The following is a 115343-nucleotide window of genomic DNA, read 5'->3' as shown; positions in this document are numbered from 1 at the left end:
TAAGTTATATCTTTGGTCAGAGAAAAACAATTTATCGATAATTCCACGTGCTGTTTCCTCATCAGGCGGTTCAGCGTTACGTAGTTGTCTATATATATGTTCTACAGCTTCTTTTTCAGAGTTTGTAGGGTCTTTTTGTAAGGTATTGTGAATAATAGCATAATCTGCTTGATTGCTATCTTCTTTGTGTAATAAAACAGTTTTTACATCAGCAGTGATAATTTCTTCAACATTATCCTTGTCAAGAATAGTATCACGATCTAATATAATTTCATTACGCTCGATAGAAACTACTTCACCAGTATCTTCATCTACGAAATCTTCATGCCATGTGTTTAATACACGAGCAGCTAATTTTCTACCGATATATTTTTTGATACCTGTTTTCGAAACTTTAATTTCTTCAGCAAGGTCGAAAATTTCAAGGATATCCTTGTCTCTTTCGAATCCGATTGCTCTAAATAAAGTAGTTACAGGTAATTTTTTCTTTCTATCAATGTACGCATACATTACGTTGTTAATATCCGTAGCAAATTCAATCCAAGAACCCTTGAAAGGAATAACTCTAGCAGAATACAACTTTGTTCCATTTGCGTGAAAAGACTGTCCAAAGAAAACACCAGGAGATCTATGTAATTGAGAAACTACAACTCTTTCTGCTCCATTGATAACAAAAGTACCGCTAGGCGTCATATATGGTATTGTTCCTAAATAGACATCTTGAACAATAGTTTCAAAATCTTCGTGTTCAGGGTCAGTACAATATAATTTAAGTCTAGCTTTAAGAGGTACACTGTAAGTTAACCCTCTATCAATACATTCTTCAATGGTATAACGTGGTGGATCTACAAAATAATCAAGAAACTCCAAAACGAAGTTATTTCTTGTATCTGTAATTGGAAAGTTCTCCATGAAGGTGTTATATAACCCTTCGTTGCCTCTTTCGTCTGATTTAGTTTCTAATTGAAAAAAATCTTGGAATGACTTCACTTGAATATCTAGAAAATCTGGATAGTCAGGGATGTTCTTGGTAGAAGCAAAATTTAATCTTTCAGTCTGATTAGCAATCATCAATGAATAAATTTATGATTTAAAAAAAGTAAATTTTTTGTGTTAAAAACACGGTATATTTTATACTTCCTTATTGCAAATAATCAAAACATCTTTAAAAATAAACCAGGAAAGGTAGTTTTTTTTCTTTCTTCGTTTTTGATTATTTTATTATATAAAAAACAACAAATTCTTTATATGCAAAATGGTTTAGACCTTTGGGATTGCTCCCAAGGTCTAAACCCAGCTTAATTGTCTATGTTTTAATTAAACAAGCTCAACAACAGCTCCAGCTTCTTCTAAAGATTTTTTAAGACCTTCAGCCTCATCCTTAGATACACCTTCTTTGATGTTTGAAGGAGCTCCATCCACTAAATCTTTAGCTTCTTTAAGTCCTAAACCTGTTAATTCTTTAACTGCTTTTACAACAGCTAATTTAGAAGCACCAGCTTCTTTAAGTACTACTGTGAATTCTGTTTTTTCTTCAGCTGCTTCACCAGCACCAGCACCACCAGAAACTACAACTGCTGCTGCAGCTGGTTCGATACCATACTCATCTTTTAATATTGTAGCTAATTCATTAACTTCTTTAACTGTTAAGTTAACTAATTGCTCTGCGAATTGTTTTAAATCTGCCATTTTTTCTATCGTTTAAAATGTTTTGTAAAAATATAATTTATTAATGTGCGCTTGTTTATTCAGCAGCTTCTTCTTTGTTTTGATTTTGAAGAGCAGCTATTACTCGTTGAGCAGGTGATTGAAGTAATCCAATGATTTCTCCGATCATTTCTGTTCTAGATTTCATAGCAGCTAAACTATCAAGATTTTCATCACCGATATAAATATCTTCAGTGATGTAAGCTCCTTTTAAAATTGGTTTTAAACCTTTTTTACGAAAATCTTTAATAATTTTTGCTGGAGCATTTGCTACATCAGCAATCATTATAGAAGTATTTCCTTTTAAAACTGTTGGTAATTCACCAAAATTAATTTCTGAAGATTCCATTGCTTTTGCAAGTAATGTATTCTTCACAACTTCTAATTTAATTCCAGCTTTAAAACAAGCTCTTCTTAAACTAGTTGTAGTATCTGCGTTTAGTCCAGAAATGTCTGTTAAATAAATAACATTAACACCCTCTAACTGTGCAGTTAAATTTTCAATCGCGATTGATTTTTCTTCTTTAGTCATACTATAAAGTTTTAACTACCAATTATACTGCTTTAGGATCTAAAGCAATTGCAGGGCTCATAGTACTAGATAAGTAAATAGACTTAACATATACACCTTTAGCCGCAGTTGGTTTCATTTTGATTAATGTTTGTATAATTTCATGTGCGTTATCATAAATTTTATCAGCATCGAAAGACACTTTTCCAATTCCAGCATGCACGATACCAGTTTTATCAACTTTAAAGTCAATTTTACCAGCTTTTACTTCTTCAACAGCTTTAGCCACATCCATAGTAACTGTACCTGTTTTTGGGTTAGGCATTAAACCTCTTGGACCTAAAATACGACCTAAAGGACCTAATTTTCCCATAACCGCTGGCATAGTGATAATTACATCAATATCAGTCCAACCGTCTTTAATTTTTTGAAGATAATCATCTAAACCTACATGGTCAGCTCCAGCTGCTCTAGCTTCTTCTTCTTTATCTGGAGTTACAAGAGCTAACACTCTTACATCTTTACCAGTTCCATGAGGTAATGTTACAACTCCTCTTACCATTTGATTCGCTTTTCTAGGATCTACTCCTAAACGAACAGCGATATCTACAGACTCATCAAATTTAGCTGAAGAAAGTACTTTTATTAACGCCGAAGCATCTTTTAAAGAATATAATTTGTTCTTATCAACTTTTGATGCTGCTTCTTTTTGTTTTTTTGTCAATTTTGCCATTGTCTAATTCTTTATTGGATTAAAAAGGAGCCGTTCCTGAAACTGTTATACCCATAGATCTAGCTGTTCCTGCAATCATACTCATCGCAGATTCGATTGTGAATGCATTTAAATCTTGCATTTTATCTTCAGCGATTGATTTAATTTGATCCCAAGTAACACTAGCTACTTTTTTACGGTTAGGCTCTCCTGAACCAGACTTTAATTTTGCTGCTTCTAATAATTGAACCGCAGCAGGTGGCGTTTTAATAACGAAGTCAAAAGACTTGTCTTTATAAACGGTAATTTGTACAGGACAAATTTTGCCAGCTTTATCTTGAGTTCTAGCATTAAATTGCTTACAGAACTCCATGATATTAACACCAGCAGCTCCCAGAGCAGGTCCTACCGGTGGCGATGGGTTCGCGGCACCTCCCTTAACTTGTAGTTTAACTACTTTACTAATCTCTTTAGCCATTGTTTTTAAATTTTTAACATCTTTCTTGGAAGCGATAGATGTTGTTTATTATAAATGTAACAAATATTATACTTTTTCAACTTGCATAAAACTTAACTCTAATGGTGTTTTTCTTCCGAAAATCTTAACCATAACTTCAAGTTTACGCTTTTCATCATTAACCTTTTCAATTGTCCCATTGAAACCATTGAAAGGTCCGTCAATTACTTTTACTGTTTCACCAGATGCAAAAGGAATTGCGACGTTGTCAGCATTTACAGCTAATTCGTCAACTTTACCTAACATTCTGTTTACTTCAGACTGACGTAATGGAACTGCATCACCCCCTTTAGTTTCACCCAAAAAACCAATAACATTTGTTATCGATTTAATTATATGAGGAATTTCACCAGTAAGGTTAGCTTCTACCATTATATAACCTGGAAAATAAACTTTTTCTTTACTAATTTTTTTTCCGTCTTTTACTTGAACTACTTTTTCAGTTGGAACAAGAACTTGGGAAACATAATCAGACAATCCAAGTCTATTAATTTCAGTTTCAATATAGTTTTTAACTTTATTTTCCTGACCACTTACAGCTCTTACTACATACCATTTCTTTATGTTATTATCTGACATAGGAATATATTATGATTTTAAAAAACTGTAAATATTTTTAACAACTACTTCGAATACTTGATCAATACCAAATGTCAAAAGAGCAAACAAAACAGAAAATACAGCCACTATAATTGTAAGCCTTTGTAATTCTGCCCAACCTGTCCAAGTCACATTTGTTTTCAATTCACCAAACGCCTCAGTAATATAATTAACAACTTTTGTCATTTTTTTTTATTTTATGGCACGGGCGGAGGGATTCGAACCCCCATCAACGGTTTTGGAGACCGCTATTCTACCCTTGAACTACGCCCGTTTGTTTATAAAACCAGTGTCATTTTAAAAAAGACACTGGCTTATAAAATAATTAATTGTTTGTCTTAGTCTAAGATTTCAGTAACCTGACCAGCACCAACAGTTCTACCACCTTCACGAACTGCAAAACGTAAACCAACAGATAATGCAATTGGACTTAATAAATTAACTTCAATAGTTAAGTTATCTCCAGGCATAACCATTTCTACACCAGCTGGTAAAGTAATAGTTCCTGTTACGTCAGTTGTACGAACGTAAAATTGTGGACGATAGTTATTATGGAATGGAGTATGACGTCCACCTTCTTCTTTTTTCAAGATATAAACTTCAGCTTTGAAATGAGCGTGTGGCTTAACAGATCCTGGCTTAACAATTACCATTCCTCTTTTGATATCTTCTTTAGCAATACCTCTTAACAAGATACCTGCGTTATCTCCAGCCTCACCTCTATCAAGGATTTGACGGAACATTTCGATACCAGTAATAGTAGAAGCTAATTTCTCAGCACCCATACCAATGATTTCTACTGCATCTCCTGTGTTTGCAATACCAGTTTCGATACGACCTGTAGCAACAGTTCCACGACCAGTAATTGTAAATACATCTTCAACAGGCATTAAGAAAGGCTTGTCAATTTCACGTGGAGGCATTTCGATCCAGTTATCAACAGCTTCCATCAATTCTAAGATAGTAGCTACCCATTTCGGATCTCCGTTTAATCCACCTAATGCAGAACCTTGAATTACAGGTCCATTATCACCATCATATTGATAGAAAGATAATAAATCTCTAATTTCCATTTCTACTAATTCTAATAATTCAGCATCATCAACCATATCCACTTTATTCATGAATACAACCATACGAGGAATACCTACCTGACGTCCTAAAAGGATGTGTTCTCTTGTTTGTGGCATTGGACCATCTGTAGCAGCAACTACTAAGATAGCTCCATCCATTTGTGCAGCACCAGTAACCATGTTCTTTACGTAATCCGCGTGACCTGGACAGTCAACGTGAGCGTAATGACGATTAGCCGTTGCATATTCAACATGTGAAGTATTAATAGTAATACCTCTTTCTTTTTCTTCTGGTGCGTTATCAATTTGATCAAACGATTTTGCTTCAGAGTATCCAGCATCTGCTAATACTTTTGTAATTGCAGCTGTTAATGTAGTTTTACCGTGATCTACGTGTCCAATTGTACCAATGTTTAAGTGTGGTTTGGAACGATCAAAATTTCCTTTTGCCATGATTTAATAATTTAATCTTAGTTATTTATTTATTTATAGTGTTCAATTTATTCACATTTTTTGAGCCAATGTCGGGAATTGAACCCGAGACCTCTTCCTTACCAAGGAAGCACTCTACCCCTGAGCTACACCGGCTTATGTGAGTTCAGAAGTTAAAACTTAGAATTTAGAAATACCAAACCTTCGTTTTTAATTCTTTTGTGGGGAGAGCAGGATTCGAACCTGCGAAGTTTTCACAGCAGATTTACAGTCTGCCCTCGTTGGCCGCTTGAGTATCTCCCCAACTTTTAAATATTTCAATAAACCTTAAATTGATTTTACAAAAACCAAAATATTACCCTAAAATATAGAGCCAGTGGAGGGACTCGAACCCACGACCTGCTGATTACAAATCAGCTGCTCTAGCCAGCTGAGCTACACCGGCTTATTTAATAAAAAAAGTCCGCTATTTCTAACGGACTGCAAATGTATGGAAATATTTGTTTAATCAAAATGTTTTTTGCAAATATTTTTATTTTATACGTGAGCTCTTAATTTTTCTTTTCTTTTTACCAAAACTCGCTCTAATGAATTTGTACATAAATCAACCGCTTCTTCAAAAGTTTTTGCTGTTTTTTTAACCATTAAATCATCTCCGGGCACGTTAATTCGCACTTCCGCAATTTTGTTCTCCTTGTCGCTTGTATTCTCTACTTTTAAAAACACATCTGATGAAACAATTTTATCGTAGAATTTCTCTAATTTATCTAACTTTTCCTGTGTAAAGTCAACAAGTTTTCTGTCAACATTAAAATTCACCGCTTGAACATTTACTTTCATAATTCAAATTTATTAAGGTTATACAATATTATTTATTCCTAGGATGCGCATCTTTGTAAACTCGTTGTAATTCTGTCAGGCTACTATGTGTGTAAATTTGTGTAGAAGACAAACTAGCGTGACCCAACAATTCTTTAACCGAATTTAGATCAGCACCATTGTTTAATAAATGAGTCGCAAATGTATGCCTAAGAACATGGGGGCTTTTTTTTATCTTTTCAGATATAGTACTAAAGTAGGAATTAATCATGCGATACACAAATGTTTCAGAAAGAATTTTTCCTTTTTTTGACAAAATTAACACATCCGTATTTTGAATGATTTCCAGCTTATCTTTTTGCAAATTATACTGATTAATTAAATCAATTGTACAATCTAATAACGGTATAATTCTTTCTTTATTTCTTTTTCCTAAGACCTTTAACGTTTTATTGTATTTGTCTAAATTATTTGTTTTTAAATTAATCAGTTCTGCTCGACGTATTCCTGTGGTGTAGAATAATTCGACTACTAGCTTATTTCTTATAGACTCAAAATCATCTTCAATAAATCCCATTTCTAAAACACTACTTAATTCTTTTTCTGAAAAAGGAATCTGAACTTTTTTGGGAACTTTTAAGGATTTATGTTTCGAGAGTGGACTAAACTCAATTTGTTTAATCTTAAGTAAAAATCTATAGTATGACTTTAAAGAGGAAATTTTTCGGTTAATAGATTTATTTGCAATACCGTTTTCTACCAAAACAACAATCCAACTTCTTACTTGGGAGTAATTAATTTGCTCTAAAGGAAGTTTTTCGTGATTTTCTTCTAAATAGTTTTGAAATGATTTGATATCATCTAAATAGGCACGCAAAGTTAGAGAAGAATAGTTTTTCTCTTTTTGAAGATAATCCTGATAAGCTTGCAAATTAGTAACCATAAAAAAAACCGTTAGCTACAAAGTTACACTTTATAAACTAACGGTTATTATCTTGACATTAAAAAAAATTAATTTTCTAATGCGTCTTTCATGTTCTGAATATAAGCAGCTTTTTGAATTTTTGCTCTATTTACTACAGATGGTTTGTGAAACGCTTGACGCGATCTTAATTGACGAACAGTTCCTGTTTTATCAAATTTTCTCTTGTAGCGCTTTAAAGCTCTATCTATATTTTCTCCGTCTTTAATTGGTATAATTAACATAATTTTGACACCTCCTCTCGTTAAGGGTGCAAATGTAATTATTAATTATGACTAATGAGTCATGAATTACGAATTATTTCAATAAATGATTTTTGAATTGAAAAAACACTCGCTTAGCCCTGATAGGAACGGCATCCTTTTTGTTTTTTTTCTTTAAAAAAATAAAAAGATATAGTGGATAGCTGGATTAGCTTCAAATAAAAAGCCAAGATACAATTTCTAATATCTTGGCCTTCTAATTTATTCTTATATTGAAACCTACTTTACAGCTGGCTTGTAATCTTTATTATCTATAATCATTTTTGATAGGATTTCTTTTAGGATTTCTGAAGTTCCTCCTCCAATTGGTCCTAAACGACTATCTCTTGACATTCTAGCCAATGGATATTCTTCCATGTAACCGTAGCCACCTAGCATTTGAAGACAACTGTATATTGTTTCATCAGCAACTTTTGTTGATTTAAGCTTTGCCATAGTTGCTTCTTTTACAACATATTCTTTTTTATCTAAACGAGCAACTGCTGCGTAATTAAATACTTTACAATGCTCAACATCTGTTGCGTGTTCTACTATTGTATGACGCAATGCTTGAAATTTGTTGATAGTTCTACCAAATGCTTCACGTTGCGACATGTAGTCAATTGCATATTCGATTGCAAATTCTGCTCTTGAATGCGCATTTACAGCCATAATTAAGCGTTCGAAAGCAAAATGCTGCATGATGTATGGAAATCCTTTTCCTTCTTCACCCATTAGGTTTTCTAGAGGAATTTCTACATTATCAAAAGCAATTTCTGCTGTATCTGAAGCTCTCCAGCCTAATTTATCTAATTTAGTTGCTGAAACTCCAGTAGTTTTTGTATCAACTAGAAACATACTTATTCCTTTGTTTCCTAAATCTGGACTTGTTTTAGCGGCAACTACATAATAATCTGCATAAACACCATTAGTAATAAATGTTTTAGAACCATTTAAAACGTATTTATCTCCTTTTTTAACAGCAGTTGTTCGCATTCCTGCCACATCACTACCGCCAAAAGGTTCAGTCACACATAAAGCTCCTATTTTATCCCCTAAAATACTTGGTGCTAAATAGTCTTGTTTAATTCTTTCATCTCCTTCTGCATTTAAGTGAGTCATTGCTAAATAAGCATGCGCCCACATTGCAGCTGCAAAACCACCAGAATTAATTTTTTGAAGTTCTTCTAAAAAAATCACAGTGTAAAATAAATCTAAATTCATTCCACCATAAGCTTCAGGATAATTAATTCCGAAGAAACCCATTTCTCCAAATTTTTTCCAGATAAAACGTTCTATGGTTCCTGTTTTTTCCCATTTATCTACATGAGGAACAACTTCTTTTTTTAAAAAGTCTCGAAGACTAGACCTAAACATTTCATGTTCTTCTGTGAAGTATAATGAATTCATATATTGTTATTATTTTATTAAATTAGCGTCTTTATATTTTAGAATTCCAAATATAAGGCTATTATTTTTATTTTTTCGTTAGGCATTCCCTTAATTTTTGTTAAATCCTCAATATTCTTTATATCATCATTAGCACTTCGATAAATAACAATTTGTCTTGCCAAATTATAATCAAAATAAGGAAATTTAGACAATTCTTTTATAGATAAGTTATTGATGTCTACTTTCTTAATTGTTGGATTTTGTCCGATAAAAAATCTCTTTTGAATATCCTCATAAGCTTCTGGCGAAACACCCCAAACGTATTGCAATTGTTCAATTGAGGCAAAAGCACCAAATTTCTCTTTTTCTTGAAGAACGATATCGGAAATTTTATCACCAATACCATAAACCTCCATGATATCTTCTTTAGAAGCAGTGTTTATATCTTTGATAACAGTGGCTTTCTTTTCTGGAAATTTTTTAAAGTTGACATTTGAATAATCCTTATAGTTTGAATTATTTTTGTTAGTAACCCAGTCAGGGAATTTAAAATTAGGCGAAATTTTGTTTAGCAGTTCATTTGAAACTTTTGTGACTTGTTGAAACTCTTTTGCAGAATTTACATATTTGTCTAGTGCTCTAAATTTATGAAGCCTATCAATTTCATCAACTGACATTCCTAAAACTGACCCTTTATAATCCGTAATGAAATTTGGATTAAAAGGTTTGATTTCATATTTCTTGTCGTTATTAATTTGTTTCAAACTATCAATCTCACTTTGCATAGCTAACCATTGAAGCTCATCATTAGATGGCTTTGGTGTTTTTGGTGAAAAATCAAAAAAATACCAACCAATTTGAAATAAAGTCACGATCAGTAACAACAAAAAAATCCCACTTCTGTGTTCTCTTGAAAACATGAAGTAGGATTTTATATTTTGCATTCTTCCTAAATTTATTTTTTAGGTTCTTGTCTAACTAGTTCGTCATCATTTTCTGAAAACGAATCAGGCTCTTGTTTTGGCGGAATAGTTAAAACTTTATAGAAAAAGTAAGCTGCAAAGCTAACCACTATTCCTTGTGCACAAACCATTGTTATTATTGCTGTTGTGTTCATAATTATTCTTTCCCTTCTTTAATTCGTTTTTTATAAGCTAAATATACAACTAATGAAATGAATAAGAACAATGATAAAAGTAACATTCTTCCTAAAAATTTATAAAATGTATCGTTTGTAAAATCTCCTGTAGCGATTTTATCATTTGCCGAAATTTCATCGCCAACTTTAACTGTTGTTACCTGATTTTTTGAAGCCTCAAATTTATACTCTTTAAAATCTTGGAAGCTAACATCTTTGACCTTTTCGGCTTCTTTATCAAAAACCTGTTTCTTATTTTCGAAAGACAGTTTAATATAGTTAGCACTAACTTCTTCTACTTTACCTTTTTGAGTTCCAGTAGCATCAAAGTTTTCCGCATAATAAGAATCTGTAAACCATTCTTTGTTGTTTGTGTCTGCATCGTTTACTTTGTCAATCCAATCTGGAATACTCGTTACAAGCACAGAACCTAAAAGTAACGGAGTTACTATTAAAATTATATATTTATAGATGCCTGGTATTTTAATATCAGCCCCTCTATTGATTTCTGCCCATCCTTTTTTAATTCCAAAAATATAAGAGAATAAAATAGTTTCAAGGAATGCGAAAACCACTAAACTTACTGTTCCTGCCCAATAATCATACTGATCAAACAAACCTTGTTTATAAAAGATAACAGTTGGTAATCCCATTAACAAAGCTAAACCTCCAAAAGACCAAGCTCCTTTAATTTTACTCCAGTTAAACTCATCTTGCATGAATCCCATCCAAGGTGTTCCCATTGCTAATGAAGAAGTAATACCTGCAAAGAACAATAGTCCAAACCAGAAAACTCCAGCAAATATTGAAAGGACATCACCCCATTGTTGAAATAAATAAGGCATTGTTTGGAAAGCCATACCAAAACCTGCGTTTTGAAGTACCCAATCCAATCCTAAATAACCTGCTGCAATTGGAATTACAATTAAACTACCTAATACTACTTCAACAAATTCGTTCATAAAACCAGCCGAAACTGCATTAAGAGCGATATCATCTTTTTCTCTAATATAGGAAGCATAACATTGTATAGTTCCCATTCCCACAGATAATGTGAAGAAAATTTGCCCTGCCGCTGCCAGCCAGACTTTTGGATTAGTTAAGGAGTCAAATTGTGGTGTCCATAAGAAATTTAAACCATCCCATGCATTTGCATCAGGAAAAATTTCTGAAGCACCTGTTGTCCCAAGAGTTAATCCACGTACAGCCAAAACAACTCCAAACATAATTAATAAAGGCATTCCGATTTTTGCTACTTTTTCAATACCACCTAAACCTTTAGAAAGGATAAAAGTATTTAACAACAAACAGAAAATATAAAAAACAACAGCTTCGTATGGAATACCTGTTGTAGACTGAGCAACATCAACATATGAGTTAAAGAAACCTGCTACATCAGCTTGACTCATTCCGTTAAAAGTACCAATTAATGTATGATATACATAAGACATGGTCCATGACTCTATGTAACAATAATAAGCTGCTACAGCTATGTTAGTAAAAATTCCGAAAACACCAATGTATTTCCAGATTCTTCCTTTTGCCATTGTATTAAGAATGTAAGGTGTACTATGGTTTCCTTTACTTCCACCATATCTACCTGTTGACCATTCAATAAAAAGTAAAGGAATACCCATTACTAGAAAACAAACTAAGTAAGGTATTATAAATGCTCCACCCCCATTTTGGACTGCTTGAACCGGAAATCTTAAGAAATTTCCAAGACCAACTGCATTTCCAGCCATTGCTAATATAAGGCCGACTCGCGAGCCCCAAGAATCTGCTTTTGTAGACATAAAATATTTTTGGTTAGTTATTAGTTTTTCAAAGATAATAAAACCAATTAAAAAACAAAGAAATTATTGAAGTTTACAAATCAAACACCGAAGATCTTTTGGTATAAATCATGTCTTTTAGTTTTAACCAAAAAGCAAAAGTTAAATAGACACCAAACCATAAACCTGCTGTGATGAATGATATATAGATAAAAAACAAACGAACATTAGTAGCTTTCATACCAAGACTATCTGCTAAACGAGAAGCTACAAAAAAGCCGTTTTTTTCAAAAAAATGTAGTATATTTCTAATCATTGTTCTTATTCTTAGCTCAAAGATAAATTATTTTTTTAACAATGTTAGTCCAATTTCGCATTGTAAACATTTTTTATTGCTACAATATTCATTTTTTAATTGCAATAATGCTTGAGATTCAAAGGCATTTTTTGATTTAATTTTAAAGAAATCAAATTTCTCTATAATACTATTTTTTTCTGGCTTTACGGTTTGAATTAAATCAATCAATTCTTCTATACTATCTTTTCCGTTAGCCTTTGCATATAGAAACTTTAATGGGATTATTGTATTTATGATGATTAAGTCTATGAATGAATTGCTGATTGTTTTTGACTTGATTTTACTTTGAGAATCAAAATTATAATGACTAGTCCAATAACTAGATGTTGCATTATTGAAAATTTTATAAATTTCTCCTGTCGTTTTGGCTAAAATCAATTCTAAAAACAAAGTTTGCTTACTATGGTATAACATTGCTAATTGTGCTAATCGAATTGTTGGGAAATTATCTGGTCTTAATTTAAAAAACTGAATTTGCGTTATGTGCGAAGCTTCTAATTGGTATTTATGCGATAAAAAATGCCAGCGCTTTTGCAAATCAATTAAATAATTATCTTGTTTTTCATCATTCAACATTTGACCCTTTCCAAAAAACAATGCTTCTAGATTTTCAACTTCGAAAGATTCTTTTTTAAGTATAGAAAACGGAATTGACTTAGCTAAATCAAGAAAAGACTGACCGTTGATGTTAAGACCAAAATTTTTCGCTAACATACAAAAGAGTGTAGCTTCCCAATCAGAATGATTTTCTTTTAGCAAGATTTCAAAAGGTATTGCTTTGTTTTCCAAACGCTCAAAAAACAATCGTTCTTGCCAATTTGTTAGTACTATTTCTTTTATAGTAGCAATATCTTTTTCGCAAAATATCCAAGATTTTGGCGTTACTAATGCGTTGTACTTTGATATTTCTTCTTGAGAAACCAGTTTCATTAATTCTAAAACTGGGATTGTTGCATTATTTTTTCTATAAATATCGACATCATGTTCCCAAACTACATGAAGAATAACACTATCATAATTTACATCTTTTTCATGATTGTGTAAATACCAATCCGAAGATTTTATATGAATTTCTACATTTCCTGCCCATTTTTGATTGCCTATTATTAGTTGAGCATTGAAAAAATCTGGTCCTTCTTGTTGTAAATAATCCCCAACATTGACAAGGGTTAAACTTTCTCCTTGTGTTGTTATTAGGTTTGAAAAATCAAACTTTTTGTTTTGCCAAATGTAGTGTAGAAAATCTTCTTTCATTATTTAAAATTGAAAGTACTAATATATAAAAAATCCTAATTGAAAAAATATCAATTAGGATTTATATAAATTTATTTAAAAGGACAAATTAGTCTATGTAACCCATTTTTTTCATCCATTCGTCGTTGTACATTTTTCCAACATAACGGCTTCCGTGATCGTGAAATAAAACAACTACTACATCTTCTGCCTTGAAATGCTCTTTTAATTGCAATACACCTTTAATTGCAGCACCAGCAGAATTTCCTAAAAACATTCCTTCTTCTTTAGAAAGTCTTTGTGTATAAACCGCAGCATCTTTATCAGTCACTTTTGTAAAACCATCTATGATTGAGAAATCTACATTTAAGGGCAAAATATCTTCTCCGATTCCTTCTGTTACGTAAGGGTATATTTCTTTTTCGTCAAAAATTCCAGTTTCGTGGTATTTTTTAAACACTGAACCATAGGTGTCAATTCCCCAAATTTTTACGTTTGGATTTTGTTCTTTTAAATATTTACCTACTCCAGAAATTGTTCCCCCAGTTCCAACTCCAACTACAAAATGAGTAACTTTTCCGTCTGTTTGTTCCCAAATTTCTGGACCTGTACTTTTGTAATGTGCTTTTGCATTACTTGGATTGTCATATTGATTTACATACCAAGAATTTGGAGTTTCTTCACCTAATCGTTTTGAAACTGAATAATACGAACGTGGATCTGTTGGCTCAACATTAGTTGGACAAACTACTACTTCTGCTCCAACAGCCTTTAATATATCCACTTTTTCTTTGGATTGTTTGTCAGCCATTACAAAAATACATTTGTAGCCTTTTATAATAGCTGCAAGTGCTAATCCCATTCCAGTGTTACCAGAAGTTCCTTCGATAATTGTTCCACCTGGCTTTAGTCTTCCATCTGCTTCGGCGTCTTCAATCATCTGAAGAGCCATTCTATCTTTTACAGAATTTCCAGGATTAAATGTTTCGTATTTAGCTAATACAAGACAAGGTAATTCTGCTGTAAGTTTATTTAACTTTACCATTGGTGTGTTACCAATAGTCTCTAATATGTTTTCTGCGTAATTCATATTGAATTGTACTTGTTTTAAATTTTTGTGATTGCAAAGATATGGCTTTGAGATAGCATAGCAAAATAACTTTACTATTTGTTGCTCTAACGCTTTTTTAAGAGACCTTAGTAGAAAACAATACAAATAGAGCTCTAACCCTGATTGTAGTGCAACGAAAAGCAGGAATTACATATAATGATAAGCCTGATGTGCTGTTTCAAAAAAAATTATTGGAAGAAATTCCAAACTAAACCAAAGCGAACAATAAAATCGCGATAAGGGTAATTAGGTGCTGAGTAAAAGTTATATCCTGTAAACGAAGAATTAAAATGTTCTGCTTTTAAGAAAATTCTAGTTTGACGAACTTTTGCATTAATAAAAAAATCTAAAGTAGGAAACCCACCAATTTTGGTTTGGTTTTGCACGTAAAATTCAGCTAACAAAGGATTGTAATCATTTGCATAGTATTCCGTAAAGTAATTTAAGGTAATTCCGGTTTGAATTTGCATGGCCTTTTTGAAAATCTTGTCTGTGTAATAAAACGTATTTCTTGTTACAATTTGTGGAACATTTATAACATTACTAGATTGATCTACATTTTGATATAAAATAGTATTATCTAAAGCAAACTTCCAGAATTTTATTTCCTTTTTAGCTTGAAATGATATATAGTTTATAGTGTTTTCAAATTGTTTTGGCTTGACTTTTAATACTGCAATATCGTTGGCTTCATTTTCGAAGTACAAATGGTCGTTTATGATTTTATAATTAAAAGACAAATCAATCCATTTTGTATTTGCTGTGATTTTAAATTGATTTAATTTTTCGTTTTTAAAATTATTATACCAATTATAATCCACATAATTACTTTGATATAAAGTATAATTTAAAGCCGGAAGACTATTTAGTTTTTGGTATTCGAAGGCAAAATTATAATCGTCATTCAATATATAAGTTGCATTTGCTTCTATATTTGAAATAGATTGATCTGTAATTGCATTAGACACTAATAATTTTGCGACTAAATTTTTAGCAAAATATGTGTAAGTTCCACCGATATTATTAATTCTGTCATTAATAGCATTTGGAACTGTGCTATTTCCAGAATTATCATAAACAACGCTATTATAATAATAGTTGTATTTATTATCATCTACAAAAAACTCAACGTTTCCATAGTCTTTTGTTTTGTAGGCTACACCAAGTTTATTATATAAATGATTGTATCTTGTTTTATTGTAAATAGAATTTGAAAATGAGTTACCAAATCTAGAACTTACAGTTTTCTGGTCATATTCAAAAAATTTATATTCCTGATTAAACTGATGTGTAAAAACAACACTATTGGGATTGTTTTTAGATAGTTTAAAGGATTGATCTATTAAAAACCTATTACCTTTTAAAAGATTTTTTGCGTCTCTAAAATATACATCTAATTGAGCTCTGTCATCGTAAGGTGCTTCGCTACTTTCAAAATCCGCATTAGATGTTATACCTCCATTTTCTTGGTTTAAAATATCTTGACCTGTGAAGTGCGCATTTAAAACATAACGTTTATCTTTTGTAAAATAACTTGAAGTAAATCTAAAATTACCAGAACTTGACAAATTATTAATATATTTTCCTAAAGATCTAATTCCTTTATAAGCTATTGAAAAGTTTAAATTTGGTTTTGTATTTATTGTTAGGAAAGCATCTAGAGATTGTCCTTGTTCCATAACCGTTTTAAAATACAAATCCGTTAAAGGTGTAGGAACAGAATAGTACTTAATATCGTCAACTTCTAAATAATTAAAGTGTTTAGCTTTAAAACCAAAATTTGGAAAAGTGGTATTATCAATTAAACCAAAATTTAAAGTATTATAAGTTTGACCTTCATTAGCAAAAGGTAGTAAACCAAATATATCTTTTCTTAACATATTGAATTTATACTCTTTTTGTATGCTTAAAGTTGTGTCTAGAAAAGTTGTGTCTTTTTCTAAAGTATATATTTTATATAGATCAATGGGAGGCTTTTCCTTTTTAGGTAATGCTTCAAGTCCATCGATATTATCTTCTTGTGAAAAAGAAAATAAGCTTAATAAAAAAAAGAATAGTAAAAATATATTTTTCATTTGCATAAATAAGAGCAAATGTAATAATTTAAAACAAAAAAAGACTGCTTAAAAAAGCAGTCTTTAAAAATTTATAATTTAATTATAATTAAATTTTATTTTTTTTTGATTTTAACTTGAAGTTAGCAAGTTTTCCAGATGCTAAAACATTACCAGTAGTATAGTCTTGAAGGACATACGTAGTACCCGTTTTAATTAATCTTGCAACTGGGAAATATGAATTTGGATTACCTTGTACGGCACCACCAGCAGAAAACTTCCAATTGTTGTCAATATTCACTTCTTTAACCCAAACACCAGGCTTAGCCATAGTAATTTTAGTTTTAAAGAAAAAATCTACAGCAGGGACAGCATTTCCAGTAGTTGTATACAAACTTGGAACAATAACATAAGTACCATCAGGAGTTGTAGAACTCATAGTAATAGACTCTGGGCAACTACTATAACTATCAAAAAGAACACTAGTTTCAAACTCATCATAAATTTCTAAGTCAAAATCTAAATCACAAAATGCGTGAGTTCTTGCAGGATCTGCATTATCAGTATAGGTTGGTTCTACTAAAGTACCAAAAGTATCGTAATAATTTTGACTGAAATCAAAAACTGTAACAAAATCATTAGATGTTTTATTAGCAATAGTTATGTTAATCATATCTGAACCTTCAGCAACTGCACCTCTAGCATAAGAATCTGAATACATTCTTAATTGTAAAGTTTCAGTACCTTCAGGCAATAAATCAAATATTGGTGTAATGTCAAAACTAGCAGTAGTCTCATAAGCTGGTACAGTAACAATATGACCAATTGGTCCAAAACCTTCACCAGCTTCTGTCTCAGAACCTGAACACATATAATCTCTAAAAGAAGCATCTCCTCCAACTATTTCTAATTTAAAAGTCAACGACTGATTTATAGCTCTATCAGATGTTAAAGTTATTGTAGCTGTCTCACCTTCTACTAATGAAAAATTAGTTTGATTAGCTGTAACAACTGGTTTTACATATTTAACATCTCCAGTTTCATTTTCAACTTCATTACAAGAAGTAAAGAATATTGATAATGCTAAAACTGATAAAAATGTTTTATAGTTAATTATTTTTTTCATAATATAATATTAAAGTTTAGTGTATGTTGTTGTTTTTCTATCAAAGAAAATTCCAGAACTTTCTTCAGTAGTATTAAAAACTTGCAACTGATTAAATACAATTTGATTAGTTGTACTGTTATAACTAGCATCACTTGCTTTACATAAATAACTACTAGAAAAATCCCAACCTAAAACTGTTATATCACCACAAATGTCATTAAACTGCATTGGAATCGGACTTCCTCCAGCAGAAACTCCTGGGAAAGCAACTTCAAAATTATTAACACTTGTAGATGTTATTGGAGTACTAGGTGCTGAAAAACCAGCAGTACTTACCCAGCTATAGTTACCTAATTGAATTTGAGATTGACATCCAACAAAAACAATTTTTAGCGTACTAAATTGTTGACCAACAACTGTATTATTGTTTGCTGAAACTAATTTCAGAACTAATTCAGACTTAGCTATTGGATTTAATTGACCAGTATTTACCAACAATGGAAAATTAACAAATGTTCCACCTGCTGGAATAGTAAGTGTATTAACAGTGCTAGCAAAATTAAATTCCACACCTTCTGTAGCATCACTAGAATCAAAATCTATTGCATATTCAACATCTACATCAGTTGATAAAGGCTCACCATTTGTTCCAATTAAATTAATTGGGAAACTAACTAAAACTTGTCCTTCATCAGCAAAATAAGAGACTGTCTCTAAAGACTTTGCAAATCCAACAATTTTATCGCCAGAGTTTAATTGGTGATCAATTCTAATATCATCATCTGTACAAGAAAATAATACTGAACCAATAGCCAATAATGTTATTATATTTTTCATATTTTTCATATTTTAAATTTTTAATATTTAATATTAGTACACAAACCAGAAAGAACCAGTAGTGAAAACATCTCCTTGTGCAGGAACATTTGCTGAGTTACTTGTGTATTCTGAAGTTGGATATAATAAACGTCTTGGTCTATTAGCTTGAGTTGCTCCTAATATTGAACCAGGAATAGAATCAATTAAACCAGTTCTTGTATACTCAATAAATACTTCTAACACATTATTTGTTCCTTGTAATGCAATATTTTTTTGATACATGATAGCCTCGATTTTTTGAGCATATGTACCATTAGTATATCCTCTACCAGGAAAATTTGTATTTACATTACTAATATAAGTTGCTACACCTGATGTAGCACCTAATTGAGCACAAGAAGCTTGAATTGCTGAGTCAAATAAACCTTGAGCATTTCCAGCTAAATAACCTCTATGAACAGCTTCAGCTTGTAACAATAAACTCTCTGCCAAAGAAATCATGTAAGCATCTTGAGAAGGTCCCGACAAAACGCCTGGTCCAAAAGAAGACAACGCTGCAGGAGCGGTTCCGCCATTAACAACCGAACTATCTCCTTGTAAAACTCCTACTACTAAACCTCCAACTAAAGTAAATAGTCTATCTTTTCTTGGATCTTGAGTATTATTTAAATTATCTGCATTTCTTTTAGAAGCTTTGTACTGTCTGTAAAAAGCAGTTACAGTTTCATTATCTGCACCATACATAATGTTCCAAAATGGATTTCTAGTATCAGTACGAGTGTCTGTGTAACCAGGGTTTAATGCAGCATCTACATCTAAGAAAGATGCACCAGCTAAAGAAAGAAACTTATCTGCAACGTAAGTTGTAGTTTCAGTATCTGTACCAGCTTCTGCTAAATCAATTTGACGCATTAACAATCTTAATTTCATTGTATTAGCAAATTGTTTCCATCTTCCCATGTCTCCACCAAATACAGCATCTTCTGTACCAACAGCTTTAGCTGATGGTGAATTATCAATTAAGTTTATTGCATCATCTAATTGCACGTATAAATCACGATAAACAGACTTAGCATTGTCGTAAGACGGAGTAATATCTTCAACACCTAAATGAGCTTGAGTATAAGGAATATCACCATACATATCCACTAATATCTGAAAGTAAAAAGTCTTGCAAATTTTAGCAATAGCTACATGGTTTTCATAATTAGGGAATTCAGTATTAATGATATTAGTTAAGTTAGCAGTACTACGCATAGGAGTATTCCATATAGCTGCATAAAAATTATTATCAATTGAATAAGAAAACTCAGCTGGATTAGTTACCGCAAATGAATTTACGTCATACCCCCAGTTATTCATAAATAAATTTCCTAGAAAATTCATTGATGTCGTTACGTTTGCGTAAGAACTTGTTTGAGCAGCTGCAAGAGCCAAATCTGGAGTTACATCTGTGTCTTTAGCATTATTTGGAGATTCGTTAATATCCAAATAATTATCACAAGATGCAAAACTTAGAAAAGCGAACAGTGCTAAAATTTTTATTTTTTTCATATCTATTTTTTTTTAAAATGTTGCGTTTAATGTAAATGCCATAGTTCTGGTTGTAGGGTATCTACCAATGTTAGAAAAACCTTTACCATTTCCATTAGAGAAAGAAGATTCAGGATCAGCATAACCTCTATTTTCTTTAGCTAAGAAAACGAACGGGTTTCTAGCAGAAACACTAAAACGTAAAGAAGAAAGACCTATTCTTTTAACAGTCTCACTTGGCAGACCATAACTTAAAGCTATCTCTCTAATTTTTAAAGCAGTAGCATCTAAAACCATATTTTCAGCTATATCAGCATATTCGTCTTGAAAATAAGACAAATAAGAAGAATAACTATTTCCACCAGTAACTACATTAGTATTTGCAGTATAAACACCTGGAGACGATTCAACTGATGAGTTTGGATAAATAAATCCAGTTCTACCATTTATAGCAGACTCATATAAGTGACCTGACCATGACAACCAGTCTTTAGTTTCTGAATAAAACTGATGACCTGTTCTATAGTCCATTACCAAAGATAATTTAACTCCTTTAAAACTAACAGAAGTACTGTAGTTAAGAATATAATCAGGAGTAGATTTTCCTAAAATTTTCAATCCTTCAGCACGTAATGGATTTCCATTAGCACCGATGATAACTCTACCTTGATCATCTCTTTGATAAGCTGTACCTTTAATTACAGGAAATTCTTCGCCTTTAATAGCAAAAATACTAGCTTCAGCACCTGTTACTAAGGCAACTTCATCAGCTTGATCAGAAACTTCATCAACAATTGCTTTATAAGTTGTGTAACCTAATCTATTTTCCCAAACTAAACCTAAGTTGTTAAAACTTGATTTTGCAATTGGAGTAAAACCTAAATCAATTTCAAAACCTTTATTAGTCATTTTACCAATATTAGTTTGTAAACTTGACAAACCAGAAGATGCAGAAGCATTAACACTAGTAATAAGGTCAGTTGTAGTAGTTTGATAACCAGCAAAATCTAAAGTTAATCTATCTTTTAAGAACCCTAAATTAAAACCTCCTTCTAAAGTTGTTTGAAATTCTGGCTTAATACCATTATCTGTAACAACTGTATTTTGTACAAAAGAGTTGTTATTTCCATAAGGGTAACCTGCTCCACCAACAAAAAGATTATTTAAATCATAAGCTCCTACAGTAGATCTATTACCTACTCTAATGTAGTTAGCATATACTTTAGCATATTTTAAACCTTTATCACTTCTAATTCCTTCAAATGCTTTTGTTGGAATAAATGAAAGACCAACAGAAGGATAGAAATATTTATTACCTTCAGTACTTCCAATTAACTCAGAAATCATATCATAACGACCAGTTAATGTTAAGTACAAATAATCATTATAATCAAAATCTAAATTTGTAAAGAAAGAAGCCGATCTAGCTCTAGTTTGAAAGTTAGTTCCAGTTGAAGCATTAACATTCTCAACATTATCAATAGTGTATAAACCAGGGATAGTTAAATTCGTTCCTCCAACAGTAGTTCTTTTAAAGAATCTATCAGTAATATTATTACCTACAGTACCATTAAAACCAATTTTATCCGTTAATTTATAATTGAAATTAGCTGTGAAATCTCCGTAGAAATCTCTTTGCCCTGAATTATATTGAGAAAATGATGAAACTGTACCAGCATTACCACCTCCTAATTGAATATCATCTACATATTCGTTAATATAGTTATATCCATTGTTTTGGAAAGTTCTAATATTAGCGATATAGTTTAATTTAATATGCTTATTTACCTCATATCCAAGAGTAGCACTACCTGTCATATAATCAGATCTATCAATGAATCTTTCATTTTCAGCTCTCCAATAAGGATTTCTGTAATAAGACGTCCAAGCTCCTTCATTTCCAGAATTTTTAAATTTTTCAACAGGAATATTTGTAGCTGCTTGTAAAAGCTCTTCCAAGATATTAGATGTTGTTTGTTCTGTTTTAGAAGTAATGTAATTAACGTTTCCATCTAAAGTCCACTTACCAATTTTCTTACCACCTCTTATAATAAAAGACGATCTATCTAATTTATCTCCATCAACTACATAGTCTGTATTTTGCTTGTTAGCAGTAATACTTACATATCCTTTTTCAAGAGAACCTCCACTAATACTAACTCCATTTTGGAATAATGTACCAGTTTTAAAGAATTCATTAATGTTTTTGTCAATTGGAGAATATGGAGCCATGAAATAAGTACCATCAGCCTGAACTTGACCTACTGTTCTCACAACACCGTCAAATTCTGCACCCCAAGCACCATTTTCATAAGTTACGTGTTGACCACTCCAACCTTGACCATAACGTTCTTGACGTGTTGGCATAAAAGAAATATTCTCAAAAGCAATAGAAGAAGTTAGAGAAACACTCACTTTTTCTTCGCCATTACCTCTTTTTGTTGTTACAACAATAACACCATTAACCCCTCTATCTCCGTATAAAGCAGCTCCTTGAGCACCTTTAATAACGTTCATAGATTCGATTGATTCTGGAGCTAAGTTTTGTAAAACTGTAGCAGAAGAAATTGCATTATCAATAACAATTAACGCTTCATTACTACCAGTAATAGAACGGTTACCTCTTAACACAATTGAGTTAGTTTGGTTAACTCCATTACTAGTTGTTGTAATTTGCAATCCTGACACTTTACCAGCAAGCGCTTGTACAGCATTTGGATTGGCTGCTTGATTCAACTCTTCAGCTTTAACAACTTGGTAAGTTGAAGTTACAGCATCAGCTTTTCTAGCAACACCCACGATACCTGTTAATACAATCTCGTCTCCTACGAAACCTTCTTGTAAAACGACATCATAAACATTGGCAGCACCAACGGTCATAAATGACTTTCTCTTTCCTGCGAAAGAAAATTCCAAAATCTCACCTTGTTTTGCAGAAATTGCATAATTTCCATCAAAATCTGTAGTTACCCCACGGTTTGAACCCTGAACAACAACAGTTGCACCAGCTAATGTTCCTAATTCATCAGAAACATTACCCGTAACAGTTTTCTCTTGTGCAAACGAAAACTGCATTGTAAACGCTACTAAAAGCGTAAAAATCCATTTGAACTTCGATCTCATATTAATTTTATTTGAGTTAGTTATTCAGCAAACTTCTTAATAATTTCTTAAATAAACAAATTTTATTAACTAATAATTAGTTTTTAATTATGTTAAAATTTTTTACTCCAAAACTAACTTTGTGGTTGCAACACATTTAAAAGATACAGAATAATGCAAAAGGTTGCGTTAAAAATTATATTTTTATCAAAAAAAAGTAATGTTAAAATTTAACTTTTCGGAATTTGAATATGAATGCGGCACAGATGAAGCCGGAAGAGGCTGTCTTGCTGGACCTGTAACAGCAGCAGCCGTTATTCTGTCTAAAAATTTTAAAAATGAGCTATTAAATGATTCTAAACAATTATCAGAAAAAAAAAGAGATTTACTTAAACCAATAATTGAAAAAGAAGTTTTATCTTTTGCTGTAACTCATCTACAACCAAAAATTATTGATGAAATAAACATACTAAACGCATCCATAAAAGCAATGCAAGAAAGTATTTTGAAATTAAACCCTAGTCCTTCATATATTATTGTAGACGGAAACAGGTTCAAACCTATAAATAATATTCCTTTTTCTACAATTATTAAAGGTGACAGCAAATATATGAGCATTGCAGCAGCTTCTGTTTTAGCTAAAACATATAGGGATAAATATATGGATATAATTCACGAAGAATTTCCTATGTATAATTGGAAGAAAAATAAAGGTTATCCCACAAAAGAACACAGAGAAGCTATTAGAAAATATGGCCCAACCAAATACCACAGAATGACTTTTAGGTTACTACCTGAACAACTAAAGCTAGAAATTTGATTAAAAAAATGATTGAAGATTGGAAATTAACGCTTTTTGATTTAAGAAATAATAAACTCTGCTTCAAATAAGTTAGAAAAATGATTTAGAATCTTATTTTTAACTTCTTGCTCGTTTACTTTTTCTACACCAAGTTCAACGTTTAAAGAAGTAACCGCTTTTCCTTTTATACCACATGGAATTATATTATCGAAATACCCTAAATCTGCATTTACATTTAGGGCAAATCCATGCATGGTTACCCAACGACTTGCTCTAACACCCATGGCACAAATTTTTCTAGCAAATGGCGTACCTACTCCAAGCCAAACTCCTGTTTCACCTTCACTTCTGGAGGATTCTACATTATATTCTGCTAGAGTTAAGATAATAGCTTCTTCTAGAAAACGTAAATATTTATGAATATCTGTAAAAAAATTTTCTAAATCTATAATAGGATAACCTACAATTTGGCCAGGCCCATGATATGTAATATCTCCTCCTCTATTTATCTTGTAAAAAGTTGCCCCTTTATCGGCTAATTGTTTTTCTGACAAAAGTAGGTTGGATAAATCACCACTTTTTCCTAAAGTATAAACATGAGGATGTTCCACATAAAGAAAATAGTTTGGGGTTTCATCACTTCTTTCTTCTCTTCTGTTTTTGATTTTTAAATCAACAATTCCTTTGAAAAGCTCTTCTTGATAATCCCAAGTATCTTTATAATCTTTGTGACCTAAGTCTTGTAATTGAATCTTTTTGTTCATTATTGTTGAAATTCTACTTCAAAATTTAATGAAGTTGGGTTTTCCATATAATCTTTTAATGGATATTCTATAGTAATAGTTTTTCTATCTTCGCTATAAAGAGCATTTGCAACGGATACTTTCTTAACTGGCTTAGGAAATTCATACACAATTTTAAAACTTGACTGCATATAAAACATGGATAAAGATTCCTTTAATTGAGCACCTAACTCATCTCCGTCTTCATCTTCTGAAGTAGATTCTGTTTTTTCTTCTTGTTTTTCAATTTTAGACACTATTTTTTTAAATGTTTTTCCATCGTAAAAAAAAGAAGTTGACGAATTATCTATTAACTCATCTGAAGTCATTCCTATTCCACCAGCTTGTTTTCCTGCAGGAGAAACGCTTTTCATAGTTTCTACAGGAGACATAACATCTTGCAATTCTTTTACAGAAGCAAAATCCGTAAACATAGTATAGTTCATGATTCCTTTTTCTTCATCCATTACCATACGCATACTGAATTTTTCCATTTTCTTTATTTTCTCTTGTTCGGCTAATGGAAGTTTTGCTATACTATCTTGTTTACCTGCAAACATTTCTTTAAAAGTAAAAGTGCTATCAATTACTTTCTTCGCAACGCTTTCTTTATTGCTTTTTTTCTTTTTCTTGCTCGAACCTTCATCTTTCATTGCGCTTCCCATCATTGACATCATTTTTGATCCGTCAATATCATATGAAAATTTACCAGTTCCATCTTCATTGATAATCATTTTTTCCGTTATCGAACAACTAGTCAATGAAACTACAAAAAGCAACAAGGCTACATATTTAATCTTATTCATGATTTCTGATTTATAAAAGTTTACAAATATACAAATGATTTCTCGAATAGTTTATAAATATCGAGGCATCTCCCGATTAATCGGGAATAGAATGGATGGCAGGAATGACATAGCTAAATAAGCCCAAACTTTTGCTTCAAAAATCAAAAAACAACACTTTGAAACTCTGAAACTAATACTTATCTTTGCAAGCTTAAAATAAAATATATGCAACTTTCGGAACAAGAAATCATTAGAAGAGAAAAACTGAATACACTTCGTGGTCTAGGCATTAATCCTTATCCTGCAGATTTATATCCTGTAGACACTACTTCAAAACAAGTTAAAGAAGAATACTTAGAAGATAAAAAGGTTGTTCTAGCGGGTCGTGTAATGAGTACTCGTATTCAAGGGAAAGCTTCGTTTGCCGAATTGCAAGATAGTGAGGGTAGAATTCAGATTTATGTAAATAGAGATGAAATTTGTCCAGGTGAAGACAAGACATTATATAATGATGTTTTTAAAAAACTAATTGATTTAGGTGATTTCATAGGAATTGAAGGAACAATGTTTACTACTCAAGTGGGTGAAAAAACCATTAAGGTTACAAATTTGACTTTGTTAAGCAAAACACTTCGTCCGTTACCATTGCCAAAAACAGATACTGAAGGAAATGTACACGATGCTTTTGTGGATCCTGAATTGCGTTACAGAATGCGTTATGTAGATTTAGTAGTAAACCCAAAAGTAAAAGAGGTTTTTGTTAAAAGAACTAAACTTTTTACTGCAATGCGTAATTTTTTCAACAACGCAGGATATTTAGAAGTAGAAACTCCGATTTTACAAGCTATTCCGGGTGGAGCAGCAGCAAGACCATTTATTTCTCATCATAATGCTTTAGACATTCCTTTGTACATGAGAATTGCTAATGAATTATATCTGAAAAGATTAATTGTTGGTGGTTTTGATGGTGTTTATGAGTTTTCTAAAAACTTTAGAAATGAAGGAATGGACAGAACCCATAATCCGGAATTTACAGCCATGGAAATATATGTAGCTTATAAAGACTACAATTGGATGATGGAATTTACCGAAAACTTATTAGAACATTGTGCAAATGAAGTAAACGGAACAACGGATGCCACTTTTGGTGAACATAAAGTAAGCTTTAAAGCTCCATATGCAAGAGTTACAATGACTGATGCCATTAAAAACTTTACAGGTTTTGACATTACTGGAAAATCGGAAAAAGAATTATTTGATGCTGCGCAATCTATGGGAATTGCAGTAGATGAAACAATGGGGAAAGGAAAATTAATTGATGAGATTTTCGGTGAAAAATGTGAAGGAAACTTTATTCAGCCTACATTTATTACAGATTACCCTAAAGAAATGTCTCCACTTTGTAAAGAACATAGAGATAACCCTGAATTAACAGAGCGTTTTGAATTGATGGTTTGTGGAAAAGAAATTGCAAATGCGTATTCTGAATTAAATGATCCAATTGATCAGAGAGGTCGTTTTGAAAATCAAATGGCTTTGGCTGCAAAAGGAGATGATGAAGCAACTGGAATTATTGATGAAGATTTCTTAAGAGCATTAGAGTATGGAATGCCTCCAACTTCTGGATTAGGAATTGGAATGGATCGATTAATTATGTTCTTAACGAATAATCAATCCATACAAGAAGTGTTGTTTTTTCCTCAAATGCGTCCAGAGAAAAAACAAGTGGAATTATCAGAAGAAGAAAAAATGATAATTGACTTACTATCAAAAAACGAAAATGCAATGGATTTAGCAGAATTGAAAACCAAATCAGCTTTAAGCGGAAAAAAATGGGATGCAGCCATGAAAGGTTTAGCAAAACACAACATGACTTCAGTTAGAGTTGAAGGTGATGGTAAAATTGTAGAGTTGAAAAATTAAAGACTAATAGCGTTTAACTATTTTTAGCCACAGATTCACAGATTTATAATAAAAAATCCGTGAATCTGTGGCTAATTAATTATAAAAAATAATTTTTTGTTAATAAATTAAACCTTTTCATATTATCAACGTCTTATCATCAAACTTTAAAAAATTATAGACATGAAAAAATTATTTGTAGTAGCATTATTAGTTGTTGGATTAACAACATTTGCTCAAGAAAAGGGAAAAAGAGGAGACTTTAAAGAAATGACTCCTGAAAAAAGAACTGAAATACAAGTTAAGAAAATGACAAAAGATCTTGATTTGAATGAAAAACAACAAAAAGAAGTTAAAGAACTTTTAAATGCTCAAAAAGAAGACCGAGCTGAAATGATGGAGAAAAGAAAAGAGATAAAAGAAACTGCTGAAAAAGCCACCAAAGAGCAAAGAGCAGAAATGAAAGCAAAAATGGATAAGAAAAAAGAAGCTATTGATGCAAAAATGAAATCTATTTTAACAGACGACCAATATAAAAAATGGGAAGCAACTAAAGAAGAAAAAAAAGAAAAAATGGGTGACCGAAAAGAAAAAATGAAAGAAAGAAGAGCAAATAAATCAGAATAATTAAATAAAAAGTGGCTGTAATATTTTGAAATTAAAAAAAATTAGTTAGATTTGACTTTCAAAATCAAAACAACCAACCACCATGAAAAAAATAATTACACTTTTTGTATTTATATTTGCACTTTCTTTTAACGCAAATGCACAAGAAGGAAAAACTGCTCTAGAACTAGGAACAGTAGATGCTCAAGCATTAGCTCAATATCTAGAAATTAGCGGACCAATTGTAAAAGATTTACAAAATTTATTTGTTGAGAAACATCAAGTTTTATTAACAGAAGGAGTATCTCAAGAAAGAATTAATATTATGACTGAGATCATTGAGCATAAATTAGCTGCTACTTTAGATGCTTCTGAAATGGAAAAATTAAAAGCAGATCAAGTACTTTATAAAAAACTGATTAAAAATTAGAAATTTTTAATTCATCATTTTAAAATAAAATCCGTTTAGTCAAAAAGCTAAACGGATTTTTTTTATAAACTATCTGCTACTTTATTGACTGCATTTATTGTAAAGTCTAAATCTTCATAAGACAAAGCGTCAGTAATAAACCAACTTTCGTAAGCTGATGGAGCAATATAAACTCCTTCTTTTAACAAACCATGAAAGAACTTTTTAAAACTTTCATTGTCTCCTTTTTTGGCTGTTTCAAAATCATACACTTCGTTTTTATCGAAATGCACTGATATCATTGAACCGACTCTGTTTATGGTAAATTCAATGTTCTTATCTGATAAAACTTTATGAATTCCTTTATGCAAGTAAGCCGTTTTTTCTTTTAATCTTGTGTAGATTTCTTTATCTGAATTTAATTCTTTTAGCATTTCATATCCTGCAGCCATCGCTAAAGGATTCCCTGACAATGTTCCTGCTTGATATACAGGACCAATTGGTGCTAAATAATCCATGATTTCTGTTTTTGCAGCAAAAGCTCCAACGGGCAAACCACCACCAATTACTTTTCCGAAACAAACTATATCTGCTTTGATATTATATAATTCTTGCGCACCACCTTTTGCTAATCGAAATCCGGTCATTACCTCGTCAAGTATGAACAATGTGTCTGATTCATCACAAAGTAATCGTAATGCTTCTAAAAAACCCTCTTTAGGAGTTATACAACCCATGTTTCCGGCAACGGGTTCAATAATTATAGCTGCTATTTCATTTTTATTAGCTTCAAATAATGTTTTAACGCTATCAATATCATTGTATTTGGCCAATAAAGTATCTTTTGCAGTTCCTTCTGTTACTCCTGGACTATTTGGTGAACCAAAAGTAATAGCTCCACTTCCTGCTTGAATTAAAAACGAATCTGAATGTCCGTGATAACATCCTGCAAATTTTATTATTTTATCTCTTTTGGTATATCCACGAGCTAAACGAACTGCACTCATGCAAGCTTCTGTACCTGAATTCACAAAACGAATTTTATCAATATTTGGCACCATAGAAACGGCTAATTCAGCAATTTTTGTTTCAAGCTCCGTTGGCATTCCAAATGAGGTTCCTAATTTTGCTCTTTCAGTAATTGCATTTATTACTGGTTCGTGAGCATGACCTAAAATCATTGGTCCCCAAGAATTGATATAATCAATTAATTTATTACCGTCTTCATCAAATAAGTAAGGTCCTTTTGCACTTTTTACAAATATTGGAGTTCCACCAACTGATTTGAATGCTCTAACCGGTGAATTTACACCACCTGGAATTACTTTATTAGCTTCAACAAACAACTCACTGCTTCTTTTGTATAACATTATTTTATCTTTAAAATCTGACCAATAGAAATGGCATTGTCAGAAATATTATTTTTACTTTTTAAATCATCCACCGAAATACTATATTTTTTTGAAATTGAATATAAAGTATCTCCCTGAACCACTGCATATTCTGAACCACTAATTTCTTTTTTAGGCGTTTCATAAACAACCGCTTCATTATCTGATATACCTAAAGTTTCGTTGTCAAATCTATATAATTTATACCTTTCAATGATAGTAATAAGTTTTGCTGGATATTTTGGATCTGTTGCATAACCCGCGTCTTTTAAACCTTGAGCCCAACTTTTATAATCATTTTCTCTTAAATCAAATAAAAACTTATATCGGCTTCTTGTAGTTAAAAAAAGGGAGTGATCTCTATAGGATTCTGCGGGATGATTGTATTTTCTAAAACATTCTTGCGATTCATCATCATCATGATGTACGCTTGCTCCTTCCCAACCAACATGGCATTTTATACCAAAATGATTGTTTGCTTTTTTACACAACTCCCCTTTTCCTGCACCAGATTCTAAAATACCTTGAGCTAAAGTAATACTTGCCGGAATTTTATAGTTAATCATATTACTAATGGCAGTGTTTTTAAACCAAGAAATATACTCTTCTACGTTTTCAAAAGAAACCACCACAAAAGAAGTTGCTTCTAACTTTTCTTGTTCATTTTTATTTACTTTATTTTTTGTAGCTACAGTAGTTTTTCTAGTTGGCTTTTTTGAGCTTGTTGTTCTAATTTTTTGTGAACCACAACTTACTAAAAACAGTGAGCAAATAGCGATTAGGGCGATTTTAAATTTCATTTGTAATTATTATTTCTCTTTTTTGTTTTTTTAACAATTCATTCATGCCTTGAATCCCTTGAATTCCACCAGTATGAATGGCTAAAATCTTACTTCCTTTTGAAAAATAATTGTTTTGTATTAAATCATTAATTCCAAACATCATTTTTCCTGTATAGATTGGGTCTAATGGTATATTATATTCTAAATAAAATTCATTTATAAAACGAATTAATTCTTCAGTTATTTTACCATAACCTCCAAAATGATAGTCGGAAATTAAATTCCAATTAGATTTCTTTACAAAGTTACTAATCTCATTTGAAATAAAATCACCTTTTAAAGAAGGAAAACCAACAACTTGTTGACCATTAAAACTTGAATTAATAATTCCCGAAATTGTACCACCAGTACCAATTGAACAACAAATATGTGTAAAAATATCATCTTCATTTGTTAATATCTCTTCACATCCTTTTATGGCTAAATCATTTGTTCCTCCTTCTGGCAAAAGGTAAAATGAACCAAATTCACTTTTTAAATTAGTTATAAAGTCTTTATTGTTTTTATTTCTATACTCTTCTCTTGAAACAAATTTGAATTGCATACCAAGTTCTTGTGCTTTTTTTAAGGTTGGATTTTCATCAATTTTACCTTCTAATTCTTCTCCTCTAATTATGCCTATTGTTTTAAAATTACTTTCAGATCCAGCACTTGCAACAGCTAAAATATTATTAGAAAACGCACCTCCAAAAGTCAATAAAGTGGATTCATTCTTGTTTTTTGCTTCAATTAAATTATACTTAAGTTTTCTAAATTTATTTCCAGAAATCAAAGGGTGAATCAAGTCTTCGCGCCTAATATAGAGCTCTACGTCAGGATTATTGATGGCTATTTTTTGAGTATTAATTTTCATTTCTACAAAATTACAAATCCAAAGGCTATAAACAAAAAAAGCAGCCTATAGATTTTTATAGACTGCTTTACTTATACTTTATAGATAAATCTATTTTCTAGAATGCTTTATTATAATTTTATGACTTAAACTTTGATTATTACTTGCTACTAATTTAACAATATAAATACCATCACTAATTGAACTTGTTGGGAATTGATAAATTGTATTTGCCCCTAATTTTTCTTTTTGAAAGACAACTTTGCCTCCAATATCAAAAAGAGAAACATGTTGTAAGTCAATCAACTCTGTATTTTCAACAGTTAAAGTTTCAAGATCGTTATTTTGATAAATTGCAAAATTTTCTTCAAGGCTTCCAACTGTACTCAATGCATTTGCTGTGAAAGTTATTTCAAAACGATCAAGATAATTTCCAGTTTGCAAAACGGTTTCAAAAAAACCATTCTTAATATCATAGTAAATATCAGATACTTTGTCGTGAAGATAAATCTCATTTGACAAATCAAAATTAATTAACTCAGAAACTGTTACTTTAAAACTACAATTTGCATCCGTTACGAAAGCTAGTGGTATCTTTTTATAAGTTCCAAAAGGCATTGTAGTTATTATAAATTTTTCATTGTTTACGATAGGAAAATAAGAATCTTTAGGAAAATTATCTGAAGATGAAGCATCCATAGCTAAATCATAACCGTCTGTGGAGTTGTTATTAAAAACAACTGCCGATTCTTTAGTAAATTGATTGTTTATAATAGTGTGTAATTTAAACTGTGGTGCTGGTAATTTTGAGAAATTCTGATAATCGATTCCTGCAACATTTGGAATTTCGTCCCAATTATCTGAAACTGAAGAAGCACTTGCGTTTTTTTCAAATTGGGAATTTTGAATTACTCCTTCTTTAACAAAACTTCGATATAAATTTTTCATTACAGCATTTCCAGAAACGACTCCTTGTATCATAAAACCCTGACCGATAGGTGTAAACATTCTTTTGTAAGTAGAACCACTAGATAGTCCCGAAGTATTTGGTGTTCCGTTTGCGTTGTATGTATCCCATGTAGCAGCTACATATGTACCTGGAGAGGTAACTAATGGACCGGTAGGTGAATAAGTCCCATAACCTCCCTCATAATCAGCTAAATAATGTGAATTTGCTGTTTTTTTCTGCTCCCAAAAATAAGCCTTCCCGTCAATTACTTGTGTTATCCCTCCAGTGTAGCTATATGTTCCTGTTCCATAATTAATTGTATAACCACTGTTTTCAAGTAAAAAAAGGTTTAAATTAATCGAAGATGGATATGGATTTCCCGCTAAAGTATTGTTTGCATAATTAGCACCAGCAACACTTCCAACAGGAATTAAAATTGTACCATCGTTAGGCTTTCCTCTAAAATCATAACGTTGATTGCTGAGTGGATTATTAGACACACCATCTCCAAGTGAGCCCGAAACTGGATGAGCAATTGTATTATCCGATCCTGAAACTCCTTTCATAGTAAAACCAAGACCAGGTTCAACCGTTCCAGTACTATTTACACTTATCCAACCATTTGAACCACTTGTATTGTATGCATTAGAAGCAATATATTTCCAAACCCAATATGGAGCAATCGACAAAGAAGAATTTGTAGACACACCATTGTAATTATTTAAAGGAAGAATAGTTGCTGCAACAGAAGAAGTCACAGTTGTTGCTCTATGTAATTGATTGATTGAAAAATTACTATTTATTGCAGTAAGATTAGAATTACCAACTGGGGAGCACCAGTAATTATATCCAAAATTATTTGAAGTTCCTTCCTGATAAACAGACACTAATCCCGTTCCAACATTTGCACCAGCAGTTGTTCTACCTTGTACTAATTGCCCTCCTTTACGAAGATAAATAGCCCCATTGCCATTTAAATTCAAATCTTGTTTAACAAAAAAAACATTATCATTATTGAAAATATAACTCCCATTATTCACGTACAATTGAGAATAACTTGTATATCCAAACACAAAAAAAACTATTAAGAGAGCTAATTTTTTCATTTTCATTAGTTTAAAAATCATTTACAAAACAAATGTATAGAAAAATTTGTTTAGAAAAAACCATTCGTCGAATTATTTTGTAGTTTAATCGATAAAAAAAGGGTATTAGCACCCGTTTTTTTGTAGATAAAAAATTATAAATTACTTTTGTTTTGATTTAGGAAATTATAGACTGCAAACTCAGACACATAAAATATTATTTAGGACAAATTATGTCTTTTTGATTATTAATGCTTTTTGAAGTAATAGCCTATTGTTTCTTTTAACAGACAATTAATTTATTATGAAAAATAGTTACCCAAATCTTAATTTTATAAATAAGCTAAATTCTTATTATAAATATTTGCATCATAAAAAAACTTCTTTTTTTGTTTTTATAGTAACATTATTAAGTTATTTAAATGCCTTTGCACAACTTAGCGACTGTGGAAATGGTGCTGCAGGGCAATTAACTGTTAGTATTGATTGTAATCCAACAACATTTAACTCAAACAATAATTCAGACTATTGGAACTCTGCAGCAGGTTGCAATAGCTCTGATGTTGATGATGCTTGGGGTTGGTTTGATGCAGTTAGTACCTCGACAACCATAACATATAACAGTTCTAGTGATGCAATCCTTCATTTGTTTTCTGGTAATTGTTCCACAGGTATGACTGCACTAGCATGTTCAGATTCAACATTCTCTGGAGACGAAACTATTACTTACGCTACAACTATTGGAACACGATACCGTATTAGAATTCAAGCATACAACTCTAACAATTCTATAACAGGTACCATATGTATTACAAGGCCTTGTTCCCACCCTATAACTTACTGCACTAATAACTTCACAAATGGTGTTTACCCAATTACTAATGTAAATTTTGCAGGTATTAATAACACAACATCAGGAAATATAAACGGCAATCCAAGCCAAGAGGTGTTTTGCGACACAGGAAATGCAATTAGAGGTAATGCTTACACTGTTTCAGTTCTAGGTAATACTGGAGGAAATAATAATTTTTATGTAACTGCGCATTTTGACTGGAATCACAATGGAAATTTCAATGATGCAGGAGAAAGATTTGTAATTGGTACTTTGTTTGCCAATACAGGTGCTGGAACACCTGTTACGGCAATTATTAATATACCTACAACGGCTCTAACTGGGCAAACAAGCATGCGAGTAATATCAAGGTATTTCTCTAACACTACAAGTTGTAATTCCAATGGTTATGGTCAAGCTGAAGATTATTTAGTAAATATAACATCATCGGCTTCATATTGTAATCCAGAAACTACATCTACAGCAAGTGGATTATATATAAATAGTGTGAATTTTGTTGGAACTTTAAATGACACTTCAAACCCATCTACTTATCCGACTAGCGCTCCATTTGGTTACCAAAACTTTACTGGATTAGCGAATAAAGCAATACAAGCACAAGGCGAAGGAATCAACATAACAGCTAGATCGAATGGAACAGTTAATTCTAGAGGTACTTGGAAAGCTTGGGTAGATTGGAACAAAAATGGAATATTTGAACCTGCAACTGAAGAAGTTTATAACATACAAGGTTTTGCCGGTGCAGATGCAACTTTTGGCTTTGTAGTACCAGCAACAGCAACACCCGGAGATTATAGATTGAGAATAAGAGTAAATAACGGAACTAATACTAATGGTAATGAAAATTTCGGATATGATTTTACACCTTGCGATGTTTTTGTGAGTGGAGCAAATTCATATTATGGAGAAGCAGAAGATTATTCATTTACAGTAATTGCAAATTGTGACGCAAACATCACATCTGTTACAGGTGGAGAAAATTGTGGTTCTGGAAGCATTACATTAAATGTAACAGGAACACCTTCTACTACTGGTTATAAATGGTATACAAGCCAAAATGCAACAACAGCAATAGCAACAACAACAAGTGGAACTTGGAGTACTCCCTCTTTAACAGCTACAACAACTTATTGGGTAACTGCAAGAAATGCAACTTGTGAATCAGTTTACAAAACAGCCATCATAGCTAAAGTTAATCCAACACCAACTATAACATTTACTCCAAACGATCCTGTAATTTGTGGAGACAACACTATTATTGCTTTGAAAGCAGGAGGAGATAAAGAAACTGTTTATTTAATCAATGAAAAATTTGAAAACGGAAATTTAGGTCTGTTTTCTAATATAAACAACGATTCTAATAATGGAACCGTTAAAAACATAACAAGCTGGAAAAATCAAACTAGTACATTGGTTCCAGATACAAATGTTTGGTTTCCTGCAATATCCTCAGGTTTTGGAACAAACAAATTTGCTTTAGCTTATTCTGATGCAAAAGCACCAAATTATCCAAACAACACCATAGATAATAGTTTAACATTAACAAATAATGTGAATACTACAAATTTTTTAAATCTTACTTTAAAACTTAAATTATTTTATTCAAGATACTTTGAAGATGGAAACGTTGTACCTGGTTATGATGAATTTGTTAATATTGAAGTTTCTACTAATGGTGGATCTACTTATACAACGTTACAAAATTTCACAAGTGATATTGGTATAGGTACAAAATTTGCAGAATTATCATACAACTTATCTGCATACATTAGTGTTACTAACTTAAAAATACGAATTAGACATCGTTCATATGCAGGATCAGGGTGGTTGCCTGATGGTGTGGCAATTGATGACGTAGAACTTTTTGGTGAAAAACCACTAAACACTTCATTCAACTATAATACTTCTGTTGTTGACGCATACACTGATTTAGCATGTACATTACCGTATACTACAGGATCACCTGCTACGATAATTTATATTAAACCAACTGTAACTCAACTGGAAAATGCTAGTTTTAATATACCAGTATCAACAACTTTATCTAACGGCTGTATTGCAAATGGCTCTGTTACAGTTACAAATAATACCAAATTATTTACACCAAGTGCTGCTAATTCCGATTGGAATACAGCAGCAAATTGGAAACCTGTAGGAGTTCCAACATCATCAAACTGTATTGTTATTTACAAAGATGTAAATATAACTGGGCCTAATAACACAGAAAAAGGTTTAAATCTTATAGTTAAAGCTGGTAAAAAATTGAATATAGCCTCAAACAATTCTCTAGTAATAACTGACTTTATAAATGTTGAAAACACTGGTACTTTACAAATTGAGAATAACTCTAATTTAGTACAAATCAACAATGTTACTAATATTGGAAATATAATCTACAAAAGAACTGCAAACAATATTGAAGGCGGAGACTACGTATATTGGTCTTCTCCTGTTATTAATCAATCTTTAAATTCTATTTACACTTCCCCTTCTCAAGGTCCAAAATATAAATGGGAAACCTTATTAAATAATAATAATGGTACTGGACCTAATATCAGTCAAGGATATTGGGTAAATGCAAGTGGGAATACTATGGAAGCTGCAAAAGGTTATATTGTAAGAGGTTCTTCCTCTTTTGGTATGGCAGCTACAAATTTAAACAGTACTTTTACTGGTGTACCTAATAACGGAATCATCAGCAAAACTGTTAACAGAGGAACTTATACAGGCTCAGGATACACAGGAGCAAACGGTATAGCAGTAACTAAATTTGACGACAATCATAATTTAATTGGTAATCCTTACCCCTCTGCTATTAATGCACTACAATTCTTAAGTGATAATAGCGCAGTAATTGAAGGAAATGTAAAATTATGGACACATAGCACTAATCCAGGTACAAGCATAACAAATCCTTTTTATGGTTCTTATACTTATAATTATACTGCAAATGACTATATGACTATAAACTTTACAGGATCAACTACTCCGACGGCTTCAAACATCATTAAAGCAGGACAAGCTTTCTTTGTAGTTATGTTAGATGGGCCAACAGGAAGTGGAACTGTAAATTTCAACAACGGACAAAGAAGAAATAGCAGTGATATACCTTATGCTAACGACAATTTCTTCAGGTCATCTAACCAACAAAACGTAAACTTTGATGAATTAGAAAGACATAGAATCTGGTTAGACATTTTTGACCAAAACAACGCATCTGAAAGAACACTAGTAGGATATGCTCAAGGAGCAACTATGAACCTTGACAGTGCTTATGACGCTCTTGCAAATCCTTTAGACATGGGCATTTATTCAATGATTAACAATGAATCTTATGTAATACAAGGTAGAAGTTTACCATTTGATGATAATGACCAAGTAGCTATTGGATTTAATGTGCCAAACCCTGGAACATACAAAATAGCAATTAACACAGCTGACGGATTATTCTTAGGAACTCAAAATGTATACCTAAAAGATGAATTATTAAATATTTATCACGATTTAAAATTAGCTCCTTATTCATTTACTGCAACAACTGGGGTTTACAACAACAGATTCAAGTTAGTTTATAAAAATACTGTTCTTAGTAACGTAACCTTTAATGAAAATGAAATACAAATTGCTAAAAACAACAACATAATTGATATTGTATCAGGAAATGAGACAATGGAAAATGTAAAAATATTTGACATTAGAGGTAGATTACTCGTTGAAAAAACAAACATCAATAGTAATTCATTATCAATTGACATGAATAATGTTGAAGACCAAGTTTTAATTGTAAACATACATACAATTGAAGGAATAAAAGTTACAAGAAAAATTCTTTAAAATTATTAAAACAATAAAATTCAGAAAGGCCTTTGCTTTAAATAGCAAAGGTCTTTTTTTTTTAAATTTTAAATAAATTAAACGCTAAAAATTAAATTCTAAAAATAAGTAATAAATATTCCAAAAAATATTAAAATTTCTTAAAAAAACCATTCGTCTACAAAAAACGTACATTCAACAATACAAAAAGTATACTCATCATATTTCAAATAAAAAAATTAAAATTTTAAATTACTTTTGCAAAAGTTTTAGAAATATCAGACACTATACTTAGAAACACAAAATAATGATAACGACAAAATATGTCATCATTAATTTCATGATTCTTTGTCAAATGTTTATAATCTAATTAAAAAAAAGACACTTACTTTATTATGGAAAAAGTTTCCCCAAATCTAATCCTTAATGTAGTTTCAAAAAAAATTTGTAAACTACTATTTTTATTACTAATCTCATCGGTTAGTTTTTCACAAGCTGACGCATGCTCAATAACAACAACTACAGGACAATTAACTGTCGGAACCAGTTGCAACTATACTAGTTTTAACACAAACGGACTGAGTACAAATTATTGGACCAGTCCTTCTGGATGTGGAGCAGATAATGTAGATGATGCATGGGGTTGGTTTACTGCCACAAGTACTACAACAGTCATAAAGTACAACCCAACAGGCAACAGAAATGCTGTATTACACTTATTCTCAGGATCATGCAGTTCTAATATGACTGCTTTAAATTGTTCAAATATTGGAGGGAATGGTGTAGAAGAAATAATTACACAAACTACAACTATAGGTCAAAAATACGTTATTAGAGTTCAAAGAGATGGAAATAATGGAAACATGTCTGGTTCTATTTGTGTGTATGGAATTAATTGCCCAACAACTGCAGGAACTATATCAGGTAATCAATATCTTTGTACTTACGGAACATCAACAGCTACTTTTTCATCTACACAATCTGGTGGAGTTTGGTCTAGTAGTAATAATGGCATAGCTTCAGTTAACGCTTCAACAGGACTTGTTACAGCTCTAGGTTTTGGTACTGCAACAATAACTTACACTATTGGAGGATCAAGCTGTCCTACATATACAGCTACAAGAATAGTTTATGTATCAAATGGGCCTGCTTCTGGACCTTTATCATTAACAGGATCTACTGTTCAATGTGTGAGTTCTACTACTACATATACAGTCACACCTGACCCCTACTCAAGTTCATACACTTGGTCTTATCAAGGAAATGGGGCTATAATTACACCAGCAGTAGATGGGTTATCCGCATCAGTAACGTTTAGTGGCACTGCAACTTCAGGAAATATTAGAGTTCAATCTACAAACGGATGTGGAATTAGCAATGGAGGACAATACCTTTATGTTACAATTACACCTCTTCCTTCTACTCCAAGTACAAATAATGCATATAGTGCTACATGCACTGGTTTTGTTGCACAATGGGGCTATTCTAATAATGCAACTAGTTATATCATTGATGTATCTTTAAACAATACTTTTACATCAATTTTATCACAATATAACGGCTTCAATGTAGGTAATAATTTAAATTATAGCTTCAACGATCTGAATCCAGGAACTACCTACTATTACAGAGTAAGAGCATCTAACGCTTGTGGAACTAGCAGCAACTCAAGCACAATGAACTATGCTACTGCTACTGGAGCTTCAAATCCAGGAAATCCATCAAGTAATTCTCCACAATGCAATAGTGTTACTTTAACTAGAAGTGGAACACCTCCTACAAATGTTACTTGGTATTGGCAAACAACAGCTTCTGGAACATCAACCGCAAATAGCGGTGCAACTTACAATGTTACTACTTCAGGAACATATTACATAAGAGCTAGAAATTCTAACGGTTGTTGGAGTAATGGAGCAGGTAATGTAACAGTAAATATAGCATCTCCTACAACAATTACTACTAGTCCTTTAAACACCTCGATAATCCCTGGTGCCAATACTTCTTTCACAGTTGTGGCTTCTAACAGTCCAACTAGTTATACTTGGCAAGTAAGTACTAATGGAGGCACAACATGGACAAACATAACAAATGGAGGTGTTTATTCAAATGCTACAACTTCCAACTTAAATATAACAAGTGCAACATTAGCTATGAATGGATACAGATATAGAGCTTCTGCAACTAATGCTTGCGGAACATCAGCATATTCTAATTCAGCCACTTTAACCGTTACTTTGACTTATTGTACGCCAACTACTCAGACAAGAAACATAGTTTATATTAACAGAATAGATTTTGTTGGAACTTTAAACGATATTAGTAATACTTCTACCTTTTCAAGCAATGGATTCGAAGACTTTACAAGCTTACCAAATAAAGCAATACAAGCTCAAGGTGAAGGAGTTAATATTATTTTAAACAATATAAATGTTAATAACACAAATACAGGAGGAAGAGTTAAAGCTTGGATAGATTGGAATAAAGATGGCGTTTTTAGTCAAAACAGTACAGAAGAAATATACAATCCTGGACCTTACGCTGGTGCAAATTTAACTTTTGGATTTATTATACCATCAACTACTCAACCAGGCCAATATAGAATACGTTTTAGAGTTTATAATAATAGCAATAATGGGTTTGGCTATGACTTTAATCCATGTGAAAGTTTTACAGGAAACAATTATAGTGATGTCGAAGATTATTTATTTGAAGTAGTACCAAGCTGTAGTGCTAATATTGTTTCAGTAACAGAAGGTGCTAGCTGTGGTAGTGGTCCAGTAACAATATCTGCAATAGGAACAAGCAACACCATATCATACAGATGGTATGTGTCAGAAACAAGTACAACTCCAATTGCTGGAGCAACGGGAAGCACTTATACCACTCCATCACTTACAACTACTACAACTTACTATGTTACAGCTTTCAATGGCTCATGTGAATCAGTTGTAAAAACTCCTGTTGTAGCAAATATAACAACTACACCTACCATTAGTATAACGCCTCAAAACCCAGTTATATGTGGAGAAAATGCAGTTATTTCAATTGTTGCAGGAGGTGATAAAGAAACTGTCACATTAGTAAATGAAGATTTTGAAAACAATACTTTGGGAACGTTTAATAATTCAAACAATGATCCAAATGATAATACTGTTGATACCAAAACAGCTTGGCAAATAAAATCCAGTTCATTTATTCCTACTGGTGGTATTGTATGGTATCCAGCAATTTCATCGGGTATTGGAAACAATAAATTCGCCCTAGCAACTTCAGACATCAATCCAATTGCAGGAAACACTATAGAAAACTCTTTAACTTTAATAAATTCAGTAAACACAAATAATTTTATCAATTTAAGATTAAAGTTGAAAATGTTTTACTCAAGAGAACTTTCAGATAATGACACTTCTTATGAAGAGTACGTTAAACTTCAGGTATCAACAAACAACGGAACAAATTGGACAGATGTAGCCAATATACTAACTGACATAGGAATTGGTACAAGGTTTGCCACATTAAATTATGATTTAAGTTCTTATGTAAACAATACAAACCTTAAAATAAGAATAGTACATCGTGCCTATTCATCATCAAGTATGTGGTTAGCTGGTGGAGTAGCAGTCGACGATATTAAATTATATGGCGAAAAAACATTATCAACTTCGTTTAATTATAATACTAACGTAGTAGATGCTTTTATGGATTATGCTTGCACAATACCATATATATCTGGATCACCTGCAACTACAATTTACATAAGACCTACAGTTTCACAATTAGAAAACGCAGCTTTTATTATTCCTGTTTCAACAACTTTATCTAATGGCTGTGTAGTGAATGGAAACGTTAACGTAACTAACAACACTAAATTATTCACACCAAGTGCTTCCAACTCAGACTGGAACAACGCGTCAAATTGGAAACCAGTAGGTGTACCAACTGCCTCAAATTGTATTGTCATTTATGAAAATACAAATATGTCAAATACTGCTGTAGTTGGAAAAGGACTAAACTTAACTGTAAAACCAGGCAAAACATTAAACATTGCTACTGACAATTCATTAGTAATAACAGATTTTATTAAAGTTGAAAACACAGGAACTTTACAAATTGAAAATAATGCTAACTTAGTGCAAATAAACAATGTTACAAATACAGGTAACATTATTTACAAAAGAACAGCTGCAGGAATTAAAGGGTCTGATTATGTATATTGGTCTTCACCGGTTAACAATCAAGCAATTAGCACTATTTACACAACACCTGCTCCAGGCCCTAAATATGAATGGAGTACATTAATCAATAATGGAAACGGAACAGGAGGGAATATAAGTCAAGGAAATTGGGTGAGTCCAACAGCTACAATGGCTACTGGTAAAGGCTATATCATAAGAGGCTCTTCTTCTTTTGGAATGGCGGCCACAAGCTTAAATAGCTCTTTTATAGGACGACCTAATAACGGAAATATTGGGGCTACAGTAAACAGAGGTACTTATCAAGGTGCTGATTACAATGGTGCTAACGGAACATTAATCACAAGTCTAGATGATAACCATAATTTAATTGGAAATCCTTATCCATCCGCTATAAATGCCTATCAATTTATTAATGATAACAGCGGAGTGATAAAAGGTACTATAAAACTATGGAAACATGGTATTAATCCTGGATTAAACAATGGAGGAACTATAACAAATCCTTTTTACGGCAATTATTCTTATAATTATAGTGCATCAGATTATATGGTAATGACACTTTCTGGTAATACTGAACCAGCAGGCTCAAATATTATTAAAGCAGGGCAAGCATTTTTTGTGGAAATGCAAGACGGCCCACAAGGAAGTGGAACTGTATATTTCGACAATAAACAAAGAAGAGATAGTGCAGGAACACCATATGCAAATGACAATTTCTTTAAAAATGCTAATCAAGAAAATGATGATTTAGATAATTTAGAAAGACATAGAATATGGTTAGACATCTTAGATACAAACAATACATCAGAAAGAGCTTTAGTTGGTTATATTGAAGGAGCAACTATGGATGATGACAATAATTATGATGCAATTGCCGATCCATTAACAATGGGGATTTATTCTTTAATAAACAACAAACCATTTATAATTCAAGGTAGAAGCTTACCATTTGATGATAACGACCAAGTAGCTATTGGATTTAATGTACCAAGTCCTGGAACATACAAAATAGCAATCAACAAAGCTGATGGTTTATTTTTAGGAACTCAAGATGTTTACTTAAAAGATGAAGAATTAAACATTTATCACGATTTAAAAACAACTCCTTATACTTTCATTGCAACTGCTGGAAATCACAATAACAGATTTAAATTAGTTTACAAAACAGCATCAGTACTAAGCAATGTGACATTTAATGAAAATGAAGTTCAAATTACAAAAAACAAAAATATTGTAGATATAATTTCAGGAAATGAAACTATGGAGAATGTAAAAATATTTGACATTAGAGGAAGATTAATTGATGAAAAAACAAACATCAAAAGTAATTCAATCTCAATTGACATGAATAACGCTAAAGATCAAGTGTTAATTGTAAATATCATTACTTCTGAAGGAATTAAAGTAACAAAGAAAATTCTTTAAGACTTTAGAAATTTAAGAAAATTCCAAAAAGACCTTTGCTTTAAATAGTAAAGGTTTTTTTCGTTTTGATAAGCTTCTCGTTCAAAAGAAATATTCAAATAAGCTTCTTTCCAATTTCTATATTGAACAAATCGTATTAAATATTCTATGCCATACCAAAGAAAAAAAGGGAAAACTAACATCTCAATTTGTTGCCTTATATGAATTTTTTCATGATTTAAAAGCACCAAATTCTGCTTGTCTTCTCTATAAGAAAGTACAATAAAAGGAAAAATTGTAATTCCTCTCACCCATTTTGGGGTTAAATATTTAAAAACTAATACAAACATATCATACAAAGTTGCTAAATTTGTAGATATGAACAATACAATTGATCCAAATAATTTAATTGAAGGTGAAGATTTCTACTACACACCTGAAGGATACAAGTGTTTTACCGAAAAATACCATCTCAAAAGAGGCTATTGTTGCAAAAGCGGATGCAGACACTGTGCTTATGGATATGATAAAAAAACAGGAAATATTAAAAATGATACTTCGATTAATCGAATTTTCGAAAAATCAAATAATCAAATAAAAGAAAAAATGACTTTCAAAGAACAAATACAACAAGGAATTCCAAATGATTTACCAAATGTAAAACCATATGAAACGGAAATAAATCATGCCCCAAAAAGAAAAGAAATTCTTTCTGAAGCTGAAGTTAAATTAGCCTTACAAAATGCCTTGCGTTACTTTGAACCAAAACATCACGCTATTCTACTTCCTGAATTTAAAGAAGAATTAGAGAAATATGGTCGTATCTACATGTATCGTTTTCGTCCAGATTACGAAATGAAAGCGCGTCCAGTATCTGAATATCCAGGAAAAAGCGAGCAAGCAAAAGCTATTATGTTAATGATTCAAAATAATTTGGATTATGCTGTCGCTCAACATCCTCACGAATTAATTACTTATGGTGGAAATGGTGCTGTGTTCCAAAATTGGGCACAATACCTTTTAACCATGAAGTATTTGTCTGAAATGACAGACGAACAAACACTAACCATGTATTCTGGCCATCCAATGGGTTTATACCCAAGTCACAAAGAGGCACCAAGAGTTGTAGTTACAAACGGAATGGTTATTCCGAATTATTCAAAACCGGATGATTGGGAAAAAATGAACGCTTTAGGTGTTTCGCAATACGGACAAATGACAGCAGGTAGTTATATGTACATTGGCCCACAAGGAATTGTACACGGAACAACAATCACAGTTTTAAACGGATTCAGAAAAATTAAAAAATCGCCAAAAGGAGGTTTATTTGTAACATCAGGATTAGGAGGAATGTCGGGTGCACAACCAAAAGCAGGAAACATTGCAGGTTGTGTAACCGTTTGTGCAGAAGTAAATCCAAAAATAACTCACATTCGTCATTCACAAGGTTGGATTAACGAAGTCGTTGAAGATATTGACAAATTAGTACCAAGAGTAAAAATAGCTTTAGAGAACAAAGAAGTAGTTTCAATTGCTTATTTGGGAAATATAGTAGATGTTTGGGAACGTTTTGACAAAGAAAATCTACATATTGATTTAGGTTCCGACCAAACTTCTCTTCATAATCCTTGGGCTGGTGGCTACTACCCTATCGGATTCACTTTTGAAGAATCTAACGAAATGATGGCAAACAATCCATCAAAATTTAAAGAAGAAGTTCAAAAAACGTTAAGAAGACACGCAAATGCCATAAACAAACACACCGAAAAAGGAACGTATTTCTTCGATTATGGAAACGCTTTTCTATTAGAAGCTTCACGAGCTGGTGCTGATGTTTTTGCTGAAAATCATATAGACTTTAAGTACAATAGTTACGTTCAAGACATAATGGGGCCAATGTGTTTCGATTATGGATTTGGACCTTTCCGCTGGGTTTGTGCTTCAGGAAAACCAGAAGATTTGGCTAAAACAGATAAAATTGCTTGTAATGTTTTAGAAGAAATGATGAAAAATTCTCCAGAAGAAATTCAGCAACAAATGGCCGATAATATTCAATGGATTAAAGGTGCTCAAGAAAATAAATTAGTCGTTGGATCACAAGCACGAATCCTTTATGCAGATTCAGAAGGAAGAATAAAAATTGCAGAAGCTTTCAACCAAGCCATTGCAAAAGGAGAAATTGAAACTATAATTTTAGGAAGAGATCATCACGATGTTTCTGGGACAGATTCACCTTATAGAGAAACTTCTAACATTTATGACGGTTCGCGTTTTACAGCTGACATGGCTATTCAAAATGTAATCGGAGATAGTTTTAGAGGGGCGACTTGGGTTTCTATTCATAATGGTGGTGGTGTTGGATGGGGAGAAGTTATAAATGGTGGATTTGGTATGGTTCTTGATGGTAGTAAAGAGGCTTCAAGACGCTTAGCATCAATGCTTTTCTGGGATGTCAACAACGGAATCTCAAGAAGAAATTGGGCAAGAAATGAAGGAGCTATTTTTGCTATAAAAAGAGCGATGGCCACGCAACCTTTATTAAAAGTCACCATCCCTAATATAGTTAATGATGATTTATTTAAATAATAGATATTTCTATTAATCGAGCAATCAAAAAATTAAAAAGCTATGAAAACACTAAAATTAATTCCCTTATTTATGCTCTTTGTACTAGCTTCATGCAGTTCAGTTAGAGTAAATGCAGATTATGATAAAAAAGTAGATTTCAATCAGTACAAAACTTATGCGTACATAAAGGCAAGTATTGACAAAGTCGAAATTTCTGATTTAGACAAAAAAAGAATTCTACGTTCTATTGATGAAGCTATGAGTGCAAAAGGTTTTTCAAAATCTGAAAACCCAAATATGCTAATTAGCATTTTTACCAAAGAAAGTGAACGCGTTAATGTATACAACAACAACATGTGGGGAATGGGCTTCGGTTGGGGTTGGAACAATTGGGGAATGATGGGAATGGGAATGAATTCTGTTTACACAACTCCGGAAGGAACTTTATTCATCGATATGTTTGACGGAAAGACCAAAGAAATGATTTGGCAAGGTGAAGGAAGTGGTTATTTAACAAAAGATACCAATAAAAAAGACGCAAGAATTAAAGAATTTGTAGATAAAATTTTAGAACAATATCCACCTATAATTAAGTAATTTAAGTATTTAATTAAAACAAATATCGAAAACCGTAATTTCATATAATAATGAGATTACGGTTTTTATTATTGTCAAACTGATATTTTTTTAAAATTATAGCTTAATAATCATACATTTGCAAAAATTCAAAAAACAATGGCAATAGAGAGAAAATTATTCCTCAAAGCTTTAAAATTTACAGGAATATCAATAGGTAGTGTTTTAGCAATATTAGTTATTGTACCTATTCTTTTTGCTGACACAATAACCGAAAAAGTCAAATTGTTTGCCAATGAAAATTTGGAAGGTGAATTAAATTTTAAAGATTCTAATTTATCCTTTTTCAACCATTTTCCATCTTTAACCTTGACTTTAGAGGAATTTTCATTGAATGGTTCTGCTCCATTTGAAAAACAATCTTTAATTACGGCTAAAGAAATTGGTTTTGGCATTGATATTCCAAGCATGCTTTTTGGAAGTGAAGCACAAATTGACAAAATTTTCATAGAAAACGCCAAAATTAACGTTCAGGTAAATAAAAAAGGAGAAGCAAACTACAATGTCTATAAATCAGGTGAAACAGCTGTTACAGACAACAGTTCAGCTTCTTTAAATTTAAAAAATATTCAAATTCTAAATAGTGAACTTGTTTACAACGATGTTTCAACGAAAATGTTGATAGAGGCTAAAGGATTTAATTATAAAGGAAAGGGTAATCTTTTGGATGTTAATTTTAGCCTGACAACTTCTGCAAGCATTGAAAACTTAAACTTCACTTACGATTCTAATGAATATTTAAAAAACAAAGCTGTAAAAGCTGATTTAATTACGAAAATAAACACCAATTCCTTAGCGTTTGTGTTCGAAAAAAACGACCTAATCATTAACAAATTACCTGTTGAATTTAAAGGATATTTTAATTTCTTATCAAATGGTTATGATATGGATTTCAATTTAAAAACCGAAAATAGTAATTTGGATGACTTATTTACAGCTTTACCAGCCGAATACATTTCATGGAAAAGTCAAACTGTAATGAAAGGAACAACTTCAGCTTCCTTTTCATTAAAAGGAAAATATATTGCTGCTGAAAATATTAATCCAGAAGTTCGTTTTAAAATTAATATCAGAGATGGTTTTGTGAAAAATGGGAAAGCTCCATTTGCTGTTGAAAATATCTATTTAAATTTAGACACAAAACTTCCAAATCTTGATATTAATCGACTTTCTGTCCAACTAGATTCTTTGTATTTTGATGTAAATCAAAACAAATTAAGTGCTATTTTAAAATCTGAAGGTTTTGGAAACAAGATCAAAATCAACACAAAAATTAAATCAAAATTAGATTTAAAGACACTTTCTGATGCGCTTCAAATTCCGAATTTGCAATTAACTGGAAATCTTGATACTGATATAGTTTCAAACGGAACTTATAGTGCTGATGAACAAAAATTTCCTGTGACTAAAGGATATTTTAATGTAACTAATAGTTCTTTAAAAACGAGTTACTATCCAAAACCAATTGAAAAAATCAACATTAAAGCTAATTTAAATTGTCCAACTTCTGAATTTAAAGATGCTTCTTTTGTAATTTCACCTGCAACTTTTAGTTTTGAAAACGAACCTTTTACCTTAAATGCTAATTTTAAAGATTTCTCTGATTTGAACTATGATATTCAAGCTAAAGGAACAATAAATTTAGCTCCTGTTTATAAAGTATTTGCTCAAAAAGGCTTAGATATAAATGGAATTATTAAAGCTGACCTTTCTTTAGCAGGAAAACAAAGCGATGCAACTAAAGGAAAATATCAAAATTTAAAAAACAGCGGAACACTTGATTTAACAAACATACAAACCACAAGTGAATTACTTCCAAAACCGTTTTTAATTGAAAAAGGGCTATTTACCTTTAATCAAGAAAAGATGAATTTTGCTGATTTTAGAGGAAAATATGGACAATCTGATATTACTATGAATGGTTATGTTTTGAATGTGATTAATTTTTATTTGTCTGATAAAGAAACCTTAAAAGGGAACTTATCTTTTACATCAAATTATTTGAATATTAATGAATTGATGCCAACGGAAACTACAACTACAGAAGAAACCACAACTTCAAGTACAGTTTCTGGTGTAATTGAAATTCCAACAAATTTGGATTTAACCATTCAAACTAAAGCTAAAAAAGTCAAGTACGATGACATTATCATTGAAAATTTAGGAGGAATTATTCAAATGCAAAGAGGAATGGCTTCTTTAAAAAATGGTACTTTAGGAATAATTGGTGCAACTGCCAAAATGAATGGAACTTATAAAAATGAAGGCAAAGAAAAAGCTTATTTTGACTACACCATAAAAGCCAAAGATTTTGATGTAAAACGAGCTTATAACGAAATTAAATTATTTAAGGAAATTGTAACCGCAGCAGAAAATGCAGAAGGAATCGTTTCTTTAGATTACGCCATAAAAGGAGTTTTAAACAACCAAATGGAACCCGTAATGCCTTCACTAGAAGGAAAAGGAACACTTTCTGTGAAACATGTCAAAATGAAAGGTTTCAAATTACTAAACACGGTTGCTTCAAGAACAGAAAATCCAGATATTAAAGATCCTGATATCACAAAAGTTGATATAAAATCAACCATCAAAAATAATTTATTAACGATTGAACGCTTTAAATTCAAAGTTTCAGGATTTCGTTTGCGTTTTGAGGGACAAAGCAGTTTAGATGGAAATCTTAATTTAAAAATGCGTGTTGGATTACCACCTTTAGGAATAATTGGAATTCCCATAAAAGTGACAGGAAATCAAGATAATCCTCAAATTAATATTGGAAAAAAATCAGAAGATTTAGAAGAAACTATTTATGAAGATGGTGTAACTCCTATAAATGCACCCGTTAAAAGTGATAGTATTCCAAAGGTAATTAGTCCGGTTGAGAAAGTGGAATAAGTTTAAAAAAGGATAATAAGCTTAAAATCAACTATATTTACATCTTATTACAAGATCTTATGAATAAAAAAATATTTCTTTCAGTTAGTTGCTTTGTACTTATAAACCTTTTACTTTCATGCAGTGCTACCAACACACTTACGCTAAATGTAACAGAACCTGCTCCTGTTCTTTTAAATAAAAACACAACTAAAATAGGCATCATAAACAGAACTATTCCTACTAAGAAACAAGAAGTTCTAGATGCTATTGACAAGATACTAACTATTGAAGGTAAAGAATTAGATAAAATTGGAAGCAATTCCGAAATTATAAGTTTAAAAGAAGAATTATTAAAAAACAGCAACCTCACTAACGTAGTAATTTTAGATAGTATTGCTTCAAAAACATTTAGTATTGATCGTTTTTCAGACGAATTGCCTTGGGAAAAAATTGAAGAAATTTGTTCTAAAAAAAATCTAGATGCTATTTACGAATTATCCTTTTTCGATACAGATTCTGATGTAGCTTATAAAACATATACTACAGAAATAAAAAACAACTTAGGACTCAAAATTCCTGCAATTGAACATGAAGTATCAGTAACTACTTTAATAAAATCAGGTTGGAGAATTTACGACAATAACGATAAATTAATTTTAGATGTATTTGCCGATTCAAAAACTTTGAATTTAAAAGGAAGAGGTATTAATCCTGTCAAAGCTTTTGAAACTATTAAAACTCGTAAAGATGCGGTCATATCTGTTAGTAAAGATTTGGGAATAGCTTATGCCAATCGAATTCTTCCCTATAACATAAGAGTCACTAGAGATTATTATGTAAAAGGAACCAATAATTTTGAAATAGGCAAAAGAAGAGCTCAAGCTGGAGAATGGGATAGTGCTGCCGAATTATGGCTACTTGAAACCAATAACAAAAAAGCAAAAATTGCAGGAAGAGCTTGTTACAATATGGGAATTATTAGTGAAATAAACGGAGATATTAACACTGCCTTAAAATGGGTAACGAAATCTTACACCGATTATAACGACAATAACGCTTTACACTACATCAATATTTTAAAAAACAGAAAAGCTAAAAATGAGCAACTTGAAAGGGAAACAAATTAAAAAATCACTATTTCCTCTTTTTATACGCAGTAAATTTTTGCACTTTTACACTTATGAAATGGTGTTGCGGTAATTTATTTTATAAATATTTACACGTAACATCTTTTATTTCAGAGATTAATCATTCTGAACTAACTTGTCCTAAGTTTATTTCACTATTTTAGAATTTCAATTTCTGTGACAATTTTTACAATACTATTTATTTTGTCACGCTTTTGTGACTTTTTTATTTAAAATTGTTTTTTAATCACAGTTTTGTGACTTTATTATTTGAAAATATTATTTTGTCACAAATTAATTCACAAGCTTATCTTTCTGAAATTACTTGTACTAATTTGTTTTAGAATTTCAGATTTTTTAATCAGAATCTTGTCATTCTGAACTTGATTCAGAATCTTAAAAATCTATATCGTAAAATATTTTGGAAACCCTATAGATTACAAATCTAAATAGTTCTTTTGAAAACAATTCCCTAGCCCAGATTGCAATGGAAAGCTTTTTGTGGAAGAATGCTATTTTTTGTTGGCATAAAAAAGCGACCAAAGGAAGCTCTTTTTATGCCTTACAAAAAAAGTATTGTTTGCAAAAACTTGTAATGGAAAGCTGGAAATAGCTTCACGAAAAGTAAGCAGTGTTCAGTATTTAGTTTGCAGTAACTAAACACTAATAGTTAAACAACTCATCAATCTTAGCTTTTACTTTATCTACATTCGGAATCATAGTGAACTCCAAAGTGCTGTTTAAAGGAATCGCTGGCATATTTTCGGAACCAATCACCATAACAGGAGCATCAAGATGTTTGAAACATTTTTCTTGAATTAAACCGGCCAAACTACGTGCAAAGGAATTATTGGTTGGTTCTTCGGTTACGACTAAACACTTTTTAGTTTTTCTTACGGATTTTAAAATTGCTTCTTCATCTAAAGGATACAATGTTCGTAAATCGATAATTTCTACTTGGTTTTTTATGTCTGCCGAAGCATTCAAAGCCCAATGAACTCCCATTCCGTAAGTTATGATTGAAATGGTTTCTGTTGTTTCTTGTTCCCAAACTTCTTGAACGATATTTGCTTTTCCGAAAGGCAACATATAATCTTCGCTTGGTTCGTTGACTCTTGCAGCATCTGTTCCTTTAACTTTACTCCAATACAAACCTTTGTGTTCTAAAAATACCACCGGATTTGGATCGTAATAAGCGGCTTTCAACAAACCTTTTAAATCAGCACCATTACTTGGATAAGCGATTTTGATTCCGCGAATATTCGTTAAAACACTTTCTACAGATGAAGAATGATATGGTCCACCACTTCCGTATGCTCCAATTGGCACACGTAAAATCATGCTTACTGGCCATTTCCCGTTCGATAAATAACACGAACGACTGACTTCTGTAAACAACTGATTTAAACCAGGCCAAATATAATCAGCAAACTGAACCTCAACAATTGGTTTTAAACCTACAGCTGACATTCCAACCGTTGAACCCACAATAAAAGCTTCTTGAATGGGTGTATTGAAAACTCTTTCGTCTCCGAATTTTTGTGCTAATGTGGCCGCTTCTCTAAAAACTCCTCCTAATCGTCCACCAACGTCTTGTCCGTATAACAAACTTTCGGGATGTTTTCTCATGATTTCTTCGACTGCAAACAAAGCACAATCAACCATTACGACTTTTTCTTCGCGCTCTGGATTTCGTTCTCCAACTTCTTCTGTTATTGGTGTTGGAGCAAAATCGTTTGTGAATAAATCTTCTGGTTTTGGATCTTCTGCTAATTGAGCTTTTTCAAAATCAGCCTGAACTTTAGTTTTTGCTTCTTGTTCTATATCTGAAATCTGAACATCCGAAAATCCATTATCTTTTAATTGTTGAATTAAAACAGGATAAGGATCACGAGATTGTGCTTCTTCCAAATCATCACGATACCATTCCATTCGAACTCCAGAGGTATGGTGATTCAATAATGGAACTTTAGCGTGAACTAAAAATGGTCTTCTTTCTGCGCGAATCGTTGCAATTACTTTTTCTAATGCTTCATAACTTTCAGTAAAATTGGCGCCATCAATTGAAATAGCTTCAATTCCGTGAAAACCTTTTGCATATTCAAAAGCATTTTGAGCTCTCGTTTCTGCTGCATTGGCTGAAATATCCCAACCATTATCTTGTACCAAATATAAAATGGGCAATTGTTTTAAAGCTGCCATTTGTAAAGCTTCGGCAATTTCTCCTTCTGTTACGGACGCATCTCCAAGCGAACAAACTACGAAAGGTTTATCGGCTAAATCATCAGCAATATTTGTTTTTTCTTTATACCAAAAACCCATGGCTGCTCCAGTTGCTGGGATTGCTTGCATTCCGGTTGCTGAAGATTGATGTGGGATTTTTGGTTTATCAACATCATTCAAACTTGGGTGACAGTAATACGTTCTTCCTCCAGAAAAAGGATCGTCTTTTTTTGCCATTAATTGCAGCATCAAATCGTATGGTTGCATTCCAATTCCAAGCAACATGGCATCATCACGATAATATGGAAATGCATAATCTTGTGGCAATAATTGCATCGCAACAGCAATCTGAATCGCTTCATGACCACGTGAAGTTGCATGTACGTATTTTGAGACAATTTTGAAATTTTCTTCATACAATTCGGTCATGGCTTTTGCAGTTGCCATGGTTGAAAATGCTTTTTTTAGTATATCTTTATTTACCATCTTATCAGTGTAATCTATTTTTTTTGGAACACAGATTTAAGAAATTAAACAGATTTTTAAAATTTCTCTAATTTCTTAAATCTGTGTTCCTGAATTTTTATTTTGCTTCTACAATCCAACCGAATTTATCTTGTTCTTTTTGAACTTTAATTGCGTTTAAAGTATCGTTTATCATGTTTGAAACTGGATTTTCAGCGGGTAATTTTAAAGTAAAATCTTCGTTTCCTATTTCTTCAATCATTGCGATTCCGACTGCTGTTCCTGCTCCGAAAGCTTCTTCTAAAGTTCCATTTAATGACGCTTCCTTGATTTCTGATAATTTGATTGGTCTTTCAGTTACTTCAAAACCTTTATCTTTTAACAAAGTAATTACACTCATTCTTGTGATTCCAGCTAAGATCGAACCTGATAAATCTGGTGTAATGAATTTTCCATCAATTTTGAAGAAAATATTCATTGTTCCAACTTCTTGAATATATTCAAAATCTTGTGAATCTAACCATAAAACTTGATCGTATCCTTTTTCTTTTGCTAATTCAGTTGGGCGAATAGCTGCTGCGTAATTTCCTGCTGCTTTGGCTTCTCCTGTTCCACCATTTACAGCACGAACGTATTTCTTTTCAGCGTATAATTTAATTTTTTTACTGAAAAATGGTCCAGCTGGTGAACCCATAATGATAAATTTAAAACTTGTTGCCGCACGCATTCCGATAAAAGGTTCATCAGCGTACATGAAAGGCCTTAAATATAAAGCACTTCCTTCTTTGGTTGGAATCCAATCTTTTTCTACAGCTGTGAATTGTTTTAAAGCTTCTACAAATAAATCTTCTGGAAATTGTGGCATTCCCATTCTGTCTGCACTAAAATTTAAACGTTTAGCATTTTCATCAGGACGAAATAACAAAGGTGTTCCGTCTTGACCTTTAGTAGCTTTCATTCCTTCAAAAATAGCTTGTCCGTAATGCAAAGCCATTGCTGCTGGATGCGTTGGAATTAAAGATAAAGGTTCAATTCTTGGGTTTTGCCATGCACCATTTTCATAATCACAAATAAACATATGATCCGAAAAATTGAAACCCATTGTAATATTATCAAAATCAATTTTACTGACTTTTGATTCTTTAATTTTTGTAACTTTTATGTTGTAAGACATTTTAGCTTATAATTTATATTGTTGTATTTGTATCAAATTGTTCTAAATAATCTCCGATTTTTCTCAAGAATGAACCTCCTAAAAACCCATCAACCACTCTATGGTCGAATGACAAGGAAAGGTACATCATACTTCTAATCGCAATTTCGTCTCCCTTCTCAGATGTGATAACTTCTGGACGTTTTTTGATGATTCCCAAAGCTAAAATCGCAACTTCAGGTTGGTTTATGATTGGTGTTCCCATTAAACTTCCGAAAGTTCCAACGTTTGAAATTGTGAATGTACTTCCTTGCGTTTGTTCTGGTTTTAGTTTGTTGTTTCTTGCGCTTTCTGCTAAATTATTTACTTCTTTAGCTATCTCAATGACATTTTTTTCATTAGCATTTTTCACTACCGAAACAATTAAATTTCCTGATGGTAATGCGGTTGCCATTCCGATGTTGATATCTTTATGTACGATTATGTTTTTTTCATCGACAGAAACATTGATCAAAGGAAAATCTTCAACAGCTTTTGCCACTGCTTCAATAAAAATTGGAGTAAACGTTAGTTTTTCGTTATACTTTTCTTGAAACTTATTTTTGTTTTCGTTTCTCCAATTCACCAAATTCGTCACATCAACTTCGATATAAGAAGTCACGTGAGGCGAGGTTTGTTTAGAATAAACCATGTGATCCGCAATCATTTTGCGCATACGATCCATTTCAACAATACTATCTTTTCCTTCAACGTAATTGATTTTAGGTTTTGGATAGGATGAAGTTGTCGGTTGTCGGTTGTCAGTTATTGGTTTAGATTGGAGTGGATATTTTCTGTTTTTTAAATAATTGAAAACATCACTTTTTTGAATTCGACCATCTGTTCCTGAACCTGGAATACTTTGTACTTCTTCTAACGAAAGATTTTCTTTTTGAGCAATACTTACAATCAATGGAGAAAGAAATGCATCTGGATTGCTTTTTAGTTGCTTAAACTCAGTATTTGATTGTTTTGTAACTTCTGGTTGTACCTCAACTTTAATATTCGTAACTTCTTGTTTCTCGCTTTTAGATTTTTGTTTTCCATCAGCATCAATTAAAGCTAAAACTGTTCCAACAGCAACAACATCGTCTTTTTGAAAACGAATTTCGGTTATAGTTCCTGAAACTGGTGAAGGCACTTCGCTATCCACTTTATCGGTTGCAACTTCTAAAATAGTTTCTTCTGCATCGACAAAATCTCCTACGTTTTTCAACCAGGAAATTATCGTAGCTTCGGATATGCTTTCACCCATTTTGGGCATTTTGAATTCTATTATCATTTTTATTTTGTTGAGACGTTGCAATGCAACGTCTTTTTTAATTCTGTTTTTTTGAATCGTTGCGGTGCAACGTTTCTACTAATGTTTTGTAAAACGCTTCTTGTGTTGGACGATTGGCTGGAATTTCTCGCAAAGGTTCCACTGCTTTTAAACTTTCATAACATTCTGCTGGAAGTTTTTGATACAACGCAGTTCCTTTTGTTTTCCATTCAATCATTTCATCGGAAACGTCTTTTATAATTGTGGCTGGATTTCCAACTACAATCTTTCTGTTCGGAATTTGCATTCCGGCTTTTACGAAAGCTAATGCTCCAATAATACATTCATCTCCAACATTTACGTCATCCATAATTACAGCGTTCATTCCGACCATTGAATTTGCTCCAATGTTGGCTCCATGAATTATAGCTCCGTGACCAATATGTGCTCCAGCTTTCAAAACCATTGATTTTCCTGGAAACATATGAATAGTACAATTTTCTTGTACGTTGCAACCGTCTTCAATAATAATTTCGCCCCAATCTCCACGAATGGCTGCACCTGGACCAACATATACGTTTTTTCCAATAATGACATTACCCGTAACTGCTGCTTGCGGATGAATGAAACTACTTTCGTGTATTACTGGGATAAATCCTTTGAATTCGTAAATCATATTTTAGTGATTAGTGAAGAGTAATTAGTGATTAGTGATTAGCTATTTGAACTTCTTCAACGTTTCTTTTGTAAAATCAGACAAGACTAATCTTCCACTAATGGCTGCTCTTTCTGCTAAAAGGTTATCCCAATCTTCTGTTCCTCTCCAGAATACTTTTTTCATTTCTTGCATCGCTTCTGGATTGTAGGTGCATAAATGCTCTGCGAATTTTTGAGTTTCTGAATCTAATTCTTCGATACTTTCAAATGTATTTGCGAATAATCCTTTTTCTTTTGCCCAATTTGCTTCATAGAATGTGTTAGCATCAATTGCTATTTGTGACATTGCTGAAACTCCCATTTTTCTTTCGATGGCTGGTGCTACTACGAATGGTCCGATTCCGACATTTAGTTCTGATAATTTTATGGCTGCAAATTTTGTTGCCATACAATAATCGGTTGCTGCTGCAATTCCAACTCCTCCTCCAACGGTTTTTCCTTGTACTCTTCCAATGATGAATTTTGGACATTTGCGCATCGCATTGATTACGTTTGCAAATCCTGAAAAGAATACTTTTCCTGTTGAAGCATCATTGATTGAGATTAGTTCTTGAAAACTTGCTCCTGCACAAAAAGTTCTGTCGCCGCCACTTTTTAGGATGATTACTTTTACTTCATTGTTGTTTCCAACTTCTGTGATTGTGTTGGCTAATTTTGCTAATATATCGCTCGGCAATGAGTTGTGTTCTGGATGAAAGAACTCAATTATGGCGATGTTGTTTTTTATTTCTTGTTTTACGTATGCTTGTGACATGTTTTTATTTTTTAACCGCAAAGTGCGCAAGGTTTTACGCAAGGTTCGCAATGATTTTTATTTCTCGCAAAGACGCTAAGGCGCAAAGCTTTTATTTTTTATTCTTTTTTTGAACGCGGATTACACAGATTTTACTGATTATCGCGGATTTTCTTTTTTACTCTAAATTCATAGCCCTGATAGTAGCGGCATCCTTTTGCTTTTTTTCTTTAAAAAGGAAAAGATATAGCGAATAGCAGGATTAGCTTCTAATTATACTATATCAAATCGAACTGTTCGAAGTGATGATTAAGATGCTTTCGTTCAAGCAAATAATTTTCATATTTATTTAATATTCCGAAAACCATGTTTTTTACTTTTGCCTCTGGATTTTCCTTGAAATACAATTTATAAGCTTCTCTTGATTCGAAAAACTTAGCTTTTGCTGTTTCAAAATCGGGATGAACTAAAACTTCTACTTCTCCTTTTTTCATCGTTGGAAAAGACGTTCCCATTGGGAATTTATCGTAAGTATATAATGAATTATGTACTTTGTCTAATATCTTTTCTGGTGTTGCGATTTCAAAATCTTGAATTTCTCCTGACATTATTTTATAACCGTGTTCTAAATGTTCCAACAAATGTTGAGGCGTTAAAATTCCCCATTTTGGTTTAGTATTTTCGGTTAATTTGTTTAGGCATTCAGTGATTTTTTCATCTGTCATTTCTACAAATGTTTCTTGTTTTTTCTGAACCATTGTTAGAATTGTTGCAACTGCTACTAATTCATCTTCAGCATCAAAAACCTCAACGAACCATTTTACAATTCCACTTGGATGTTCGGCTGAAGCTACGTCTCTATCGACTTTTTGCTTACACGTTAAACGTACATAAACTGTATCGTTGTGATATAATGGACGTAAGAAACGGCAATCTTCTAAACCATAATTTGCGGCAACTGGACCTTTGTTTGGGTAAACGAATAATCCTGCAGCAGCTGAAATAATGAAATAACCGTGAGCTGTTCTTTTTTCGAAAATACTTCCGTCAAGTGATGTAATATCGGTGTGTGCGTAGAAATGATCCCAAGTTAAATTGGCAAAATTGATGATATCTGTATCTGTAAATGTTCGTTTGTGTGTTTTTAACGACATTCCTGGTTGAATATCTTCCCAATGGTATTTGAAAGGATGTTCTGGTGACTCTTTATAAGCCGAATTTGCTTGATAAATTCCTGTGATTTCGGTTAAAGTTGTTGGTGAACCTTGAATGGCACAACGCTGCATGTAATGCTTGATGCCTCGAACACCACCCATTTCTTCTCCTCCACCAGCACGACCTGGACCACCGTGAACCAACATGGGTAATGGTGAACCGTGACCTGTACTTTGTTTTGCCATATCGCGATTTCCGACTAAAATTCGACCGTGATGTGATGCTGCTCCGACAACATAATTTCTTGCAATAACATCATCATTGGTAAAAATGGAAGAAACCAATGAACCTTTACCCATTTTAGATAAAGTGATTGCGTCTTCTAAATTTTTGTAAGGCATAATCGTTGAAACTGGTCCGAATGCTTCTATTTCGTGACAAGCTGTATTTGTAAACGGATTATTTTCTCGCATTAAAATCGGTTTTAAGAACGAACCGTTTTTAGCGTTTGCTCCGATGGCTTGAACCTCATCAAAGTTTCCGTATACCATTTGGGCTGTTTGAGCGATTTTGTTTACTTGCGATTTTACGCTTTCGACTTGGGTTTTGTTTACCAAAGCTCCCATTCGAACTTCTTTTAATCTTGGATCACCAATCGTGACTTTATCTAATTGTGATGCCAATGCTTTTTGGACATCATCTATTAATTCTTCTGGAACGATAACTCTTCGAATTGCCGTACATTTTTGTCCGACTTTTACGGTCATTTCGTTTTTGACTTCTCTTACGAATAAATCAAATTCTGGTGTTCCTGGAACTGCATCTTTTCCTAAAATTGAACAATTTAAAGAATCGGCTTCCATTGTGAATGGCACAGATTCTTCGACTAATCTTGGATTATTTTTTAGAATTTTTCCTGTATGTGCAGAACCAGTAAACGTTACAACATCTTGTGAATTTACAGTGTCTAAAATTGAAGTTGTTCTCCCTGAAAGTAATTGTAAAGCTCCTTCTGGTAATATTTTTGAGGCTATAATTTCTCTCACAACTGCTTCGGTTAAGAAAGCAGTTTGTGGTGCAGGTAAAACTACTGCTGGCATTCCTGCCATCCAATTGCAAGCACATTTTTCTAACATTCCCCAAATTGGGAAGTTGAATGCATTAATATGAACTGCAACTCCTTCTTTTGGAACCAAAATATGATGTGCCATAAATCGTCCGCCTTTTGATAAATCGATGGCATCACCTTCTACATCAAATGATTGGTTTGGGAATAATTTACGTAACGATGCATTGGCAAAAAGATTTCCGAATCCACCTTCAATGTCAATCCAACTATCTATTCTTGTTGCTCCTGTTCGGTAACTCAATTCGTAGAAAGCTTCTTTCTTTTTGGTAAGATACAAGGCTAATGATTTAATCATATTTCCTCTTTCTTGAAAAGTCATTTTGCGAAGTTTTTCGCCACCTTTTGTTCTTCCGTATTCTAAAACGTTTGGAATATCTAATCCTTCTGTTGAAGAAAACGCTATTATTTCTCCGGTTATGGCGTCGAACATTGGAGTTCCTTCTCCTTGTCCTTCTTGCCAGCTTCCGTTTATGTAGTTTTGTAGTTTGCTCATAGTTACCTATATATCGTTCCTACGGAACTTATTTAACCGCGAATTCGCGAATTATTATTTTTTTGCCACGGATTACTCAGATTATCACGGAATTTTTACTTCTAAAATCTAAAATCGTTAATCCTCAATCTTAAATTTTAAACTCTTTCTATAATTGCCGCGTAACCTTGCCCAACGCCGATGCACATTGTGATTAATGCGTATCTTTTTTGAGTTAGTTGTAATTCTAATGCTGCTGAATAGGCAATTCTTGCTCCTGTTACTCCTAATGGATGTCCGATTGCGATGGAGCCACCGTTTGGATTTACTCTTGCGTCATCGTCTTTTAATCCTAATTCGCGTAAACAAGCTATACTTTGTGAAGCAAAGGCTTCGTTTAATTCAATGATGTCGATTTGGTCTAAAGTTAGATTAGCTTTTGCTAATGCTTTTTTTGTAGCTTCCACTGGACCAATTCCCATTATTCTTGGTTCTACTCCAATTACTGCTGAACTTACTATTCGAGCAATTGGTTTTAAATTATATTTTTCTACAGCTTCTGCTGATGCGATAATTGTTGCTGCTGCTCCATCGTTTAAACCTGATGAATTTCCAGCGGTTACGCTTCCGTCTTTTTTGAAAGCTGCACGTAATTTTCCTAAAACTTCTAAAGAAGAATTTGGTTTGATGAATTCGTCTTTTGAGAAAACTATTGGATCCCCTTTTCTTTGTGGAATTTCTACTGCTACAATTTCTTTAGCTAATCTTCCTGAATTTTGAGCAGCCGTTGCTTTCATTTGACTTTTGAAAGCGAAAGTATCTTGATCTTCTCTTGAAATTGAATATTTTTCTACTAAATTTTCGGCAGTTTCTCCCATTCCTTCTGTCCCGAACATGCTGTTCATTTTTGGATTGACAAAACGCCATCCGAAACTTGAATCATACATTTTTGAATCAGTTCCATAAGCAGAAGATGGTTTTGAAACTACTAATGGTCCGCGAGTCATGTTTTCAACTCCACCAGCTATAAATAAGTGTCCGTCACCAGCTTTTATGGCACGATTTGCATGAATTATTGCTGATAATCCTGAACTACACAATCTATTTACTGTTTCTCCGGGAACTGAATATGGCAATCCTGCTAAAAGTAATGACATTCTCGCAACATTACGATTGTCTTCTCCGGCTTGATTGGCACAACCCATTATTACGTCATCGTACGCTTCTTTTGGAATATTTGGATTGTTTTCAACAACAGTTTTGATTACCAATGCTCCTAAATCGTCTGGACGAACTGGTGATAAACTTCCTTGATAACTTCCTATTGGTGTACGTATTCCGTCTATTATGTATGCTTCCATATTTTTGTTTATGCTTTTGTTGGAACGCGGTTGACACAGATTTAACTGATTTTCGCGGATTTTCTTATTTATTCTATTTTCTATTCAATACATTTGTCTTCTAGCCCTAATTGGAGAGGAAATCCTTTTTTGCAAAAAAAGATTGGAACGGAAAGCAGGAATTACATTTCCTAAAATGCCCGAGCCATTTGCTTCAAAATATTTTATTCTTCCCAGTCTTTTTGAGTGCGATAAACTACACCTTTGAAAAGTGCTACCATTTCGTTGCCACGTTTTACTTCTATGATATTGAAACCTAATTTGTTGTTTACTTTTTCTATTACGGATTCGGCAACCAAATAATCTCCTTCGTTTACTGCTTCTATGTGATTTATGGATGTTTCTATGGAAACTGCAAATTTTCCGTGGGTGTTAGCTGCGAATCCGAAGGCTGTGTCGGCTAAGGAATATGTGATTCCACCGTGTGCTTTTTGCATGCTGTTTAGCATTTCTGGACGGACTGTCATCGCTACTTTGCAACGACCGATTTCGCATTCTAAAATCTCGATTCCAAGCCATTGGCTGTAGGCATCTTGAGACAACATTTTGTATGGTATTTTGCTTCCTTCCATATTGATTGAAGATTGAAGATTAACGATTTTTGATTTCATAATTTTAAACCCGATTTCAAAAATCATCATCCGTTAATCATTAATTAAAGAATTTTTTATTTTCATTTTTCATTTTTCTTAAAATCGGACTACATCTGTATCTGTCTTCGTGGTATTCGTTGTATAAATTGTCTAGTTTTTCGACACACCAATGGATTCCGATTTCGTCTGCCCAAGCTAATAGTCCCTTTGGGTAATTCACTCCTTTGGTCATTGCGTTGTCGATATCTTTTGCTGAAGCGATGTTTAAAAATAAAGCGTCTGCTGCTTCGTTAATTAGCATTACTAGAACTCTTTCGAATATTTGTTTTGCTTTTTCTTTGTCTTCATTCGGTTTCGTAATTATTGCATTTTCTGCGTAATTATAAAAACCTTTACCCGATTTTCTTCCTAAATAACCAGCTTCAACTAATCGTTTTTGGGTTAAAGAAGGTTTGTATCTTGGATCGAAATAAAAGGCTGTAAAAACGGTTTCTGTTACTACGTAATTTACATCGTGACCAATAAAATCCATTAATTCAAAGGCTCCCATTTTGAAACCCCCGATTTCTTTTAAACTCCAGTCAATTGTCGCCATATCAGCTAAACCTTCTTCTAGAATGCGTAAACTTTCGCTGTAAAATGGTCTTGCTACACGATTTACAATAAATCCAGGTGTGTCTTTTGCAACCGCTACTACTTTTTTCCAATCGGAAATAATTTGTACCGTTTTATTTAAGACTTCTTCGCTGGTTTGAATTGCAGGCACAACTTCTACCAATTGCATTAATGGTGCTGGATTGAAAAAATGAATTCCGATTACGCGTTCTGGTTTTTGGCAAGAAGCTGCAATGGAAGTTATGGATAATGACGATGTATTTGAGGCTAATATTGTGTTTTCTGAGACTAAAGTTTCTAGTTCTGCAAACACTTTTCGCTTGACTTCAAGGTTTTCGACTATGGCTTCGATTACTAAATCTGAATCAGATAAATCAGCTAATGTATTTACGTAGGATATATTATTTTGAATTCGGTTTTTTTCACCTGCATCAATTTTTTCTTTTTCGATTAATCGGTTTAAAACCTTTTCTAAACTAATCTTACTTTTGATTAAAGCTTCGTTGTTTAGGTCGAATATTTTTACATGACAACCAGAAGTTGCTGCAACTTGTGCTATGCCACTTCCCATTGTTCCACTTCCAATAACTGATATCTTCATGCTACCTATATTTCGTTCCTGCGGAACTTTAGTTTCCTTTGAATTCTGGTTTTCTTTTTTCTACGAATGCTGTTACACCTTCGTTGTAATCGTTTGATGAGCTTGCTTCGATTTGTAAATCGCTTTCTAAAGCTAATTGTTGCTCTAAATTGTTTGTTGAGGATTGGTTTAATAATCTTTTGGTTAATCCTAATGCTTTTGTTGGCATATTTGCTAAAGTCAGTGCCATTTTATTGACTTCTTCTTCAAAAGTTTCTTGTGGAAATACTTTGTAAATCATTCCTAAATCCAAAGCTTCTTGAGCTGAAACTTTATCTCCTAACATCATTAACGCAGTTGCTTTTTGGAAACCAATTAATCTTGGTAAAAAGAACGTTCCAGCACTATCAGGAACTAATCCGATTTTACTGAAGGCTTGAATAAAATTAGCACTTTCTATAGCAACAACAATATCACAAGCCAAGGCAATGTTTGCTCCAGCTCCAGCAGCAACGCCATTTACGGCTGCAATAACTGGTTTTTCAATGTTTCTTATTTTTAGGATGATTGGATTGTAATGTTCTTCTAAAATTTTTCTAAAACCTGGATTTAAATCTGGATCTGTAACTTCTTTTAAATCTTGTCCCGCACAAAATGCTTTTCCGTTTCCAGAAATTACGATAGCTCTTACGTTTGAATCACTAGCACAATTATCTAGTTTTCCTTGCATTGATAATGCCATTTCGCGATTGAAGCTATTAAACACTTCAGGACGATTTAATGTTATGAATGCTATTTTATTTTCAATTTTTAGTTCAATTGAATTACTCATATCTTATTTATGTTTCTCGCAAAGTCGCAGAGTCGCAAAGACTAAAAACCGCAAATTCGCATATTTTATTTTAAACATTTGAAGTAGTCGAAAGGTTCTAAACAGTCTTCGCATTGAAAAAATGCTTTGCATGCTGTTGAGCCAAATTGACTAACTAATTTTGTATTGAATGAACCACATTGTGGACATTTAACTACTTTTTTATTTCCCAGAAGTGCCTCTTTATCTGCTGATTCTGATAACGGTGAAGCAATTCCGTATTTTTCTAATGCTTTTCTCCCTTTTGGTGTTATCCAATCGGTTGTCCAAGCTGGTGATAATATTAATTCGACTTTAGCTTTGTATCCTTTGTCTTTGAAGGCTTTTATTATATCTTCTTCAATGACATCCATTGCTGGACAACCGCTATAGGTTGGTGTAATTTCAATCTCGACTATATCATCAAGTATTTTTGCAGAACGCACAACACCCATTTCCATAATCGATAAGACTGGAATTTCTGGATCGGAAACTTTTTCTAGTATTTCGAAAAGTTTTGGGTCGATATTTTGTGTTGTTTCTGTCATTTTTTAACCGCAAATTACTTCGTCAGTTCGGCCTTTGGTCTCGGGTCGCGAATTATTTTTTTTGGAACACGGATTACACAGATTTGACTGATTATCACGGATTCCTTATTTTTTACTGAATACTGCTACTGCAAACTGATTACTTTTCTACCAATTCATATTTGGATAAGCTAGCTGCATATATTGCATTTGTGCTAACAAATAACCCATGTGTTCGCTGTGGATTCCTTGTTTTCCTCCTTTTTGGAAATATTTTATATCTGGAGTTTGTAATGTTGCTTCTTCAAGAATTTCATTAACTTTTTTGTAAAATAATTCTTTTAACAAGCTTACATCTACTCCTATTCCTTCTGAAATCATTACTTTATCAGCGTCTGTTGTGTGGAATAATTCATCTGTGAATTCCCATAAATCATTGATTGCTGTTTGAACTTTGTTATGACTTTCTTCTGTTCCGTCTCCTAAACGTTTCATCCAATCTGACGAAAAACGTGTGTGATAAGAAACTTCTTTGATGCTTTTTTTAGCGATTGCAGCTAATGTTTCGTCTTTACTATTTTGTAATTCTGAAAGCAACAGTAAATGATAAATATCAAACAAAAATTGTCTTGTAATTTGATATGCGAAATCTTTATTTGGTTGTTCTACAAGTAATACGTTTTTGTATTCACGTTCTTTTCGCAAGAAAGCGATTGAATCTTCAGTAACGTCTTCACCTTGTAATTTAGCTGCGTATTGGAAATAACTTCTCACTTGTCCGAATAAGTCAAGTGAAATATTGGTCATTGCAATATCGGTTTCTAAACTTGGTCCGTGTCCGCAAAGTTCACCCAAACGCTGTCCTAAAATTAGAGAATTGTCTGCAATTCCGTATATGTATTGAATTAAATTGTTGTTCATTTTTTCTTTATTAAACCATTAAGAAATTAAGGTTCATTTGGTAAAACAAACCTACAAGGTTTTGAAAACCTTGCAGGTTAAGAATTACATATGTTTTAGTTCGTCTGGAAGTTCGTAAAAAGTTGGATGACGGTATATTTTGTCTGAAGCTGGTTCAAAAAATTCTGCATTATCATCAGGATTTGATGCAGTTATTTCAGTAGATGGAACAACCCAAATACTTACACCTTCCATTCGTCTTGTGTAAACATCACGTGCGTTTTCCAAAGCCATTGTTGCATCACTTGCATGAAGCGAACCACAATGACGGTGTTCTAATCCGTTTTTACTTCTTATAAATACTTCCCAAAGAGGCCAATTCTTCATAGTGTTCAGTTTTTAGTGCTCAGTATTCAGTTAATAGTATTCTGCATAACTGCCTACTAATTACTGATCACTGAATACTGTTCTATATTGCTTGTTTTACTACTTTATTTTCTTGTTTTTCTGCGTAAGCCATAGCTGCATCGCGAACCCATTTTCCGTTTTCCCAAGCGTTAACTCTTGCAGAAATACGTTCTTTGTTACATGGTCCGTGGCCTTTGACTACTTGCCAGAATTCATCCCAATTCATTTCACCGAAATCGTAGGATTGTTTTTCTTCGTTCCATTTTAAATCTGGATCTGGGATTGTTAAACCAATCATTTCTGCTTGAGGAACGGTTTGATCTATAAATTGTTGACGTAAATCATCGTTACTTTTTCTTTTCAATTTCCACTTCATCGATTGTTCTGTGTGAATCGATTCCGCATCTAAAGGTCCAAGCATCATTAAAGATGGCCACCACCAGCGGTTTAAAGCGTCTTGAGCCATTTCTTTTTGTTCTTGTGAACCTTCGGCTAAAGTCATTATGATTTGAAAGCCTTGTCTTTGATGGAAACTTTCTTCTTTACACACGCGAACCATTGCTCTTGCGTAAGGTCCGAATGATGTGGAACATAAAGGCACTTGATTGATAATGGCTGCACCATCTACCAACCAACCGATTGCTCCCATATCTGCCCAAGTTAAGGTTGGATAATTGAAAATACTTGAATATTTTGCTTTTCCTGAATGCAATTGTTCGTATAATTCTTCGCGAGAAATCCCTAAAGTTTCTGTAGCAGAATAAAGGTATAAACCATGACCTGCTTCATCTTGAATTTTAGCTAATAAAGCTACTTTTCTTTTTAAAGATGGTGCTCGAGATATCCAATTTCCTTCTGGCAACATTCCGACTATTTCAGAATGTGCGTGTTGGGACATTTGGCGAATGTGTGTTTGACGGTATTTTTCCGGCATCCAATCTTTTGGTTCGATTTTTTCGTCGCGTGCAATTTTTGCATCGAACATTTCTTCTAGGTTTTTTACTTCTCTATCTGACATACTTTTTTGAATTAGTGTTCAGTGTTCAGTCGCCGTACTATTTTACGTTGCAGTAACTTTGAACGATTAATATTTTTTCTTTTTAAACCATTAAGATATTATGGTTTATTAAGATATTGTTGTTTGTTATTTTATTATTATTCAATACATTTCTCTACTAGCCCTGATTGGAGAGGAAATCCTTTTTTGAAAAAAAAGATTGGAACGGAAAGCAGGAAAACGGACAACTAAAATGCCCAAGCCATTTGCTCCTGACTTCGACAAGCTCAGCCTGAGATTATACTCCGAAATCTACTACTACTTTATCGGTTGTTGGTACAGCTTGACAACTTAACACCAATCCTCTTGCTACTTCGTGTGCGTCTAATGCGTAATTTACTTTCATTTCAACTTCTCCTTCTAAAACCATGCATTTACATGTGCTGCAAACGCCTCCTTTGCATGCGAAAGGTAAATCGGCACCAGCTGCTAATGCTCCGTCTAGAATGTTATCGTAAGAATCTTCCATGATGAAATGAAACTCTTTTCCTCCATCTATAATGGTTACATCAGTTCCGTTTACTTTGTGTTCTACGATTTTTTGAATTCTTTTTTTATCTTCATCTGAAATTCCGGATGTAAATAATTCGTAGTGAATTTTTTCTTTATCTAATCCTGCAGTGGCTAATTCATCGCGCAACAAGAAAATCATATCTTCTGGTCCGCAAATAAAACATTCGTCAACATTGGTAATATCTATAATTTTTTCTGTAAGAACTTGTATTTTTTCTTTGGTAAACCTTCCGTTGAACAATTCTGAAAAACGGTGCTCTTTAGTCAGGAAATGAAAAATTTCAAAACGACCGAAGTATCTGTTTTTCAGCTGTTCTATTTCTTCTTTAAAGATAATTGATTTTACGCTTCTATTCAAATAAAACAGTTTAAAAGTACTATTTGGTTCTTGTGCTAAATGTGTTTTTATGATAGAAAGTATTGGTGTGATTCCACTTCCTGCAGCAAAAACGATATAATTTTTGGCTTTTTCTGGATGTATATCAACATTAAATTTTCCGCTTGGAGCCATTATTTCAAGATTATCTCCTTTTTTAAGCGTATCATTTATGAACGATGAAAACAAACCTCCAGGAATTTTCTTAACCGCTACTTGCCATTTATTTTCTACTGGACTTGAGCATAATGAATACGAACGACGAATATCTTCGCCGTCAATTATTGTTTTCAAGGTTAAATGTTGTCCGGGTTTGTATTGAAATTCAGAAACTAATTCCTCTGGAATTTGAAAAGTAACCACAGAACAATCTCTTGTTTCCTTAAAGATATCTTGGACTTGTATGTTGTAAAATTTTGCCATTCAAATAATTTAATCTTTCAACTAACACTTGTTAGTTTGTTATGCAAATTTAGTGAAAATATTTATTAGTTACGAAAACGTTGTAAATTTTTAACTTTTGTTAATTTAATATCTTGTAAAGACTCATATTCGCAAAGTTTTAATTTACATTATAATTCCATTTAACAAAACTTCAGACATATTGTTTTTTAAAGAACTTTCTGTAAATCCTTTTTTCTTTCCGTACCACAAATAAAGCGTTCGAAGTGTTGAAAGCATCGAAAAAATAATAACTTCTGGATTTATATTTTTGATTTCATTTGATGCAATTCCGGATTTTATGATGTTTCTGAAGTTCTCTTCATAATCTTCACGCATTTTTATAAAATAAGTTAATTCTTTGTCTGTTAAATGCATCCAATCGTTGTTTAAACATGCTAATGCTTCTGGATTTCTTATCGTAATATCAATATGCAATTGGATTACTTTTTCTAATTTTTGAATCGTTGTTGTTTTAGAAAGTACAATTTCGTTGATTGTCTTGGTAAATTCTTCTGCGATTTCAATCACAATTAAAACTAAAATTTCTTGCTTGGATTTGATATGATTATATAAACTTGCGGCTTTTATGTCTAAAGCTTGAGCAATGTCACGCATTGTTACGGCACTATAGCCTTTTTCTTTGAAAAGTTTTGCTGCACAATTTATGATTTCGGTTTTTCTGTCTAAGGGTTTCATTATTTCAAAAATAGTAAAATGAATTGATTGAAGTAACTTTTGTTACAAAACTATAATAAGTAAATTGTAAATTTGATTCAAATTAAAACATAAAGGTATGGGTTTATTAGATTTACTAGGTTTTGGAAATAAAACAAACGATGTGCAAGAATATGTTGCAAAAGGTGCAATTATTTTAGATGTAAGAACTTCTGAAGAATTTAAAGACGGACATATTAAAGGTTCTAAAAATATAGCTTTACAAGTTTTAAACGGAAAAATAGCAGAAATTAAAAAATGGAATAAACCAGTTATAGCCTGTTGTAGATCTGGAATGCGAAGTGGTCAAGCTACTTCAATTTTGAAGCAAAACGGAATTGACTGCATAAACGGTGGTGGTTGGACAAGTTTACAAAATAAATTATAAAACGAAAAAGGCTTCATTATTTTGAAGCCTTTTTTTTATAGTTTTAATTCAAAATCATTTTCTGATTTTATTTCTTGACCATCGTATTTTAAAGTCCAACCCATAGAATTTGTTAAGACTAGCATTTTTGATAATTCTGATAATAATCGATTTTTTGCATTTGATTTTAAAGAAGATTTTTCTATTTTTTTTGCTAAATTCGCTCTTGCTGTTTTGTTGATTTTATTATAATCTTCACCTGTAAACTCGTTGAATGTTGATGATTCAGTATTATAATATTTATAATCTGGACTAATTTTTATTTCTTCTTTTGGAATATTTGTAATCGTTAAAATTTTGTTTTCTGCATCAATATCATATTTAACTTGACTTAAATCAAAACCAACCGTCACATCTGCGTTTATAACTACTAATGCTTTTTTATCAAAAGTCAAACCAGGAATGTAGGTTTCTTTTTTGTCTTTGTAAGTCAAAACTTCTGCAAAATGTCCTTCTGTGACAACTAATTTTCCAACGTTTTTAATTTGTTGCTGAATAAGATTTGTATCGTATTCTATTGTTGAAGAATTATCTTCTTTTGTGAAATAATTGAAAATCCAAAACAAAATAAACCCAAGAAATAAGACTAAAATCCATTTTCTGACTTCTGATAATTTTCCGAAAAAACTGTATTTTGAATAAGTTTCGCTCATGTTAAAACTCAATTTGAGAATAATTTGATGTTAAGGTATTGATTTTTTTATTCAAATTAGCCAAAAACTTTTGATGGCTTTCTGAATTTGGATTAAATGATCGATGTAATAATGATTTTTGAATCGAATCAACATCTTCCATAACTTTTTGACTTTCATCTGAAATATAATTTTCTGAAAATCGTTCCCAAATATAATCAATAGCAACTTGATTGGGATGCAACATATCTGAAGCATAAAAACGATAATCTCTTAATTCGTCCATCATGATTTCGTAAGACGGGAAATAGGTTATAGATTTTAGGTTTTGGGTTGAATGTAATGCTGAAATTAAATGTGATTTACTTAATGTATTTTCTACAAAACCATCTTTTATATGACGAACTGGTGAAATGGTGAAAATAAATTGACAAGTTGGATTTGCTTTTTGGATTAAATCAATGCTGTTTTGTATTGATTTTTCGATAGTTTCTGTGGAAAGTAATTCTTTTTTAAATTGTTTTTGTGGTACTTTATGACAATTGGCTACAATTTCGTTGGATTCGATGTTTCTGTAAACCCATGATGTTCCGTAAGTTATTGTTAAATGTGTTGTTTGAATTAAAAGATTGAAAGATTGAAAGATTGAAAAATTTAACAACTTCAAAAACTCTTCTTTATTTGGGTTTGATAATTCGGAATGTACTTCATAACAATGCCATAAATCGTTGTGAAAGAATATGTCTTTTTCGGTGAATTCTATTTTATTTACAACTCTATTTATTAATTTTTCAATTGAAACTGGATTGAAGATTATTCCAAAAGGATTTGTTGTGATTTGGAATTTAAAATATTGGAATTTCTCACTCATATTTTCTGCAAAACACGAACCTAAAGCCAGAATCTTACTTTCATAAGTTATTGGGTTTTTAGATGTTTCTATTGGTATTTTTGTGGTGAATTGCATGTTTTTTTTCTCGCAAAGTCGCAAAGACGCAGAGTTATAAGTTATTTACTATTCTGGTTATTCCTGTTTTAATTAATGGTTCATTAAAATTAATTAATAATCCTAATTTCAGATTTGTTATTTTAAGGTAAGTTAACACTTGTTTTGGGTGAACGGAAGCTATTTGTTCGACAGATTTCACTTCTATAATTACTTTATTTTCGACAATTAAGTCAGCTCGAAAGCCAATATTCATTTTTTTTTCATCCCAAAACACAGGCAATGCTTTCTGTCTTTCAACTTTTAAACCCCTGTTAATCAATTCATAATTTAAAATTGTTTCGTAAACAGATTCCAACAATCCTGGCCCTAATTGTGTGTGAATTTTGTAACAAACATCCACAATAATTTTAGAAATTTCATTTTCTGACATAACTTTAAATTTATTTTTCTCGCAAAGTCGCAGAGTCGCAAAGTTTTTTGTAAATCAACAAACAGCAACAGTATGTTTTATACTCTGCGACTTAGCGTCTTTGCGAGATAATTTATTTCAGAAATTCAACTGCCTTCTCTAACGCCTGTTTAATGCCAGCAATGTTTTTTCCTTTTCCAGACGCGAAGAAAGGTTGTCCACCACCGTTTCCATCGATTTGTTTTCCTAATTCACGAATTACGTTTCCTGCGTTTAATGCTTTTTCTGCTACCAATTCTTTAGAAATATAACAATGGATATTTGGTAAATTATCTTCAATTGAAGCTAAGAACACAAACGAATTCGGTTTTGAACTTCCAATTGCCATTGCTAAATCTTTTGTAGCACTCATTGATAAATCCACTTGTTTTGACAAGAAGTTGATTCCGTTTATTTCTTGAAAATCTTTAACTAAATTATTTTTTAAACCGTCAACTTTATCTTTTACTAATTGTTCTACTTGTTTTTTTAATTTCGAATTATCTTCTTGCAACGAAGTAACCGATTTTAAAATATCTTGAGGGTTTTTCAACGTTTCTTTTATTTCAGCTAACGTATTTTCTTGATTTGCGAAATAGTCTTTTACGGCATCACCTGTTATAGCTTCAATTCTACGAATTCCTGCTGCAACTGCTCCTTCTGATATAATTTTGAAATACCAAATATTTGCTGTGTTTTGTACGTGAATTCCACCACAAAGCTCCATTGAATCACCAAATTTTATGGCACGAACATTATCACCATATTTTTCTCCAAATAAAGCCATTGCTCCTTCGTCTAAAGCTTGTTGAATTGGAATACTTCTTCTTTCAATCAAAGGCAATTGCTCTTGAATTCTTTGGTTTACAAAATCTTCTACTTGTTTGATTTCTTCATCAGTTACTTTTGAAAAGTGTGAAAAGTCAAAACGCAAATAATTTGGATTCACTAAGGAACCTTTTTGTTCAACGTGAGTTCCTAAAATCGTTCTCAAAGCCAAATGCATTAAATGCGTAGCCGAGTGATTTTTTGAAGAAGATAATCTCAAATCTGTATTTACTTTAGCTACAAAACTAGCTGAAACATTTTCAGGTAATTTTTTTGCAATATGTAATATTAAGTTGTTTTCTTTTTTAGTGTCGATGATTTCAATTGACTCATTTGCTGAAACCAATATTCCTTTATCACCAACTTGTCCACCACCTTCTGGATAAAAAGGTGTTGCGTCTAAAACGATTTGGTATAAAACACCGTCTTTTTTTGAATCTACTTTACGAATTCTTGTGATTTTTACATCATTTTCTGTTTGGTCGTAACCAACGAAAGTTTCCGTATTTCCTTCAACTAATATTTTCCAGTCGTCTGTTGAAACCTCAGAAGCAGCACGCGAACGATTTTTCTGTTCTTGCATAGCTTTTTCAAATCCAGCTTCGTCTAAATCAAAACCTCTTTCTCTTAAAATTAAAGCTGTCAAGTCAATTGGAAATCCGAAAGTATCATATAATTCAAATGCTTTTGCACCGTCAACTTGTTTTCCTTTTGTATCAGCAATTACATTATCCAATAATTGTAAACCTTGATCTAAAGTTCTTAAGAAAGATGCTTCTTCTTCACGAATTACATTAGTAACTAAACTTTGCTGTTTTCTGATTTCTGGGAAAAATTCTCCCATTTGATTCGCCAAAACAGCAACTAATTGATTAATGAATGGCTCTTTTGTTCCTAAAAACGTGAATCCATAACGAATAGCACGACGCAAAATTCTACGAATCACATAACCTGCTCCAGTGTTTGAAGGCAATTGTCCGTCTGCAATAGAAAAAGCTACAGCACGAACGTGATCCACAATTACACGAATAGCAATATTGGTTTTGTTTTGTTCTTCTGATATGTTTTTTACTTCGTTTGAAGTGTATTTTAATCCAGTAATTTGTTCTACTTTTTCGATAAGTGGTGTAAAAACATCTGTATCGTAATTAGAAGTCACATTTTGCATAGCCATACATAAACGTTCAAATCCCATTCCGGTATCCACGTGTTGTGCTGGTAATTTTTCTAAAGAACCATCCGCTTTACGGTTGAATTCCATAAATACATTGTTCCAAATTTCCACAACTTGTGGATGATCTTCATTTACTAATGAAAATCCTGAAACAGCAGCTCTTTCTTCATCTGTACGTAAATCAATATGGATTTCAGAACATGGACCACAAGGACCTTGATCGCCCATTTCCCAAAAATTATCTTTTTTATTCCCTTTTATAATTCGGTCTTCATTTACATATTGTTTCCACAAGTCAAAAGCTTCTTGGTCAAACGGAACATTTTCTGATTCATTACCTTCAAAAACAGATATATAGATTCTATCTTTATCTAATTTTAATACTTCTGTTAAAAATTCCCAAGACCAATTAATTGCGTCTTTCTTGAAATAATCTCCAAAAGACCAGTTTCCTAGCATTTCAAACATAGTGTGATGATAAGTGTCAAAACCTACATCTTCTAAATCATTATGTTTTCCTGAAACACGAAGGCATTTTTGCGTATCGGCAATTCGGTTACTTTTTGGGGTGGCATTTCCTAAAAAATATTCTTTAAACTGAGCCATTCCAGAATTATTGAACATTAACGTTGGATCATCTTTAAGCACAATTGGTGCAGATGGAACGATTAAATGTCCTTTTGATTCAAAAAATTGTAAAAATTGCTTTCTAATGTCTTGTGATTTCATTTTTGGTAATTAGATTTTTATATCTTTTTGCTGTTAGATATTATATTCATTTGCAAATTTGAGAAAAGTTTTACTTTAAAAAATGGATTAGAATGAAACATTTCTTAAATTTGTTCGTATAACTACTGTCTAACATTTTAATTAGGCACAAAAATACTATATTTTATATAATGTCGAAGGTAAAATATTATTACGATCCAGAAAATTTATCCTATAAGAAGATTAGCCCAAGAAGATGGAAAAAAATCGGCTATGCTTTTTTGTTTCTTTTGTCTGCTGCTTTATTTGGTTTTTTGAGTTTTATTGTATTAATTAACAGTAGCTTTCTTGAAACTCCCAAAGACAAATTTCAGGCAAGAGAGATTCAAAATTTAAATATAAATTACAAGATTTTAAACAAAAAAATTGATCAAATAGAAGAGGTTTTGGGGGCTGTTGAAGATAGAGATAATAATATTTATCGTGTTTATTTTAATAGTGAACCTATTCCTATGGAACAACGAAAAGAAGGATTTGGTGGAGTAAATAGATATAAAGAATTACAAGGATATAACAATTCTGATTTAGTAATAAACACTACAAAGCGGGTTGATATACTAACAAAAGCATTAGTAATTCAGTCCAAATCATTAGATGAAATTATTGGTTTAGCTAAAGGAAAAGAAAAACTATTAGCTTCAATTCCTGCTATTCAACCCGTTAAAAACGAACAATTGAAACGTATGGCTTCTGGATTTGGTTATAGAAGTGACCCTTTTACAAAAGCAAGAAAATTTCATTCTGGTATGGATTTTTCATCACCAACAGGAACTCCAATTTACGCAACAGGAGATGGAGTTGTTTTAAAAGCTGACAATTCATTATCGGGTTATGGAAATCACATTGAAGTAAATCACGGATTTGGCTATGTAACTTTATATGCACATTTAAGCAAATATAATGTTAGAGCAGGACAAAGAGTGAAACGTGGAGATGTTATTGGCTATGTTGGAAGTACAGGACGAAGTGAAGCCCCTCATTTGCATTATGAAGTTATAAAAGATGGTCAAAAAATAAATCCGTTAAATTTTTACTACGGAAGTATTTCGGCAGAAGAATACATCAATATTTCAAAAATTGCCAATCAAGAGAATCAATCGCTTGATTAACTTTAACAGTATTAAGTATTAAGACATAAATTATGCACGTAGATTTACCAGCAGGAAAATTATATTATAGTATTGGTGAAGTGGCTAAAGCTTTTGATGTAAACACATCATTAATTCGTTTTTGGGATAAAGAATTTGATGTTTTAAAACCTAAAAAAAATGCAAAAGGAAATAGAAAATTCACACCAGAAGATGTAAAAAATTTACAATTGATTTACCATTTGGTAAAAGAAAGGGGGTTTACATTAGATGGAGCAAAAACACATTTAAAAGAAAATCAAAAGAAGACTTTAGATAAATTTGAGATTATTTCAAAATTAGAATCTATAAAGAACGAGTTGAAAAAATTTAAAGGAGAATTATAGATTTTGGATTTTCAGATAATAGATTTTCGGATTTCAGAATCTCAAAACAATTGAAACTTTTTAAACAATTTGAAACATTAAACAATAAAAATAGACTAATAACTAAACATTAACAGCATCTGAAATAAATTCAGATTAAAAAAACAAGAACTTATGAAAAAATGGTTAATTCCCGTAATAATTATAGCTGTAATCGTAATTGCGTCATACAGTTGGGCAAAAGGTGTAAATAATACCGCAGTGACTTTAAACGAAAGTATTTCAGAAGCTTGGGGAAATGTTGAAACATCTTACCAAAGAAGAAACGACTTAATTGGAAATTTAGTTAAAACCGTAAAAGGTGCTGCTGATTTTGAAAAATCAACTTTAGAAGCAGTAATAAATGCAAGAAGTAGAGCAACTGGAGTAACAATTGACCCAACTAATATTACACCAGAACAATTAAACCAATTTAATCAAGCACAAGGTGGTTTAAGCTCTGCGCTATCTCGTTTATTAGTAACTGTTGAAAAATATCCTGACTTAAAAGCAAATCAGAATTTCTTAAAATTACAAGATGAATTGGCTAGTACAGAAAACCAAATTTTAACCGCTAGAACTCGTTTCAATGAGGCTGTAAAACCTTATAACAATCACATTAAAGTATTCCCAAACAACTTATTAGCAGGAATGTTTGGCTTTACAGAAAAAGCTTATTTCAAAGCTGTTGAAGGAGCAGATGTAGCACCAGAAGTTGAATTTGATTTCAATAATAAACCACAATAAACATGTCAAAAACCGAAGACTTTTTAACTTCTAAACAAGAAGAGAAAATAGTTGAAGCTATACGAATTGCCGAACAAAATACATCGGGTGAAATTCGCGTACATATTGAAGAAAAATCAGAAAAACCTCCTATCGAAAGAGCTACGGAGGTTTTTAACACTTTAAAAATGTATGAAACCGAAGCCAGAAATGGCGTTTTGTTTTATATAAATGTATCTGGAAATCAATTTGCAATTATAGGTGACGAAGGCATTAACAAAGTTGTTCCAACTGATTTTTGGGAAAGTACAAAAGAAATAGTTTTGACAAATTTTGCTCTAAAAAAAAATAAAAAAGGTTTGGTAAAAGGTATTAGAAAAGCAGGAAAACAATTGAAAAAATATTTTCCTTATCAAGCAGATGATACAAACGAATTATCAAACGAAATTTCAAAAGGATAATGATAAACTTAGTATACAAAATTATTCAATTTGTAATATTTGCATCCTTAATGTTAATGTCATTTTTGGGGTTTTCGCAATATAAAATTCCGGACATTCCAAAATTTCAAACTTCTGTTTATGATTATGCTGATGTTTTAAATGTTAACGAAGAAAAAGCTTTAGAAGACAAATTAGTACATTTTTCAGACTCAACAACTACTCAAATAGTAGTTATAACAATAGAAAGCTTAAAAGGAGAAGATATTGGTATTCTTACGCCAAGATGGGGACAAGAATGGGGAATTGGAGGAACAGAAAAAAATGATAATGGTATAATAATCCTATTAGCCAAAGAAGAACGAAAAATATGGATTTCTTCCGGATATGGGCTAGAACAATATATGACAGCCGGCACAACGGGAGAAATTATCAGAAATGTCATATTACCAGAATTCAAAGCTGGAAGTTATTACAACGGATTAGATGCAGGAACAACAGCTATTTTTGAAGTAATTAAAGGAACATACAAAGGAAGTCGTATTCAAAACAAAAAAGACAACCCATTTCCTTTCATAGTATTTTTTATTATCTTGATTATTATTTTCATTTTAATTGCAAAAAACAAAAACAATGGTGGTGGTAATAATGGAACAGGTAAATTTGGTGGCCCAGGCATATTAGACATGATAATCCTAAGTAGCTTAGGAAGAAGCGGTGGTGGCTTTGGCGGTGGATCTTCTGGTGGTGGCTTTGGTGGCGGTGGATTCGGAGGCGGATTTGGCGGTGGTGGATTCTCAGGAGGTGGCGCTGGTGGAAGCTGGTAAATCCAAAATTAGAAGTTAGTAAGCTAAAATAAATGTATGGTTTTAATTTATTCAATAGTTATTATTTTTCTTATTTCTTTAGGAATCTACTATTACATTAGGAAAGACAGACAACGAGATAAAAACAATTTAGCAATAGATTGGAAAAACTTCTTAAAATCTGAATCTCAAAATAACATAAAAGGCATAATAACATATGGAGATAAATTAATATGGAACAAATATCTTCTAAACGAACAGCTTGATAAAATAATTGATGTCGTAAATTCTAGAGTAGCAAATTTTCCTGAATTGAAAAAATTAGAAAATAATGCTTTCAATAAAAAATTGCATTATAATCGAATTTTACATTAAAACAGCAATAATCAAATTATAAAATAAAAAAACTCGTCTAGTTAATTAACTAGACGAGTTTTTTATTATCCAATTTTAAAACAAATTAATCAAAGAATATTCCGTTATCATTTTTCTTTTTGCCACCAAATTTTTCTAACTTATAGGTTAAAGAAAACATTACATATTGTTGTAAAACGGTGTTTTCTGAATCTGTGATTGAAGTTGGAGATATACTTCTTGTTGCATTTACATTTTGATTTAACACATCATACACTTTTACCTTCGCAAGTAATTGATCTTTAAAGAAATTATATCCTAAACTAATATTCCATAAGTAAAAGTCTTTTTGAAATCCACCTGTTATATTCGAGTTATAATTATATCCAAAATCATTTCCTAGCACAACATTCTTTGGCCAATAACTTGTGGTTTCTAATTTGAATATATGTCTAAAATTATCTGTTCTATCAATAACATAATTATCGAACTTAGTAATATTATAATTGTATCTATAAGAAGGTGAAATAGTAATCTTATCTTCAATTATGTATGAAAAATTAACCCTTGGATTTAAACTTAATGCTTTAGATTCATACAACGCTGCATTTGTTAAACCTTGATTAAAATTGTAATTCATCCAAATTCCATAACCATATTTAATAGTTCTTTTTTCTTTTTTATAGGATTTATTAACGCTAAAACCAGCAAAAGCATTGTATGATTTATCTACATTTTCATAAGTTGTGGTCGCTTTAAAATCGGAATCATAAACAGTTGAACTTACTACGTCATTTTTTCTAACATTACCCCCAAAATAAGTATAAAAGCCAGAACGAGTGGCATAATCATAATTATTAAAATTCATATACGAACTGTATTCTTCAGTAGGTTTTAGACTTGCATTTCCTATTATGGTATTTAATGGATTGGCCAAGTTTTCAAAAGGCAATAATTGATTTGCATTAGGTAAAGAAGCTTCATAATTAAAATTAGCATAAATAGATTTTGATTTTGCTACTTTATAACTCATATAACTACTTATTTTTGGAAAAACATAATTGTTTTTTAATGTTGTAATTGTTCCTAAATAATTTGATTGATTATTATACCCTAAAAAATCAGCTCCAACATTTAAATTACCACTAATTTTATTTTTATTTAATTGCAATCCGACTGTTGAACCAAATTTACTATTCTTTGAGTCAATAGTATTTGACAACAAATCATTAAAAACATCATATTGATTAGAAACACTATTAAAATTATAAGTGTTTTGAGAATCAGTACCTTTATTAGTATCTAAATAATTTTGGAAATTAAATGTTAGTGAATCATTTACAGGTTCACTATACCCCAATTCAATTCTGTATTTATTATTAATTTCTTCATTAAATATATTCTGATTTCTACTATCATTTGTGTTTCCAGATTGATAAAAAACAGTATTCGTAATTGTGTTTAACTTGTTTTTATTGTTAGAATTTTCATTATTGAATTCAAAATTAACAGATCTTCCTTTTTTCTTAAATGATTTATTAAAATAAAGATTGTTTTTAAAGCTACTATTATTTGTTTCTCTAAAATCTGAACCATCAGACTCGTTTAACAAAGCATCATCTCCATCAAATGATTTCGAAAAACTTTCGCTTTGTGTCTTTCCATCACTTTTAGAAAAAGATGGACTCAAATAAATAGTTGCTGTTGAATCGATTTTAATTTCAAATTCTGATGAAAAATTATGACCAACAACATCATTTTTAAAGGATGATTCAGCATCTGTTTTAGTTGTTCCTGTTGGTAATAAATTTGTTCGTTTTGTTCTGTTTTTATTTTCTGTGATGGCAGTGTTTAGATAATAGCTAAAATTTGGATCAACTTTTTTATTAAACCATTCATCTGCATAATTAATTCCAACTAAGTTAGAACGAGTAATTCCTGTGTTTCCACCAAACTGCATTCCATTTATACTAAAAGCACCACTATCGGAATTTGCCCAAACTGATCGATTTCTTCCTCCTCCCATATTGTCAAAAATCTCATTCATAGAGAAACCAACAGAATTAATATTATTTGAAGAACTTAAAACACTAACTTTCTGAGCATCCTTAAAATAATTAAACAACAAACTAGATTCATAACGTTTATCTGTTCCTAATCCAACAGTAGCTTTACCAAACATTCCTTTATTTTTATCTTCCTGAATGGTTAAATTTATTGTGCTTTCATTTGAAGTTGAAGCTTTCCCTGATAATTCTTCTGCTTTAGTTTTAGTATCAGTTACTTGCACTTTATCAATCATATCTGCTGGTAAATTTTGAGTAGCAATTTTTCCGTCTTTACCAAAGAAAGGTTTTCCGTTGACTAAAATATTATTTACTTCTTTCCCGTTGACTGTAATTTTTCCTTCTTCGTCAATTTCTACACCTGGTAATTGTTTTAGTAATTTTTCAACATTTGCATCTGGACTAACTTTAAAAGAACCAGCATTAAACTCTAAAGTATCTTTTTTTATTTGAATTGGTGGGATTTCACCTTTAACTACTATTTCATTTAATTGTGAAGTTTGCTGAAACATTTCGATTGTTCCAAAATCCTTATCTGCTAAGATATTATCAATTTTCTTATTATAATTCTGAAAACCGTTGTAAGAAACTTTAAAATTTACTGGTGATTCTGTTTTTCTTGATTTTAAATAAAAATTTCCGCTTTTATCAGAAATTGTATAATCAATAATGGTAGAATCTTTTACACTAGTAAGATAAATTGTTGCTGATTCTAGAGGTGATTTCGAATCGCTGTCAATTATTTTTCCTGAGAGTTGAAAAGTATTTTGACTAAAGCCAAGGCATGCAAATAATAAAGTTGCAATTAGAGTAATTTTTTTTAACATAAAAATTTGATTGATGATTGATTTTCTTAATAACTGACAAATAAAAAATTTATTGCACTCATAGAAAAATTCTTACCAAGATTTTAACAAGATTTTATAAAAAAAGCACCCTTTTGGGTGCTTTTCAATTATTTCTGTCTAAAATAAATTTCGATTGGAACTCCTTCAAAATTAAACTCTTCTCTTAATTTGTTTTCTATAAAACGTTTGTAAGGGTCTTTAACATATTGAGGCAAGTTACAGAAGAACACAAACTGTGGTGTTGGCGTAGGCAACTGCATACAATATTTAATCTTTACATATTTACCTTTTAATGCTGGTGGCGGATTATGTTCAATAATCGGCAACATAATATCATTAAATTTAGAAGTCTGAATTCTGTGTTTTCTATTTTCAAAAACATTTACAGCCACTTCTAAAGCTTTAATTAAACGTTGTTTGTTTAAGGCTGAAACAAAAAGAATTGGCACATTTGTAAAAGGCAATAATTCTTCACGAATTTTTCTTTCGTAATCTCTTGTAGTCATCGTGTCTTTCTCGACTAAATCCCATTTGTTTACTAGAATTACAATTCCTTTTCTGTTTTTTTCTGCCAACCAAAAAATACTTTGGTCTTGACCTTCAAACCCACGAGTTGCATCAATCATTAAGATACAAACATCACTATTTTCAATAGCACGAACAGAACGCATTACTGAATAAAATTCTAAATCTTCTTTTACTTTTGCTTTTCTTCTAATTCCGGCTGTATCAACTAAATTAAATTCAAAGCCAAAACGATTGTATTTTGTATCAATGGCATCACGAGTTGTTCCTGCAATATCAGTTACTACAAATCTATCCTCACCAATTAAGGCATTAATAAATGATGATTTACCTGCATTTGGTCTTCCAACCACACAAAAACGTGGCAATGGATTTTCCTCTTCAGTTACTTCTGGCATTTCAGGTAAAATATTTACTAATTCATCTAGTAATTCACCTGTTCCACTTCCTGTCATTCCAGAAATAGCAAAATATTCACCTAATCCTAAGTTATAAAACTCTAAAGCATCATTAGTTCTCATGGCATTATCTACCTTATTAACAACTAATAAAACTGGTTTTTTTACTTTACGCAATAACTTAGCAACTTCATCATCCATTGGAGTAATTCCTTCTTCCACATCAACCACAAAAATTATGGCATCAGCTTCGTCAATAGCTAATTCTACTTGTTTTCTTATTTCTGCTTCAAAAATATCATCAGAGCCTTTAATGTACCCACCAGTATCAATTACAGAAAATTCTTTTCCATTCCACTCACTTTTACCGTAATTTCTATCACGAGTAACTCCACTAACAGAATCTACAATCGCTTCTCTACGCTGTATTAATCGGTTAAAAAAAGTTGATTTTCCTACATTTGGCCTACCTACAATGGCAACAATATTATTCATAACTTATATTTGAAAGTGCAAAAGTACGTTTTTTTAACTAACCTTTAGTTATACAACAAAATAATACTTTTACGTTAATAAAATAAATTGTAATTTAGTAATCCGAAACTAAAATCCATTTATGGAACCAGACAAAGAATTAAAACTAAGATATAGATTTGATAAAGTAGTTTCAAAACCCATTGAAGCTATAATTGCAAGTTGTGAAAAACTTAAAAACAAAGTTGAGCCTGATTATAGAATAAAAATAACCGAACAATACATACGTTTTTCAATAGGAATGTTACTTAGAGAAAAATATTCTCCAAATCTAAAAATTGCTTTAGAAAAAATGGAAGATGGCAATACTTTCATAAAAGGAACTTATGGGCCAGATCCTGTGTTGTGGACACTTTTTATGTTTCTCCACTTTATAGTTGCAGGCGTTTTTTTTATTTTCATGGTCATTGTCTATTCAAAATGGTCTCTTAATGAACCGTTCAAATTTGATTTAATGATCATGTTTTCCATGACTATTATTTGGTTTTTACTCTATTTCATTGCCCGATTAAACAGAAGTAGAGGACTTTCTCAAATGCATGAATTGGAAAAATTATTCAAAAAAATCATTGAATAAATATGGATTTCGACTTCAATAAAAAGTACACGCTTGAAAATGAAAGCGTTATTTTAAGACCTTTAGAATTTTCAGATGTAGAAAATTTAATACACTTTTCAATCAACGAACCTGAACTTTGGCGCTATTCCTTACTACCAGCAAGTAATGAAAATGAATTGAAAAATTACCTTAAAGTTGCCCTTGAAAAAAGAAAAAATAGAGTTGATTATCCATTCATAGTTTTTGATAAGAAAACCAATTCATATGCTGGAAGCACACGTTTTTATGATATTCAGCTTTCAAACAAAACGCTACAACTAGGCTACACTTGGTATGGCAAAGATTTTCAAGGTACTGGATTAAATAAAAACTGTAAATATTTATTATTAGAATTTGCTTTCGAAAAAATGAATATGGAACGTGTTGAATTTAGAGCAGACAATACCAATAAAAAAAGCATTGCTGCCATGCAAAGTATCGGCTGTCAAATAGAAGGAGTCTTAAGAAGTAATGGGGTTAGACCCAATGGAGAAAGACGTGATAGTATTATTTTAAGTATTCTAAAACAAGAATGGGACAATAGTGTTAAAGAAAATATCTTAAAAAGATTATAATTAAATATTTTTAAGTAATTTAGTTTAACAATTGTTAATTATACTTATAGAAATGGAAATAGAAAACACAATTGCATTACGACCAAGCTTTAGCAAAGATGTTGACAAATCAATGGAAGAAATTCTTGAAAATGCCGCTAAAATTAAACTTGAAGTCAAAGAGAATTATAGTATTAAAATTTCAGATCCTCATATTTTCTTTTTTATTACGTTAGCCAAAAGAAAATATTATTCACCTCATTTACAAATAGAATTAACTGCTAACGAAGACAAAACCACAAACATAAAAGGCTTATATGGACCCGATCAGACAGTTTGGACTTTCTTTATGTTTTTACATTTTATAATTGCAGGAATCTTTTTGATCTTTTCTATGATAGCCTATTCACATTGGAGATTAAAACAATCCACAACTTTAGATTTTATTATAATGGGATTGATGGTACTTTTTTGGTTTGCTTTATATTTTCAGGCAAGAATAAATAGAAAAAAATGCCAACCTCAAATGCACAAACTTGATGCATTAATGGATAGAGTTATAGAGTTCTGATTTATAAAAAAAACACTAACTTTCGGTTAGTGTTTTTTTATATAAATGATAATTCAGTATTATTTTTGATTGTAGCCAAATCTTCTTAATTGAAAACTACTGCTTCGCCAATCTTTATTAACTTTAACGTATAATTCAATATGAATTTGTTTTCCAAAGAATTTTTCTAAATCAGCACGAGATTGCATTCCTACTTTTTTAAGTGCACCACCTTTATGTCCGATAATGATTCCTTTTTGAGTTTCTCTTTCAACCATAATTACAGAACGAATACGAATTATATTTTCATCTTCTAAAAACTCTTCCGTTTCAATTTCTACAGCATACGGAATTTCTTTTTCATAATTCAAAAGGATTTTTTCACGAATAGTTTCATTCACAAAAAAGCGTTCTGGCTTATCTGTTAAAGCATCTTTTGGATAATAAGCTGGTGAAACAGGCAATAATTCTTTAATCATGTTAAATACAGTTTCAACATTAAAATTCTCTAATGCCGAAATTGGAATTACAGTTGCATTTGGTACTTTTTCTTTCCAAAAATCTACTTGCTCTTCTAATTGTTCCTGATTTGATTTGTCTATTTTATTTAATAATAATAAAACTGGTATTTTTGAATATATAATTTTATTAAAAAAAGCTTCATCTTTTAAGTCCTTCTCTCCTATTTCGACCATATAAATTAAAACATCAGCATCTTCAAAAGCACTTTTCACAAAGTTCATCATTGAGTTTTGTAATTCATAGGCTGGCTTAATAATTCCTGGAGTATCAGAAAAAATAATTTGAAAATCATCTCCATTAACGATTCCCAAAATACGATGACGAGTAGTTTGTGCCTTACTTGTGATGATTGATAAACGCTCTCCTACTAAGGCATTCATTAAAGTTGATTTCCCTACATTAGGGTTACCGATGATATTTACAAAACCTGCTTTGTGATCCATTATATACTTATTATTTTTGCAAAGGTAGTCATATCAACGCAATAGATAAAATAAAAACATTATTTAAAAAAAGATTTGTTTATTCAATTTATCGTTGTACTTTTGCACTCACAAATCGCGGGATAGAGCAGTAGGCAGCTCGTCGGGCTCATAACCCGAAGGTCACAGGTTCGAGTCCTGTTCCCGCTACTAGGTTAATTTTATTGAAATTACAAACGCACATCGCGGGATAGAGCAGTAGGCAGCTCGTCGGGCTCATAACCCGAAGGTCACAGGTTCGAGTCCTGTTCCCGCTACTAAGAAACTTCATAGAAATATGAAGTTTTTTTTTGTTTTATAACGAACGAAAAGGTTGTAGAAGATTTCAAAAAGAAATGTTTAATAGTAATTTGGGACAAATAATGCCATACAAAATGTTGGTTTTAGACATGGATGACACCTTGTTGACAGATGACCATAAAATATCTGCACTAAATAAAGAAATGATTCTAAAAGCTCAAAAACAAGGAATTCATGTGATTTTGGCTTCAGGAAGACCAACTTCAGCAATGACTGTCTTTGCAAAAGAATTAGAAATGGATTTAAATAATTCTTACATAATATCATTTAACGGCGGAATAATTAGCAGCGTTAAAGATGATGAAGTTCTCTTTAAACAAACTTTATCAAAAGAACAGATTCATGAATTATATAATTTTAGTATAAAAAGTAAAACAGATATTATTACTTATATAAATAATGAAATTGTAAGTGAAAAAGATTCTGAATATATTGAAATTGAGAAAAATATAACAGGCTTAACGCATAACAAAGTAACTAGTTTTCTTGAGGCTGTTACAACAAATGCAGTAAAATGCATTCTTCTAGAAGAGCCAAGTTACTTAAAGAAAGTAGAAGTAGAATTAAAAGTCGCAATGCCTCATTTGAGCATTACTATGTCAAAACCATTTTTCTTAGAAGTAGCTCAACACGGAATCGACAAAGCAGAAAGCTTAAAATTATTAGCTAAAAAACTAAACATTAGTCAAAGTGAAATTATAGCTGTCGGAAACGCAGAAAACGACTTAACCATGATTGAATATGCTGGCTTAGGTGTTTGGGTAGATAACGTTACACCTGAACTTAGAGATAAAGCAGACGTAATTGTTGCTTCAAACAACAACAATGGTGTAGCTGAAGTAATTCAGAAGTATATTTTAACTTAAGGTCAAATCTGGTTAATCAGCAACAGCAAACCAAAAGTTTTAAACTACATTAAATAATAAAAATCATATTTCTTTCAGAATATAAAAATATTAAACTACATTTGCACCCAATTTGAATAAAAACCTGAAAGTCATCAAATTAAGCATGACTTTTTATATTGCTTTACATATGAATACTAAAAAAATTGCTGAGTACAGAAAATTATTAAACGTAGACAAAAACGTTACTCTAAAAGAGTTAAAAACTATTTACAGAAACAATATGAAGGAAGATCATCCTGATACTATTGCTGATGCAGATGAGAGATTAATTGCTGAAGAAAAAAGTAAAAACGTTATTGAAGCGTATCACTTTTTAGTTAGTATTGCTCCAGAAACGCAAGAAAAAGTAAAAGATGCTTATGAAGCGACTATAAAAAACTTCAATATTGGAGATTTTTATATGGACAAAACCGTTTTATACATTCAATTTCTTGATGGTTCTAAGTTTGAATACTTTGGTGTTCCAAGAAACACTTATGTAAAAATGGTTAATGCTGAATCACCAAGTCGTTTTGCAAGAAGACATGTTTATACAAACTTTTTATACAGAAGTTCTAGTAAATTAGTTGCTGCAGAATAATTAACATAAATACACTTTAAAACCCATCATAGAAATATGATGGGTTTTTTTAGCTCTAATTTTAACAATTGTTTATCTAATTATTTAATTTTCTATCTTTGATATACTAACCAATAAATTATATTAAATATGGAAATTAACTTCTTAGCGATTCTGGTGGCTGCCTTATCAAGTTTTGTTGTGGGGTTTATTTGGTACAATCCAAAAGTATTTGGAACAATTTGGATGAATGAAATTGGAATGACTGATGAAAAAGCAAGACAAGGCAACATGTTGAAAATATTTGGATTTACATTTATTTTCGCTTTTATGTTTGCCTTTATGATGCAAGTATTAACTATACATCAATTTGGCGCAATGGGAATGATTGGTGGTGACGCTTCAAAAGCACTTCCATCATACAATGCATTTATGGCTGATTATATGGATGCCTTTAGAACTTACAAGCACGGTGCTTTTCACGGATTTATTTCAGGACTATTCTTAGGCTTACCAATTGTTGCAACCAATGCACTATTTGAACAAAAATCATGGAAATATGTTTTTATAACTTCGGGTTATTGGGTTGTTGTAATGACAATTATGGGAGCAATAGTTTGCGGTTGGAAATAAGTAAAAATAAAAAAAGGGAAGCATTAAAAAACACTTCCCTTTTAATAACCAATGAAATAACTACTCTTTAATTGACAAAGTGACCGGATTTTCTCTTAGGCTTTTATTAGCAACAATTATAGTCGTCTCTTTATCACCTAATAAAATTTTATCTTTATTTTTGTTTTTATACATCTGTAATTTAAATCTATCTAGATTAACTAATGATGCATCAGTAAAATCAACAAAATTATTTAATGATAAGTTTAATGCTGATAGCTTAGTTAATTTCTCAAGAGAAGGAATCGTCCCTTTTAATTGATTATCAAATAAACTTAAATTTTCTAATTTAGTTAAACTCGCTATATTTTCATCTAACTCACCTTCAAAAAGGTTACTGTTTAAAAGCAATTCTTTCAAGTTTTTTAAATTATATAAACCTTGTGGTAAAGCTCCTTCAAAGTTGTTATTAAACAAAGATAAAACTTCAAGGTTTTTAAGTCCACCAATGTTGTTTGGTAAATTTCCTGAAAATTTATTCATAAAAAGTTCCAAACTAACTAAGCTAGTTGCTAAACTTATACTTTCTGGCAAATGCCCTGTAAAGCTATTAAATGAAATATTTATATGCTTTATAGTTGGAATTTTAAATAATTCTGAAGGAAATTGACCTTTTAAATTATTCTTAAAAACATTAAAACTTTCTAAATATTTTAAATCTTGAATAGAACTTGGAATTGTTCCTACTAAATTATTAGAAGACAAATTCAAACCTACAATTTTACCTTCAACAAGGGTAACACCATACCAAGTTGAAACTGGTTTATTAAAATCCCATTTATTAGTCCAATTATCACCATTAGTTGCAGTGTACAAATCTAAAAGTGCATTTTTTTCATTTATTGAAACAGATGCAAATATTGATGATGACATCAATAAAACAATCATTAAGAATAGTTTGTTAGTTTTCATGATTTATAAATTAAGGGACATTTATCATGCTAAAGTACTAGTCTAAATTTTAACTTAAAAACGATTCTTCTTATATTTTACAAAATTATTAAAGAAATGCGGTTAAACCGTAAATATTTATACAATATTCACACCAATTACGGTTAAACCGTAAACAATCATCAGTTTTTATCTTAAGAATAATAAAAATTCCTTAAAATAATTAACTATGAGAAACGGTTGTTTTATATTTGAAAAAAAGAAAAAGCTATTAAAACATTTAAAATATATAATTCAGTAAACAGCCTTCCAACTGAATGGAATTTAATTGCACAAAAAAATATTTTTCTATCAACTTCTTATTTGTTGGTTTTAGAGAAATCAGCTCCAACTAATATGCAATGTAATTATGTTGGAATCTTTAAAAACGAGGAACTTGTAGGAATTAGTTTGACACAATTTTTAAATTTAAACTTACTAGAATCCTTTGGAGAAAGAGATAATTGTATAAAAACTTCTGTTCGGAATTTTGTCTTTAAAAATTATTGTTCTCATGTTTTATTTATTGGAAATAATATGCTTACTGGACAAAATGCTTTTGCTAAATCAGATAAGATTTCAACTAATGAAATCATTGAAGTTTTAGAATTAGCTGTTGAAAATTTAAAAATTCAGTTTAAACAACAAAAAACCAAAGTTCATTTGACTGTTTTTAAAGATTTTGATACTGAGATTTCAATCGAACTTATTCCGGTTTTAAAAGGTTATTACAAATTTACTACGCAACCCAATATGTTATTTTCTATCCCTAAAGATTGGAAAACAGAACAAGATTACATAAATGCTTTAAGTAAAAAATACAGAGACCAATACAAAAGAGCTAGAAAGAAAATGGTTGATGTTGAAAAGCGAAAACTATCTTGTGAAGAGATTAAAAAATATGAGAATACAATTAATGAATTATATCATCATGTAGCTAAAAATGCTCCTTTTAATACCTTTTTTTTAGCAGATAATCACTTTTGTGAATTTAAGAAAACAGTTGATGATAATTTCTTGTTCTATGGTTATTTTTTGAATGACAAAATGATTGGCTTTAACACATTAGTCAAAAATGGTGATGCAATGGATACTTATTTTTTAGGCTATGATGACACCATTCAACGTGAAAAAATGTTGTATTTGAACATGTTGTATGATATGATTGCTTATTCGATTAAAAAAGAATTTAAAGAAATTATATTTGCTAGAACAGCTTTAGAAATTAAAAGCTCAGTTGGAGCTCAACCTGAAGAAATGTTTGGTTTCTTGAAACATTCAAATCCATTAATTGACAAAGGAATTAGTCAGTTATTTTGCTATTTAGAACCTAAAACCGAATGGAAAGAACGCAATCCTTTTAAGTAAATCTATTCCTGTTTTTTAGTATTATCAATCTTGCTTAAAATCCAAATCCCATAAAAGCCTAGAAACAACTCAGCTAAAACTCCAAATTTATAGCCAAATGTTGGAATGCCATCTGAAAACATACTTATGGTTCTGCCAAGTCCTAAACCTAACATAAAAACAATATTAGTTATTATTGCCGTTTTTAAAATTTGTGGTTTTAAAATTCCGTAAATCCAAAGCATTGAAAACCCTAAATACAAACCCATAATAGCTTTGTAAAAATTAAATTCGTCAATAGTTTTTGGATACAATTCAAACTGCAAATCGGATTTAAAACCATAAAGTATCCCTGTTGGAATTACTATTAATGATGAAATCAAAAGATGAATGTTTTTAGAAGTAATCATATATTATCAAATTTTATTTGAAACTGCTATTTTCATATGGTTTGGTAATATTGTAATATCTAATTTATTTTCTTCTCCATAATATTCTCCATCGCTTTGAAAACTAACTTTTCTTGAAGTTGTTATTGTTGCTTTACTAGTACAATAAGTATCAATTTCTTCAGAGTCATCAGTCATATTACCTGTAATAATTTTACCGATTGTAAATAAATCAAGCGTCTTAATTACAATAATTTCGAATTTACCATCATTTATTAATCCATTAGGATTTATAGTTACACCTGTTCCATACTTTTGAGAATTGGCAATAACAATCATTTGCGACACACATTCAATTGTTTTATCATCAAATTCAATAACAGCCTTAAAAGGCACTTCTGACTCACTCAAAGTTGGAAGAACTTTTAAAGCATAGCCTAATTTTCCTCTCATTGTACCATTTTCATAATTCTTTATAAGCAGAGCATTTAATCCAATATCACTTAAATGAAGGCTTTTTTTATTGTTTATTTCGACCATATCTATCTCAATAAAGTCTTTTTGAAAGGCAACTTTTATACTTTCTTCTAAAGTTGTTGGCAAATTTAAATCAATAGCTAAGCCATTTGCAGAACCAGCTGGAATTATTCCAAAAATTATATCTTCTTTTTCCAATGCTTCTCCAACCATTTTTATGGTACCATCACCACCAGCTATAATTATTCTTTCTGGTTTGATCGCTAAGAATAATTTATTAATTTCACTTTCATCATTTGTTCCAGTAGTTTCATAAACAATAATTTCAATCGCCAAATCATTTGCAAACGCAATGGTTTTTTCAGAAATTTCAGTTTTATCTAAATCTCCAGAAATTGGATTTATAACTAAAATATATATCTTTTTTGCTGTCATAAAAAGTATAATAAATAATTTGTAATTTGTGAAACCTAAACTCAAATGTATAAAAATTAATGGAACCTTTGTTGAAATTATATCGTGGCTACGCAAATGACCAAGAATTAATCATTATGGGTCACGTTTTTAAACCTACAAATCAGACTGATTATGATTTTCAGAAGAAAAATTTTAAAAATGCTAGATCAATAATTAAGCTTTTTCAATTGAAAACAAAATCAAATGAAGATGTTTATTTAGAAATAAATGGAAAAACAATTCATTCAAAAACCTTAGAAGACGGATATTTTAAGTTTTGTATTCCTTTAAAAAACAAAGCAGATTTTGGCTGGATTAAGTACAGTGTTTTTATCAAGCATAATGAAAAAGTAATCAAAGCTAGTTCTACTTACATTAGACCAACTGTCGGAAAATTTGGTTTTATATCTGATATAGATGATACTTTTTTAATTTCACACACAAGAAATCCTTTAAAAAAGATTTATGTTTTACTTTTTAAAAATGTGAACAATCGAAAAATTTATGAAGACGTTGTGTCACATTATAAAGTTTTACAAACTGCAGGTAGAGCTGATAAAGAAGAAGAAAACGCCTTCTTTTATGTATCTAGTAGCGAATGGAATTTATATGGATTAATTACTCAATTTGCAAGAATTCATGATTTACCTAAAGCTGTTTTGCTCTTAAAAAACATCAAAACGAGTTTAACACAATTATTCTTTACAGGAAGAGGAAGCCACAACCATAAATTTGATAAAATCAAACATGTTTTAGAGTTTTATCCTGACTTGAAGTACGTATTATTAGGTGATGATTCGCAACAAGATCCAAAACTATATGAATCTATATGTAAAATTTTTCCTTTACATATAAAAGCAGTTTACATTAGACAAGTTGGAAATTCAAAAAAAAGCAAAACCCTTCAGATAATGAAAAACATAACTAGTTTAGAGGTTGAAACTTGTTATTTCGAATCTAGTCAAGAAGCTATTCGACATTCAAAAAAAATTGGTTTGGTTGATTAATTCATTTTATCAATATCTGCTTGAACAATTTCCCAATCTTCTAAAAGTTTATCTAGTTCTTTTTTCTTTTTTTCGTAAGCCATGAAAAATGCAGCATTTTCGATTAACTTATTATAATTAGAAGCCAATTCTTTATCGTCTTTTTGAATGTTAATTTCTAACTCTTTGATTTGACTTTCAATTTTACTTAGACGGTTTTGAAGCGATTTACCTTTCTTTTGATCTTCGTAAGAAACTTTATTATTGGTTTTTGGCTCTTCTTTTTTGGCAACATCCTTTTTTTCGACTTCACGCATATTTTCCATGTTGCGTTGTTCTAAGAAATAGTTAATATCACCTAAATATTCTTTGATTTTTTGATCTTTGAATTCGTAAACTAAGTTAGACATTCCTTGCAAGAAATCTCTATCGTGAGAAACCAAAAGTAACGTTCCTTCAAATTTTTGTAAGGCTGCTTTTAAAACATTTTTAGATTTTATGTCTAGGTGATTTGTTGGCTCATCCATTACCAAGACATTGATAGGCTGTAACAATAATTTACATAAAGCCAAACGATTTCGTTCACCACCAGAAAGCACTTTTACTTTCTTTTCTACATCATCTCCACCAAATAAAAACGAACCTAACATGTCACGAACTTTAGCACGATTGGTATCAGTTGCAGCGTCTTCCATTGTTCTTAATAATGTAATTTCACCATCTAAATATTCCGCTTGATTTTGAGCAAAATAACCTAACTGCACATTGTGACCTAGTTTAATTGTTCCTTCATATTTGAATTCGTTAACAATTGCTTTAATGAAAGTCGATTTTCCTTGACCATTTTGACCCACGAAAGCGATTTTACTTCCACGTTCCACTAATAATGAAATGTCTTTTAGAATCGTTTTATCACCATAAGCTTTAGTAACATTTTCGGCCTCAATCACAACTCTTCCTGGAACTTGCGAAACTGGAAATGAGATATTCATTACTGAATTATCGTCTTCATCAACTTCAATTCGCTCTACTTTATCAAGTTTTTTGATTAGCGATTGTGCCATTGATGCTTTAGAAGCTTTTGCTCTAAATTTTTCAATTAACTTTTCTGTTTCCTCAATCTTTTTAGATTGATTTTTTTGTGTAGCCAATTGCTTTTCACGAATTTCGTGACGTAGCTCAAGATATTGCGAATAAGGTTTATTAAAATCGTATGCTTTTCCTAATGAAATTTCTATGGTTCGGTTTGTAACGTTATCTAAAAACATTTTATCATGCGAAACAATAACAACAACTCCAGCAAAATTTCTTAAAAAACCTTCTAACCAAATAATACTTTCAATATCCAAGTGATTGGTTGGCTCATCTAATAATAAAATATCGTTAGTTTGAAGTAAAAGTTTAGCTAATTCAATACGCATTCTCCATCCACCTGAAAAAGTAGACGTAAGATTATTGAAATCTTCCCGTTTGAAACCTAAACCTAAAAGTATTTTTTCAGTATTTCCAACATAATTATATCCACCTAAGATTTCATATAGATGTGTCAAATCACTTAATTCTTCAATTAATTCGGAATAACCTTGACTTTCATAATCTGTTCTAGTCAATAATTGATGATTTATTTCATCAATACGGAATTCAGTTTTTTTAATTTCTTCAAAAGCCTGATAAGCTTCTTCCAGAACTGTTCTTCCTTCTTCAAAATCAATATCTTGACGAAGAAAACCCATTTTAACTTCTTTTTCGGTTGCGATTACACCAGAATCTGGTTTAAAATCACCTGCTAAAATTTTTAACATAGTTGATTTTCCTGCACCATTTTTTCCGACAAGTCCTACTCTATCTCCTGCACCTAATCTAAAAGTGACTTCTTCAAATAAAAATGTTCCACCAAAGGAAACCGATAAATTGTGTATGTTTAGCATTATATATTGTTACAATTGTTACAAAGATAATCCCTTCTTATCGTATCTTTGAATAAAATTTTTGCAAATGTTAAAAAAAGGATCCAAACTAAATAGTATTTTAACAGGAAGTTGTCCAAAATGTTCTGAAGAAAGTATGTATTTGGACAAAAACCCATTCAATTTAAGAAATATTTACAAAATGCACGAAAAATGCAGTCATTGTAATTTAAAATACAATCTTGAACCTTCTTTTTTTTATGGGGCAATGTATGTTAGTTACGGCTTAGGTGTCGCGTTTTCGGTAGCTGCATTTATAATATCTTATGTTTTTTTTAGCAGTACAATTATAACGGCTTTTATAGCAATTGTGATTACTTTGATAGTGTTAATGCCCATAAATATGCGATTAGCACGAAACATCTGGATTAACATGTTTATTTCGTATGATAAAGATTGGAAGGAAAAGAAAATAGATGAAAGAAAATAGATAAAAGACCGCTTCTCTGAAAGATGAAAGATATATTAGAAGTTAATATTCATTTTTTTATAGATTCTTTGAATATTTATTTCGTTTGCTAATGGGACATTATCAATTATATTTTTGAATAATTGTGTTGATAAATATGGCGCAAGCATTACGCCCCTTGTACCTAAACCATTTAAAACATGTACACTTTTATAGTTGTGGTGAGAACCCACTAAAGGTCTTCTGTCTTTAACGGTTGGCCTAACACCTGCAAAATGTTTAATAATTTCAAAATCGCAAGTAATTAAATCTTTTAGGTTTTCTACTAATTCATTTTTACCTTCTTCGGTTGGATTGTTTGTTTTGTCTTTCCAATCGTAAGTTGCTCCTACTTTATATAAATCTTCTCCTATAGGAAAAATGAAAATATTTGATTTCACTACAACTTCTAACTTTAAATTAGGCGCTTTAATGATAAGTAATTCACCTTTTGTGCCGTCTAATGGTAAGTTACTAAAAAATGGATTAGAATGTAGTCCAAAGCCTTCTGCAAAAATGATGTGTTTTGCTTGAATATCTTTATACTCAACAAAATCATCTTTAAATTTTATTTTATCATAATCAAATCTTTCAGAAGAGTACAGATTTAACTTGGACAGATAATCCGAATAATGTTTTATTAGAGAAGCAATGTCTAAATAACCAGTTTCTAATACTTCCCCAAAACCGAAAGAAGACACAATATTTTGCAATTTGTCAGTTACCAAGTTTGGTGACAAAAAAGCGGATAAATTGGGCTTATCAGCGGCTTGAAACCAGTTATTTTGCTCTTCAATTGAGGCTAATCTTCTATAAATTGGAATTTTATAATCAAATGTAAAACTTAGTTTTTCTTCCATTGATTTATATAGAGGGAAAGCAATTTCTAATTGTTCTTTAGCTTTCCAGACTTCACTAAATCTTTTTAAAACTACAGGATTATATAATCCACCAGCAATTTTTGAAGAAGGCTGAGAATTATCATCAAAAACATAAACAGATTTATTGTTTTGAATTGCAATTTCTGTAAAACAAATTCCGGCTAAACCATTCCCTACTATAATAAAATCTATCATGGTGTAAAAGTAAAAAACTCTTACCAAATAAATGGTAAGAGTTTTTATATAATTTAAAGTTTAAATGAATTTAGTAACTCCACATATCTTGTTCGAAGTTTCTAATTTTTTCTTTTATTCTTTCTGATTCTAATAATTGCATTTGAGCATTTTCTTTCATGTACTCACTAATTTTTCTATCTCCTTGTACATTTTCTTCTTGATAAATAGTAGCACTAAATCTACGTGCATTTAACAAATGGTCAAATGAAATTGGAGCAGAAGAATTAATACCATTGAAAGCATAGTTTTCATGTAAAACGTCTCTAACAGAAGGGAAAAATACCCAAAATAAATCGATATAATCTTTTTCTTCTTGACCCATAGTATAAACATCTGGGATAATTGGGCAAATACCTAACATACGGTATTTTAATTCTCCTTGTCTTTTGTCAAAGTACCATCTTCCAACAATTCTGTAACCATCAACATCAATAGCTTTAAGTTCAGTTCTTTTGATATATTCATCAGATAAAGTTTGACCAGCATTTATCTGATCAATTCCAACATCTGTTGTGTCAATTTTAACCAAAGAAGCTTCGATGTCTTTAAGAGTTTTTTTGGTAGTAAAATAACTTGAGTCATAAACCTCTGTTATCTTTCCATCACGAATTCCTGAAACTAAAACGCTATATAATGATTTTCTGTTATCACCTAAAGACTCATCAATAGGATAATACATAGGAAAATTTACTCTTTCATCAAGATCAATAATTTCCCATACTGTTTTTCCAAACAAAACGTCTCTATCGTCTACATATCCATAAGGTAGCGGTTTATCATTATCAGAATTCATTTGAGCATCTGATTTCTTACCTATCTGATCTGGAGTTTTAGCATTTAAAAGGTTAGACTGAGCCGAAACTGTCATCGTACCAAATGTTAATAATGCTAAAAATAAATTTTTGTAATTCATTATATAAAATATTAGTTTTTAATAAAACTCAAATATTGTAAAATTATTGTATTTCGTATGTACAAGTTGATGTAGCTTTTGGTATTTGACCAATACCTGTAAATGTTGCTTTAATATTACTAATCACTACAACATCACCACGCTTAGCTTTTCTAATAGCAGCTTTAGCTCTTCCGTCCATTCTATTTCCACTAACTTTAATAGTAGCTTCTCCTGGTACTTTTATAGTAAACTCAGTTACACTAACAGAAACAGGGAAATCAAAATCTTCAAGTTCAGCAGATACTGTACTCACTTCTAAATTTGAAGTTTGTCCACTAGCAGCAGTTTCACCTCTAATTTTACCTGTTGGATTTGGTAAACCTTTAATTCTAAATGCTTTTTTGTCTGAAACTGTTGAACCATCAGGTAACTTAGCTGAAGCTGTAATTATAACTTCAGTACCAGAACTTGGTCTTAATATGTATTTTCCGTTACTTCCACCTGACATTCCAGATGCACTTGCAGTAACATTACTACTAGCAACTCCAGGAAAGGTAACTGTAATAGGGTTTTCAACACCTCTGTAAACCACATTCATTTTATCAGCAGAAATAGTAGCTGAATTTGGACGTGGAACTACAACATAAGTACCATTAAATTTTAATGGAATTGTTTTACCATCTTCAATGAAAGTAAACTCACCACCAATTTTTTGCTCTCCAACAGCACCTGCTGTTAAATTAATTTTAGCTTGACCAGTTGCTGGATCTAAAACAGCACCAGTTACTTTTTCTGGTTTAGTGTTTTCGTCATAACGACCTAAAACAACTTTACCTGTAACTTTTTCACCTTGGAAATAAGCATTTTTATCTAAAACTACAATAGCTTGATAATTACTATAAGAAGCAGCTTGTACAGCAGCTTTACCAAGAGCAACACTTATTACATCTGACTCAGCTTTATTTGAATCATTTTGCCATGCTGATAATTTTGCTAATGAAGCAATAGCAGGAAAACCTTTAAAGTGATAATCTAAATATTTAATTTTTAAACCTTCTTTATTAGTTACTTCAGATAAATCAAATTTAGTTGTAATTTCATTTAATATAGGTTGAAATTTCTTTTCTGAACCTAAAGCAGCTTTCATTTCTGTTTTGTAGGTTTCAATTGCAGCAATAACTTCATTACCTCTTTTAGTATACCCTTCACCTGTAAACCAACTGTTGTTTAAGTTATCCGCCTTATCCATAGATTCGTATGGTAACTTTCCATCTTCTGGCTCAACACCTACTAAAACTTCAGCTTTTAATGTTGCCACAAAAGAATTGAATTTTTTAGTTGCCGCTTCAACTTTATGAGCAATTAAAGCAGCTTTTTCGAACTCACCTTTCGCCTCAACTGCTTTCGCATCAAGAGCCGTTAACATTTGTTCATTTGTACTAGTTGAAGTAGCGTTTGCCGCCTCAAATTTTTCATTCATCAATCCAAATGCTGAAAGCACTTCTTTTGACATATTCATTGCTAGCATTGCGATGAAAACCAAGTACATTAGGTTAATCATCTTCTGTCTAGGGGTTAATTTTCCTCCTGCCATTTTGTGTTGTGTTAATTAGTTTTAATTAATAAATTTTATTTAATTGATAAAACCAATTATCCTCTATTACTCATTGCTGTTAACATTCCACCATAAACTGAATTTAATGATGCTATGTTAGAAGTCATACTTTGCATTTGCTCTTTTAATTTAGATGCATTATCTGCAATCTCTTTGTTAGCTTCAGCATTTCTGTTAGCACTTTCTAATTGTAATCTATATAAACTATTTAAAGACTCTAATTGAGAAGCTGCCATAGACATTTCTTCGCTATATTTCTTTTGAGATGCTATTGAATCTACAGTTGGTGCAATATTTTTTGCTGCTCCTTCGAAATTTTTAATACTATTTGTTAAGCTAGACATTAATTCACCATCAATTTTAGCATCTTTTAACATAGAGTCTAATTTTTGAGATAACAATCCTTGAGCTTCTGCTGGATTTTCTTGTTTTGCTTTTTTAGAAGAAACTTGTCCTCCTGCTAATTCTGGATAAACTAAAGACCAATCAAGTTCTTGTGGTGGTGTTTCAAAAGCAGATAGTGCAAAAATTGCCGCTTCTGTAACCAATCCTATTGTTAACATTACAGTTCCTGTAAGTGGTCCAATTTCAAAGTGAGCAATTTTGAATAACGCTCCAATGATTACAATCGCAGCACCCATACCGTAGGCGAAATTCATGATTTTTGGTGATAATAAAGCCATAATAATTTTAAATTTAGTTAAGTTTTTTTGTTAATTTAGTTTAGTTTAATATATAGTTTGATTAATATTCTTATTGACCTGTAACTTTAGTTCCCATATAATCTTGTACAGTTCTGAAACCGATATAACTTCTTGCAGAATCTGCATATTCGAAGTCACGTGTTGCATTTTGCAAGTTGTAAGCAACATCTTTCCACGAACCACCACGAATAACTTTACGTTGGTTTTTTCTATCTGAAACATTTGGATTCATAGTAGAAACAAACTCATAAGCACCTGGATCGTAAGAAGTCTCTGTCCATTCAGAAACGTTTCCAGCCATATTATACAAGTTGAAGTTATTAGCCTCCATTGATTTAGCTTCAACAGTATACAAAGCACCGTCAGCAGCATAATCACCTCTATTTGGTTTAAAGTTAGCTAAGAAACATCCTCTATCGCTATGAGCATAAGGACCTCCCCAAGGAAAAGTTGCAGATTCTATACCTCCACGAGCAGCATATTCCCACTCTGCTTCAATTGGCAATCTAAATTGATTTATTAAATCTCTACCTTTTTTTGATTTGATATAAGAATTCTTTTTTAAAGTTCTCCAAGCACAAAATGCTTTCGCTTGCTTCCAAGTTACTCCTACTACTGGATAATCACTGTAAGCTTGGTGCCAGAAATAATCATTATGCATTGGCTCATTGTAAGAATAAGCAAAATCTTTAATCCAAACAGTTGTATCAGGATAAATTTCAACTGGTTCTGTTTTCTTCAAAAACGATTTTCTTCCTTTTTGTTTTACCGCTTCATTTAAGTCAACTTCTGTATATCTAAATTTCAATTTAGCAACATCCATAGTTCTTAAACCATTGTAAGACTCTGCAGCTGGCAAATACATTGAATCCATAACCTCAACATAATACTCATCTGGGTATCTTTGTGGGTCTTGAATTAACTTAGCTTTTTTATTTAACTTTCTACCTGCAAATGGGTCATCATTCGTACCAATACTGTAATAGTTTTCATACATATACTTGTCGTAAGGCGACATATTTGCTGGATCAGCATCATTAAAAGCAAATTCACCAATACCGCCACTTCCAGGTGCTTGACCCATCTCGTCTGCTAATATTGCCAATCTTGTTCTTATAGTTGAATCCTTTACCCATTCGATAAATTGACGGTATTCTGAGTTTGTAATCTCTGTTTCATCCATGTAGAAAGAACGTACTGTTACAGTTTTAGTTGGCGCATCTTGCATGTTAGCAGGATCATCATCGGATTTACCCATGATAAATGCTCCACCAGGAACTAATGTCATACCATATGGCTTTTCAGGATGCCATTTTTTTCCTTTAACTCCTACAAGTTCTCCTTTGTCACTTCCTCCACAACTTGCAAGGATTGAAACAAACAACGAAAATACTATGAACTTCTTCATATTAAATTTGGGTTAAAATTTTTAATTTTTTCAGGGCGTAAACCTATTTATTTTATTTGACAAAAACAATACTTTATTAAAAAAATCACAAAATTTCTTTAAAACACATCATTTATTGTCAATTAACGCTATTATTGAATAATTATTGTATTAAATACAATTTTTTCTTTGCGCTTTCCACCATCTATTTGGAATCTCTTGCTGTGTGGCAAGAATATAATCCTCGTATGAACATGGTAATAACGTATTTCTCTTTAATTTATTGTTCGAATCGGTGTATGGAATTTCAATCCACCATCTCTCCGAATAATTACTTTTATAAAAAATAAGATCTTCTTCTTCAACTGGAACAATATATTTTATAAAATTTTCTCTTGTTCCTATTGGGTATTCTTTAGACCTGTAATGATAACCTTCTACAAAATACCACATTATTTGTGAAATCAAAACGGATTCTTCTTTTGTATTATTATGGTTAAATATACCAAAAGATGAAATCTTATCACTAATTCCAGAATATCTTGCTAATATACATATTTCTTTTCCATTAAAACCGTTTGGAACAAAAGGATTTTTATTTCCTGAATCACTAGACTTAACAGACATCATATCAATACTAACAACATCAGCGTCCCTAAACACTGGTTCTGCGATAGTTGTATTATGAGAAACCTCTCCTAATCTGTAAGCATCAAAATATAATTTTTCAATTAAATCTATTTCTTCTTGCGAATTATAATAGGTTTGATAACCGATATTACAATAATTAAATAGGTTATTAGGCTCATCAACTATCATTTTCGACAAATAAGAATCAGCTAAACCTTTATTTTGAATGTTTTCGAAATCAAATTTACTATCAACAGCAACAAGATTTACCATTTGATCTAGATTGTCATATGCCCTATACATGGCATAAGATATATCTTGACTACCTCCAATTATAACTGGTATGATTCTTTTTTTAATTAATTCAGCACAAATTATTTTTACAACATAGTAAGTATCTTCAACTGTACTTCCCGCCAAAACATCACCTAAATCATATATATTCGCGTTCCAATTTCCAGGAAACAAATTATAAAATTGCAACCTAACTTCATTTAAATCTTCTAAGTTAGATATAGAATTAGACCCTCTATTATCTAAAACACCAATAAATGCAATTGAATCTTCTTTTAATATAGGCGTTTCTTGATTTGTGTTTAAAATAACTTTTTTACCTAATGCCTGATTAGACACTCTATGAATATCTATAACTAAATCGTCTGATAAAGGTTGTAAAAAATCAAACATCATATATTATTTCTTTTTTGCGGTAGTTTTTTTAGCAGGTGCTTTCTTTTTAGCAGGAGCTTTTTTCTTTGCAGGAGCTTTCTTTTCAATCATATCTTTAACTTCTTCCAAAGTCATGGCAGCTGCATCAATATCCTTACTTAGTTCAATTTTAACTTTCCCTTTCAAGATAACACTTCTACCCCATCTTGCTTTTTCCACACGAATTCCTTCTTCTTTCCAATCGTGAATTATCTTATCAATCTCTTTTTGAATTTTATCTTTTATCAATTCATTCATGTCTGATTGCGATAATTTATCAAAATTATATTTTTTGTTCACATTTATAAACAATCCATTCCATTTGATAAAAGGACCAAAACGACCAACACCTTTTTGAATAGGCAATGCATCATATGTCCCAACTGGAGCATCAGCTTCTTCTTTTTCAGCAATTAATTCTTTTGCCCTATCGAACGTAACATCTAAGGGATCTTCTCCTTTTGGCAGGGAAACAAACATTGTTCCAAATCGAACATAAGGACCATAGCGGCCATTGTTAACTTCTACTTCTTCATCTTTATAAGTTCCTAAATTTTTAGGCAATAAAAATAATTTTAAAGCATCTTCTAAATTTATGGTTCCGATATTTTGATCTGGACTTAAACTTGCGAATTGTTTTTCTTCATCTTCTGCATCTCCAATTTGAGCCATTGGACCAAATTTTCCTAAACGAACAGAAATTGGTTTTCCTGTTTTTGGATCAGTTCCTAAAATTCGTTCTCCACTTTCTCTATCTGCATTTTCCTCAACATCAACAACATTTGGATGGAATTTCGAATAAAATTCATTCATCATGTTTGTCCAATCGATATTTCCTTCAGCAATTTCGTCAAAATCTTGCTCTACTTTTGCTGTAAAGTTATAATCTAAAATAGTTGAGAAATTTTTAACCAAGAAGTCATTTACAATTGTACCAATATCAGTTGGAACCATTTTTCCTTTGTCAGAACCTGTCGTTTCTGTAAGTACTTTTGATTTAACTTCGTTACTTAATAAAGTAAATTGCGTATATTTTCTTTCTGCTCCTTCTGAACTTCCTTTCTCAACATAATTTCTGTTGATAATTGTTGAAATAGTTGGTGCATATGTAGAAGGACGTCCGATTCCTAATTCTTCTAATTTCTTAACCAATGATGCTTCTGTATATCTTGCAGGTGGACGAGAAAAACGCTCTGTAGCTTGAATATAAGAATTTGTAAGTTTTTCATTTACTTTCATTGCAGGAAGCAATCCATCTTGTTCTTCATCATCATCGTCATTTCCTTCTAAATACACTTTTAGAAATCCTTCGAATTTGATAACTTCTCCACTTGCAGTAAAAGTTTCATTATGGTTATTTGCTTCAATTTTTACATTTGTACGCTCTAATTGCGCATCACTCATCTGTGAAGCTAAAGTTCTTTTCCAAATTAAATCGTATAATCTAGCTTGATCTCTTTCTACATTTACAGTATGTTGTGACATATCCGTTGGACGAATTGCCTCGTGAGCTTCTTGTGCTCCTTTACTTTTATTAGTAAAACTTCTTGGCTTACTAAATTCTTTACCATAAGAACGTGTAATTTCATCTTCTGCCGCTTTCATAGCATCTTGTGAAAGATTAACACTGTCAGTTCTCATATAAGTAATTAAACCGGCTTCATATAAACGTTGAGCAATTTGCATTGTGATTCCAACAGGTAAATATAATTTACGAGCAGCCTCTTGTTGCAAAGTCGAAGTTGTGAAAGGTGCAGCTGGAGTTTTCTTTGTTGGTTTAGTTTCTAAATCTGCGACTTTGAAATTTGTACCAATATTTTTCTTTAAAAAATCTTCTGCTTCTTGTTTTGTATTGAAGTTTTTAGGCAATTTAGCTTTAAAACTTTTTCCAGCTTCTGTATTGAATTCTGCTGTTATACTATAGGTTCCAACTGAATTAAATTCTTGTATTTCTCTTTCACGTTCTACTATTAATCGAACAGAAACAGATTGTACACGACCAGCAGACAAACCTCCTTTTACTTTTTTCCAAAGCACTGGTGAAAGTTCATACCCAACTAATCTATCTAAAACCCTACGTGCTTGTTGTGCATTTACCAAGTCATAATTAATATCTCTTGGATTTTCAATAGCTTTTAGAATAGCAGTTTTTGTAATTTCATGAAAAACAATACGTTTTGTTTTGCTTTTATCTAACTTTAATTCTTCTGACAAATGCCAAGAAATAGCTTCTCCTTCTCGGTCTTCATCGGAAGCCAACCAAACCATGTCGGCATTTTTAGCAAGTGTTTTTAGTTTACTTACAAGGGCTTTTTTATCGGAAGAAACTTCATATTTTGGTTTAAAACCATTCTCTACATCTACTCCTATTTCCTTTGATGGCAAGTCGGCAATATGCCCATAACTTGATTCCACTTGAAAATCTTTCCCTAGAAATTTCTCGATTGTTTTTGCCTTTGCAGGTGACTCAACGATTACTAAATTCTTTGCCATTCTGATTTTTTATTTGTCGCAAAAGTATGTGTTTTTTTTAAATTTTGATGTTTTGAGGATTTTTTTTATTTATTTGTGATAAAAATGTAAGGATACAAAGTTGATTTTTAATACTCAGATTTAAGAAATTGAAATAATTTTACTTTGTTAATGTTTGAAATTGATTTTCGCACAGATTTTACAAATTTTCACAAATTATTAAATACAAATTGTAATTATTGATTTCTTTAATTGAAATTGATTTTTGAAATTGATATTGATACTGCGTGAAGGATTGTAGTGGAGCTCTCCCGATTTTTATCGGGAAGCGGGAACGGAAAGCCTGACCTGAAAGGGCACGCCCAAAACAAAAAAAGTGTTAAACTAAATCTGTCAACTTGTCATATTTTATTTTTTAGTATTATCTTTGCCTTCCTATATAATAAGGAAAATGATTTTATGGAAAAAGTTATAGACGAAAGCAAGCAAGGAACTAACTTGATAATTGATAAAAAAGAAGGAAATTCAAAAAAACTTTTTATTGAAAGTTATGGATGTGCTATGAATTTTTCAGACAGTGAAATTGTAGCTTCAATTCTTAATGAACAAGGCTACGATACAACTCAAGTTCTGGAAGAAGCAGATTTAGTACTTGTGAACACATGTTCAATTAGAGATAAAGCGGAACAAACAATTAGAAAACGTTTAGAAAAATATAACGCAGTAAAACGTGATGTAAATCCAAAAATGAAAGTTGGAGTACTAGGTTGTATGGCTGAACGATTAAAAGAACAATTTTTAGAACAAGAAAAAATTGTTGATTTAGTGGTTGGACCAGATGCTTACAAAGATTTACCAAATTTATTAGCAGAAGTTGAAGATGGTCGAGATGCCATAAATGTTATATTATCAAAGGAAGAAACTTACGGAGATATTTCTCCCGTTAGATTAAACAGCAATGGTGTAACTGCATTTGTTTCAATCACTCGTGGTTGTGATAATATGTGCACCTTTTGTGTTGTCCCTTTCACAAGAGGAAGAGAACGCAGTAGAGAACCACAAAGTATTATTCATGAAATTCAAGATTTATGGGATAAAGGCTTTAAAGAAGTTTGTCTTTTAGGTCAAAATGTGGATAGTTATTTATGGTATGGTGGAGGCTTGAAGAAAGATTTTGTAAAAGCATCTGAAATGGAAAAAGCAACTTCGGTTGACTTTGCTCAATTGCTTGAAATGTGTGCTATTGCATTTCCGAAAATGCGCTTTAGATTTTCTACATCTAACCCACAAGACATGCACGAAGAGGTTTTACATGTAATAGCTAATCATCATAATGTTTGTAATTATGTTCATTTACCAGTTCAAAGTGGAAGCACTCGAATATTAAAAGAAATGAACCGTCAACATACGCGTGAAGAATACATGACATTGGTTGATAAAATAAAAGCTATCATTCCAAACGTAACAATTTCTCAAGATTTAATCGCTGGTTTCCCAACAGAAACTGAAGAAGATCATAAAGATACTTTAAGCTTAATGGAATATGTTCAATATGATTTTGGTTATATGTTTTCTTATTCTGAAAGACCAGGAACACTTGCTGCAAGAAAACTAGAAGATGATGTTCCTGAAGAAGTTAAGAAAAGAAGATTACAAGAAATAGTTGATTTACAACAAAAAATTAGTGAAACAAGAACAAAACGATTCGTAGGAGAAATTGTCGAAGTTCTGATTGAAAAAGCATCCAAAAAATCAGACCAAGAATGGAGTGGAAAAAACTCTGAAAACATGGTGACTGTTTTTCCAAAAGAAAATTATAAAGTTGGAGAATTTGTTCTTGTAAAAATTAAAGATTGTACTGGCGCTACTTTAAAAGGTGATGCAGTTGGGTATAGTGAGTTTATGTAGGATGTTTTAACCACGAATTTCACGAATTAGCACGAATTTTAAATTTGTTTTTATGAGTCTATATAAACAAGATGAATATTATCGAATAATTGGATTATGCATGGAAGTTCACAATGAACTTGGAGGAGGATTATTAGAGGTCGTTTACAAAGAAGCCCTTGAAATTGAATTCAGAAATAACAACATTCCTTTCGAAAGAGAAAAAGAATTTGTTATTATTTATAAAGGTCAAAAATTACAAAAGAAATTTTATGCAGATTTTGTAGTTTATGATGAAATTATATTGGAAGTTAAAGCAATTAAATCACTAGTTGATGATAATATTTCTCAAACTTTAAATTATATGAATATCACAAAAAGTGGTTTAGGAATTTTAGCAAATTTTAGCCCTAAAACATTACAGCATAAAAGGATTGTTCTGTAAGTATTCAAATAAAAATTAGTAAAATAAAATAATTAGTGCCAATTCGTGAAATTCGTGGCAAAAAAAAAGATTCTGAAATAAATTCAGCATAAATATGGAAAGCATACAAAACATAAAACAACGCTTTGAAATTATTGGGAATGATCCAAAACTGAATCGCGCCATTGAAAAAGCTATCCAAGTAGCACCAACCGATATATCCGTTTTAATAACTGGTGAAAGTGGTGTTGGTAAAGAAAGTATGCCAAAAATAATCCATTCGCTTTCACAAAGAAAGCATGGAAAATATATTGCCGTAAACTGCGGGGCAATTCCAGAAGGAACAATAGATAGTGAATTATTTGGTCACGAAAAAGGTTCGTTTACTGGAGCAACAGGTGCTCGTGATGGTTATTTTGAAGTTGCTGATAATGGGACAATTTTTTTAGATGAAGTTGGAGAATTACCTTTAACAACACAAGTCAGATTACTTCGTGTTTTAGAAAATGGTGAATTTATTAAAGTAGGCTCTTCAAAGGTTCAAAAAACTAATGTTAGAATTGTTGCAGCAACAAACGTAAATATGTTTGAAGCTATTGAAAAAGGAAAATTTAGAGAAGACTTGTATTATAGATTAAGTACAGTTGAAATATTATTACCCCCTCTAAGAGACAGAAAAGACGATATTCATTTATTATTTCGCAAATTTGCTTCAGATTTTGCTCATAAATACAACATGCCACCAATAAAGTTGGACGAAAATGCGGCTCAATATTTAATAAAATACCGTTGGAATGGAAATATTCGTCAGTTAAGAAACATAGCTGAACAAATTTCAGTTTTAGAAACTAACAGAGAAATTTCATTACAAACAATCCATTCTTACTTACCAGAAGGCGGCTCAAATTTACCCGCTTTAGTAAAGGATAAAAAAGCAGAAAACGACTTCAGTAACGAAAGAGAAATTTTATACAAAGTACTTTTTGATATGAAAGGTGATTTGTCTGATTTAAAAAAACTCACGCTTGACTTAATCAAAAATGGAAATTCTAACGTTCAGGAAGCTAACAAAGGTTTGATTCAGAAAATTTATGGAAAATCCGAAGAAAACAAAACTTCTTTTGATGAAGAACCAAGATTAGAAATGATTCCTTCAAAAACACATCAAAACCAAGAACAGTATGAAGACATTGATGATGATGATGACGAAAATTACCTTTTTGCAGAAGCAATAGAAGAAGAAGAAACCTTGAGTTTAGAAGCAAAAGAAATAGAATTAATTAAAAAATCTTTAGAAAGAAACAAAGGAAAAAGGAAAGCTGCAGCTGATGAATTAGGGATTTCTGAAAGAACTTTATATAGAAAAATTAAGCAATACGACCTTTAAAAATCAGATTTTAAAATGAAAAAAATATATTATATAACATTAATTCTTGTTTCAATTTTATTGAATGGCTGTGGTGCTTATAATTTTACTGGTGCAAAACCTATTGAAGCCAAAACGTTTCAAGTAAATTATTTTGCGAATAATGCAGATTTAATTCAACCAGGAATTGAAAGAACTTTTACCTTAAAATTACAAGATTTAATCCAAAATCAAACCAATTTAAATCTAACAAACACTGGAGGTGAATTACTTTTTGAAGGAGAAATAACTGAATACAGAATTACTCCAATGACTGCAACTGCAGATCAAGCAGCTGCACAAAACAGATTGACAATTTCTATAAATGTTAGATATACCAACAGAAACAAAGAAGAAGACGATTTTGAAAAACGTTTTTCTTTCTATGATGATTTTGATGGAAATGCTCAATTAACAGGTTCACAATTAACAAAATCATTAGACGTAATTTTTGATAGAATTACACAAGACATCTTTAATGAAGCATTAGCTAAATGGTAAAAAAATAATTCAAATTGAACATAAGTAAAATAACATATCTATTAAACAATCCTGATGCTGTTGATGAAAATCAAAGTATGGCATTGGAAACTATTTTAAACCAATACCCTTATTTTCAAGGCATACGTGCTTTGTATTTAAAAGGTTTGTACAACTTAAATAGTTATAGATATAATTTTGAATTAAAAAAAACTGCTGCACACACAACGGATAGAACTATTTTATTTGATTTTGTAACTTCTGAAAATTTCAAAACAGTTAATACAGATTTAATTGAAAAACAACAAAAAGAAATAAATGAAATTTTTGTGGAAAGTTTTGAAATCTTAAATCCAAAAGCGTTACAAAATAATATTGAAGTAGAAGAATTTAAAGCTTCTAATGAAAAAAGTGTAGAGCCTTTATCCGAAATTGAAGAAAAACTAGACATAAATAAACCTTTACATTTTGATTCTCAAGAAAAACATTCGTTTTCAGAATGGCTACAATTGACAAAATTTGCACCAATTGAAAGAGGAATTGAAGAAAATGAAGAAAATTTTCCAGAAGAAAAAAAGAAAAAATTAGACATTATAGACAAGTTTATTGAAAGCAATCCAAAAATTGGACCTCTTAAAGAAACGTCTATAAACACTGTCATTATTGAAAAGGTTATACAAGAACCTACGCATTTAATGACTGAAACATTAGCCAGAATTTACTTGGAACAAAAGAAATATAAGAAAGCAATTCAAGCTTATGAGATATTAATTTTGAAATATCCAGAAAAAAGTATTTTCTTTGCAAACCGAATAAAAGATATAAAGGATTTACAACAAAATAATTAATTATGGGATTTACAGGTTTTTTAATAGCAATTACAATAGTATGTTTTCTATTAATATTAGCAATTATGGTACAAAATCCTAAAGGTGGAGGATTATCTTCTTCTTTTGGAGGTACACAACAAATAGGTGGTGTTCAAAAAACTACAGACTTTTTAGATAAAAGTACTTGGTATTTAGGAATAGCATTAATCGTTTTAATTTTCTTATCTACTTTAAGTTTTGAAAATGGTGGTGTTAACGGTTCAAAAATCGTAAGCGAAAGCGAAATAACTGCACCAGTAGTACCAACTACACCAGCAACAAATGCTCAACCAGCTGCTGCAACTCAAGCAAACGACACTACTAAATAAACTTTAGTAACATTATAAAAAAATGCCAGCCTGTCAGTGCTGGCTTTTTTTATTGGCAAAAATGGCATAAATATAGCATTGGCATAATTTCTGAAATCAGAAAGAAAGAACATTTAATAAATTAAAAACACAAAATATGTCATTAAACATAAAGCCACTTTCAGATCGAGTAGTAATTGAGCCTATGGCTGCAGAAACTACAACCGCTTCAGGATTAATTATTCCAGACACTGCAAAAGAAAAACCTCAAAAAGGAACAGTTGTAGCAGTTGGAAACGGCAAAAAAGATTACACAATGACTGTAAAAGTTGGTGATACAGTACTATACGGTAAATACGCTGGTACAGAATTAAAGTACGAAGGCATTGATTATCTAATCATGAAAGAAGAGGAAATTTACGCAATTATTTAATTAGAGTATTAAGACAAAAGTATTAAGAATTAAAATTAATAAATTGCCGCTTGGCTTTAGTCAACGGATAAAATAAAAAAATAAAATGGCAAAAGATATTAAATTCGACATTGATGCACGTGATGGGTTAAAAAGAGGTGTTGACGCATTAGCAAATGCAGTTAAAGTAACACTAGGACCAAAAGGAAGAAATGTAATTATTAGCAAATCGTTTGGTGGACCGACAATTACAAAAGACGGTGTTACCGTAGCGAAAGAAATTGAACTAGCTGATCCATTAGAAAACATGGGAGCTCAAATGGTTAAAGAAGTAGCTTCAAAAACTAATGATTTAGCTGGAGACGGAACAACAACTGCAACAGTTTTAGCGCAAGCAATCGTAAAAGAAGGTTTGAAAAACGTAGCAGCTGGAGCAAATCCAATGGATTTAAAAAGAGGAATCGACAAAGCCGTTGAAGCAATAGTTGAAGATTTAACCAAACAATCACAGACAGTTGGAAATTCATCTGAAAAAATAAAACAAATAGCATCTATTTCAGCGAATAATGACGAAACTATAGGTGAACTAATAGCACAAGCATTTGAAAAAGTTGGAAAAGAAGGTGTAATCACTGTTGAAGAAGCAAAAGGAACTGATACATATGTTGATATTGTTGAAGGAATGCAATTTGACAGAGGTTATTTATCACCGTACTTCGTTACAGATGCAGATAAAATGATTGCCGAATTAAATAATCCTTACATTTTATTATTCGACAAAAAAATATCAAACTTACAAGAGTTATTACCTATTCTTGAACCAGTTGCACAATCTGGTAAACCTTTATTAATTATTGCTGAAGATGTTGATGGCCAAGCCTTAGCAACTTTAGTAGTAAACAAATTAAGAGGTGGATTAAAAATTGCTGCTGTAAAAGCTCCAGGTTTTGGAGACAGAAGAAAAGCAATGCTAGAAGACATCGCGATCTTAACTGGTGGAACTGTAATTGCTGAAGAAAGTGGTTATTCCTTAGAAAACGCTACTTTAGAGATGTTAGGAACGGCTGAAAATGTTTCAATAGACAAAGACAACACTACGATTGTAAATGGTGCAGGTTCTAAAGAAAACATTAAAGCTAGAGTAAACCAAATAAAAGCTCAAGTTGAAACTACAACTTCAGATTATGATAAAGAAAAATTGCAAGAACGTTTAGCTAAATTAGCTGGTGGTGTTGCTGTTTTATATGTTGGTGCTGCTTCTGAAGTAGAAATGAAAGAGAAAAAAGACAGAGTTGATGATGCCTTACACGCAACAAGAGCTGCTGTTGAAGAAGGAATTGTTGCTGGTGGTGGAGTAGCTTTAGTTAGAGCAAAAGCGGCTTTATCAAAATTAAAAGCAGAAAATGCTGATGAAGCAACAGGAATTCAAATTGTAAACAGAGCAATCGAAGCTCCATTAAGAACAATTGTAGAAAATGCAGGTGGAGAAGGTTCTGTAGTAATAGCAAAAGTATTAGACGGAAAAGGAGATTTTGGTTTCAATGCTAAAACGGGTGAATACGTTCAAATGCTTAAAGCGGGAATTATTGATCCTAAAAAAGTAACCCGTGTAGCTTTAGAAAATGCTGCTTCAGTGTCTGGAATGATTCTAACTACAGAGTGTGCTTTAATTGATATTAAAGAAGACTCTCCTACTATGCCAATGGGTGGTGGAATGCCAGGAATGATGTAATATTTTATACAAACAAAATAATTTTAATCCGATAAGTTTTTCTTGTCGGATTTTTTTTATATTTATACAAAAAATATCACCATGTGTAAAAATTATTTCCTACTAGCTTTTGCATTTCTTTTTTTGACCTCGAATGCTCAAGAACAAGACAATCATCAAGTTATTATTAAATCTATAAATGATTATTACAGCTTAGCAACTGAAAACATTCATTTGCATTTTAATAAAAGTAGTTACTTATCGAATGAAACTATTTGGTTTAAAGGTTATATAATTGATAAAAAATCAAATGGTTTAAATTACGAAACAACTAATATTTATGTAAGAATATTAGATCAAAATAAAAATGAAATTGTTTCAAAATTATTTTTAGCCAATAGTGGAATTATTATTGGTGATTTAAAACTGGATAATAAATTCACTTCTGGAACATATTATATTCATACCTATACAAATTTTATGAATAATTTTGAAGAAGACGAATCTTCAATTTTTCCAATAGAAATAATCAACACTAAAGACAAGTCTTCAATTAATAATAACAATACAATTGATAAAGAATCAATTATTGTTACTGTCGAAGGTGATAAGCTTTTATTTCAATGCGACAATACTGTTGGAGTACAAATTAAAAATTGTTCTGGAGAAGGAATTAAAGCAAACAACATTAAAGTTTTTGATTCAAAGAACAATATGGTCAATCAATTTTCAACAAACGAGCAAGGTTATGGGAAGTTTGATCTCCTAAAAACTAAAAACGAACAATATAAAATAGTAGTAGAACAAAATGAAACTACAGTTGAAAAAAATCTCCCTTTAGTTATATCAGAAGGTATAACTATGAGTGTTAATAATTATTCTGATGATAATAATTTCTTAATAAAAGTTAAGACAAATTCATACACTTTTGAAAAAATCAAAGACGTCAACTTTACTTTAGTTATCCAAAAAAACAATCAAGTAGCTTTAGCTGATTTTTATTTTGAAAACCCAACTAAAGACATCATTTTAGAAAAAAGTAACCTCTTTAAAGGGTTAAATATAATTCGAATTGTAGACCAAAACAACAATTTATTTTGTGAAAGAATAATCTACAATCACGTAGAAAACAATTCAAAAATTATTTTAGAAAAAAGTAAAATAAACAATGATTCTTTACTTATTAAAGGTCATTTAAAAAATAAAATAGCAAATTTTAGTATTAGTATTCTTCCTAAGGAAACAACATCTTCCTTTGAAAGTAATGCTATCACATCTCAACTAAATTTCAACAATTACTTAACAAGTAAAATAGAAAATTACTCTTATTATTTCAAAGATTTTAATCGAAATAAACAGTTTGAATTAGATTTAGTTTTATTAAATCAAAATAACATAAAATATAGCTGGAAAGACATTGTTACTAAAAAACCGACCATTAAATACCCTTTTGACATTGGCTTAACAATCGAAGGCTCTTCAGTTGGTGACATTAAAAACAAAGAAAACTATAACGTTCTTTTATCCTCAAACATAAATAGAATAAATCTTCAGACTAGTCTTGATAACAAAAATAATTTCAAATTTGAAAACATAGTTGCTATTGATTCCACTTCTTTCTTTATTTCATTATTAAAAAACAATTCGAAATATGAAAATATTAATTTAAACACTAAGGTTTCAAATAATGAAAATAAATTTTTAAAACCTATATCTAACAATTTTTTTAAATGCAGTACTAATAAATATATTGCTTTAGCAGAATACAATTCAGACTATCCTTATGTCGAAACTACGAACCAACTTAACGAAGTTGTTTTAACAGAAAGTGTTGACGAGAAGTTTTTATATACTGAAAATTACGAAAACAGAACAGGTACAACTGGTATGAAAATCGACGATTCAACTGCACAACAATACCAAGATGTTTTAAGCTACATAAGTACGCAAGGTTTTGATGTAAAAATCGACCCAAGAACCAATAAAGTTGTTATTGCAGCTAAAACAGCGAATTCTTTTCAAGGCTCCCTAGTTCCAGTAATATATTTAGATGGTTCTCCTTTAAGCACTTTTGAAGTTCTTCTAAATTTATCCCTTAAAGACATAGAAGAAATATATTTAAATAAAAGAGGTTACGGACAAGGCATGACTGCTGCTAGTGGTACAATAAGAATTTACACAAAAAAACGATTTGGCACTACAAAAGAAGCTAGTAAAAATTCAAAAACATTTCTAGTTAAAAATGGTTTCCAAAAAGAAATTTCTTTTAAAAATCCACAATATATGAGCTACACAAATCTATCATTTAGAAAACACGGAACAATTTATTGGATACCTTCTATTTATACAGATGAAAATGGTGATTTTGAGTTTAAAATTCCAACTTTAGACCAAAAATCAATACTACTTAATGTTCAAGGAATTGATAATGAAGGTAATTTTTATTATGAAAATATTGAAATCGAACTAAACTAAAACTATTTATTTTATAACTTATGTACAAAAACTATTTCCTACTGGCTTTTACATTTCTTTTTTTGACCTCAAATGCTCAAGAACAAGACAAACACAAAACAATTACTAAATCTATAAATGACTATTACAGTTTAGCAAGTGAAAATATTCATTTACACTTTAACAAAAGTGTTTACTTAACCAATGAAACCATTTGGTTTAAAGGTTATGTAATTGATAAAAAATCAAACGGATTAAATTACTCAACCACCAATGTTTATGTTAGAGTTTTAGATAGTGACAAAAACGAAGTTGTTTCAAAACTATTTTTATGCAGTAATGGAATTATAATCGGCCATATAAAACTTAACGAAACCTATTCTTCTGGAACATACTATATTCACACTTACACAAATTTCATGAATAATTTTGAAGAAGATGAATCTTCAATTTTTCCAATTGAAATATTTAACACTAAAGACAGTCCCAAAACCAGCAATAACAACTCCTTAGACAACGAGTCAATTACTTTCGGCATTGAAGGTGGAAAGTTATTATTTGATTGTGATAATACAGTTGGTGTTCAAATAAAAGGCTGTAGTGGAAAAGGAGTAAAATTGAATAACATTAAAGTTTATGATTCAAAAAACATTTTAATCAATCAATTTGCAACAAACGAACAAGGTTATGGAAAGTTTGATATTTTAAAAACAAAAAATGAACAATACAAAATTGTAGTAGAGCAAAACACAAGCAATATTGAAAAAAATCTACCTTTTGTAACAACCGAAGGTGTTTCAATAAGTGTCAATAATTATTCTGATGAAAAGAAAACATTTATTAAAATACATACTAACAAATTCACTTTTAACAAAAATAAAGACAAAAAATTCACTTTAT

The 115343-nt window shown here is 31.4% G+C and carries 100 protein-coding genes and 6 tRNA genes (1 of these 106 only partly in view); 38 read left to right on the top strand and 68 right to left on the bottom strand.

What is annotated here, in order from left to right:
• From rpoB to G507_RS17110, 27 genes are all read right to left on the bottom strand, one after another.
• Positions 1-1071 carry the 5' end (the start) of a DNA-directed RNA polymerase subunit beta gene (rpoB, locus tag G507_RS0115990; RefSeq protein ID WP_026718442.1) on the bottom strand. The gene continues 2742 nt to the left of window position 1, outside the view, so 1071 of the gene's 3813 nt are visible here — the first part of the coding sequence; it begins with the start codon at positions 1069-1071; its stop codon lies beyond the left edge, outside the window.
• 246 nt (positions 1072-1317) lie between these two features.
• Positions 1318-1689: a 50S ribosomal protein L7/L12 gene (gene rplL, locus G507_RS0115985; RefSeq protein WP_026718441.1), complete on the bottom strand. Its 372-nt coding sequence runs from the start codon at positions 1687-1689 to the stop codon at positions 1318-1320.
• Between the two features lie 55 nt (positions 1690-1744).
• A complete protein-coding gene (gene rplJ, locus G507_RS0115980) occupies positions 1745-2239 on the bottom strand; it encodes a 50S ribosomal protein L10 (RefSeq protein ID WP_026718440.1) in 495 nt (164 codons plus the stop codon).
• Positions 2240-2261: 22 nt separating this feature from the next.
• Positions 2262-2951, bottom strand: coding sequence for a 50S ribosomal protein L1 (rplA, locus tag G507_RS0115975; protein WP_026718439.1), 690 nt, complete (start codon positions 2949-2951; stop codon positions 2262-2264).
• A gap of 19 nt (positions 2952-2970) precedes the next feature.
• Positions 2971-3408 (bottom strand): 50S ribosomal protein L11, encoded by a 438-nt coding sequence (rplK, locus tag G507_RS0115970; protein WP_026718438.1) that lies wholly within the window; start codon positions 3406-3408, stop codon positions 2971-2973.
• A gap of 66 nt (positions 3409-3474) precedes the next feature.
• Positions 3475-4026, bottom strand: a complete 552-nt coding sequence (nusG, locus tag G507_RS0115965; RefSeq protein WP_026718437.1) for a transcription termination/antitermination protein NusG — start codon at positions 4024-4026, stop codon at positions 3475-3477.
• A 9-nt stretch (positions 4027-4035) separates the two neighbouring features.
• Positions 4036-4233, bottom strand: a complete 198-nt coding sequence (gene secE, locus G507_RS0115960; RefSeq protein ID WP_026718436.1) for a preprotein translocase subunit SecE — start codon at positions 4231-4233, stop codon at positions 4036-4038.
• 14 nt (positions 4234-4247) lie between these two features.
• Positions 4248-4321, bottom strand: a tRNA-Trp gene (locus tag G507_RS0115955).
• A 64-nt stretch (positions 4322-4385) separates the two neighbouring features.
• Positions 4386-5573, bottom strand: a complete 1188-nt coding sequence (gene tuf / locus G507_RS0115950) for an elongation factor Tu (RefSeq protein WP_026718435.1) — start codon at positions 5571-5573, stop codon at positions 4386-4388.
• 63 nt (positions 5574-5636) lie between these two features.
• Positions 5637-5708, bottom strand: a tRNA-Thr gene (locus G507_RS0115945).
• Positions 5709-5774: 66 nt separating this feature from the next.
• Positions 5775-5855: transfer RNA gene (locus G507_RS0115940), tRNA-Tyr, on the bottom strand.
• Between the two features lie 68 nt (positions 5856-5923).
• Positions 5924-5997, bottom strand: a tRNA-Thr gene (locus tag G507_RS0115935).
• Positions 5998-6089: 92 nt separating this feature from the next.
• Positions 6090-6392, bottom strand: coding sequence for a ribosome hibernation-promoting factor, HPF/YfiA family (hpf, locus tag G507_RS0115930; protein ID WP_026718434.1), 303 nt, complete (start codon positions 6390-6392; stop codon positions 6090-6092).
• Between the two features lie 28 nt (positions 6393-6420).
• Complete coding sequence (locus tag G507_RS0115925; protein ID WP_026718433.1) at positions 6421-7314, bottom strand: tyrosine-type recombinase/integrase; 894 nt, start codon at positions 7312-7314, stop codon at positions 6421-6423.
• A 68-nt stretch (positions 7315-7382) separates the two neighbouring features.
• On the bottom strand, positions 7383-7577 hold the full coding sequence (gene rpsU, locus G507_RS0115920) for a 30S ribosomal protein S21 (RefSeq protein WP_026718432.1): 195 nt from the start codon (positions 7575-7577) through the stop codon (positions 7383-7385).
• Between the two features lie 258 nt (positions 7578-7835).
• Positions 7836-9005, bottom strand: coding sequence for an acyl-CoA dehydrogenase family protein (locus G507_RS0115915; RefSeq protein WP_026718431.1), 1170 nt, complete (start codon positions 9003-9005; stop codon positions 7836-7838).
• 38 nt (positions 9006-9043) lie between these two features.
• A complete protein-coding gene (locus tag G507_RS0115910; RefSeq protein ID WP_026718430.1) occupies positions 9044-9931 on the bottom strand; it encodes a ComEA family DNA-binding protein in 888 nt (295 codons plus the stop codon).
• An 11-nt stretch (positions 9932-9942) separates the two neighbouring features.
• A complete protein-coding gene (locus G507_RS17800) occupies positions 9943-10104 on the bottom strand; it encodes a hypothetical protein (RefSeq protein WP_169627301.1) in 162 nt (53 codons plus the stop codon).
• A 2-nt stretch (positions 10105-10106) separates the two neighbouring features.
• The gene (locus tag G507_RS0115900) at positions 10107-11921 is read right to left on the bottom strand and encodes an SLC5/6 family protein (protein ID WP_026718429.1); all 1815 of its coding nucleotides are present in this window, start codon (positions 11919-11921) and stop codon (positions 10107-10109) included.
• A 73-nt stretch (positions 11922-11994) separates the two neighbouring features.
• Positions 11995-12216: a hypothetical protein gene (locus tag G507_RS0115895; RefSeq protein ID WP_035666434.1), complete on the bottom strand. Its 222-nt coding sequence runs from the start codon at positions 12214-12216 to the stop codon at positions 11995-11997.
• Between the two features lie 27 nt (positions 12217-12243).
• Positions 12244-13512: a DUF2851 family protein gene (locus G507_RS0115890; RefSeq protein ID WP_026718427.1), complete on the bottom strand. Its 1269-nt coding sequence runs from the start codon at positions 13510-13512 to the stop codon at positions 12244-12246.
• Positions 13513-13600: 88 nt separating this feature from the next.
• Complete coding sequence (locus G507_RS0115885) at positions 13601-14581, bottom strand: PLP-dependent cysteine synthase family protein (protein WP_026718426.1); 981 nt, start codon at positions 14579-14581, stop codon at positions 13601-13603.
• Positions 14582-14790: 209 nt separating this feature from the next.
• Positions 14791-16677 carry a putative porin gene (locus G507_RS0115880; RefSeq protein WP_026718425.1) on the bottom strand — a complete coding sequence of 629 codons (1887 nt, stop codon included), beginning with the start codon at positions 16675-16677 and terminating at the stop codon, positions 14791-14793.
• Positions 16678-16765: 88 nt separating this feature from the next.
• Positions 16766-17782: a hypothetical protein gene (locus G507_RS0115875; RefSeq protein ID WP_026718424.1), complete on the bottom strand. Its 1017-nt coding sequence runs from the start codon at positions 17780-17782 to the stop codon at positions 16766-16768.
• Positions 17783-17791: 9 nt separating this feature from the next.
• Entirely contained in the window at positions 17792-18601 is an 810-nt protein-coding gene (locus G507_RS0115870; protein ID WP_157496643.1) for a hypothetical protein, read from the bottom strand.
• 33 nt (positions 18602-18634) lie between these two features.
• Positions 18635-20137 carry a SusD/RagB family nutrient-binding outer membrane lipoprotein gene (locus G507_RS17115; RefSeq protein ID WP_051191762.1) on the bottom strand — a complete coding sequence of 501 codons (1503 nt, stop codon included), beginning with the start codon at positions 20135-20137 and terminating at the stop codon, positions 18635-18637.
• A gap of 12 nt (positions 20138-20149) precedes the next feature.
• Positions 20150-23239, bottom strand: coding sequence for a SusC/RagA family TonB-linked outer membrane protein (locus G507_RS17110; protein ID WP_051191758.1), 3090 nt, complete (start codon positions 23237-23239; stop codon positions 20150-20152).
• 199 nt (positions 23240-23438) lie between these two features.
• Between G507_RS17110 and G507_RS0115855 the strand changes: the two genes are divergently transcribed.
• Complete coding sequence (locus G507_RS0115855) at positions 23439-24038, top strand: ribonuclease HII (RefSeq protein WP_026718422.1); 600 nt, start codon at positions 23439-23441, stop codon at positions 24036-24038.
• A gap of 41 nt (positions 24039-24079) precedes the next feature.
• Here G507_RS0115855 and lipB read toward each other — a convergent pair whose 3' ends face one another.
• On the bottom strand, positions 24080-24784 hold the full coding sequence (gene lipB / locus G507_RS0115850) for a lipoyl(octanoyl) transferase LipB (protein WP_026718421.1): 705 nt from the start codon (positions 24782-24784) through the stop codon (positions 24080-24082).
• Complete coding sequence (locus tag G507_RS0115845; RefSeq protein WP_051191756.1) at positions 24784-25608, bottom strand: hypothetical protein; 825 nt, start codon at positions 25606-25608, stop codon at positions 24784-24786. The genes lipB and G507_RS0115845 overlap by 1 nt, the downstream gene beginning before the upstream one ends.
• A 207-nt stretch (positions 25609-25815) precedes the next feature.
• Here G507_RS0115845 and lysS point away from each other — a divergent pair, with 207 nt between their 5' ends.
• From lysS to G507_RS0115830, 3 genes are all read left to right on the top strand, one after another.
• On the top strand, positions 25816-27513 hold the full coding sequence (gene lysS / locus G507_RS0115840) for a lysine--tRNA ligase (protein ID WP_026718419.1): 1698 nt from the start codon (positions 25816-25818) through the stop codon (positions 27511-27513).
• Positions 27514-27675: 162 nt separating this feature from the next.
• Positions 27676-28119 (top strand): DUF4890 domain-containing protein, encoded by a 444-nt coding sequence (locus G507_RS0115835; RefSeq protein ID WP_026718418.1) that lies wholly within the window; start codon positions 27676-27678, stop codon positions 28117-28119.
• 82 nt (positions 28120-28201) lie between these two features.
• The gene (locus G507_RS0115830) at positions 28202-28528 is read left to right on the top strand and encodes a hypothetical protein (RefSeq protein WP_026718417.1); all 327 of its coding nucleotides are present in this window, start codon (positions 28202-28204) and stop codon (positions 28526-28528) included.
• 62 nt (positions 28529-28590) lie between these two features.
• On the opposite strand, the gene hemL is transcribed toward G507_RS0115830, so the two are convergent.
• The 4 genes from hemL to G507_RS0115810 all read right to left on the bottom strand — a co-directional run bounded on the left by hemL (position 28591) and on the right by G507_RS0115810 (position 33627).
• A complete protein-coding gene (gene hemL / locus G507_RS0115825; RefSeq protein ID WP_026718416.1) occupies positions 28591-29877 on the bottom strand; it encodes a glutamate-1-semialdehyde 2,1-aminomutase in 1287 nt (428 codons plus the stop codon).
• Positions 29877-30698: a glucosaminidase domain-containing protein gene (locus G507_RS0115820; protein ID WP_026718415.1), complete on the bottom strand. Its 822-nt coding sequence runs from the start codon at positions 30696-30698 to the stop codon at positions 29877-29879. The genes hemL and G507_RS0115820 overlap by 1 nt, the downstream gene beginning before the upstream one ends.
• A complete protein-coding gene (locus tag G507_RS0115815; RefSeq protein ID WP_026718414.1) occupies positions 30688-31593 on the bottom strand; it encodes a 1-aminocyclopropane-1-carboxylate deaminase/D-cysteine desulfhydrase in 906 nt (301 codons plus the stop codon). Before G507_RS0115815 ends, G507_RS0115820 begins: the two co-directional genes overlap by 11 nt.
• A gap of 90 nt (positions 31594-31683) precedes the next feature.
• Positions 31684-33627 (bottom strand): T9SS type A sorting domain-containing protein, encoded by a 1944-nt coding sequence (locus G507_RS0115810; RefSeq protein WP_026718413.1) that lies wholly within the window; start codon positions 33625-33627, stop codon positions 31684-31686.
• Between the two features lie 283 nt (positions 33628-33910).
• Here G507_RS0115810 and G507_RS0115805 point away from each other — a divergent pair, with 283 nt between their 5' ends.
• Positions 33911-38293, top strand: coding sequence for a GEVED domain-containing protein (locus tag G507_RS0115805; RefSeq protein ID WP_026718412.1), 4383 nt, complete (start codon positions 33911-33913; stop codon positions 38291-38293).
• Positions 38294-38667: 374 nt separating this feature from the next.
• Positions 38668-43893 carry an Ig-like domain-containing protein gene (locus G507_RS0115800; RefSeq protein ID WP_026718411.1) on the top strand — a complete coding sequence of 1742 codons (5226 nt, stop codon included), beginning with the start codon at positions 38668-38670 and terminating at the stop codon, positions 43891-43893.
• Here the strand turns inward: G507_RS0115800 and G507_RS0115795 are convergent.
• The gene (locus G507_RS0115795; RefSeq protein WP_026718410.1) at positions 43890-44222 is read right to left on the bottom strand and encodes a hypothetical protein; all 333 of its coding nucleotides are present in this window, start codon (positions 44220-44222) and stop codon (positions 43890-43892) included. The two genes, G507_RS0115800 and G507_RS0115795, sit on opposite strands and share 4 nt — an antisense overlap.
• 28 nt (positions 44223-44250) lie before the next feature.
• Between G507_RS0115795 and G507_RS0115790 the strand changes: the two genes are divergently transcribed.
• The 4 genes from G507_RS0115790 to G507_RS0115775 all read left to right on the top strand — a co-directional run bounded on the left by G507_RS0115790 (position 44251) and on the right by G507_RS0115775 (position 51080).
• Positions 44251-46458: a urocanate hydratase gene (locus tag G507_RS0115790; protein ID WP_211218990.1), complete on the top strand. Its 2208-nt coding sequence runs from the start codon at positions 44251-44253 to the stop codon at positions 46456-46458.
• A 42-nt stretch (positions 46459-46500) separates the two neighbouring features.
• Positions 46501-47037: a DUF4136 domain-containing protein gene (locus tag G507_RS0115785; RefSeq protein WP_026718408.1), complete on the top strand. Its 537-nt coding sequence runs from the start codon at positions 46501-46503 to the stop codon at positions 47035-47037.
• 138 nt (positions 47038-47175) lie between these two features.
• Positions 47176-49971: an AsmA-like C-terminal region-containing protein gene (locus G507_RS0115780; RefSeq protein WP_035666428.1), complete on the top strand. Its 2796-nt coding sequence runs from the start codon at positions 47176-47178 to the stop codon at positions 49969-49971.
• A gap of 59 nt (positions 49972-50030) precedes the next feature.
• Positions 50031-51080, top strand: a complete 1050-nt coding sequence (locus G507_RS0115775) for a DUF6340 family protein (RefSeq protein WP_035666426.1) — start codon at positions 50031-50033, stop codon at positions 51078-51080.
• A 663-nt stretch (positions 51081-51743) separates the two neighbouring features.
• Here G507_RS0115775 and G507_RS0115765 read toward each other — a convergent pair.
• From G507_RS0115765 to G507_RS0115690, 16 genes are all read right to left on the bottom strand, one after another.
• A complete protein-coding gene (locus G507_RS0115765; protein ID WP_026718405.1) occupies positions 51744-53789 on the bottom strand; it encodes an alpha-ketoacid dehydrogenase subunit alpha/beta in 2046 nt (681 codons plus the stop codon).
• A 97-nt stretch (positions 53790-53886) separates the two neighbouring features.
• Positions 53887-54942, bottom strand: coding sequence for a branched-chain amino acid aminotransferase (locus G507_RS0115760; RefSeq protein ID WP_026718404.1), 1056 nt, complete (start codon positions 54940-54942; stop codon positions 53887-53889).
• Positions 54943-54955: 13 nt separating this feature from the next.
• Positions 54956-56242 carry a dihydrolipoamide acetyltransferase family protein gene (locus G507_RS0115755; RefSeq protein ID WP_035666424.1) on the bottom strand — a complete coding sequence of 429 codons (1287 nt, stop codon included), beginning with the start codon at positions 56240-56242 and terminating at the stop codon, positions 54956-54958.
• Between the two features lie 37 nt (positions 56243-56279).
• The gene (locus G507_RS0115750) at positions 56280-56897 is read right to left on the bottom strand and encodes an acyltransferase (RefSeq protein ID WP_026718402.1); all 618 of its coding nucleotides are present in this window, start codon (positions 56895-56897) and stop codon (positions 56280-56282) included.
• 42 nt (positions 56898-56939) lie between these two features.
• Positions 56940-57692, bottom strand: coding sequence for an enoyl-CoA hydratase/isomerase family protein (locus tag G507_RS0115745; protein WP_026718401.1), 753 nt, complete (start codon positions 57690-57692; stop codon positions 56940-56942).
• A gap of 257 nt (positions 57693-57949) precedes the next feature.
• On the bottom strand, positions 57950-60448 hold the full coding sequence (paaZ, locus tag G507_RS0115740) for a phenylacetic acid degradation bifunctional protein PaaZ (protein ID WP_026718400.1): 2499 nt from the start codon (positions 60446-60448) through the stop codon (positions 57950-57952).
• A gap of 137 nt (positions 60449-60585) precedes the next feature.
• The gene (gene pcaF, locus G507_RS0115735) at positions 60586-61788 is read right to left on the bottom strand and encodes a 3-oxoadipyl-CoA thiolase (protein ID WP_026718399.1); all 1203 of its coding nucleotides are present in this window, start codon (positions 61786-61788) and stop codon (positions 60586-60588) included.
• A gap of 203 nt (positions 61789-61991) precedes the next feature.
• The gene (locus tag G507_RS0115730; protein ID WP_026718398.1) at positions 61992-62399 is read right to left on the bottom strand and encodes a PaaI family thioesterase; all 408 of its coding nucleotides are present in this window, start codon (positions 62397-62399) and stop codon (positions 61992-61994) included.
• A gap of 79 nt (positions 62400-62478) precedes the next feature.
• Positions 62479-63636, bottom strand: a complete 1158-nt coding sequence (locus G507_RS0115725) for a 3-hydroxyacyl-CoA dehydrogenase NAD-binding domain-containing protein (RefSeq protein WP_026718397.1) — start codon at positions 63634-63636, stop codon at positions 62479-62481.
• A 28-nt stretch (positions 63637-63664) separates the two neighbouring features.
• Positions 63665-64447, bottom strand: a complete 783-nt coding sequence (locus G507_RS0115720; protein WP_026718396.1) for an enoyl-CoA hydratase-related protein — start codon at positions 64445-64447, stop codon at positions 63665-63667.
• A gap of 65 nt (positions 64448-64512) precedes the next feature.
• Positions 64513-65013, bottom strand: a complete 501-nt coding sequence (paaD, locus tag G507_RS0115715; protein WP_026718395.1) for a 1,2-phenylacetyl-CoA epoxidase subunit PaaD — start codon at positions 65011-65013, stop codon at positions 64513-64515.
• A gap of 147 nt (positions 65014-65160) precedes the next feature.
• Entirely contained in the window at positions 65161-65913 is a 753-nt protein-coding gene (paaC, locus tag G507_RS0115710; RefSeq protein WP_026718394.1) for a 1,2-phenylacetyl-CoA epoxidase subunit PaaC, read from the bottom strand.
• A gap of 84 nt (positions 65914-65997) precedes the next feature.
• The gene (paaB, locus tag G507_RS0115705) at positions 65998-66279 is read right to left on the bottom strand and encodes a 1,2-phenylacetyl-CoA epoxidase subunit PaaB (RefSeq protein WP_211218989.1); all 282 of its coding nucleotides are present in this window, start codon (positions 66277-66279) and stop codon (positions 65998-66000) included.
• A gap of 82 nt (positions 66280-66361) precedes the next feature.
• Positions 66362-67318 carry a 1,2-phenylacetyl-CoA epoxidase subunit PaaA gene (gene paaA, locus G507_RS0115700; RefSeq protein ID WP_026718392.1) on the bottom strand — a complete coding sequence of 319 codons (957 nt, stop codon included), beginning with the start codon at positions 67316-67318 and terminating at the stop codon, positions 66362-66364.
• A gap of 277 nt (positions 67319-67595) precedes the next feature.
• Positions 67596-68669, bottom strand: a complete 1074-nt coding sequence (gene paaE / locus G507_RS0115695; protein ID WP_026718391.1) for a 1,2-phenylacetyl-CoA epoxidase subunit PaaE — start codon at positions 68667-68669, stop codon at positions 67596-67598.
• Between the two features lie 144 nt (positions 68670-68813).
• Positions 68814-69386, bottom strand: coding sequence for a TetR/AcrR family transcriptional regulator (locus tag G507_RS0115690; protein ID WP_026718390.1), 573 nt, complete (start codon positions 69384-69386; stop codon positions 68814-68816).
• Positions 69387-69483: 97 nt separating this feature from the next.
• On the opposite strand from G507_RS0115690, the gene G507_RS0115685 reads away from it, so the two are divergent.
• The gene (locus G507_RS0115685) at positions 69484-69792 is read left to right on the top strand and encodes a rhodanese-like domain-containing protein (RefSeq protein WP_026718389.1); all 309 of its coding nucleotides are present in this window, start codon (positions 69484-69486) and stop codon (positions 69790-69792) included.
• Between the two features lie 35 nt (positions 69793-69827).
• On the opposite strand, the gene G507_RS0115680 is transcribed toward G507_RS0115685, so the two are convergent.
• The 4 genes from G507_RS0115680 to alaS form a co-directional block, all read right to left on the bottom strand.
• Entirely contained in the window at positions 69828-70484 is a 657-nt protein-coding gene (locus tag G507_RS0115680; protein WP_051191753.1) for a DUF4230 domain-containing protein, read from the bottom strand.
• A gap of 1 nt (position 70485) precedes the next feature.
• A complete protein-coding gene (locus G507_RS0115675) occupies positions 70486-71430 on the bottom strand; it encodes a GSCFA domain-containing protein (protein ID WP_026718387.1) in 945 nt (314 codons plus the stop codon).
• Positions 71431-71464: 34 nt separating this feature from the next.
• The gene (locus G507_RS0115670; protein ID WP_026718386.1) at positions 71465-71842 is read right to left on the bottom strand and encodes a GxxExxY protein; all 378 of its coding nucleotides are present in this window, start codon (positions 71840-71842) and stop codon (positions 71465-71467) included.
• Between the two features lie 112 nt (positions 71843-71954).
• Positions 71955-74591: an alanine--tRNA ligase gene (alaS, locus tag G507_RS0115665; protein ID WP_026718385.1), complete on the bottom strand. Its 2637-nt coding sequence runs from the start codon at positions 74589-74591 to the stop codon at positions 71955-71957.
• A 170-nt stretch (positions 74592-74761) separates the two neighbouring features.
• Here alaS and G507_RS0115660 point away from each other — a divergent pair, with 170 nt between their 5' ends.
• The 6 genes from G507_RS0115660 to G507_RS0115635 all read left to right on the top strand — a co-directional run bounded on the left by G507_RS0115660 (position 74762) and on the right by G507_RS0115635 (position 78469).
• Positions 74762-75739, top strand: a complete 978-nt coding sequence (locus G507_RS0115660; protein WP_026718384.1) for a M23 family metallopeptidase — start codon at positions 74762-74764, stop codon at positions 75737-75739.
• A 32-nt stretch (positions 75740-75771) separates the two neighbouring features.
• The gene (locus G507_RS0115655; RefSeq protein WP_026718383.1) at positions 75772-76104 is read left to right on the top strand and encodes a MerR family transcriptional regulator; all 333 of its coding nucleotides are present in this window, start codon (positions 75772-75774) and stop codon (positions 76102-76104) included.
• A gap of 153 nt (positions 76105-76257) precedes the next feature.
• Positions 76258-76869 (top strand): LemA family protein, encoded by a 612-nt coding sequence (locus G507_RS0115650; protein ID WP_026718382.1) that lies wholly within the window; start codon positions 76258-76260, stop codon positions 76867-76869.
• A 2-nt stretch (positions 76870-76871) separates the two neighbouring features.
• Positions 76872-77309, top strand: coding sequence for a TPM domain-containing protein (locus tag G507_RS0115645; RefSeq protein ID WP_026718381.1), 438 nt, complete (start codon positions 76872-76874; stop codon positions 77307-77309).
• A complete protein-coding gene (locus G507_RS0115640; protein WP_051191751.1) occupies positions 77309-78115 on the top strand; it encodes a TPM domain-containing protein in 807 nt (268 codons plus the stop codon). Before G507_RS0115645 ends, G507_RS0115640 begins: the two co-directional genes overlap by 1 nt.
• A gap of 36 nt (positions 78116-78151) precedes the next feature.
• Entirely contained in the window at positions 78152-78469 is a 318-nt protein-coding gene (locus tag G507_RS0115635) for a hypothetical protein (RefSeq protein ID WP_026718379.1), read from the top strand.
• An 85-nt stretch (positions 78470-78554) separates the two neighbouring features.
• Here the strand turns inward: G507_RS0115635 and G507_RS0115630 are convergent, their stop codons facing one another.
• Entirely contained in the window at positions 78555-81341 is a 2787-nt protein-coding gene (locus tag G507_RS0115630) for an outer membrane beta-barrel protein (protein WP_026718378.1), read from the bottom strand.
• Positions 81342-81469: 128 nt separating this feature from the next.
• A complete protein-coding gene (gene der, locus G507_RS0115625) occupies positions 81470-82780 on the bottom strand; it encodes a ribosome biogenesis GTPase Der (protein ID WP_026718377.1) in 1311 nt (436 codons plus the stop codon).
• A gap of 121 nt (positions 82781-82901) precedes the next feature.
• On the opposite strand from der, the gene G507_RS0115620 reads away from it, so the two are divergent.
• The 3 genes from G507_RS0115620 to G507_RS0115610 are packed head-to-tail and all read left to right on the top strand — an operon-like array spanning position 82902 to position 84542.
• Positions 82902-83396 (top strand): hypothetical protein, encoded by a 495-nt coding sequence (locus G507_RS0115620; protein ID WP_026718376.1) that lies wholly within the window; start codon positions 82902-82904, stop codon positions 83394-83396.
• 2 nt (positions 83397-83398) lie between these two features.
• Complete coding sequence (locus G507_RS0115615; protein WP_035666421.1) at positions 83399-83992, top strand: GNAT family N-acetyltransferase; 594 nt, start codon at positions 83399-83401, stop codon at positions 83990-83992.
• A gap of 52 nt (positions 83993-84044) precedes the next feature.
• Positions 84045-84542 (top strand): hypothetical protein, encoded by a 498-nt coding sequence (locus G507_RS0115610; protein ID WP_026718374.1) that lies wholly within the window; start codon positions 84045-84047, stop codon positions 84540-84542.
• Positions 84543-84601: 59 nt separating this feature from the next.
• Here the strand turns inward: G507_RS0115610 and era are convergent, their stop codons facing one another.
• Positions 84602-85486: a GTPase Era gene (gene era / locus G507_RS0115605; protein WP_026718373.1), complete on the bottom strand. Its 885-nt coding sequence runs from the start codon at positions 85484-85486 to the stop codon at positions 84602-84604.
• A gap of 116 nt (positions 85487-85602) precedes the next feature.
• Here era and G507_RS0115600 point away from each other — a divergent pair.
• The 5 genes from G507_RS0115600 to G507_RS0115580 all read left to right on the top strand — a co-directional run bounded on the left by G507_RS0115600 (position 85603) and on the right by G507_RS0115580 (position 87925).
• Positions 85603-85675 (top strand) — tRNA-Met (locus G507_RS0115600).
• A 34-nt stretch (positions 85676-85709) separates the two neighbouring features.
• A tRNA-Met gene (locus G507_RS0115595) sits at positions 85710-85782 on the top strand.
• Positions 85783-85860: 78 nt separating this feature from the next.
• On the top strand, positions 85861-86691 hold the full coding sequence (locus G507_RS0115590) for a Cof-type HAD-IIB family hydrolase (RefSeq protein ID WP_245575630.1): 831 nt from the start codon (positions 85861-85863) through the stop codon (positions 86689-86691).
• Between the two features lie 169 nt (positions 86692-86860).
• Positions 86861-87313 carry a KTSC domain-containing protein gene (locus G507_RS0115585; protein ID WP_026718371.1) on the top strand — a complete coding sequence of 151 codons (453 nt, stop codon included), beginning with the start codon at positions 86861-86863 and terminating at the stop codon, positions 87311-87313.
• Between the two features lie 129 nt (positions 87314-87442).
• The gene (locus G507_RS0115580) at positions 87443-87925 is read left to right on the top strand and encodes a DUF1761 domain-containing protein (protein ID WP_026718370.1); all 483 of its coding nucleotides are present in this window, start codon (positions 87443-87445) and stop codon (positions 87923-87925) included.
• Positions 87926-87985: 60 nt separating this feature from the next.
• On the opposite strand, the gene G507_RS17105 is transcribed toward G507_RS0115580, so the two are convergent.
• Entirely contained in the window at positions 87986-88876 is an 891-nt protein-coding gene (locus G507_RS17105) for a leucine-rich repeat domain-containing protein (RefSeq protein WP_051191748.1), read from the bottom strand.
• 345 nt (positions 88877-89221) lie between these two features.
• Between G507_RS17105 and G507_RS0115570 the strand changes: the two genes are divergently transcribed.
• Positions 89222-90262, top strand: a complete 1041-nt coding sequence (locus G507_RS0115570) for an 8-amino-7-oxononanoate synthase (RefSeq protein WP_245575629.1) — start codon at positions 89222-89224, stop codon at positions 90260-90262.
• A 2-nt stretch (positions 90263-90264) separates the two neighbouring features.
• Here the strand turns inward: G507_RS0115570 and G507_RS0115565 are convergent, their stop codons facing one another.
• A complete protein-coding gene (locus G507_RS0115565) occupies positions 90265-90651 on the bottom strand; it encodes a DUF4345 domain-containing protein (RefSeq protein WP_026718368.1) in 387 nt (128 codons plus the stop codon).
• 6 nt (positions 90652-90657) lie between these two features.
• Entirely contained in the window at positions 90658-91542 is an 885-nt protein-coding gene (locus G507_RS0115560) for a diacylglycerol/lipid kinase family protein (RefSeq protein ID WP_026718367.1), read from the bottom strand.
• A gap of 59 nt (positions 91543-91601) precedes the next feature.
• On the opposite strand from G507_RS0115560, the gene G507_RS0115555 reads away from it, so the two are divergent.
• Positions 91602-92570: an App1 family protein phosphatidate phosphatase gene (locus tag G507_RS0115555; RefSeq protein WP_026718366.1), complete on the top strand. Its 969-nt coding sequence runs from the start codon at positions 91602-91604 to the stop codon at positions 92568-92570.
• Here the strand turns inward: G507_RS0115555 and G507_RS0115550 are convergent.
• The gene (locus G507_RS0115550) at positions 92567-94477 is read right to left on the bottom strand and encodes an ABC-F family ATP-binding cassette domain-containing protein (RefSeq protein WP_026718365.1); all 1911 of its coding nucleotides are present in this window, start codon (positions 94475-94477) and stop codon (positions 92567-92569) included. The two genes, G507_RS0115555 and G507_RS0115550, sit on opposite strands and share 4 nt — an antisense overlap.
• Positions 94478-94544: 67 nt before the next feature.
• On the opposite strand from G507_RS0115550, the gene G507_RS0115545 reads away from it, so the two are divergent.
• Positions 94545-94946, top strand: a complete 402-nt coding sequence (locus tag G507_RS0115545) for a DUF983 domain-containing protein (protein WP_035666419.1) — start codon at positions 94545-94547, stop codon at positions 94944-94946.
• A gap of 35 nt (positions 94947-94981) precedes the next feature.
• Here G507_RS0115545 and G507_RS0115540 read toward each other — a convergent pair whose 3' ends face one another.
• From G507_RS0115540 to topA, 7 genes are all read right to left on the bottom strand, one after another.
• Positions 94982-96040 (bottom strand): NAD(P)/FAD-dependent oxidoreductase, encoded by a 1059-nt coding sequence (locus G507_RS0115540; RefSeq protein ID WP_026718363.1) that lies wholly within the window; start codon positions 96038-96040, stop codon positions 94982-94984.
• 70 nt (positions 96041-96110) lie between these two features.
• On the bottom strand, positions 96111-96995 hold the full coding sequence (gene porN, locus G507_RS0115535; RefSeq protein ID WP_026718362.1) for a type IX secretion system ring subunit PorN/GldN: 885 nt from the start codon (positions 96993-96995) through the stop codon (positions 96111-96113).
• Positions 96996-97038: 43 nt separating this feature from the next.
• Positions 97039-98571, bottom strand: a complete 1533-nt coding sequence (gene porM / locus G507_RS0115530) for a type IX secretion system motor protein PorM/GldM (protein WP_026718361.1) — start codon at positions 98569-98571, stop codon at positions 97039-97041.
• 56 nt (positions 98572-98627) lie between these two features.
• A complete protein-coding gene (porL, locus tag G507_RS0115525; RefSeq protein ID WP_026718360.1) occupies positions 98628-99275 on the bottom strand; it encodes a type IX secretion system motor protein PorL/GldL in 648 nt (215 codons plus the stop codon).
• A 70-nt stretch (positions 99276-99345) separates the two neighbouring features.
• Positions 99346-100704: a T9SS ring complex lipoprotein PorK/GldK gene (gene porK / locus G507_RS0115520; RefSeq protein ID WP_026718359.1), complete on the bottom strand. Its 1359-nt coding sequence runs from the start codon at positions 100702-100704 to the stop codon at positions 99346-99348.
• A gap of 150 nt (positions 100705-100854) precedes the next feature.
• On the bottom strand, positions 100855-102003 hold the full coding sequence (locus G507_RS0115515; protein ID WP_026718358.1) for a formimidoylglutamase: 1149 nt from the start codon (positions 102001-102003) through the stop codon (positions 100855-100857).
• A gap of 3 nt (positions 102004-102006) precedes the next feature.
• A complete protein-coding gene (gene topA, locus G507_RS0115510) occupies positions 102007-104514 on the bottom strand; it encodes a type I DNA topoisomerase (RefSeq protein ID WP_026718357.1) in 2508 nt (835 codons plus the stop codon).
• A 438-nt stretch (positions 104515-104952) separates the two neighbouring features.
• On the opposite strand from topA, the gene miaB reads away from it, so the two are divergent.
• From miaB to G507_RS17790, 10 genes are all read left to right on the top strand, one after another.
• Positions 104953-106401 (top strand): tRNA (N6-isopentenyl adenosine(37)-C2)-methylthiotransferase MiaB, encoded by a 1449-nt coding sequence (gene miaB / locus G507_RS0115505; RefSeq protein WP_026718356.1) that lies wholly within the window; start codon positions 104953-104955, stop codon positions 106399-106401.
• A gap of 52 nt (positions 106402-106453) precedes the next feature.
• Positions 106454-106825, top strand: a complete 372-nt coding sequence (locus G507_RS0115500; protein WP_026718355.1) for a GxxExxY protein — start codon at positions 106454-106456, stop codon at positions 106823-106825.
• A gap of 94 nt (positions 106826-106919) precedes the next feature.
• Positions 106920-108191, top strand: a complete 1272-nt coding sequence (locus tag G507_RS0115495; protein WP_026718354.1) for a sigma-54 interaction domain-containing protein — start codon at positions 106920-106922, stop codon at positions 108189-108191.
• Between the two features lie 15 nt (positions 108192-108206).
• The gene (locus G507_RS0115490) at positions 108207-108710 is read left to right on the top strand and encodes an LptE family protein (protein ID WP_026718353.1); all 504 of its coding nucleotides are present in this window, start codon (positions 108207-108209) and stop codon (positions 108708-108710) included.
• A gap of 14 nt (positions 108711-108724) precedes the next feature.
• Complete coding sequence (locus G507_RS0115485) at positions 108725-109537, top strand: tetratricopeptide repeat protein (protein ID WP_026718352.1); 813 nt, start codon at positions 108725-108727, stop codon at positions 109535-109537.
• Positions 109537-109887 carry a preprotein translocase subunit SecG gene (gene secG, locus G507_RS0115480; protein WP_157496641.1) on the top strand — a complete coding sequence of 117 codons (351 nt, stop codon included), beginning with the start codon at positions 109537-109539 and terminating at the stop codon, positions 109885-109887. Before G507_RS0115485 ends, secG begins: the two co-directional genes overlap by 1 nt.
• 136 nt (positions 109888-110023) lie before the next feature.
• Complete coding sequence (locus tag G507_RS0115475) at positions 110024-110299, top strand: co-chaperone GroES (RefSeq protein WP_026718350.1); 276 nt, start codon at positions 110024-110026, stop codon at positions 110297-110299.
• Positions 110300-110384: 85 nt separating this feature from the next.
• Positions 110385-112010, top strand: a complete 1626-nt coding sequence (groL, locus tag G507_RS0115470; RefSeq protein ID WP_026718349.1) for a chaperonin GroEL — start codon at positions 110385-110387, stop codon at positions 112008-112010.
• A gap of 81 nt (positions 112011-112091) precedes the next feature.
• Complete coding sequence (locus G507_RS0115465; RefSeq protein ID WP_157496639.1) at positions 112092-114464, top strand: hypothetical protein; 2373 nt, start codon at positions 112092-112094, stop codon at positions 114462-114464.
• A 20-nt stretch (positions 114465-114484) separates the two neighbouring features.
• A partial coding sequence (locus G507_RS17790; protein WP_035666417.1) for a hypothetical protein occupies positions 114485-115343 on the top strand: 859 nt, incomplete at its 3' end.

It is taken from the genome of Flavobacterium gelidilacus DSM 15343, assembly GCF_000422685.1.
GTDB classification, from domain to species: domain Bacteria; phylum Bacteroidota; class Bacteroidia; order Flavobacteriales; family Flavobacteriaceae; genus Flavobacterium; species Flavobacterium gelidilacus.
The sequence above is the reverse complement of the archived record's forward strand: the minus strand, read 5'-3'. Positions and strand labels throughout refer to the sequence as shown.

What these genes read in the sequence shown, in the direction of transcription:
- G507_RS0115620 (WP_026718376.1), top strand. Translation starts at nt 82,902, where the DNA reads ATGGAACCAGACAAAGAATTAAAACTAAGATATAGATTTGATAAAGTA.
- G507_RS0115745 (WP_026718401.1), bottom strand. Translation starts at nt 57,692, where the DNA reads ATGTCACAAGCATACGTAAAACAAGAAATAAAAAACAACATCGCCATA.
- G507_RS0115780 (WP_035666428.1), top strand. Translation starts at nt 47,176, where the DNA reads ATGGCAATAGAGAGAAAATTATTCCTCAAAGCTTTAAAATTTACAGGA.
- G507_RS0115495 (WP_026718354.1), top strand. Translation starts at nt 106,920, where the DNA reads ATGGAAAGCATACAAAACATAAAACAACGCTTTGAAATTATTGGGAAT.
- G507_RS0115640 (WP_051191751.1), top strand. Translation starts at nt 77,309, where the DNA reads ATGATAAACTTAGTATACAAAATTATTCAATTTGTAATATTTGCATCC.
- G507_RS17105 (WP_051191748.1), bottom strand. Translation starts at nt 88,876, where the DNA reads ATGAAAACTAACAAACTATTCTTAATGATTGTTTTATTGATGTCATCA.
- G507_RS0115650 (WP_026718382.1), top strand. Translation starts at nt 76,258, where the DNA reads ATGAAAAAATGGTTAATTCCCGTAATAATTATAGCTGTAATCGTAATT.
- G507_RS0115775 (WP_035666426.1), top strand. Translation starts at nt 50,031, where the DNA reads ATGAATAAAAAAATATTTCTTTCAGTTAGTTGCTTTGTACTTATAAAC.
- G507_RS0115685 (WP_026718389.1), top strand. Translation starts at nt 69,484, where the DNA reads ATGGGTTTATTAGATTTACTAGGTTTTGGAAATAAAACAAACGATGTG.
- G507_RS0115855 (WP_026718422.1), top strand. Translation starts at nt 23,439, where the DNA reads ATGTTAAAATTTAACTTTTCGGAATTTGAATATGAATGCGGCACAGAT.
- paaZ (WP_026718400.1), bottom strand. Translation starts at nt 60,448, where the DNA reads ATGAGCAAACTACAAAACTACATAAACGGAAGCTGGCAAGAAGGACAA.
- miaB (WP_026718356.1), top strand. Translation starts at nt 104,953, where the DNA reads ATGGAAAAAGTTATAGACGAAAGCAAGCAAGGAACTAACTTGATAATT.
- G507_RS0115500 (WP_026718355.1), top strand. Translation starts at nt 106,454, where the DNA reads ATGAGTCTATATAAACAAGATGAATATTATCGAATAATTGGATTATGC.
- G507_RS0115560 (WP_026718367.1), bottom strand. Translation starts at nt 91,542, where the DNA reads ATGACAGCAAAAAAGATATATATTTTAGTTATAAATCCAATTTCTGGA.
- lipB (WP_026718421.1), bottom strand. Translation starts at nt 24,784, where the DNA reads ATGAACAAAAAGATTCAATTACAAGACTTAGGTCACAAAGATTATAAA.
- paaA (WP_026718392.1), bottom strand. Translation starts at nt 67,318, where the DNA reads ATGTCAGATAGAGAAGTAAAAAACCTAGAAGAAATGTTCGATGCAAAA.
- G507_RS0115635 (WP_026718379.1), top strand. Translation starts at nt 78,152, where the DNA reads ATGGTTTTAATTTATTCAATAGTTATTATTTTTCTTATTTCTTTAGGA.
- G507_RS0115915 (WP_026718431.1), bottom strand. Translation starts at nt 9,005, where the DNA reads ATGAATTCATTATACTTCACAGAAGAACATGAAATGTTTAGGTCTAGT.
- G507_RS0115895 (WP_035666434.1), bottom strand. Translation starts at nt 12,216, where the DNA reads ATGATTAGAAATATACTACATTTTTTTGAAAAAAACGGCTTTTTTGTA.
- lysS (WP_026718419.1), top strand. Translation starts at nt 25,816, where the DNA reads ATGCAACTTTCGGAACAAGAAATCATTAGAAGAGAAAAACTGAATACA.
- G507_RS0115820 (WP_026718415.1), bottom strand. Translation starts at nt 30,698, where the DNA reads ATGAAATTTAAAATCGCCCTAATCGCTATTTGCTCACTGTTTTTAGTA.
- G507_RS0115755 (WP_035666424.1), bottom strand. Translation starts at nt 56,242, where the DNA reads ATGATAATAGAATTCAAAATGCCCAAAATGGGTGAAAGCATATCCGAA.
- paaB (WP_211218989.1), bottom strand. Translation starts at nt 66,279, where the DNA reads ATGAAGAATTGGCCTCTTTGGGAAGTATTTATAAGAAGTAAAAACGGA.
- rplJ (WP_026718440.1), bottom strand. Translation starts at nt 2,239, where the DNA reads ATGACTAAAGAAGAAAAATCAATCGCGATTGAAAATTTAACTGCACAG.
- G507_RS17115 (WP_051191762.1), bottom strand. Translation starts at nt 20,137, where the DNA reads ATGAAAAAAATAAAAATTTTAGCACTGTTCGCTTTTCTAAGTTTTGCA.
- G507_RS0115690 (WP_026718390.1), bottom strand. Translation starts at nt 69,386, where the DNA reads ATGAAACCCTTAGACAGAAAAACCGAAATCATAAATTGTGCAGCAAAA.
- paaE (WP_026718391.1), bottom strand. Translation starts at nt 68,669, where the DNA reads ATGGCAAAATTTTACAACATACAAGTCCAAGATATCTTTAAGGAAACA.
- G507_RS0115835 (WP_026718418.1), top strand. Translation starts at nt 27,676, where the DNA reads ATGAAAAAATTATTTGTAGTAGCATTATTAGTTGTTGGATTAACAACA.
- G507_RS0115810 (WP_026718413.1), bottom strand. Translation starts at nt 33,627, where the DNA reads ATGAAAAAATTAGCTCTCTTAATAGTTTTTTTTGTGTTTGGATATACA.
- rplL (WP_026718441.1), bottom strand. Translation starts at nt 1,689, where the DNA reads ATGGCAGATTTAAAACAATTCGCAGAGCAATTAGTTAACTTAACAGTT.
- G507_RS0115645 (WP_026718381.1), top strand. Translation starts at nt 76,872, where the DNA reads ATGTCAAAAACCGAAGACTTTTTAACTTCTAAACAAGAAGAGAAAATA.
- G507_RS0115910 (WP_026718430.1), bottom strand. Translation starts at nt 9,931, where the DNA reads ATGCAAAATATAAAATCCTACTTCATGTTTTCAAGAGAACACAGAAGT.
- groL (WP_026718349.1), top strand. Translation starts at nt 110,385, where the DNA reads ATGGCAAAAGATATTAAATTCGACATTGATGCACGTGATGGGTTAAAA.
- G507_RS0115880 (WP_026718425.1), bottom strand. Translation starts at nt 16,677, where the DNA reads ATGAAAAATATATTTTTACTATTCTTTTTTTTATTAAGCTTATTTTCT.
- G507_RS0115750 (WP_026718402.1), bottom strand. Translation starts at nt 56,897, where the DNA reads ATGATTTACGAATTCAAAGGATTTATCCCAGTAATACACGAAAGTAGT.
- G507_RS0115870 (WP_157496643.1), bottom strand. Translation starts at nt 18,601, where the DNA reads ATGAAAAATATAATAACATTATTGGCTATTGGTTCAGTATTATTTTCT.
- G507_RS0115800 (WP_026718411.1), top strand. Translation starts at nt 38,668, where the DNA reads ATGGAAAAAGTTTCCCCAAATCTAATCCTTAATGTAGTTTCAAAAAAA.
- G507_RS0115580 (WP_026718370.1), top strand. Translation starts at nt 87,443, where the DNA reads ATGGAAATTAACTTCTTAGCGATTCTGGTGGCTGCCTTATCAAGTTTT.
- nusG (WP_026718437.1), bottom strand. Translation starts at nt 4,026, where the DNA reads ATGTCAGATAATAACATAAAGAAATGGTATGTAGTAAGAGCTGTAAGT.
- G507_RS0115760 (WP_026718404.1), bottom strand. Translation starts at nt 54,942, where the DNA reads ATGTCTTACAACATAAAAGTTACAAAAATTAAAGAATCAAAAGTCAGT.
- rplA (WP_026718439.1), bottom strand. Translation starts at nt 2,951, where the DNA reads ATGGCAAAATTGACAAAAAAACAAAAAGAAGCAGCATCAAAAGTTGAT.
- era (WP_026718373.1), bottom strand. Translation starts at nt 85,486, where the DNA reads ATGGATCACAAAGCAGGTTTTGTAAATATCATCGGTAACCCTAATGTA.
- G507_RS0115830 (WP_026718417.1), top strand. Translation starts at nt 28,202, where the DNA reads ATGAAAAAAATAATTACACTTTTTGTATTTATATTTGCACTTTCTTTT.
- G507_RS0115785 (WP_026718408.1), top strand. Translation starts at nt 46,501, where the DNA reads ATGAAAACACTAAAATTAATTCCCTTATTTATGCTCTTTGTACTAGCT.
- der (WP_026718377.1), bottom strand. Translation starts at nt 82,780, where the DNA reads ATGAATAATATTGTTGCCATTGTAGGTAGGCCAAATGTAGGAAAATCA.
- G507_RS0115790 (WP_211218990.1), top strand. Translation starts at nt 44,251, where the DNA reads ATGAACAATACAATTGATCCAAATAATTTAATTGAAGGTGAAGATTTC.
- G507_RS0115805 (WP_026718412.1), top strand. Translation starts at nt 33,911, where the DNA reads ATGAAAAATAGTTACCCAAATCTTAATTTTATAAATAAGCTAAATTCT.
- G507_RS0115610 (WP_026718374.1), top strand. Translation starts at nt 84,045, where the DNA reads ATGGAAATAGAAAACACAATTGCATTACGACCAAGCTTTAGCAAAGAT.
- rpsU (WP_026718432.1), bottom strand. Translation starts at nt 7,577, where the DNA reads ATGTTAATTATACCAATTAAAGACGGAGAAAATATAGATAGAGCTTTA.
- G507_RS0115795 (WP_026718410.1), bottom strand. Translation starts at nt 44,222, where the DNA reads ATGTTTGTATTAGTTTTTAAATATTTAACCCCAAAATGGGTGAGAGGA.
- G507_RS17800 (WP_169627301.1), bottom strand. Translation starts at nt 10,104, where the DNA reads ATGAACACAACAGCAATAATAACAATGGTTTGTGCACAAGGAATAGTG.
- G507_RS0115540 (WP_026718363.1), bottom strand. Translation starts at nt 96,040, where the DNA reads ATGATAGATTTTATTATAGTAGGGAATGGTTTAGCCGGAATTTGTTTT.
- G507_RS0115885 (WP_026718426.1), bottom strand. Translation starts at nt 14,581, where the DNA reads ATGAATTACGCAGAAAACATATTAGAGACTATTGGTAACACACCAATG.
- porK (WP_026718359.1), bottom strand. Translation starts at nt 100,704, where the DNA reads ATGAAGAAGTTCATAGTATTTTCGTTGTTTGTTTCAATCCTTGCAAGT.
- G507_RS0115585 (WP_026718371.1), top strand. Translation starts at nt 86,861, where the DNA reads ATGAATACTAAAAAAATTGCTGAGTACAGAAAATTATTAAACGTAGAC.
- G507_RS0115815 (WP_026718414.1), bottom strand. Translation starts at nt 31,593, where the DNA reads ATGAAAATTAATACTCAAAAAATAGCCATCAATAATCCTGACGTAGAG.
- porL (WP_026718360.1), bottom strand. Translation starts at nt 99,275, where the DNA reads ATGGCTTTATTATCACCAAAAATCATGAATTTCGCCTACGGTATGGGT.
- G507_RS0115730 (WP_026718398.1), bottom strand. Translation starts at nt 62,399, where the DNA reads ATGGAAGGAAGCAAAATACCATACAAAATGTTGTCTCAAGATGCCTAC.
- G507_RS0115765 (WP_026718405.1), bottom strand. Translation starts at nt 53,789, where the DNA reads ATGGTAAATAAAGATATACTAAAAAAAGCATTTTCAACCATGGCAACT.
- G507_RS0115630 (WP_026718378.1), bottom strand. Translation starts at nt 81,341, where the DNA reads ATGTTAAAAAAAATTACTCTAATTGCAACTTTATTATTTGCATGCCTT.
- tuf (WP_026718435.1), bottom strand. Translation starts at nt 5,573, where the DNA reads ATGGCAAAAGGAAATTTTGATCGTTCCAAACCACACTTAAACATTGGT.
- G507_RS0115465 (WP_157496639.1), top strand. Translation starts at nt 112,092, where the DNA reads ATGTGTAAAAATTATTTCCTACTAGCTTTTGCATTTCTTTTTTTGACC.
- hemL (WP_026718416.1), bottom strand. Translation starts at nt 29,877, where the DNA reads ATGTTATACAAAAGAAGCAGTGAGTTGTTTGTTGAAGCTAATAAAGTA.
- G507_RS0115675 (WP_026718387.1), bottom strand. Translation starts at nt 71,430, where the DNA reads ATGCAATTCACCACAAAAATACCAATAGAAACATCTAAAAACCCAATA.
- paaC (WP_026718394.1), bottom strand. Translation starts at nt 65,913, where the DNA reads ATGAACAACAATTTAATTCAATACATATACGGAATTGCAGACAATTCT.
- G507_RS0115925 (WP_026718433.1), bottom strand. Translation starts at nt 7,314, where the DNA reads ATGGTTACTAATTTGCAAGCTTATCAGGATTATCTTCAAAAAGAGAAA.
- G507_RS0115515 (WP_026718358.1), bottom strand. Translation starts at nt 102,003, where the DNA reads ATGATGTTTGATTTTTTACAACCTTTATCAGACGATTTAGTTATAGAT.
- pcaF (WP_026718399.1), bottom strand. Translation starts at nt 61,788, where the DNA reads ATGGAAGCATACATAATAGACGGAATACGTACACCAATAGGAAGTTAT.
- porM (WP_026718361.1), bottom strand. Translation starts at nt 98,571, where the DNA reads ATGGCAGGAGGAAAATTAACCCCTAGACAGAAGATGATTAACCTAATG.
- rplK (WP_026718438.1), bottom strand. Translation starts at nt 3,408, where the DNA reads ATGGCTAAAGAGATTAGTAAAGTAGTTAAACTACAAGTTAAGGGAGGT.
- G507_RS17110 (WP_051191758.1), bottom strand. Translation starts at nt 23,239, where the DNA reads ATGAGATCGAAGTTCAAATGGATTTTTACGCTTTTAGTAGCGTTTACA.
- G507_RS0115545 (WP_035666419.1), top strand. Translation starts at nt 94,545, where the DNA reads ATGTTAAAAAAAGGATCCAAACTAAATAGTATTTTAACAGGAAGTTGT.
- G507_RS0115875 (WP_026718424.1), bottom strand. Translation starts at nt 17,782, where the DNA reads ATGAAAAAAATAATTAACTATAAAACATTTTTATCAGTTTTAGCATTA.
- G507_RS0115845 (WP_051191756.1), bottom strand. Translation starts at nt 25,608, where the DNA reads ATGAATAAGATTAAATATGTAGCCTTGTTGCTTTTTGTAGTTTCATTG.
- G507_RS0115565 (WP_026718368.1), bottom strand. Translation starts at nt 90,651, where the DNA reads ATGATTACTTCTAAAAACATTCATCTTTTGATTTCATCATTAATAGTA.
- hpf (WP_026718434.1), bottom strand. Translation starts at nt 6,392, where the DNA reads ATGAAAGTAAATGTTCAAGCGGTGAATTTTAATGTTGACAGAAAACTT.
- porN (WP_026718362.1), bottom strand. Translation starts at nt 96,995, where the DNA reads ATGAATTACAAAAATTTATTTTTAGCATTATTAACATTTGGTACGATG.
- G507_RS0115475 (WP_026718350.1), top strand. Translation starts at nt 110,024, where the DNA reads ATGTCATTAAACATAAAGCCACTTTCAGATCGAGTAGTAATTGAGCCT.
- G507_RS0115725 (WP_026718397.1), bottom strand. Translation starts at nt 63,636, where the DNA reads ATGAAGATATCAGTTATTGGAAGTGGAACAATGGGAAGTGGCATAGCA.
- G507_RS0115655 (WP_026718383.1), top strand. Translation starts at nt 75,772, where the DNA reads ATGCACGTAGATTTACCAGCAGGAAAATTATATTATAGTATTGGTGAA.
- G507_RS0115660 (WP_026718384.1), top strand. Translation starts at nt 74,762, where the DNA reads ATGTCGAAGGTAAAATATTATTACGATCCAGAAAATTTATCCTATAAG.
- G507_RS0115720 (WP_026718396.1), bottom strand. Translation starts at nt 64,447, where the DNA reads ATGAGTAATTCAATTGAACTAAAAATTGAAAATAAAATAGCATTCATA.
- secE (WP_026718436.1), bottom strand. Translation starts at nt 4,233, where the DNA reads ATGACAAAAGTTGTTAATTATATTACTGAGGCGTTTGGTGAATTGAAA.
- G507_RS0115670 (WP_026718386.1), bottom strand. Translation starts at nt 71,842, where the DNA reads ATGTCAGAAAATGAAATTTCTAAAATTATTGTGGATGTTTGTTACAAA.
- topA (WP_026718357.1), bottom strand. Translation starts at nt 104,514, where the DNA reads ATGGCAAAGAATTTAGTAATCGTTGAGTCACCTGCAAAGGCAAAAACA.
- G507_RS0115490 (WP_026718353.1), top strand. Translation starts at nt 108,207, where the DNA reads ATGAAAAAAATATATTATATAACATTAATTCTTGTTTCAATTTTATTG.
- G507_RS0115900 (WP_026718429.1), bottom strand. Translation starts at nt 11,921, where the DNA reads ATGTCTACAAAAGCAGATTCTTGGGGCTCGCGAGTCGGCCTTATATTA.
- G507_RS0115555 (WP_026718366.1), top strand. Translation starts at nt 91,602, where the DNA reads ATGGAACCTTTGTTGAAATTATATCGTGGCTACGCAAATGACCAAGAA.
- G507_RS0115590 (WP_245575630.1), top strand. Translation starts at nt 85,861, where the DNA reads ATGTTTAATAGTAATTTGGGACAAATAATGCCATACAAAATGTTGGTT.
- G507_RS0115680 (WP_051191753.1), bottom strand. Translation starts at nt 70,484, where the DNA reads ATGAGCGAAACTTATTCAAAATACAGTTTTTTCGGAAAATTATCAGAA.
- G507_RS0115615 (WP_035666421.1), top strand. Translation starts at nt 83,399, where the DNA reads ATGGATTTCGACTTCAATAAAAAGTACACGCTTGAAAATGAAAGCGTT.
- paaD (WP_026718395.1), bottom strand. Translation starts at nt 65,013, where the DNA reads ATGACAGAAACAACACAAAATATCGACCCAAAACTTTTCGAAATACTA.
- G507_RS0115550 (WP_026718365.1), bottom strand. Translation starts at nt 94,477, where the DNA reads ATGCTAAACATACACAATTTATCGGTTTCCTTTGGTGGAACATTTTTA.
- G507_RS0115890 (WP_026718427.1), bottom strand. Translation starts at nt 13,512, where the DNA reads ATGAAAGAAGATTTTCTACACTACATTTGGCAAAACAAAAAGTTTGAT.
- alaS (WP_026718385.1), bottom strand. Translation starts at nt 74,591, where the DNA reads ATGAAATCACAAGACATTAGAAAGCAATTTTTACAATTTTTTGAATCA.